119 protein-coding genes and 3 pseudogenes (1 of these 122 cut by a window edge) are annotated in these 109,007 nt (G+C 67.9%); 56 read left to right on the plus strand and 66 right to left on the minus strand.

What is annotated here, in order from left to right; all coding sequences use genetic code 11:
- The 4 genes in view from AB0I19_RS03510 to AB0I19_RS03525 are tightly spaced (each overlapping or abutting the next) and all read left to right on the plus strand, a layout consistent with a single transcriptional unit that may run on beyond the window.
- On the plus strand, nt 1-383 hold the 3' portion of the coding sequence (locus AB0I19_RS03510; protein WP_067489676.1) for an ABC transporter permease. Its footprint begins 262 nt before the window's first position; the window shows 383 of its 645 coding nt (coding positions 263-645); the start codon falls outside the window, past its left edge; its stop codon occupies nt 381-383.
- A complete protein-coding gene (locus AB0I19_RS03515; protein ID WP_357143905.1) occupies nt 380-1,639 on the plus strand; it encodes an ATP-binding cassette domain-containing protein in 1,260 nt (419 codons plus the stop codon). Before AB0I19_RS03510 ends, AB0I19_RS03515 begins: the two co-directional genes overlap by 4 nt.
- Nucleotides 1,636-2,373, plus strand: coding sequence for an ABC transporter permease (locus AB0I19_RS03520; protein ID WP_067638612.1), 738 nt, complete (start codon nt 1,636-1,638; stop codon nt 2,371-2,373). Before AB0I19_RS03515 ends, AB0I19_RS03520 begins: the two co-directional genes overlap by 4 nt.
- Nucleotides 2,370-3,335, plus strand: a complete 966-nt coding sequence (locus AB0I19_RS03525) for a glycine betaine ABC transporter substrate-binding protein (RefSeq protein WP_357143909.1) — start codon at nt 2,370-2,372, stop codon at nt 3,333-3,335. Before AB0I19_RS03520 ends, AB0I19_RS03525 begins: the two co-directional genes overlap by 4 nt.
- A 12-nt stretch (nt 3,336-3,347) precedes the next feature.
- On the opposite strand, the gene AB0I19_RS03530 is transcribed toward AB0I19_RS03525, so the two are convergent.
- Nucleotides 3,348-3,548, minus strand: coding sequence for a hypothetical protein (locus AB0I19_RS03530; RefSeq protein ID WP_357143911.1), 201 nt, complete (start codon nt 3,546-3,548; stop codon nt 3,348-3,350).
- A gap of 117 nt (nt 3,549-3,665) precedes the next feature.
- Here AB0I19_RS03530 and AB0I19_RS03535 point away from each other — a divergent pair, with 117 nt between their 5' ends.
- Together AB0I19_RS03535 and AB0I19_RS03540 are read left to right on the plus strand one after the other, a co-directional pair.
- Nucleotides 3,666-4,088, plus strand: a complete 423-nt coding sequence (locus tag AB0I19_RS03535) for a ChaB family protein (protein WP_357143914.1) — start codon at nt 3,666-3,668, stop codon at nt 4,086-4,088.
- Between the two features lies 1 nt (nt 4,089).
- A complete protein-coding gene (locus tag AB0I19_RS03540; protein WP_357143917.1) occupies nt 4,090-4,440 on the plus strand; it encodes a hypothetical protein in 351 nt (116 codons plus the stop codon).
- A gap of 49 nt (nt 4,441-4,489) precedes the next feature.
- Here the strand turns inward: AB0I19_RS03540 and AB0I19_RS03545 are convergent, their stop codons facing one another.
- Complete coding sequence (locus AB0I19_RS03545; RefSeq protein ID WP_357143919.1) at nt 4,490-4,672, minus strand: hypothetical protein; 183 nt, start codon at nt 4,670-4,672, stop codon at nt 4,490-4,492.
- A 34-nt stretch (nt 4,673-4,706) separates the two neighbouring features.
- Nucleotides 4,707-5,192, minus strand: coding sequence for an anti-sigma factor antagonist (locus tag AB0I19_RS03550; protein WP_357143922.1), 486 nt, complete (start codon nt 5,190-5,192; stop codon nt 4,707-4,709).
- Nucleotides 5,193-5,395: 203 nt separating this feature from the next.
- On the opposite strand from AB0I19_RS03550, the gene AB0I19_RS03555 reads away from it, so the two are divergent.
- Complete coding sequence (locus AB0I19_RS03555) at nt 5,396-6,076, plus strand: PAS and ANTAR domain-containing protein (protein WP_357143925.1); 681 nt, start codon at nt 5,396-5,398, stop codon at nt 6,074-6,076.
- Between the two features lie 13 nt (nt 6,077-6,089).
- Here AB0I19_RS03555 and AB0I19_RS03560 read toward each other — a convergent pair whose 3' ends face one another.
- From AB0I19_RS03560 to AB0I19_RS03620, 13 genes and pseudogenes are all read right to left on the minus strand, one after another.
- Nucleotides 6,090-6,869, minus strand: coding sequence for a GAF and ANTAR domain-containing protein (locus AB0I19_RS03560; protein ID WP_357143928.1), 780 nt, complete (start codon nt 6,867-6,869; stop codon nt 6,090-6,092).
- The gene (locus AB0I19_RS03565) at nt 6,866-7,654 is read right to left on the minus strand and encodes a GAF and ANTAR domain-containing protein (protein ID WP_357143931.1); all 789 of its coding nucleotides are present in this window, start codon (nt 7,652-7,654) and stop codon (nt 6,866-6,868) included. Before AB0I19_RS03565 ends, AB0I19_RS03560 begins: the two co-directional genes overlap by 4 nt.
- Nucleotides 7,655-7,699: 45 nt before the next feature.
- Entirely contained in the window at nt 7,700-8,254 is a 555-nt protein-coding gene (locus AB0I19_RS03570; protein WP_067638597.1) for a type 1 glutamine amidotransferase domain-containing protein, read from the minus strand.
- Nucleotides 8,236-9,567, minus strand: coding sequence for an aldehyde dehydrogenase family protein (locus tag AB0I19_RS03575; RefSeq protein WP_357143933.1), 1,332 nt, complete (start codon nt 9,565-9,567; stop codon nt 8,236-8,238). Before AB0I19_RS03575 ends, AB0I19_RS03570 begins: the two co-directional genes overlap by 19 nt.
- A gap of 38 nt (nt 9,568-9,605) precedes the next feature.
- Entirely contained in the window at nt 9,606-10,319 is a 714-nt protein-coding gene (locus AB0I19_RS03580; protein WP_357143936.1) for a phosphodiesterase, read from the minus strand.
- The gene (locus AB0I19_RS03585) at nt 10,316-10,777 is read right to left on the minus strand and encodes a DUF4383 domain-containing protein (protein ID WP_357143939.1); all 462 of its coding nucleotides are present in this window, start codon (nt 10,775-10,777) and stop codon (nt 10,316-10,318) included. Before AB0I19_RS03585 ends, AB0I19_RS03580 begins: the two co-directional genes overlap by 4 nt.
- Nucleotides 10,778-10,889: 112 nt before the next feature.
- A complete protein-coding gene (locus tag AB0I19_RS03590; protein WP_357143942.1) occupies nt 10,890-11,855 on the minus strand; it encodes a PfkB family carbohydrate kinase in 966 nt (321 codons plus the stop codon).
- On the minus strand, nt 11,852-12,463 hold the full coding sequence (locus AB0I19_RS03595; RefSeq protein WP_181697161.1) for an SIS domain-containing protein: 612 nt from the start codon (nt 12,461-12,463) through the stop codon (nt 11,852-11,854). Before AB0I19_RS03595 ends, AB0I19_RS03590 begins: the two co-directional genes overlap by 4 nt.
- A 60-nt stretch (nt 12,464-12,523) precedes the next feature.
- Nucleotides 12,524-13,075, minus strand: a pseudogene (locus AB0I19_RS03600) (HAD-IIIA family hydrolase); the annotation flags it as partial.
- Complete coding sequence (locus AB0I19_RS03605; protein WP_357143945.1) at nt 13,072-14,088, minus strand: glycosyltransferase family 9 protein; 1,017 nt, start codon at nt 14,086-14,088, stop codon at nt 13,072-13,074. The gene AB0I19_RS03605 and the pseudogene AB0I19_RS03600, both read right to left, overlap by 4 nt.
- Complete coding sequence (locus AB0I19_RS03610) at nt 14,085-15,062, minus strand: glycosyltransferase (RefSeq protein WP_357145113.1); 978 nt, start codon at nt 15,060-15,062, stop codon at nt 14,085-14,087. Before AB0I19_RS03610 ends, AB0I19_RS03605 begins: the two co-directional genes overlap by 4 nt.
- Nucleotides 15,059-15,760: an SDR family oxidoreductase gene (locus AB0I19_RS03615; RefSeq protein WP_357143948.1), complete on the minus strand. Its 702-nt coding sequence runs from the start codon at nt 15,758-15,760 to the stop codon at nt 15,059-15,061. The genes AB0I19_RS03610 and AB0I19_RS03615 overlap by 4 nt, the downstream gene beginning before the upstream one ends.
- 26 nt (nt 15,761-15,786) lie before the next feature.
- Nucleotides 15,787-16,995 carry a glycosyltransferase gene (locus AB0I19_RS03620; RefSeq protein WP_357143951.1) on the minus strand — a complete coding sequence of 403 codons (1,209 nt, stop codon included), beginning with the start codon at nt 16,993-16,995 and terminating at the stop codon, nt 15,787-15,789.
- 204 nt (nt 16,996-17,199) lie between these two features.
- On the opposite strand from AB0I19_RS03620, the gene AB0I19_RS03625 reads away from it, so the two are divergent.
- A complete protein-coding gene (locus AB0I19_RS03625; protein ID WP_357143953.1) occupies nt 17,200-18,360 on the plus strand; it encodes a glycosyltransferase family 9 protein in 1,161 nt (386 codons plus the stop codon).
- A gap of 45 nt (nt 18,361-18,405) precedes the next feature.
- Here AB0I19_RS03625 and rfaE2 read toward each other — a convergent pair whose 3' ends face one another.
- Nucleotides 18,406-19,890 carry a D-glycero-beta-D-manno-heptose 1-phosphate adenylyltransferase gene (rfaE2, locus tag AB0I19_RS03630; protein WP_357143956.1) on the minus strand — a complete coding sequence of 495 codons (1,485 nt, stop codon included), beginning with the start codon at nt 19,888-19,890 and terminating at the stop codon, nt 18,406-18,408.
- 137 nt (nt 19,891-20,027) lie between these two features.
- On the opposite strand from rfaE2, the gene AB0I19_RS03635 reads away from it, so the two are divergent.
- Entirely contained in the window at nt 20,028-21,110 is a 1,083-nt protein-coding gene (locus AB0I19_RS03635) for an NAD-dependent epimerase/dehydratase family protein (RefSeq protein WP_357143959.1), read from the plus strand.
- A gap of 3 nt (nt 21,111-21,113) precedes the next feature.
- Here the strand turns inward: AB0I19_RS03635 and AB0I19_RS03640 are convergent, their stop codons facing one another.
- The 5 genes from AB0I19_RS03640 to AB0I19_RS03660 all read right to left on the minus strand — a co-directional run bounded on the left by AB0I19_RS03640 (nt 21,114) and on the right by AB0I19_RS03660 (nt 24,879).
- The gene (locus AB0I19_RS03640; protein WP_357143961.1) at nt 21,114-22,283 is read right to left on the minus strand and encodes a zinc-dependent alcohol dehydrogenase; all 1,170 of its coding nucleotides are present in this window, start codon (nt 22,281-22,283) and stop codon (nt 21,114-21,116) included.
- A complete protein-coding gene (locus tag AB0I19_RS03645; protein WP_357143964.1) occupies nt 22,283-22,777 on the minus strand; it encodes a hypothetical protein in 495 nt (164 codons plus the stop codon). The genes AB0I19_RS03640 and AB0I19_RS03645 overlap by 1 nt, the downstream gene beginning before the upstream one ends.
- Nucleotides 22,774-22,953, minus strand: a complete 180-nt coding sequence (locus AB0I19_RS03650; RefSeq protein ID WP_067489744.1) for a hypothetical protein — start codon at nt 22,951-22,953, stop codon at nt 22,774-22,776. Before AB0I19_RS03650 ends, AB0I19_RS03645 begins: the two co-directional genes overlap by 4 nt.
- Nucleotides 22,954-22,971: 18 nt before the next feature.
- The gene (locus tag AB0I19_RS03655) at nt 22,972-24,012 is read right to left on the minus strand and encodes a Vms1/Ankzf1 family peptidyl-tRNA hydrolase (RefSeq protein ID WP_357143967.1); all 1,041 of its coding nucleotides are present in this window, start codon (nt 24,010-24,012) and stop codon (nt 22,972-22,974) included.
- Nucleotides 24,013-24,129: 117 nt separating this feature from the next.
- Nucleotides 24,130-24,879, minus strand: coding sequence for a uracil-DNA glycosylase (locus tag AB0I19_RS03660; RefSeq protein ID WP_357143970.1), 750 nt, complete (start codon nt 24,877-24,879; stop codon nt 24,130-24,132).
- A gap of 86 nt (nt 24,880-24,965) precedes the next feature.
- Here AB0I19_RS03660 and AB0I19_RS03665 point away from each other — a divergent pair, with 86 nt between their 5' ends.
- Together AB0I19_RS03665 and car are read left to right on the plus strand one after the other, a co-directional pair.
- On the plus strand, nt 24,966-26,498 hold the full coding sequence (locus AB0I19_RS03665; RefSeq protein WP_357143973.1) for a carboxylesterase/lipase family protein: 1,533 nt from the start codon (nt 24,966-24,968) through the stop codon (nt 26,496-26,498).
- Nucleotides 26,495-29,917, plus strand: coding sequence for a carboxylic acid reductase (gene car / locus AB0I19_RS03670; RefSeq protein WP_357143976.1), 3,423 nt, complete (start codon nt 26,495-26,497; stop codon nt 29,915-29,917). The genes AB0I19_RS03665 and car overlap by 4 nt, the downstream gene beginning before the upstream one ends.
- Here the strand turns inward: car and AB0I19_RS03675 are convergent.
- Nucleotides 29,878-30,852: an oxygenase MpaB family protein gene (locus tag AB0I19_RS03675; RefSeq protein ID WP_357143978.1), complete on the minus strand. Its 975-nt coding sequence runs from the start codon at nt 30,850-30,852 to the stop codon at nt 29,878-29,880. The two genes, car and AB0I19_RS03675, sit on opposite strands and share 40 nt — an antisense overlap.
- A gap of 118 nt (nt 30,853-30,970) precedes the next feature.
- On the opposite strand from AB0I19_RS03675, the gene AB0I19_RS03680 reads away from it, so the two are divergent.
- On the plus strand, nt 30,971-31,612 hold the full coding sequence (locus tag AB0I19_RS03680; RefSeq protein ID WP_357143981.1) for a TetR family transcriptional regulator: 642 nt from the start codon (nt 30,971-30,973) through the stop codon (nt 31,610-31,612).
- On the opposite strand, the gene AB0I19_RS03685 is transcribed toward AB0I19_RS03680, so the two are convergent.
- Nucleotides 31,609-32,160, minus strand: a complete 552-nt coding sequence (locus AB0I19_RS03685; protein WP_181697178.1) for a TetR family transcriptional regulator — start codon at nt 32,158-32,160, stop codon at nt 31,609-31,611. The two genes, AB0I19_RS03680 and AB0I19_RS03685, sit on opposite strands and share 4 nt — an antisense overlap.
- A gap of 93 nt (nt 32,161-32,253) precedes the next feature.
- Between AB0I19_RS03685 and AB0I19_RS03690 the strand changes: the two genes are divergently transcribed.
- Genes AB0I19_RS03690 through AB0I19_RS03700 form a run of 3 tightly spaced genes read left to right on the plus strand, consistent with a single transcriptional unit; the run spans nt 32,254 to nt 34,494 of the window.
- On the plus strand, nt 32,254-32,721 hold the full coding sequence (locus AB0I19_RS03690; RefSeq protein ID WP_067489764.1) for a DUF4334 domain-containing protein: 468 nt from the start codon (nt 32,254-32,256) through the stop codon (nt 32,719-32,721).
- A complete protein-coding gene (locus AB0I19_RS03695; RefSeq protein WP_357143984.1) occupies nt 32,721-33,809 on the plus strand; it encodes an NAD(P)-dependent alcohol dehydrogenase in 1,089 nt (362 codons plus the stop codon). The genes AB0I19_RS03690 and AB0I19_RS03695 overlap by 1 nt, the downstream gene beginning before the upstream one ends.
- A gap of 31 nt (nt 33,810-33,840) precedes the next feature.
- Nucleotides 33,841-34,494 carry a TetR/AcrR family transcriptional regulator gene (locus AB0I19_RS03700; protein WP_181697180.1) on the plus strand — a complete coding sequence of 218 codons (654 nt, stop codon included), beginning with the start codon at nt 33,841-33,843 and terminating at the stop codon, nt 34,492-34,494.
- Here the strand turns inward: AB0I19_RS03700 and AB0I19_RS03705 are convergent.
- Nucleotides 34,483-35,148, minus strand: a complete 666-nt coding sequence (locus AB0I19_RS03705) for a TetR/AcrR family transcriptional regulator (protein WP_067489773.1) — start codon at nt 35,146-35,148, stop codon at nt 34,483-34,485. The two genes, AB0I19_RS03700 and AB0I19_RS03705, sit on opposite strands and share 12 nt — an antisense overlap.
- A gap of 152 nt (nt 35,149-35,300) precedes the next feature.
- On the opposite strand from AB0I19_RS03705, the gene AB0I19_RS03710 reads away from it, so the two are divergent.
- From AB0I19_RS03710 to AB0I19_RS03725, 4 genes are read left to right on the plus strand one after another with little or no spacing between them, the layout of a single operon-like run.
- Nucleotides 35,301-36,095, plus strand: coding sequence for an alpha/beta fold hydrolase (locus AB0I19_RS03710; RefSeq protein WP_357143987.1), 795 nt, complete (start codon nt 35,301-35,303; stop codon nt 36,093-36,095).
- Entirely contained in the window at nt 36,092-37,540 is a 1,449-nt protein-coding gene (locus AB0I19_RS03715) for an NAD(P)/FAD-dependent oxidoreductase (RefSeq protein ID WP_357143990.1), read from the plus strand. The genes AB0I19_RS03710 and AB0I19_RS03715 overlap by 4 nt, the downstream gene beginning before the upstream one ends.
- Complete coding sequence (locus AB0I19_RS03720) at nt 37,537-39,201, plus strand: GMC family oxidoreductase (protein WP_357143993.1); 1,665 nt, start codon at nt 37,537-37,539, stop codon at nt 39,199-39,201. Before AB0I19_RS03715 ends, AB0I19_RS03720 begins: the two co-directional genes overlap by 4 nt.
- Before the next feature lie 11 nt (nt 39,202-39,212).
- A complete protein-coding gene (locus AB0I19_RS03725; RefSeq protein ID WP_357143996.1) occupies nt 39,213-39,746 on the plus strand; it encodes a DUF4334 domain-containing protein in 534 nt (177 codons plus the stop codon).
- A 9-nt stretch (nt 39,747-39,755) separates the two neighbouring features.
- Here the strand turns inward: AB0I19_RS03725 and AB0I19_RS03730 are convergent, their stop codons facing one another.
- A complete protein-coding gene (locus AB0I19_RS03730) occupies nt 39,756-40,373 on the minus strand; it encodes a LysE family translocator (protein ID WP_357143999.1) in 618 nt (205 codons plus the stop codon).
- A gap of 120 nt (nt 40,374-40,493) precedes the next feature.
- Here AB0I19_RS03730 and AB0I19_RS03735 point away from each other — a divergent pair, with 120 nt between their 5' ends.
- A complete protein-coding gene (locus tag AB0I19_RS03735) occupies nt 40,494-40,841 on the plus strand; it encodes a DUF6766 family protein (RefSeq protein ID WP_067489791.1) in 348 nt (115 codons plus the stop codon).
- Nucleotides 40,842-40,884: 43 nt separating this feature from the next.
- Here the strand turns inward: AB0I19_RS03735 and AB0I19_RS03740 are convergent, their stop codons facing one another.
- Entirely contained in the window at nt 40,885-43,035 is a 2,151-nt protein-coding gene (locus AB0I19_RS03740) for a catalase (RefSeq protein WP_357144002.1), read from the minus strand.
- Nucleotides 43,036-43,192: 157 nt separating this feature from the next.
- Between AB0I19_RS03740 and AB0I19_RS03745 the strand changes: the two genes are divergently transcribed.
- Both AB0I19_RS03745 and AB0I19_RS03750 read left to right on the plus strand, forming a co-directional pair.
- The gene (locus AB0I19_RS03745) at nt 43,193-43,495 is read left to right on the plus strand and encodes a hypothetical protein (protein WP_067489798.1); all 303 of its coding nucleotides are present in this window, start codon (nt 43,193-43,195) and stop codon (nt 43,493-43,495) included.
- Nucleotides 43,496-43,564: 69 nt separating this feature from the next.
- A complete protein-coding gene (locus AB0I19_RS03750; protein ID WP_357144005.1) occupies nt 43,565-44,404 on the plus strand; it encodes an SDR family oxidoreductase in 840 nt (279 codons plus the stop codon).
- A 23-nt stretch (nt 44,405-44,427) separates the two neighbouring features.
- Here AB0I19_RS03750 and AB0I19_RS03755 read toward each other — a convergent pair whose 3' ends face one another.
- Both AB0I19_RS03755 and AB0I19_RS03760 read right to left on the minus strand, forming a co-directional pair.
- Nucleotides 44,428-45,045, minus strand: a complete 618-nt coding sequence (locus AB0I19_RS03755; protein ID WP_067489804.1) for an NAD(P)H-dependent oxidoreductase — start codon at nt 45,043-45,045, stop codon at nt 44,428-44,430.
- Between the two features lie 25 nt (nt 45,046-45,070).
- Nucleotides 45,071-46,531 carry an ornithine decarboxylase gene (locus AB0I19_RS03760; RefSeq protein WP_357144008.1) on the minus strand — a complete coding sequence of 487 codons (1,461 nt, stop codon included), beginning with the start codon at nt 46,529-46,531 and terminating at the stop codon, nt 45,071-45,073.
- Nucleotides 46,532-46,638: 107 nt separating this feature from the next.
- Here AB0I19_RS03760 and AB0I19_RS03765 point away from each other — a divergent pair, with 107 nt between their 5' ends.
- The 6 genes from AB0I19_RS03765 to AB0I19_RS03790 all read left to right on the plus strand — a co-directional run bounded on the left by AB0I19_RS03765 (nt 46,639) and on the right by AB0I19_RS03790 (nt 50,152).
- Nucleotides 46,639-46,893: a hypothetical protein gene (locus AB0I19_RS03765; RefSeq protein ID WP_357144011.1), complete on the plus strand. Its 255-nt coding sequence runs from the start codon at nt 46,639-46,641 to the stop codon at nt 46,891-46,893.
- A 74-nt stretch (nt 46,894-46,967) separates the two neighbouring features.
- Nucleotides 46,968-47,666 carry a PAS and ANTAR domain-containing protein gene (locus AB0I19_RS03770; RefSeq protein WP_357144014.1) on the plus strand — a complete coding sequence of 233 codons (699 nt, stop codon included), beginning with the start codon at nt 46,968-46,970 and terminating at the stop codon, nt 47,664-47,666.
- A gap of 54 nt (nt 47,667-47,720) precedes the next feature.
- Nucleotides 47,721-48,158, plus strand: a complete 438-nt coding sequence (locus AB0I19_RS03775) for an anti-sigma factor (RefSeq protein WP_357144017.1) — start codon at nt 47,721-47,723, stop codon at nt 48,156-48,158.
- A 92-nt stretch (nt 48,159-48,250) separates the two neighbouring features.
- On the plus strand, nt 48,251-49,087 hold the full coding sequence (locus AB0I19_RS03780; protein WP_067489813.1) for an RNA polymerase sigma factor SigF: 837 nt from the start codon (nt 48,251-48,253) through the stop codon (nt 49,085-49,087).
- A gap of 136 nt (nt 49,088-49,223) precedes the next feature.
- Entirely contained in the window at nt 49,224-49,640 is a 417-nt protein-coding gene (locus AB0I19_RS03785; RefSeq protein ID WP_357144020.1) for an STAS domain-containing protein, read from the plus strand.
- A 74-nt stretch (nt 49,641-49,714) separates the two neighbouring features.
- Nucleotides 49,715-50,152: an ATP-binding protein gene (locus AB0I19_RS03790; protein ID WP_067638532.1), complete on the plus strand. Its 438-nt coding sequence runs from the start codon at nt 49,715-49,717 to the stop codon at nt 50,150-50,152.
- On the opposite strand, the gene AB0I19_RS03795 is transcribed toward AB0I19_RS03790, so the two are convergent.
- The 5 genes from AB0I19_RS03795 to AB0I19_RS03815 form a co-directional block, all read right to left on the minus strand.
- The gene (locus tag AB0I19_RS03795) at nt 50,118-51,125 is read right to left on the minus strand and encodes an iron-containing redox enzyme family protein (protein ID WP_357144023.1); all 1,008 of its coding nucleotides are present in this window, start codon (nt 51,123-51,125) and stop codon (nt 50,118-50,120) included. The genes AB0I19_RS03790 and AB0I19_RS03795 overlap by 35 nt on opposite strands.
- On the minus strand, nt 51,125-51,310 hold the full coding sequence (locus AB0I19_RS03800) for a CDGSH iron-sulfur domain-containing protein (protein WP_067638528.1): 186 nt from the start codon (nt 51,308-51,310) through the stop codon (nt 51,125-51,127). The genes AB0I19_RS03795 and AB0I19_RS03800 overlap by 1 nt, the downstream gene beginning before the upstream one ends.
- Nucleotides 51,311-51,320: 10 nt before the next feature.
- Complete coding sequence (locus AB0I19_RS03805) at nt 51,321-51,995, minus strand: HemK2/MTQ2 family protein methyltransferase (RefSeq protein ID WP_357144026.1); 675 nt, start codon at nt 51,993-51,995, stop codon at nt 51,321-51,323.
- Nucleotides 51,992-52,252, minus strand: coding sequence for a hypothetical protein (locus tag AB0I19_RS03810; protein WP_067639974.1), 261 nt, complete (start codon nt 52,250-52,252; stop codon nt 51,992-51,994). The genes AB0I19_RS03805 and AB0I19_RS03810 overlap by 4 nt, the downstream gene beginning before the upstream one ends.
- A 220-nt stretch (nt 52,253-52,472) precedes the next feature.
- A complete protein-coding gene (locus AB0I19_RS03815) occupies nt 52,473-53,051 on the minus strand; it encodes a dihydrofolate reductase family protein (RefSeq protein WP_357144029.1) in 579 nt (192 codons plus the stop codon).
- Nucleotides 53,052-53,192: 141 nt separating this feature from the next.
- On the opposite strand from AB0I19_RS03815, the gene AB0I19_RS03820 reads away from it, so the two are divergent.
- Nucleotides 53,193-53,924 (plus strand): hypothetical protein, encoded by a 732-nt coding sequence (locus tag AB0I19_RS03820; RefSeq protein WP_357144031.1) that lies wholly within the window; start codon nt 53,193-53,195, stop codon nt 53,922-53,924.
- An 80-nt stretch (nt 53,925-54,004) separates the two neighbouring features.
- On the opposite strand, the gene AB0I19_RS03825 is transcribed toward AB0I19_RS03820, so the two are convergent.
- The gene (locus AB0I19_RS03825) at nt 54,005-54,589 is read right to left on the minus strand and encodes a helix-turn-helix domain-containing protein (RefSeq protein WP_357144033.1); all 585 of its coding nucleotides are present in this window, start codon (nt 54,587-54,589) and stop codon (nt 54,005-54,007) included.
- Between the two features lie 108 nt (nt 54,590-54,697).
- Between AB0I19_RS03825 and AB0I19_RS03830 the strand changes: the two genes are divergently transcribed.
- Nucleotides 54,698-55,717 (plus strand): aldo/keto reductase, encoded by a 1,020-nt coding sequence (locus tag AB0I19_RS03830; RefSeq protein ID WP_357144036.1) that lies wholly within the window; start codon nt 54,698-54,700, stop codon nt 55,715-55,717.
- 83 nt (nt 55,718-55,800) lie between these two features.
- On the plus strand, nt 55,801-56,415 hold the full coding sequence (locus AB0I19_RS03835) for a transglutaminase family protein (RefSeq protein WP_357144039.1): 615 nt from the start codon (nt 55,801-55,803) through the stop codon (nt 56,413-56,415).
- A 72-nt stretch (nt 56,416-56,487) separates the two neighbouring features.
- On the opposite strand, the gene AB0I19_RS03840 is transcribed toward AB0I19_RS03835, so the two are convergent.
- Both AB0I19_RS03840 and AB0I19_RS03845 read right to left on the minus strand, forming a co-directional pair.
- The gene (locus tag AB0I19_RS03840; RefSeq protein ID WP_357145116.1) at nt 56,488-56,835 is read right to left on the minus strand and encodes a GNAT family N-acetyltransferase; all 348 of its coding nucleotides are present in this window, start codon (nt 56,833-56,835) and stop codon (nt 56,488-56,490) included.
- 197 nt (nt 56,836-57,032) lie between these two features.
- On the minus strand, nt 57,033-57,698 hold the full coding sequence (locus AB0I19_RS03845) for a hypothetical protein (protein WP_357144042.1): 666 nt from the start codon (nt 57,696-57,698) through the stop codon (nt 57,033-57,035).
- 174 nt (nt 57,699-57,872) lie between these two features.
- Between AB0I19_RS03845 and AB0I19_RS03850 the strand changes: the two genes are divergently transcribed.
- The gene (locus AB0I19_RS03850) at nt 57,873-58,436 is read left to right on the plus strand and encodes a hemerythrin domain-containing protein (protein WP_357144045.1); all 564 of its coding nucleotides are present in this window, start codon (nt 57,873-57,875) and stop codon (nt 58,434-58,436) included.
- A 13-nt stretch (nt 58,437-58,449) separates the two neighbouring features.
- On the opposite strand, the gene AB0I19_RS03855 is transcribed toward AB0I19_RS03850, so the two are convergent.
- The 3 genes from AB0I19_RS03855 to AB0I19_RS03865 all read right to left on the minus strand — a co-directional run bounded on the left by AB0I19_RS03855 (nt 58,450) and on the right by AB0I19_RS03865 (nt 61,540).
- Nucleotides 58,450-59,319: an alpha/beta hydrolase gene (locus tag AB0I19_RS03855; protein WP_357144047.1), complete on the minus strand. Its 870-nt coding sequence runs from the start codon at nt 59,317-59,319 to the stop codon at nt 58,450-58,452.
- Nucleotides 59,320-59,364: 45 nt separating this feature from the next.
- Nucleotides 59,365-60,114, minus strand: a complete 750-nt coding sequence (locus AB0I19_RS03860) for a ferritin-like domain-containing protein (protein WP_357144050.1) — start codon at nt 60,112-60,114, stop codon at nt 59,365-59,367.
- 127 nt (nt 60,115-60,241) lie between these two features.
- Nucleotides 60,242-61,540, minus strand: coding sequence for an HNH endonuclease (locus tag AB0I19_RS03865; RefSeq protein WP_357144053.1), 1,299 nt, complete (start codon nt 61,538-61,540; stop codon nt 60,242-60,244).
- Nucleotides 61,541-61,743: 203 nt separating this feature from the next.
- On the opposite strand from AB0I19_RS03865, the gene AB0I19_RS03870 reads away from it, so the two are divergent.
- Nucleotides 61,744-61,887: a hypothetical protein gene (locus AB0I19_RS03870; RefSeq protein WP_181697213.1), complete on the plus strand. Its 144-nt coding sequence runs from the start codon at nt 61,744-61,746 to the stop codon at nt 61,885-61,887.
- Between the two features lie 88 nt (nt 61,888-61,975).
- On the opposite strand, the gene AB0I19_RS03875 is transcribed toward AB0I19_RS03870, so the two are convergent.
- From AB0I19_RS03875 to AB0I19_RS03885, 3 genes are read right to left on the minus strand one after another with little or no spacing between them, the layout of a single operon-like run.
- On the minus strand, nt 61,976-62,644 hold the full coding sequence (locus AB0I19_RS03875) for a pyridoxamine 5'-phosphate oxidase family protein (protein ID WP_357144056.1): 669 nt from the start codon (nt 62,642-62,644) through the stop codon (nt 61,976-61,978).
- A gap of 14 nt (nt 62,645-62,658) precedes the next feature.
- Nucleotides 62,659-63,015 carry a DoxX family protein gene (locus tag AB0I19_RS03880; protein ID WP_357144058.1) on the minus strand — a complete coding sequence of 119 codons (357 nt, stop codon included), beginning with the start codon at nt 63,013-63,015 and terminating at the stop codon, nt 62,659-62,661.
- Nucleotides 63,012-63,743: a TetR/AcrR family transcriptional regulator gene (locus AB0I19_RS03885; RefSeq protein WP_357144061.1), complete on the minus strand. Its 732-nt coding sequence runs from the start codon at nt 63,741-63,743 to the stop codon at nt 63,012-63,014. The genes AB0I19_RS03880 and AB0I19_RS03885 overlap by 4 nt, the downstream gene beginning before the upstream one ends.
- 378 nt (nt 63,744-64,121) lie before the next feature.
- Here AB0I19_RS03885 and AB0I19_RS03890 point away from each other — a divergent pair, with 378 nt between their 5' ends.
- Nucleotides 64,122-65,105: a hypothetical protein gene (locus tag AB0I19_RS03890; protein ID WP_357144064.1), complete on the plus strand. Its 984-nt coding sequence runs from the start codon at nt 64,122-64,124 to the stop codon at nt 65,103-65,105.
- A gap of 11 nt (nt 65,106-65,116) precedes the next feature.
- A complete protein-coding gene (locus AB0I19_RS03895) occupies nt 65,117-65,302 on the plus strand; it encodes a hypothetical protein (protein WP_067489870.1) in 186 nt (61 codons plus the stop codon).
- Nucleotides 65,303-65,324: 22 nt separating this feature from the next.
- Here the strand turns inward: AB0I19_RS03895 and AB0I19_RS03900 are convergent, their stop codons facing one another.
- Nucleotides 65,325-67,034 (minus strand): glycoside hydrolase domain-containing protein, encoded by a 1,710-nt coding sequence (locus tag AB0I19_RS03900; protein WP_357144067.1) that lies wholly within the window; start codon nt 67,032-67,034, stop codon nt 65,325-65,327.
- Between the two features lie 248 nt (nt 67,035-67,282).
- Here AB0I19_RS03900 and AB0I19_RS03905 point away from each other — a divergent pair, with 248 nt between their 5' ends.
- From AB0I19_RS03905 to AB0I19_RS03935, 7 genes are all read left to right on the plus strand, one after another.
- A complete protein-coding gene (locus AB0I19_RS03905) occupies nt 67,283-68,038 on the plus strand; it encodes a prolipoprotein diacylglyceryl transferase family protein (RefSeq protein WP_357144069.1) in 756 nt (251 codons plus the stop codon).
- Nucleotides 68,035-68,415, plus strand: a complete 381-nt coding sequence (locus AB0I19_RS03910) for a hypothetical protein (RefSeq protein WP_357144072.1) — start codon at nt 68,035-68,037, stop codon at nt 68,413-68,415. The genes AB0I19_RS03905 and AB0I19_RS03910 overlap by 4 nt, the downstream gene beginning before the upstream one ends.
- A gap of 5 nt (nt 68,416-68,420) precedes the next feature.
- Nucleotides 68,421-69,962, plus strand: a complete 1,542-nt coding sequence (locus AB0I19_RS03915) for a radical SAM protein (RefSeq protein ID WP_357145119.1) — start codon at nt 68,421-68,423, stop codon at nt 69,960-69,962.
- Nucleotides 69,959-70,234, plus strand: a complete 276-nt coding sequence (locus AB0I19_RS03920; protein ID WP_357144075.1) for a hypothetical protein — start codon at nt 69,959-69,961, stop codon at nt 70,232-70,234. The genes AB0I19_RS03915 and AB0I19_RS03920 overlap by 4 nt, the downstream gene beginning before the upstream one ends.
- A gap of 70 nt (nt 70,235-70,304) precedes the next feature.
- Complete coding sequence (locus AB0I19_RS03925) at nt 70,305-71,747, plus strand: S8 family serine peptidase (protein ID WP_357144078.1); 1,443 nt, start codon at nt 70,305-70,307, stop codon at nt 71,745-71,747.
- A gap of 8 nt (nt 71,748-71,755) precedes the next feature.
- Complete coding sequence (locus AB0I19_RS03930; protein WP_357144081.1) at nt 71,756-72,400, plus strand: 1,4-alpha-glucan branching protein; 645 nt, start codon at nt 71,756-71,758, stop codon at nt 72,398-72,400.
- A 30-nt stretch (nt 72,401-72,430) separates the two neighbouring features.
- Nucleotides 72,431-73,636, plus strand: coding sequence for a GNAT family N-acetyltransferase (locus AB0I19_RS03935; RefSeq protein WP_357144084.1), 1,206 nt, complete (start codon nt 72,431-72,433; stop codon nt 73,634-73,636).
- 5 nt (nt 73,637-73,641) lie between these two features.
- Here the strand turns inward: AB0I19_RS03935 and AB0I19_RS03940 are convergent, their stop codons facing one another.
- Both AB0I19_RS03940 and AB0I19_RS03945 read right to left on the minus strand, forming a co-directional pair.
- On the minus strand, nt 73,642-74,103 hold the full coding sequence (locus tag AB0I19_RS03940) for a DUF6640 family protein (protein ID WP_357144087.1): 462 nt from the start codon (nt 74,101-74,103) through the stop codon (nt 73,642-73,644).
- On the minus strand, nt 74,100-74,693 hold the full coding sequence (locus AB0I19_RS03945) for a TetR/AcrR family transcriptional regulator (RefSeq protein ID WP_357144090.1): 594 nt from the start codon (nt 74,691-74,693) through the stop codon (nt 74,100-74,102). Before AB0I19_RS03945 ends, AB0I19_RS03940 begins: the two co-directional genes overlap by 4 nt.
- Nucleotides 74,694-74,883: 190 nt before the next feature.
- On the opposite strand from AB0I19_RS03945, the gene AB0I19_RS03950 reads away from it, so the two are divergent.
- The 8 genes from AB0I19_RS03950 to AB0I19_RS03985 all read left to right on the plus strand — a co-directional run bounded on the left by AB0I19_RS03950 (nt 74,884) and on the right by AB0I19_RS03985 (nt 81,931).
- A complete protein-coding gene (locus AB0I19_RS03950; protein WP_357144093.1) occupies nt 74,884-75,516 on the plus strand; it encodes a TetR/AcrR family transcriptional regulator in 633 nt (210 codons plus the stop codon).
- Between the two features lie 11 nt (nt 75,517-75,527).
- A complete protein-coding gene (locus AB0I19_RS03955; protein WP_357144096.1) occupies nt 75,528-76,175 on the plus strand; it encodes an enoyl-CoA hydratase-related protein in 648 nt (215 codons plus the stop codon).
- 281 nt (nt 76,176-76,456) lie between these two features.
- Nucleotides 76,457-77,050: a DUF308 domain-containing protein gene (locus AB0I19_RS03960; RefSeq protein ID WP_357144098.1), complete on the plus strand. Its 594-nt coding sequence runs from the start codon at nt 76,457-76,459 to the stop codon at nt 77,048-77,050.
- A gap of 213 nt (nt 77,051-77,263) precedes the next feature.
- On the plus strand, nt 77,264-78,685 hold the full coding sequence (locus AB0I19_RS03965; protein WP_357144101.1) for a three-helix bundle dimerization domain-containing protein: 1,422 nt from the start codon (nt 77,264-77,266) through the stop codon (nt 78,683-78,685).
- A 94-nt stretch (nt 78,686-78,779) separates the two neighbouring features.
- Entirely contained in the window at nt 78,780-79,607 is an 828-nt protein-coding gene (locus AB0I19_RS03970; protein ID WP_357144104.1) for an alpha/beta hydrolase, read from the plus strand.
- A gap of 383 nt (nt 79,608-79,990) precedes the next feature.
- Nucleotides 79,991-81,109, plus strand: a complete 1,119-nt coding sequence (locus tag AB0I19_RS03975; RefSeq protein ID WP_357144107.1) for a serine hydrolase domain-containing protein — start codon at nt 79,991-79,993, stop codon at nt 81,107-81,109.
- A 65-nt stretch (nt 81,110-81,174) separates the two neighbouring features.
- Nucleotides 81,175-81,519, plus strand: a complete 345-nt coding sequence (locus AB0I19_RS03980; protein WP_357144109.1) for a hypothetical protein — start codon at nt 81,175-81,177, stop codon at nt 81,517-81,519.
- 76 nt (nt 81,520-81,595) lie between these two features.
- The gene (locus AB0I19_RS03985) at nt 81,596-81,931 is read left to right on the plus strand and encodes a YnfA family protein (RefSeq protein WP_357144112.1); all 336 of its coding nucleotides are present in this window, start codon (nt 81,596-81,598) and stop codon (nt 81,929-81,931) included.
- A gap of 3 nt (nt 81,932-81,934) precedes the next feature.
- Here the strand turns inward: AB0I19_RS03985 and nuoN are convergent, their stop codons facing one another.
- From nuoN to acpM, 16 genes and pseudogenes are all read right to left on the minus strand, one after another.
- Nucleotides 81,935-83,557: an NADH-quinone oxidoreductase subunit NuoN gene (gene nuoN / locus AB0I19_RS03990; protein ID WP_357144115.1), complete on the minus strand. Its 1,623-nt coding sequence runs from the start codon at nt 83,555-83,557 to the stop codon at nt 81,935-81,937.
- Nucleotides 83,554-85,158: an NADH-quinone oxidoreductase subunit M gene (locus tag AB0I19_RS03995; RefSeq protein ID WP_357144118.1), complete on the minus strand. Its 1,605-nt coding sequence runs from the start codon at nt 85,156-85,158 to the stop codon at nt 83,554-83,556. The genes nuoN and AB0I19_RS03995 overlap by 4 nt, the downstream gene beginning before the upstream one ends.
- A complete protein-coding gene (nuoL, locus tag AB0I19_RS04000; protein WP_357144121.1) occupies nt 85,155-87,041 on the minus strand; it encodes an NADH-quinone oxidoreductase subunit L in 1,887 nt (628 codons plus the stop codon). The genes AB0I19_RS03995 and nuoL overlap by 4 nt, the downstream gene beginning before the upstream one ends.
- Before the next feature lies 1 nt (nt 87,042).
- Nucleotides 87,043-87,342 carry an NADH-quinone oxidoreductase subunit NuoK gene (gene nuoK / locus AB0I19_RS04005; protein WP_067489925.1) on the minus strand — a complete coding sequence of 100 codons (300 nt, stop codon included), beginning with the start codon at nt 87,340-87,342 and terminating at the stop codon, nt 87,043-87,045.
- A complete protein-coding gene (locus AB0I19_RS04010) occupies nt 87,339-88,154 on the minus strand; it encodes an NADH-quinone oxidoreductase subunit J (RefSeq protein ID WP_067638458.1) in 816 nt (271 codons plus the stop codon). Before AB0I19_RS04010 ends, nuoK begins: the two co-directional genes overlap by 4 nt.
- Nucleotides 88,151-88,714 carry an NADH-quinone oxidoreductase subunit NuoI gene (gene nuoI, locus AB0I19_RS04015; protein ID WP_255284019.1) on the minus strand — a complete coding sequence of 188 codons (564 nt, stop codon included), beginning with the start codon at nt 88,712-88,714 and terminating at the stop codon, nt 88,151-88,153. The genes AB0I19_RS04010 and nuoI overlap by 4 nt, the downstream gene beginning before the upstream one ends.
- A pseudogene (gene nuoH / locus AB0I19_RS04020) lies at nt 88,694-89,938 on the minus strand (NADH-quinone oxidoreductase subunit NuoH); the annotation flags it as partial. The gene nuoI and the pseudogene nuoH, both read right to left, overlap by 21 nt.
- Nucleotides 89,931-92,390, minus strand: a complete 2,460-nt coding sequence (locus tag AB0I19_RS04025; RefSeq protein WP_357144124.1) for an NADH-quinone oxidoreductase subunit G — start codon at nt 92,388-92,390, stop codon at nt 89,931-89,933. The pseudogene nuoH and the gene AB0I19_RS04025, both read right to left, overlap by 8 nt.
- Nucleotides 92,387-93,709 (minus strand): NADH-quinone oxidoreductase subunit NuoF, encoded by a 1,323-nt coding sequence (gene nuoF / locus AB0I19_RS04030; RefSeq protein WP_357144127.1) that lies wholly within the window; start codon nt 93,707-93,709, stop codon nt 92,387-92,389. Before nuoF ends, AB0I19_RS04025 begins: the two co-directional genes overlap by 4 nt.
- Nucleotides 93,706-94,455: an NADH-quinone oxidoreductase subunit NuoE gene (gene nuoE, locus AB0I19_RS04035; RefSeq protein WP_357144130.1), complete on the minus strand. Its 750-nt coding sequence runs from the start codon at nt 94,453-94,455 to the stop codon at nt 93,706-93,708. Before nuoE ends, nuoF begins: the two co-directional genes overlap by 4 nt.
- A complete protein-coding gene (nuoD, locus tag AB0I19_RS04040) occupies nt 94,452-95,765 on the minus strand; it encodes an NADH dehydrogenase (quinone) subunit D (RefSeq protein WP_357144133.1) in 1,314 nt (437 codons plus the stop codon). The genes nuoE and nuoD overlap by 4 nt, the downstream gene beginning before the upstream one ends.
- Nucleotides 95,765-96,520: an NADH-quinone oxidoreductase subunit C gene (locus AB0I19_RS04045; protein WP_181697246.1), complete on the minus strand. Its 756-nt coding sequence runs from the start codon at nt 96,518-96,520 to the stop codon at nt 95,765-95,767. The genes nuoD and AB0I19_RS04045 overlap by 1 nt, the downstream gene beginning before the upstream one ends.
- The gene (locus tag AB0I19_RS04050) at nt 96,517-97,071 is read right to left on the minus strand and encodes an NADH-quinone oxidoreductase subunit B (RefSeq protein WP_067489943.1); all 555 of its coding nucleotides are present in this window, start codon (nt 97,069-97,071) and stop codon (nt 96,517-96,519) included. Before AB0I19_RS04050 ends, AB0I19_RS04045 begins: the two co-directional genes overlap by 4 nt.
- A gap of 10 nt (nt 97,072-97,081) precedes the next feature.
- Nucleotides 97,082-97,462 carry an NADH-quinone oxidoreductase subunit A gene (locus tag AB0I19_RS04055; RefSeq protein WP_067489946.1) on the minus strand — a complete coding sequence of 127 codons (381 nt, stop codon included), beginning with the start codon at nt 97,460-97,462 and terminating at the stop codon, nt 97,082-97,084.
- Between the two features lie 357 nt (nt 97,463-97,819).
- Nucleotides 97,820-98,221 carry a hypothetical protein gene (locus AB0I19_RS04060; protein ID WP_133734114.1) on the minus strand — a complete coding sequence of 134 codons (402 nt, stop codon included), beginning with the start codon at nt 98,219-98,221 and terminating at the stop codon, nt 97,820-97,822.
- 100 nt (nt 98,222-98,321) lie between these two features.
- Complete coding sequence (acpM, locus tag AB0I19_RS04065; RefSeq protein WP_067638448.1) at nt 98,322-98,627, minus strand: meromycolate extension acyl carrier protein AcpM; 306 nt, start codon at nt 98,625-98,627, stop codon at nt 98,322-98,324.
- On the opposite strand from acpM, the gene AB0I19_RS04070 reads away from it, so the two are divergent.
- The gene (locus AB0I19_RS04070; RefSeq protein ID WP_357144138.1) at nt 98,593-99,117 is read left to right on the plus strand and encodes a MerR family transcriptional regulator; all 525 of its coding nucleotides are present in this window, start codon (nt 98,593-98,595) and stop codon (nt 99,115-99,117) included. The genes acpM and AB0I19_RS04070 overlap by 35 nt on opposite strands.
- A 743-nt stretch (nt 99,118-99,860) precedes the next feature.
- Here AB0I19_RS04070 and AB0I19_RS04075 read toward each other — a convergent pair.
- Nucleotides 99,861-101,029 (minus strand): annotated as a pseudogene (locus AB0I19_RS04075) (hypothetical protein).
- A 154-nt stretch (nt 101,030-101,183) separates the two neighbouring features.
- On the minus strand, nt 101,184-102,041 hold the full coding sequence (locus AB0I19_RS04080; protein WP_067490379.1) for a LysR family transcriptional regulator: 858 nt from the start codon (nt 102,039-102,041) through the stop codon (nt 101,184-101,186).
- A 146-nt stretch (nt 102,042-102,187) separates the two neighbouring features.
- Here AB0I19_RS04080 and AB0I19_RS04085 point away from each other — a divergent pair, with 146 nt between their 5' ends.
- From AB0I19_RS04085 to AB0I19_RS04105, 5 genes are read left to right on the plus strand one after another with little or no spacing between them, the layout of a single operon-like run.
- Nucleotides 102,188-103,630: a form I ribulose bisphosphate carboxylase large subunit gene (locus tag AB0I19_RS04085; protein WP_357144141.1), complete on the plus strand. Its 1,443-nt coding sequence runs from the start codon at nt 102,188-102,190 to the stop codon at nt 103,628-103,630.
- An 11-nt stretch (nt 103,631-103,641) separates the two neighbouring features.
- Nucleotides 103,642-104,064, plus strand: coding sequence for a ribulose bisphosphate carboxylase small subunit (locus AB0I19_RS04090; protein WP_067489958.1), 423 nt, complete (start codon nt 103,642-103,644; stop codon nt 104,062-104,064).
- The gene (locus AB0I19_RS04095; RefSeq protein ID WP_357144142.1) at nt 104,054-105,058 is read left to right on the plus strand and encodes an AAA family ATPase; all 1,005 of its coding nucleotides are present in this window, start codon (nt 104,054-104,056) and stop codon (nt 105,056-105,058) included. The genes AB0I19_RS04090 and AB0I19_RS04095 overlap by 11 nt, the downstream gene beginning before the upstream one ends.
- The gene (locus AB0I19_RS04100) at nt 105,043-106,125 is read left to right on the plus strand and encodes a class 1 fructose-bisphosphatase (RefSeq protein ID WP_357144145.1); all 1,083 of its coding nucleotides are present in this window, start codon (nt 105,043-105,045) and stop codon (nt 106,123-106,125) included. Before AB0I19_RS04095 ends, AB0I19_RS04100 begins: the two co-directional genes overlap by 16 nt.
- Nucleotides 106,126-106,135: 10 nt before the next feature.
- On the plus strand, nt 106,136-107,014 hold the full coding sequence (locus AB0I19_RS04105; RefSeq protein ID WP_181697254.1) for a phosphoribulokinase: 879 nt from the start codon (nt 106,136-106,138) through the stop codon (nt 107,012-107,014).
- Here AB0I19_RS04105 and AB0I19_RS04110 read toward each other — a convergent pair whose 3' ends face one another.
- Together AB0I19_RS04110 and dinB are read right to left on the minus strand one after the other, a co-directional pair.
- Entirely contained in the window at nt 107,015-107,365 is a 351-nt protein-coding gene (locus AB0I19_RS04110; protein ID WP_357144148.1) for a PLD nuclease N-terminal domain-containing protein, read from the minus strand.
- Nucleotides 107,366-107,459: 94 nt separating this feature from the next.
- Nucleotides 107,460-108,692 carry a DNA polymerase IV gene (gene dinB, locus AB0I19_RS04115; protein ID WP_357144151.1) on the minus strand — a complete coding sequence of 411 codons (1,233 nt, stop codon included), beginning with the start codon at nt 108,690-108,692 and terminating at the stop codon, nt 107,460-107,462.
- Between the last annotated feature and the right edge of the window lie 315 nt (nt 108,693-109,007).

A 109,007-nucleotide genomic window follows, 5' to 3' on the forward strand; every position in this document is an offset into this window, starting at 1 on the left:
CGTTCTTCGCGGCGCTGCCGGTGATCGGTAACGCGATCGTCGGCCTGCGCTCGGTACCTGCCTCGGTGGTGGAGTCGGCGCGGGGGATCGGGTTGTCGCGGTGGCGGATTCTGCTCACCGTCGAGCTGCCGATCGCGTGGCCGGTGATCCTCACCGGCATCAGGGTGTCGACGCAGATGATCGTCGGCGTCGCCGCCATCGTCGCCTATGTGCTCGGTCCGGGACTCGGATCGCTCATCTTCAACGGGCTGTCGCGGCTCGGTGGGGCGAACGCGCTCGAAATGGCGCTCACCGGAACCATTCTCATCGTTGTCGTCGCGTTGGTGTTCGACGCGCTCCTCGTCCTGCTCGGACGACTCACCATTGCCAAGGGGCTCTCATGACCACGGTGACCACTTCGTCCGAACGCGACGTGACCGGCGCGTCCATCGTCCTCGACTCGGTCGTGAAGCGGTACAAGGGGCAGGACAAGCCGGCCGTCGAGCGGCTGGACCTCGAGATCGAGGCGGGTGAGATCGTCGCCTTCGTCGGGCCGTCGGGGTGCGGGAAGACGACGACCCTGAAGATGATCAATCGGTTGATCGAGCCGACGGAGGGCCGGATCTTCATCGGTGGACGCGATGTGACCAGGGAGGATCCGGACAAGCTCCGTCAGTCCATCGGTTATGTCATCCAGTCGGGTGGGTTGTTCCCGCACTGGTCGGTGGCCAAGAACATCGGGGCGATTCCCCGGGTGCTCGGCTGGGACAAGAAGCGCATCGCCGAGCGCACCGAGTATCTGCTGGATCTGGTGGGTCTGGATTCGGCGACCTTCGCCGACCGGTTGCCCAAGGACATGTCCGGCGGCCAGCAGCAGCGCGTGGGTGTGGCGCGGGCACTGGCCGCGGATCCGCCGGTGCTGCTGATGGACGAACCGTTCGGTGCCGTCGATCCGATCACGCGAGTTCGCTTGCAGGACAGCCTGATCGCGATCCAGCACGAGCTGGGTAAGACCATCGTCGTCGTCACCCACGATTTCGAGGAGGCGACCAAGCTCGGCGACCGGGTACTGATCCTGTCCGAGGGTGGGCATGTGGAGCAATACGCGCGGCCCGAGGAGATCCTCACCGATCCGGCGACACCGTTCGTGGAGGAATTCGTCGGATCGGGCGCGAAACTGGCGTATCTGACGGTGTCCCGGGTGGGTGATGTGGAGGTCGATCCGGTGACGACCGCACGGATCGGTGAGCCCGCCAAAGAGGTGATCGGCCGGGCGACCCGCGCCGGCCACACCTGGGTGGTCGTGGTCGATTCGGCGGGGCGGCCCCGTTCGTGGCCGTCGCTGCGTGAGGTGTCGAGCAAGCCGGAGGTGTCGGACTATCTGGATCGGCGGCTGCCGGTGGTCGCGCAGTCCTCCACGCTCAACGACGCCCTCGATGCGATGCTCGCGGCGAGCCAGGGCGCCACGCTGGTCACCGACGGGCGGGGCAGGGTGGTCGGTTCGCTCAGTATCGGTGCGGTGACCGACGTGATCCAGACCAAGCTGGCCGAGGCGCACAATGCCGAGGGCGAGACGTCCTACGAGACCTATGTCGATGGTTCGGATCCGACGCCGACCCCGGTGGTCGCCGCCGAGCCGGGGCCGGGTGATCCGGCGTGAAGCGGCTGCGCGCGTTGCCGATCGACGTGTGGTTCGAACCGTTGATCATCGCGGTGATCGGTATCGGGTACCTGCTGTGGTACCGGGCGTCGACGTTCACCGCGACCGAGCAGGCGTCGCTGGGCTGGGCGAATCTGCGGACGACGATCGTCGAGCACGTGCGGCTCACCGTGGTGGCGACGCTGATCGTGGTCGCGGTCGCGATTCCGCTCGGCATCGCGCTGACCCGGCCCGCGTTGCGCAGGCTCGAGCCGCTGGCGGTGAACATCGCCAATATCGGGCAGGCGGCCCCGGCGGTGGGCCTGCTCGTGCTCTTCACGTTCTGGTTGGGGACCGGGTTCCGGACGGCGGTGGTCGGTTTGGTGGTCTACGCGATCCTGCCGATTCTGCAGAACACGATCGTCGGGTTGCGGCAGGTGGATCAGCGCACGATCGAGGCGTCGCGGGGGATCGGGTTCTCCGGGCTGCGGACGCTGGTGCAGGTGGAGTTGCCACTCGCGGTGCCGGTGATCCTGAACGGTGTGCGCACGGCGCTGGTGATCCTGGTCGGTACCGCGACCTTGAGCACGTTCATCGGTGCGACCAGTCTGGGGACCCTCATCACGACCGGTGTCACCTTGTTCCTGCCGAAGTTGCTCATCTCCGGTGCGGTGCTCGTCGGGTTGCTCGCCTTGATCATCGACTGGCTCGGCCGGCTCGTGGAGCTGGCCGCGACCCCGCGAGGTATCTCATGAGACGGCTGGTGTGCGCGCTGGTGGCGAGTGTTTCGCTGCTCGCCGGGTGTGGGCTGGTGAGCTCGTCGGGGACCTTCCACGACGCGAGCCTGCCCGGCGGCGATCGGCCGCTCGAGGGTGCGAAGCTGACGGTGACGTCGAAGAGTTTCACCGAGGGCGTGCTGCTGGGCAAGATCACCGCCACGTATCTGGCCGCGGCGGGCGCGTCGATCACGGATCTGACGGGTGCGCCGGGGTCGGCGTCGTCGCGGCAGGCGCAGCTCAACGGCGACGCGGATGTGCTGTGGGAGTACACGGGTACGGGGTGGGTGACCTACCACAACGAGACCGAGACGATCGTCGACCCGCAGGAGTTGTGGCAGCGGGTACACGATGTCGAGAAGCGCGACCACGATCTGGAGTGGTTGGCGCCCGCGAATTTCAACGACACCTATGCTTTTGCGGCCTCGACGCCGACGGCCGAACGGCTGGGGGTGCGGTCGTTGTCGGAGGTCGCGCAGCTGCCGGTGGCGGAGCGCACATTCTGTGTCGACGACGAATTCTTCAGTCGCTCGGACGGTTTCATTCCGATGCTGGCGAAGTACGGCATTCCCTACAACGATCCCAACGGGGTGCCCGCGGGCAACGTCACCAGGATGGACGCGGGGGTGGTCTACACCGCGACCGCCAAGGGTGAGCCGTGCCGGTTCGGCATGGTCTACACCACTGACGGCCGGGTGAAGAACCTGAATCTGGTTGTGCTGGAAGACGACAAGAAGTTCTTTCTGCCCTACAGCGGGACCGCTGTGGTGCGTGGTGCGGTGATCGAGGCGCATCCACAGCTTCGTCCGCTGCTCGGCGCCATCTCCGAGCGCCTCACCGACGACCTGATGCGTGAGCTCAACGGTCGCGTGGACATCGACGGGGAGGACCCGGCCGATGTCGCCTACGAGTGGTTGAAGAGCGCGAACCTGATCGAATAGGCGCGCGCCGGGTCAGAGGTGGGTGAGGCCGACCATCTTGGTCGCGGTGGCCATGGCGGCGGCCAGGCCGAGCGCGCCGAGAGCGGCGACGGCTAGGGATCCGGTGAGGGTCGTGAGACCGAACAAGAAGAACACGCAGGTGGCCAACATGATGGCGGTGCTGGTCAGATCCGTACTCGTCGTATTCGGTGTCCGATTACGTGAGTGGGTCATATCTTCATAGTTGCCAGGAACCGCGGTTACTAAACCGTTATTTTCGGTTCGATCTGCGGGTTTCGGCTGCTCCGGCCTGGGTAGCGCCACAGTGACCGCGAGAGAAAGGCTGTCGAGATGCCGAAGACCACGAGCTCGGGCCGGGCGCGGACATCGGAGCTGCCGAGCACTTTGCAGCGTTCCAGCGCCAAGGCACAGCGGACCTTCGCCAAGGCGCACGACGCGGCGCTGGACGAGTACGGCACCGAGGAACGCGCCAACCGGGTCGCCTACAGCGCTTTGAAGCACAGTTTCGAGAAGATCGGGGACCACTGGGAGCCGAAAGGCACCCGGGGGCCGTCGGATTCACGGGCTGCTTCCGGCGGGCGGACACCGCGCGGTGAGAGCGCCGAAGGGGTGAACGCGAATGCGACCAAGAGTCACCTCATCGATGTCGCGGGTCGGTTGTCGATCACCGGAAGGTGGCGGATGACCAAGGAGGAACTGGTCGAGGCGATCGAGAAGGCCAACCGGCGGGCGACCGCGCGGGCTCGGTCCTGAGATGACCGACCGCGGCGGTGGTGACGACCAGGCCTACGGCCGCGCCGTGCTCTACGGCGTGTGCGTGATCGGCTTCGCGGCGATCGTCTTCGCCGCGGTCAACTTCTGGGCCGCGACACGCACGAATTGCGCGGGGGCGCAGACTCACCTGTGCGATACCCCGGCGCAGGCCGCGGTGATGATCGGTCCGTCGCTGGTGTTGCTGGCCGGCGGGATCGGTGCTTTCGTGCACACCTATCAGCGTTATCGCGACGGGCGGTCGTGGCGGGTGTGGCAGGGGGCAGGATGGTTCCTGTTCATCCTCATGACCGCGTATCTGATGATTTCCGCTGGTACCACGGTGACCGGGTGACCAGTCCGGACGGCACCGCAGGGCGGACGGCCCTGCGGCACCGATCGGGCTAGTTCTGCGGAAGACGTGAGGACTTCTGGCCGCCGGTTCGGGTGCGCGGCGGCTTCACGCCCTGCATGATGTCGTTCCACCACGACTGCAGTGGGCTGGGTTCGGGCCAGCTGACGACGGTGGCGTCCGGCTCGGCTGCCGGTTCGGTGGTGTCGAAGACAGGATGATCGGAATAGCGCATTGCACAACTTCCTCGAGAGAACTGAACTGCTTCTTCACTGATGTGTTGGGGTGCCCCGGTCGGGCTCGCGGTGTGTCCACACGCGCAGGTTCGGTCGGGGCGGATCGGTCGACGTCGAGATGACATCGGCCAGGTCTGTGTGCAGGGTCAGCCACTGGGCGAGTCCGGCGGCGGTGATGATGCGGTCGACGACCGAAGGCGCGGCCTTGACCACGCTCACCCGGATGGTGTCGTGTTGCTGGGCGCGACAGGCCAGATCGATGATCGATCGGCACGACATGAAGGTGACCTCGTCGAGGTCGACGACCAACTGCCTGCCACCCGATGCTCGCTGGAAGGCGTCGTCGAGGACGCGGCGCCAGCGGGTGATGGTGTAGGCGTCGATGTCGCCGCGCACGTACAGGACGATCGCGTTCGATCGCGTCTCGATGTCGGCACTCACGCGCGCCGACACATCCGGCGGTTCGCCGTCGAAGGCGGGTAGTTCGTATCGTCCTACGTGGCTGGAATGGGTGTTCACGAGTACTCGATTTCCTCGGCACCGGCAGGCCTCGCGCGCTGCGCCGACCGGTCCTGGATCCTCAAGATCGGCTGGTACTACCCATTTGAGCACGTCGGTACGCCGCTGTCATGGACTGTGACCGACTCGATGCCGAAATTCGGGACGCAGCCGTGACCTGCGAGGCGACGACGCGTCCTGCCGAGCGGTGAATACTGAGGGCTATGACCGATCGGGAAGACGTGTCGGCCGACGAGCGTCTCCTCGTGGAACGGGTGGTCGGCGTCGGCGACCCGCTGCGGGTGGGGTGGTTCCGGTACCGGTTCGGCACGCATCGGTGGGAGTGGTCCGACGAGGTCGCCGCGATGCACGGTTATCCACCGGGAACCCAGCCGACGACGGAGTTGCTCCTGTCGCACAAACATCCGCGTGACCGAGACCGGCTCGAGGCGATGATCACCTCGGTGGAGGACGGTGGCGCGTTCTCGAGTCATCACCGCATCGTCGACACCGATGGCCAGGTCAAGGATGTGCTCGTGGTGTCGGAGCCGTGGCGCGACGACCGCGGTGCGGTGATCGATACCTCGGGCTATTACATCGATGTCTCCGAGACCGCCGAGGTGTTCCGGCGGGAGGCGCTCGACACCACGTTGCCGGGTGTACTCGAGGCGCGGACGGTGATCGAGCAGGCCAAGGGCGCGTTGATGCTGGTGTACGCGATCAGTGCCGAACAGGCGTTCCGGGTGTTGCGGTGGCGTTCGCAGGAAACCAATGTCAAGTTGCGCACGATCGCCGAGCGGGTGGTCGCCGAGCTGCCGAAAGTGGCCGGTGACGAGGTGAAGCTGCGCAGCAGGCTCGACCATGTGTTGCTCACCGCGCACATGCCCGACTCTCTGAAGGGTTAGACCGAGACCAGACCTATCGGTCGATGCGTGTCGGTGGTACGGGCTCCTCGGGGAGGTGCAGGGCGGGTGCGATGCCCGGATCGGTGGGGTCGGCGTTCTGGGCCTCGACGACGGCCGCTGCCTGTGCGGTGGGAGTGATCTGATGCGCGCGGGCGAGTTTGCGCAGCCGGCCGCGGGCGGCATCGAGGTCGAGATCGAAGTATTCGGCGAGGATGCCGACGGCGGTCGCGATGACGCTGGTGCCGTCGAGGACCGCTGCGACTGTGTCGGCGGTGGTGCTCACCCGGCCGTGGTCGGTTCCCATGGACAGGGCGATCGCGGTGAGGTCTGCCAGGATCTGCCCGAAATCGTTGGGACGCTCGGGTCCCCACGGTTCGCCCGCATGAACGACGACCGAGCCGAGCGGCACTGTCATGGCCTTGACCGGGAATGCGCGCACCGACCGCATACCGGCCAGGCGGGCGCGATCACGGTAGTCGGGCCAGCGGGAGCCTTCGTCGAGCCGATCGATGTCGGTGATCACGGCGACGGCACCGTCGCGTGCGCTGGCCAGGCCCGGGCCGCTGATGTGCAGGCGCGGGTCGGCGATCGTGTCTTCACCGCCGGCTTCGGCGACGATCTGGATGCCGGTGCCGTCGGGCCGATTGTCGAGCAGGATCACGGCGGCCGAGACAGCGTCGAAGCACTGGCAAGCGTGTTCGGCGACGGCGTGCAGCAGGGCGGGCACGTCGAAATCGGTGGCCAGTGTCGCGGTCAGATCCGCGATGGCGAGGCGGGTCTGCGCGCTGTTCATCGTCCCTGCCCTTCACTGGAGTCGCGCTGGTCGCGCAGCGACAACCTGCGAGCCACGATATCGGCGGCGACCGCGCTGATCGAGCGGCCGTTGGCATAACAGTACGCACGCAGGCGGGCCAGGGCTTCGTCGGCGGAGACGGCCAACTGCACCGCCACCATGCCCGCGGCATTGAAGATCACGGCACGCGAGAACTCTTCGCCTGCGGGTTCGGTGGCGGCCAGCGCTTCGGTGTCGGCGAGCCGGTCCAGATCGGCGCCGATCATATGGCCGATGGCGGCGGCGCACGCGAGAGCCGAATCCTGTTCGACGGCGCTGAGACGACCGCTGCTCATCCGATACAGTTCCAGCACACCCACCGTGGCATCGCCACTCGGTACGGGGAAGGCGAACAGAGCCCGTACGCCGAGTGTCAGGAGTTCGGCGGTGAAGACGGGCCAGCGGGTGATCGCGGGCGTGGCGGTGAGGTCGGGCCACAGTTGACGTTCACCGCGCCGGTAGGTGTCTATGCAGGGGCCTTCGCCGATGACGAACTGGAGTTCGTCGAGTTGCTGGGCGGTGGCGTCGGTGGCGTAGACGAGTTCGCGGGCCTGGGAGGTGCGGCCGAGGAGGGCGACGGCGGCACCGTCGGCGCCGGTGAGCCGGACCGCGGCGGCGCAGAGCGCACCGACGCCGCCGAACAACGAACCATCGCTGCCGACGTCGTGCCGGTCGGGGTTGTACGGGTCCCCGGGCCGGTCCCGGAACGCACCCTCCACCGAGCCCTCCGATCTCCTGATGTTCACGCTACCGCGTGAAAGACCTCGGCCCGGGGTCACCCTCGGTGTCGGTCAGTGTCGGCCTTCGGCGAACTCCTCCACGATCTTGGCGCAGAAGGCGGGCAGGTCGTCGGGGTTGCGGCTGGAGACGAGCCCGTTGTCGGTGACGACCTCCTCGTCGACGACGGTGCCGCCGGCGTTGCGGATGTCGGTGCGCACACTGGGGTAGCCGGTGAGGGTGCGGCCGCGTACCGCGTCGGCCTCGACGAGGGTCCAGGGGCCGTGGCAGATGACGCCGATCGGTTTGCCGGTCGCGGCGAACTGTTTCACAAAGCCGACGGCCGAGGAGTCCTGGCGGAGTTTGTCGGGGTTGGTGGTGCCGCCGGGCAGGATGAGGGCGTCGTAGTCGTCGGGGCTGGCCTGGCTGACCACCTGGTCCACGGTGAAGGTGTCGCCCTTCTCGACGTCGTGGTTCATGGCCTGGATGCTGCCCGATTCCAGGGAGAGCAGGGTGGTGGTCGCGCCCGCGTCCTCGACGGCGGCGCGGGGTTGCACGAGTTCGACCTGTTCGACGCCGTCGGTGGCCAGGATGGCGACGCGCTTACCGGTCAGTGGCTGCTGGGGCATGGTGCACTCCTCACGTGGACGACTTTCACGGTGGTCATTTCGTCGAGCAGTTCGGGGCCGTAGCCGAAGCCGTTGCCGGAACGGCCGCGGGGTTGGGCGGCTCCGCCGGGGGCGCCGCCGAAGACGGCGTTGATCTTCACGGTCGCGACAGGCAAGGTGCGCCAGGCTCTTTGGGCGTGGTCCATCGAACCTGTCAGGACGGTGGCGGCGAGTCCGTATTCACCGGTGGCGGCTTCGTCGAGCCCGGTGTCGAAGTCGGGGACCACCCGGACCGGGGCGACCGGGCCGAAGGTTTCCTCGCGCAGCACCCGCATCTGAGGCAGGCAGTCGGTGAGGACGGTGGCCGGGTAGGTCGCGCCGGGCCCGTCGGGGATGTGGCCGCCGACGAGGACGCGGGCGCCGTGGTCGACGGCGTCGGCGACGTGATCGTGGACGTGGGCGCGTTGACGGGCATCGACGAGTGGTTGCGGGTGTTCGTTCCATGCGGCCGCGCGGGCGCACAGTGCCTCGAGGAAGCGGGGGGCGACGGCGGTGTGGACGTAGATGCGTTCGACCGAGGTACAGATCTGGCCCGCGTTGGCGAACGCGCCGATCGCGGCCTGTTCGGCGGCCCATTCGGGGTCGACGTCGGCGTCGATGAGCAGTGGGTCGTTGCCGCCGTTCTCGAGCAGCACCTTGGCGCCGGTGCGGGCGGCCGCGGCGGCGATGCGCTGCCCGGTCTCGCTGCTACCGACATGGGCGATCACGTCGACCTCGGGGGAGGACGCGAGCAGGGCACCGATGTCGCCACCGCCGGTGACGGTGGCGAGGACCGCGTCGGGGAAGTGGGGCGACATGATCTGCCCGAGGAGTTCGCCGGTGCGCGGACACCGTTCGCTCGGCTTGTGCAGCACCGTGTTCCCGGTGACGACGGCGGCGCCGAGCAGCCCGCAGGCGATGGCGACCGGGTCGTTCCACGGGGTGAGAGCGACGACCACACCGCGTGGTTCCGGGATCATGAAGTCGGTGGCCTCGGGGGAGCCCTGCAGCGATCTGCCGCGATGCAGTGGGCCGAGTTCGGCGTACTGGTCGAGGGTGGACGCACCCGCGAGGACTCCCTCGCGTCCGGAGGATGCGGGGCGCCCGGTTTCGGATTCGAGGGTGGTGGCGAGGTCGTCGGCGTGGGCGCGTACGGCCGCTGCGGCGGCGCGGAGCATCCCGGCGCGGTCGGCGGGTGGGACGCTCGCCCAGCCGAGTCGGGCGGCGCGCGCGGAGCGCACCGCGTCGGCGATCTCCTCGGGGGAGGTGGTGGGAGGTGCGGTGGTTGTCGTCATGTGCTCGGCATACCCGGTAGGCGGCGGGGAAACAGGAATCATGTTGGGGGATGGTCGATTTCGTCTGTTCGGCCGCGCCGGCTGCCGGTGTAGGCGCTTTCGCGGAACCGGTCGAGCGCGTGCGGGACCAGCGCGACACCGGCCGGGCGGTTGAGGATCGGGTCGAAGAAGTCGGTGCGGTATTCGCCGGGTTCGGCGCGGCGCAGGTCGAGCTCGCCGACGGGGATCGGTTCTCCGCCGAGGGGTTCGGCGGTGAGGGAGAACCGCAGGAGATGACCGTTGTCGAGGTGGTCGCGCAGTGCTTGCAGGGAGGCGGTGCCGGGCAGTTCGTCGAGGGGTTCGGCGAACAACCAGACCGGTGAGTCGTCGCCGAAGCGGTAGGGCATCAGCGAACCGAAGCAGGCGCGGTCCCAGCCGCGTGCGGCGGTGATGACGAACCGGCCGAGGGTGCCGCGTCCGGTGGTGGCCAGGGCGAAGTCCCAGGGGTGATCGTCTCGGTCGAGGACACGGAAGGCCAGGCCGAGTACGTCGGGGATGCCGGTCGGGGTGCCGATACCTTTGGACAGTCGGCCGATGACGGCGCGTTCGCCCGGCCCGAACCAGGGCACGAAGTCGGCGGCGGCGTGGAAGCGTCCGGCCAGGCGCAGGCCGCGCGGATGAAACACCCGCGCGTGCCTGACCTTGGCGCCGGCCTGGAAAGCGTTGCGTACCAGGGTGTTCGGGATGTCGGTGAGGGTCGATTTGTCGATCATCGGCGGCGGTCCACGGTGGTCGCGACGGTGCGGGGCAGCAGGGCGCCCAGGGCGATCATGCCGAGCCCGAGGCCCAGGTGCAGCCAGTTGTCGGCGTCGTTGAGCGGGACGAAGTTGGCGTCGCTGTGCTCGTCGACCAGCAATCCGTAGAGCCACAGGACCAGGTAGACGACACCGCCGCCGATGAGGAACGTTCGCGCGGTCGCGGCGCTCGCGGCGGCGAGCAGGCCGAGGACACCGAAGACGAGGTGCACGATGTTGTGCAGCACCGACACGGCGAATACGCCGAACAGCTTCGCGTGCGATTCGTGGCCCGCCCACTGCAGGTGGTCGTAGTCGGTGGTGACGCCTGGGATGAATCCGAGGACACCGACCAGCAGGAAGACCGCGCCGACGGCCAGCGAGGCCAGCTGGATGGGTGAGCGGGCCGAACCCGTTCTGCCTACACGTGTGGACACGGCGTGCTCCTTTCGGATGGGCCGGGTGTGCCCGGCCCGCTTGCCTGGACGACGGGCGCATGCCCGCTGCGGTGGGTGGTAAACCCGCGTTCGGTCGCGCGCGGTGGCAGGATCACCGCCACCCGACCACCTCCGCCATCGCGTCGGTCACGGCCGGTTCGGGCTCGGCGAGCGAGGACGCCGCGCCGTTGCACACGAATTCGGCGGCCGCGCTCACGGCGTGGCGGACCGCGGGTTCGGTCGACTCGCCTTCGGCCAGCACCACGGTGACGGCCGCGGCGAATCGGTCACCGGCCCCGCAGATATCGGCGCCTTCGGGGGCACGACGCCCCGGCGGCACCTGAATGCGCATCCCGGCCGGAAATTCCGCACCGCACAGATAGGCGCCCTCGGCCCCGAGGGTGACCCCGACCGCGCGCGCCGACCACAGGCGGGCCAGGGTGCTCGTGTCGCGGATCGAGGAGGCCGAATCGAGCAACCGCAATGCCTCGCTGCGGTTGGGGGTGACGATGGCGGTGTCGGGAATCGGCAGCGAACCCAGTGGGTGCGGGTCCCACACCACCGGGATGCGTGGGGCGAGGGTGCGCAGCAGACCACGGATCTGCGGGTGCGAGGTCATGCCGCGGCCGTAGTCGGACACCAGCACACCCGAGGCGCGGGCCAGGACGCTGTCGATATCGGTGGGGATCGGCCCCGGTGCCACCTTGCCGGTGCCCGAATCGCAGCGGGCGATCACCACGGGCTCCTCGCCGTCGGTGCAGCGTCCGTCGGCGCGCACCCGCTGCTTGCACACCGTCGAACCGTGCAACGGCACACCGATGACCTGCACATATGGTTCGAGCAGGGCACGCAACTGGTGTCCGGCGTGGTCGTTGGCGAAACCCCCGACGAGGACCACCTCGTCGGCGTCGCCCGCGGCGAGGCGGGCGGCCAGACCTGCCCCGCCGGGGCGGTAGCGGGTGGTGGTGACGTCGACGATCGGGGCGTCGTCCTGGCTGTAGCGTTCGCAGTGACCGTCGACGTCGATGTCGAGGAAGACGTCACCGAGCACGACGATCGGTCCTGGATGGGCGGTCACAGTGCCTCCAATGCGGCATCGAGGGCGGTGCACAGGGCGTGGACGAGCACGAGGTGCATTTCCTGCACGGTGGCGACGCTGTCGGCTTCGACGGCGATCGCGTCGTCGCAGACCGAGGCGAGGGTGTTCGGTGGTGGGCCGGTCAGTGCCCAGGTGGTGATGCCCATTTCGTGGGCGGCTTTGGCGGTGGCGACGACGTTGGGGCTGCTGCCGCTGGTGGAGAGCACGACGAGGGCGTCGCCGGGGCGGCCGTGGGCGCGTAGCTGGCGGGCGAACATCTCCTCGATGCCGTAGTCGTTGACGATCGCGGTGGTCGCGGAGGTGTCGCAGTGCAGGGCGATCGCGGCCAACGGTCGGCGTTCGGTGCGGAACCGGCCGGTGAGTTCGGCGCTGAGGTGCTGGGCTTCGGCGGCGCTGCCACCGTTTCCGCAGGTGAACAGGCGCCCGTTGCGTTGGTAGATGTCGGCGAGTTGTTCGCCCCAGGACCAGATGCGGCGGATCGAGGCGGTCCGGTTGCGTTCCAGGGCGGCGCCGAGCGCACCGAAGTGGTGTTCGAGGTTCGCACCGGTCTCGGCGACCAGGTGCTGGGTGCCGGGTGGATTGTTCATGGGCGCGAGTTCCTTTCGTGCGGCGCCGGTCATGGCGAGGGCGACGGCGGTCGGCAGGTCCGGGGCGACGAGGGCGGTGGCGCGCGCGTGGTCGATTTCCGCACGCCGGGTGATGGGGGTCGGCACCAGGATCGCGGCGCATCCGGCGGCCTGAGCGGCCTCGATATCGGCGCCGATGTCACCGATCAGGACGCAGTCGGCGGGCGCGACGCCGAGTTCTTCGGTGGCTCGAAAGACCATGCCCGGGGCGGGTTTGCGGCATGCGCAGCCGTCGTCGGGACCGTGCGGGCAGAACTGCCACGTGTCGAACGGGCCGAGTAGTTGGTCGACGGCGGCGTTGACCGCACGGACCTGGGCGTGGGTGATGAGGCCACGGGCGATGCCGGACTGGTTGCTCACCACACCGGTCGGGATCCCTTCGGCGCGTAGCCGGGCCAGTGCGTCGGCGGCACCGGGCACGGGACGCACCAGTGCCGGGTCGCCGAGGTAGGGGACGTCCTCGATGAGTGTCGCATCGCGATCGAAGAGCACCGCTGCAGGAGGGGCGGGACGCGATCGACCGTTTCGGTCGGATCCGTTCGTTCGTGTGGTGGGCAGTGAGCGAGTGTTCATGCGGGCCGCCTCGTGTCGGCGGGTCGGGCGCACAGGGTGTCCACCGCGTCGACGATCTCCGCGGAGGTGATGGTGTCGAGGCACGGGTGTCCCGGAACCGGGCAGGTGCGGGCTCTGGTGCCCTCGCATGCGGCGGACCGGCCGAGCACCACGACCGGCACACCGTAGGGCGCCCACCGCGCGGCCGGGACGACCGGTGCGAACAACGAGACCACGGGTGTGCCGACCGCGGCGGCCAGGTGGGCGGGCCCGGTGTTGGGGGCGACGACGACATCGGCGTCGCGCAGTATCGCCGCCAGCGTCGCGAGGTCGGTGCGGCCGCCGAGGTCGGTGGCCAGCCCGTCGGCGACGAAGGCGGTGTGCTCGTGGGGACCACCGGTGACCAGTACTCGGTACCCGGCCCGGACCAGGGCTGCCACATGGGTTCTCATCCGTTCCGGTGCCGGGCGGCGGGCCGGTACGGCGGCGCCGGGATGGACGACGATGTAGCCGGGTCCGCCGGTGCGGGTACCGACATCGGGCAGCAGGTCCTCGCGGATCCGGAGCTGATCGGAGTCACCGGGGAACCCGGCGGCTTCGGCCAGGGCCAGATTGCGGATCTGTTCGGGCCGGTCCTCGTCGCGGGTGTCGCGCAGATCGAGCAGTGAGCCCGGGTAGTCGATGCTGATGCCCGCGATGCGGCCGACCCCGGCCATGCGCAGCACCAGCGCCAACGGCAGGGGTGACTGGTGGAACGAGGTGAAGATGACGGCCTCGGTCGGTGCCAGGGCGCGCAAAGTCTCGAGCAGTGCGTCGATGGCGTTCTGGGTGACCGGTGGCGCGTCGAAATCGACCCACCCGGCGTGGAATTCGACGACTTCGTCCACCCCTGGCAGCAGCCGGGCCGCTGCCGCACCGCGTGGCCCGGCGAGGAAGGTGACCTTGTCGGACCCCGCGGCGACTGCCCGGACGGCGGGCCCGGTGAGCAGCACGTCGCCCGCGCTGTCGAGTCGAGCCACCAGCACATGCCTCATCGCCGCTTACCCTCCACGGTGTCGGCGAGCAGGTCATTCCAGCGTTCGACGAACTGGTCGATGCCGAAATTGGTCTGCGCCCACTGCCGGGCGGCTTTGCCGGCGAGCTGGGCCAGATCGGGTTCGGCCACGAAACGCTGCAGTGCTCGGCTCAGAACCGACACATCGGTGGACACCACTCCGGCCTCGGGCGGGATCGCGGCCGCCGCCTCCGTGGTGGCGACGGCGACGACCGGCATCCCGATATGCATGGCCTCGAGCACCGAAAGGCCCAGCGACGTCCAGCGCGGGGTATGCACGAACACGCGGCGGCGCGCGATTTCGGCGTGCAGGCGGTCTTGGCGTAGGTCGCCGTGCCCGCACACACGATCTTTCGGCCGGTCGACGGCGGTGTGGACGTGGTCGGTTTCCATCCCGAATACGTCGATCGGGGTGGTATCGGAGAGTTCGGCGAGCAGATCGGTGCCGGTCACGCGCCAGCGGCGCACCGGTTCGTTGACGATGGTGGCGGCCCGCTCGAGTTCGCCGGTGTAGAGCGGGCCGGGATCGAGGACCCCGTGGGGGACGACGCGCACCCTGGTGTGCCCGTTGTCCCACATCAACCGGTTGAACTCGGTGACGTGGACCAGGGTGAGGTCGTCGCGGTCGGCCATGGGGTGCCGGGTGGTCGCGGCGTGCCCGGACGGGGTGTTGTGTTCGACGTAGATCAGCGGGACGTCGACCCCGGGAGTGCGGCCGAGCCAGCGTTGGGCCAATTCCAGTTCGCGGGGGCGTTGGGCCACCACGACATCCACGTGTTCGTCGGCGAGCGCCTCGGGGGCGATCTCCTCGGCGCCGGCCGGCCACGGTCGCCCGCACCGGCCCAGCGCCCACCCGCCCCAGCGCGGGTCGTGCGGGATCAGGTAGCGGTGGGGTCCCTGGACGAACGAACTCATCCAGGACCCGTGCACATGCCAGGCGAGGATCGTCGTCATGGCCACGACGGCTCCGTCGACGGGCACACCATCAGTTCGCGCACCTGACAGCCCGGTGGTTGGGAGAGCGCGAAAACGACCGCGGCGGCGACGTCTTCGGGCCGGTTGAGTTTCGCGTCGGCCGGCGGCTGGTACTGCGGGGTCCGGTCGTCGAAGAACGCGGTGTCCATGCCGCCGGGCACCAGCAGGGTGACGCCGACCTCGCCCGCGGTCTCGGCGGCCAGGGCACGGGTGAAGCCGACGACGCCGAATTTCGACGCGCAGTAGGCGGTGGCGTCGGGCAGCGCGCGCATGCCGAGGGTGGAGGCGCAGGTGACGACGGTGCCCTTGCTCGCGCGCAGGGCGGGCAGCGCCGCGCGGACGACGGCGGCGGTGCCGAACAGATTCACCTTGACCACGTTCTCCCACTTCTCGGCCGACACGCTGTCGAGCGGGCCGCAGGCATCGGTGCCCGCGGCGGTGAACACCGCGTCGAGGTGACCACCGGTGCGGTCGAGTACCCGTTCGACAGCGGCCGTCGCGGCGGCGGTGTCGGCGAGATCTGTTTGCTCCCAGTCGATTCCGTCGGCGGGGGCGTTGCGGTCGAGCACCACGGGTGTGCCGCCCGCGGCGCGGATCGCGGCGACGGTCGCGGCGCCGAGACCTGAGGATCCGCCGGTGACGAGGACGGTGCCGAGCGGGCGTGTTGACGGGTTCACGAGGATGGGACTCCTTTCAGCGGGGGTCATGCCGACATCGCGGCCCGGTCGACGCGGCGCGCGGATACCTTGCGGTAGGCGGTGAGAGTGCGGGTGCCGACCCGCTCCCAGGAGTAGGAGTTCTCGGCTCGACGACGTCCGGCCGCGCCTCGGGAGGCGGCCAGCTGCGGGTTGTCGAGCAGCGGGCGGATCGCGGCGGCCAGCGCCTCGGGCGAGTTCGGTGCCACCAGGGCGCCGGTGACACCGTCGACGACGGTGTCGAGCATGCCGCCGACCGCGGTGGCGACCACGGGTCGCGCGCAGCCCATCGCCTCGAGCGGCACGATGCCGAACGGCTCGTACCAGGGTGTGCAGGCCACGACATCGGCGGAGCGGATCAATTCCGGCATGGCGGTGTGCTCGACCGACCCGAGCAGGTGCACCCGGTCGCCGACGCCGATGCGGTGCGCACAACCGCGCAGCCGTCGCGCCTCGGCGTGCGTTTTGCCCTTGTCGTCGGCTCCGCCCGCGATGACCAGTTCGGTGTCGGGTAACTCGCGCAGTGCGGCGATGGCCAGGTCGTAGCCTTTGCGCGGCACCATCCGCCCGACCGACAGGATGCGGTGCGGTGCGCCGCGTTCGGCGACCGGGCCGGCGGGGGTGAACAGGTCCAGGTCCACACCGCACGGAACCACCGACACATGATGCGGAGGCACACCCATCTTCGTGAGTTCGCCGACCTCGTCGGAGCAGGTGGCGATGACCCGCGCCGCCCGCGACGCGACGAGACGCTCGATGCGGATACGCGCGGGTGGGCTGGTGTCGGCGCGGCCCTGGTACCGGTGCTTTACGGTGCCGAGCGCGTGGAAGGTGACCAGGACGGGGATGCCGGTGCCGTGGGCGGCGAGTTCGGCGGCCATGCCCGACATCCAGAAGTGCGCGTGCACCACGTCCGGGTGCTCGCGGGCCCAGTCGTCGCGCAGGAATGCGGCGAATTCGCCCAGGTGAGGGAGGATTTCGTCCTTGGGGATCGGGCGTGGTGGACCGGCGGGGACGTGCACGACGCGGTAGCCGTCGTCGGTGTGGATCGTGCGTTCGGAATGGGTTCCGTCGTGTCTGGTGTAGACGATCACCTCGTGCCCGCGCTCGGCGAGGGTGGCCGAGAGGGCGGCGACGTGGACGTTCTGCCCCCCGGCATCGGTGCCACCCAGCGGCGCCAGCGGACTCGCGTGTTCGGAAACCATGGCGATCTTCAACGCGGACTCCGTTCGTCGGGCGAGCGGCGGCCGGGGAACGCACCGCTTGCGGGGTGACCGGTTCTCGCTGGGCGCTATGCCCGGGGAGAAGTGGGTCAAACAGCGGCGTGCCGGTTTCGCCCGACTGTTTCGGTGCGCGCCGGTGGGGTACTGCGGCCGTTGCCGATCACCGCCACCACAGAACATCGGGTAAGGAGTGCCGAGATGACGACCGCATCCGGCGACAGCGTTCTCGGGCCCATCTCGCGGCCGCTCCCGGATGTCGAACGCATCGTGGTGTTGCGCGGTGGTGGTCTGGGCGACGTGTTGCTCGCCCTGCCCGCGATCGAGGCGCTGGCCGCGACCTACCCGTCGGCGCGGATCACCCTGTTCGGTTCGGCCCTGCATGCCGCGCTGCTGCGAGCACGGCCGGGACCGGTGCACGACGTGCGGGTGCTCCCACCGCAGGGCTCACCCGCCGAGGGCGCGCTGCTCTACGAAACGGCAAGGGAGCGCGTCGATCTGGGGGTTCAGCTGCACGGCGGCGGTGCCTGGTCGAACCGGTTCCTGCGCCGCACGGGAGCTCGGTGGACGGTCGGTTCGCGCGCCGACGGCGCCATCGAACTGACCAGGACCACCCCGTTCCGGTACTACCAGCACGAGATGATCCGTGCGCTCGAGGTGGTCGGATTGGCCGGGGCCGCACCGGTCACTCTCGAACCGAGGATCACCGTCACCCCCGACGACGAGGCCGCCGCCGAACGGCTCGTCGGGCAGGCGACGGGGCCCGTTGTCACGGTTCACCCCTCGGCGACAGATCCCCGAAGGCGGTGGCCCGTACGCAAATTCGCGGAGGTCATCGAGCATTGTGTGCGCGGCGGGGCCACCGTTCATGTGATCGGCACCAACGACGACCGTCCGCTGCTGCGCGAAATCCTCGACCGGGTGGGCGGTTGCGACACCCGCCACGTGCACTGCCTCGTCGATGCCGACATGACCGAACTGTGCGGGTTGCTCACGCGGACAACGGTTTTCGTCGGCAACGACAGCGGGCCACGGCATCTGGCCAAAGCGCTCGGCACCCCGACGGTCGGGATCTTCTGGATCGGCAACCTCGTCAACGCCGGACCACTCAACCGCGCCAACGACCGGGTGCTGACCGCGTGGACCACGCGCTGCCGGCTCTGCGGTGCCACCCTCACCGACGAAGGCGCCCCACGCTGCGAACACGACAACTCGATCGTCGCCTCGGTCACCGTCGAGGAGGTGTGCCGTGAGATCGACGAATTCCTCGGCCCCGCAGGCGTTGTCACCGCACTGCGGCCGCAACCGCGGTGGCACGACACCGTAGGCCTCGACGCCACGGTCGGGGACCGTCGTCGATGACGCCAGGTGTTCCGCGCGCCGGGTGGGGATCCGTACCGGCATCGCTCATCGTTCTCCCACGCGGCCGCGGATGCGGTCGATCATCGTCGTCGTGGAGTGGTCGGCGAGGTAGTTCAGGACCCGGACCTGGCCGCCGTATCCGGTGACAACCGGGGTCTCGGGCAGCATGTCCGGGCTGTAGTCGCCGCCTTTGACATACAACTGGGGCTCGGTGGCGCGCAGCAGCTCGGCGGGGGTGTCCTCGTCGAAGACGGTCACATGGTCCACACAGCTCAGGGCGGCCAGCACCGCGCACCGGTCGCCCGCGGTGTTCACGGGCCGCTCGGGACCCTTGAGGCGGCGCACACTGCTGTCGGAGTTCACGGCGACCACCAGGATGTCGCCGAGGCTCTTGGCCTCGTTGAGGCAGGCGATGTGACCGGCGTGCAGCACGTCGAAGCAGCCGTTGGTGAACACCACCCGCGCGCCCTCGGCGCGCTCGCGGCGCACGGTCGCGATGAACTGGTCACGCGAGAGGACGCCGGAGCCCTCGCCGCCGAGGCGGGCACGCAGATCGGGACACCGGCACACCGAGGTCCCGGGGCTGCACAACACCACATCGGCAGCCGCCTGGGCGAATTCGACCGCGCCGGTCAGCGGCATCGCGTCGAGCACGGCGGCGGTGAGGGCGGCGACGAATGTGTCACCGGCACCGGCCGACCGGTTCTCCGGCACCGCCACCGCCCAGGTCCGGTGCGCGGGCTTGCCGTCCACGAGCAGGACGGTGCCGTCCTTGTCGAGGGTGACCACCACCGCGGCCGCTCCGGTGCGGGCCATCAGTTCGTCGCGGTGGTCGATGAACAGTTGCGCGTGATCGGTGTGCGCCGTCGTGTCGAGCAGGGCCGCGGCCTCCTCGGCGTTGGGTGTCACCAGGTCGGGCCGCAGCGCCTGCCAGCGGGCCGGTGCGTGCGCGTCGAGCACCAGCAGCGGGAGGCTGTCGCGGCGCGCGCACAGTGCGTCGCGGATCGTGTCGTCGAGGGTGGCGCCGTAATCGCAGATCAGCAGGGCGTCGCCATCGGTGAGGGCGGTGTCGAGCGCGGCGAGCAAGGCGGTGGTGTCGGTGGGAACCGGGGCACAGTCCTCGTCGTAGCGCAGCAGGATCTGCTCGTCGGCCATCACCCGCACCTTCACCTCGGTGGGCCGGGTCGGATCGGCGACCACGGTGTCGGTTTCCACTCCCGCGCGACGCAACGCGTCGCGCAGGTCGTGGCCGGCGTCGTCGTCGCCGACCGTGGCGACCATCTGCACCCGCGCGCCGAGTGCGGCGAGGTTGGCCGCGGTATTCGCCGCCGCCCCAGGCACTTTCGCGGTCTCGGCGACATCGACCACCGGCACCGGGCCCTCCCGGCACAGCCGGTGGCAGCGTCCCCATTTCCACACGTCGAGCACGGCATCACCCAGGACGACGACACGCGGTCGGCGCGCGGCGACGTGATCGACGGATTCGGGGCCTGGTCCGCGAAAGCCTGGATCGGTCTGGTCGAACGGCATGGGCGTCCTCCCTCGGGCGGTGGTCGTCGTCGAAGCGATTCCACGTGCGCGGCGGGTCAAACAGATCCGGGCCGATCGGTGTCGGCGGCACCGGCGCGGGTATGGCGAGGATGCGAACCGAGCCGAGGAGGTGTGCGATGCGTGTGGTCGTGACGGGAGCGACAGGCAATGTCGGCACGGCGGTGGTCGACGCACTGACCACCACACCGGCGGTGACGTCGGTGCTGGGAGTGGCACGGCGCAAACCCGACCGTGGGCTCGCCGGGGTCGACTGGGTCGGCGCCGACGTGCGCGACGCCGATCTGGTCTCGTTGTTCCGAGGCGCCGACGCGGTGGTGCACCTGGCCTGGGTGTTCCAGCCGACGCACCGGCCGCTCGACACCTGGCACACCAATGTCGACGGCACCGAACGGGTGCTGGCCGCTGTCGCCGAGGCGGAGGTGCCCGCGCTGATCTACGCGTCCTCGGTCGGGGCGTACGCACCGCGCGAGGACGACGAACCCGTCACCGAGAGCTGGCCGACCGAAGGCTGGCCCGCCGCCGCCTATATGGCCGAAAAATCCTATGTGGAGCGGCTTCTCGACATCTTCGAACGCGACAACCCCGACATTCGGGTGGTGCGGATGCGTCCGGCGTTCACCTTCCAGTACGACTCGGCCAGCGAACAACGCCGCCTGTTCGCCGGACCACTACTACCCAACCGGTTGATCCGGCCGGGAGTGCTGCCCGTACTGCCGTATCCGTGGGGAATGCGGTTCCAGGCGTTGCACAGCAGCGACGTGGGACGCGCCTACGCGCTGGCGGTGACGAAACAGGTGCGCGGTGCGTTCAATCTGGCCGCCGACGACGTCATCGACCGCGATGCCATCACCCGCATCCTGCGCACCAGGACGTTTCCCGTCCCGCCCCGCGCGGTGAAAGCCGCGCTCACGGTGGGCTGGTGGTTGCGGCTGGTCCCGGCCACTCCGGAACTGTTCGCCGCGATGATGCATCTACCGCTGCTCGACACCACCCGCGCCCGCACCGAACTCGGCTGGACGCCGAGGATCAGCGCCGCCGACGCGCTCACCGAGGTGCTGCACGGATTCGGTGACGGTGCGGGCGGTGACACCCCACCGCTGGCCGCCGACGCCGGTGGCACGTTGCGCTACCGCGAATTCGCCTCCGGCGTCGGCGGGCACGATCCGGTCGACCAGCTCACCCGCCACGCCCACCGGTGAACGTCACGGCCGGAAGACCGCGCGCACGCATTCGCTCTTGTCGTTCTTGAAGATGTCGTAGCCGGCGACCGCGTCCGACAGCGGCAGATCATGGGTGATCAGATACGACGGGTCGAGCTGACCGCTGGAGATGAACTCGAACATGCGTGAGACGTCGCGCTGACCGGACTGCTGGGCGGTGCGCAGGGTAAGCCCCTTGTTGGTGAGCACACCCGTCGGGAATTTGTCGGTCACGCCGTACACGCCGAGCACCGACACCACCCCGGTCTTGCGGCACGACATGATCGCCTCGCGCAACGCGGTGGCCCGGTCGGTTTCCAGTCGCAGCAACTGTTTGGCCCGGTCGTAGAGGTGCTGCACGCCGGTGCCGTGCGCTTCCATCCCGACTGCGTCGATGCAGGCGTCGGGTCCGCGCCCGCCGGTCATCTCGCGCAGGGTGGCGGGCACGCTGTCGACACTGGTGTAGTCGATGGTGTCGGCGCCCGCATGCCGGCGTGCCAGCTCGAGGCGTTCGGGGACGCGGTCGATCACGATCACCCTGCCCGCGCCGAGCAGGCGGCTGGTGTGGGCGGCCATCAATCCGACGCCGCCGCTGCCCCAGACCGCGACGGTGTCGCCGGGGGAGATGTCGCAGAAGTCGGCGCCCATCAGCCCGGTCGGTAGCGCGTCGGAACAGAACAGGGCCTGCTCGTCGGTGATCGACTCCGGAATCGGGAAACAGTTCACATCACCGAAAGGCACCCGGATGTACTCGGCGTGCGAGCCCTGATAGCCGCCGAAGGGATGGGTGTAGCCGTAGATCCCGCCCGATGGGAAACCCAGGATCGGTTGTTGCACCGCGGCATTCGGGTTGGTGGTGTCACAGGCCGAATACCGCTGCGCCCCGCAGTACCAGCACGCACCGCAGCCGATGAACGACGGCACGACCACCCGGTCACCGACGGTGATTCGCTCCACCGCGCCGCCGACCTCGAGCACCTCGCCCATGAATTCGTGTCCGATCACGTCACCTTCGCGCATACCGGGCAGGTAGCCGTCGATGAAATGCAGATCCGAACCGCAGGTGGTGCTCAACCGGACCGCGACGATCACGTCGTGCGGGTTGACCAGGCGGGGATCGGGCACCGTCTCCACGGCCAGATCGTTCACGCCGTTCCAGCACAGTGCTCGCATCAGTCCTCCTGCTCGCGTCCGCTCGGATTGTGGGTCAGTGTCGGCGCCTCCCCGGTCTGCAGGATCGCGCGCGCCCGGTAGAGGGCGGTGAACGCGGCATGCCCGGTGAGCTGTTCGGGCAGCGGGCTGGTGACCCGGATCGTCACCTCCGTACCCAGATCGCCCGGGGCGTCGGCGAAGGTCAGCCGGATCTGGGACCGGCCCGCCGGGTCGCGGCCGCCGACGAAGCGGATCTCGCCGGGGGCGCGCACGGTGCGGCTCACCCACTGCGCGGCGGCGGCGGTGTTTTCGACGAACGACCACGTCAACCGGTCCGGGGCGGTCGATTCCACGTGGGCGATGCCGTCCAGCGCCGCGGACAGGTTCGCCGGATCGAGCCAGAACTGTTCGACGTCCGCACGGGGGCGCCCGATCGTCACCGCGTGCACGCTGGCCCCCGCCGTTGGCGCGACCTTGTGCAGCAGCTGCCCGATCCGGTCCTCGACCCAGGTCACCGGTTTCGGGTGTCGGGTCGGATGCCGGTTTCGGGGTCGTCGTCGGCGGGTGGCTCGGGGTCGTGCCACTCCTCGGCCCGGCTCGACCGGTTGCCCTTGATGGTGCCGTCCAGCTCGTGCGCGAGTTCCTCGTCGTGGGCCGGACCGTGCTTGGTGTTGCCTCGTTCGATGACCATCGTGCCTCCTTGTGGATTTCAGCGGTGCCGGACCAGGGCGGCGACGCCGTCCTCGGACGGCACACCGCCGGTGACGATGACCTCGGCACCGGTCAGGATCGCCGCGACGGGCAGTGCCTCGTCGGCGCGGCAGGACTGTCGTGGGGCGGTGCTGCCGGTCCAGCCGGCCGGGGCGTGCAGGTCGACGCTCACCTGCGCCCGGTCGGCGCCGACCAGCACGGTGCGGTCACCGAGCCGGTCCGGATCGATGAGCAACCGGTCCACACGCGCCATCCGCAACGCCTCGGCGGTCGCGTCGAGACCGGACACCGCCAGCCCTTCGGGGCGGGCGATCTCGGCGGCGACGGTGTCGAGGACCTCCTCGATGTCGTGGCGGGCCTGTTCGGCGACCACCCGGTGTACGGCGGCGTCGAGCTCACCCGGGTCGCCGCCCGCGGCGCGCGCTCCCGCCTCGACCTCGACCACCGTCGGCCCGTGTTCGGGCAGCGCGTGGTGCAGGGCGTTGCGGGCGCTGACCTCACCGGCGACCACGATCACCTCGGCATGCACCTGCTCGGCCTCGGTGCGCACCTGCTCGGCGAGGTCGTCGATGGTCCGCCGGGTCGTTTCCTCGACGCGTTGCTGCATGGAACGGTGCGCCCATGCCCCGCCGCCGGTTTTGTGCACCGGATACGGGTCCTGGTCGACGCTGCGTTCGGTGACCGACCCGTTCTCATCCACGACGGTCAGATCGCAGCCGACCTTGTCGACCACGGCGACCACATGCGGGATCAGTTCCTCGTGGTGGCGCAGCAACGGCAGCAGATAGGGCAACGGCGAGACCCGCACCACCTCCCGAGCCGGTGGTTCGGGCAGCAACTCGTCGGCATGGACGGTGTGATCGTCGATGATCAACACCCGTCCGGCCCGCCCACGCCCGGGCGGACCCTCGGCGACGGCCCGGTCGAACAGCGCGATCATCTCCGCGCTCGCTCCCGCTTCCCGCAGGCGACCGCTGATGGACCGCCGTCGCAGCTCCAGTTGATGCGCGGCGTCCTCGGTGTCGTGTGACGCATCCATGTACACGACAGCGAAGGGCCCGCGCCTTTCCGCGATCTCTCGAATGCTGTTCACACCGCGCGCATACCCGGCCTTCCCCACCCGAACCACCCCGGCCGGATTTCGTGTCGTGGCCGGTCAGGAGCAGGCGATCGCCTTGGCTTGCCGCAGCACCTCGCGCACCATGGCGGGGGTCAGCATGCCGGTGAAGGTGTTGCGCTGGCTCACGTGGTAGCAGCCGAGCACTGTCACCGTTCGCCCGTCCGGGTGGGTGAGGACCACCTGGACGCCGTGGCCGAAACGGGGGCGGGGGCGGGGAATGGTCCAGCCGCCTTCGGCGAGGACGGTGAACAGCGCCTGCCAGCCGAAGGCGCCGAGGACGACGATCGCCTTCAAGGTGGTGGCGAGCAGTTCCATCTCCCGGCTCAGATACGGTGCGCAGCGCAGGGTTTCGTCGCGGGTGGGTTTGTTCTGCGGCGGTGCGCAGTGCACGGGAGCGGTGACGCGCAGGTCGATCAGTTCGATGCCGTCGTCGGCGCGGACCGGATGCGAACCGGTCGACAGGCCGACCGCGTGCAGGGCCGCGAACAGGACATTGCCGCTCTCGTCGCCGGTGAACATGCGCCCGGTGCGGTTGCCGCCGTGCGCGGCCGGTGCCAACCCGACCACCAGGATCCGGGCATCGGCGGGGCCGAAACCGGGCACCGGCCTGCCCCAGTAGTCCTCGTCGCGGAACGCGGCCCGTTTCTCCCGCGCCACCTGCTCGCGCCAGGCGACCAGGCGGGGACAAGCACGGCACGAGGACACCAGCGCATCGAGTTCGGCGAGGGTGCCCGCATTGCCCGCCGCGAGCGGCGCCTGCTCCGGGTCGCTCGGTTCGGCGGCCATCGTCCCATCCTAGGGCGTGGGAAATCCGGTAACCCGTCGTACCGAACCACCCACGCGGTACCGGCGGTACCACGTACTGTGAAGGGATGATGCCCATCGAGATCGTGACCGCCGACGGAGTCGTGCGCGGTCGAGCGGGCCGCAGTGTCGTGCGCTGGCGCGCCCTACCGTACGCGGCCTCTCCTGTCGGCGACCTGCGCCTGCGCGCACCCCAGCCGGTGCGTCCCTGGACCGGCGTGCGCGCGGCCGACCGCTTCCGTTTCGCGGCGACCCAGCACCCCAGCGGTGCCCGAATCGGCCCGCGCACCTGGCAACCGGTGGGCGAGGACTGCCTCACCTTGAACGTCACCGCCCCGGCGGCATCGTCGGACACACCGCGTCCGGTGATGGTGTTCATCCACGGCGGCGGATATGTCATCGGCACCTCGAGCATGTACTCCGGCGCCCGCCTCGCGGTCCGTGGCGACGTGATCGTGGTGTCGGTGAACTACCGGCTCGGCGGTCTCGGCTATGTCGACTTCAGCGAATTCTCCACGCCGGAGCGCCCTTTCGACGCCAACCTCGGACTCCGCGACCAGGTGGCCGCGCTGGAATGGGTACAGCGCAATATCGCCGCCTTCGGTGGCGACCCCGCCAATGTGACGATCTTCGGCGAATCGGCGGGCGCACACGCCGTGGTGAGCCTGATGGCCACCCCCGCCGCGCGCGGCCTGTTCCACCGCGCCATCGCCCAGAGCGCCCCCGCCGACTGGACGATGACCCGCGAAGACGCGCACCGTTTCGCCCGCCGCTGCCTCGAGCGACTGGGTGCCGACCCGGCCGACGCCGTCGCCGCCCTCACCACCACCTCGGCGAACGCGCTGTGCCGGGCCACCGACCGCGCTCTCGGCCGGGCCATGCGCGAGGAACCCGGCAGCTTCGCCTACGCCCCCGTCGCCGACGGCGAGTTCCTGCCCGAGGCGCCGCTGGACGCGATCGTCGCGGGCCGCGCCCACCGGGTGCCGCTGATCGTCGGCACCAACCGCGACGAGGCGACCCTGTTCCAGCGTTTCGTGAAAGCGGTACCGCACACCGAGGACCAGCTCACCACGACCTTCGCCCGCTGCGAAGCCGGTGCCCTCGAACGTGTCGCCGCCTGCTACCCCGGCTACCCGAGCCCGACGACCGCCGTGCGCATCGGCGGGGACTTCATGTTCCTGCGCCCCACCCTCGAGGTCCTCGAAGGACACAGTCCCCACGCGCCCACCTACGCCTACCGTTTCGACTTCGCCCCGCGCGCACTGCGATTGGCCGGTTTCGGTGCCACCCACGCCCTCGACCTGATCCCCGTCTTCGGCTGGGTGAACACCCCGGTCGGGCGCATGATGACCGCGGCGGGCGGGTACCGGGCGTTCCTCGCCGTCCAGCGCGCCATGCAGGACAACTGGCTCAGTTTCGCCCGGACCGGCAGCCCCCTGCCCGCGTGGCCCGCCTACACCGCCGACCACCGCGCCACCCAGATCTTCGACCACCCGACCCGCGTCCTCATCGATCCCGACCCGGCCATCCGCCGTGCGTGGCAAGGCGTGCGCATCGCCGGGCCGACCGACGGGCAGACCAGGACGGAGAACGCCGGATGAGCCTCGACCAGGACACCGGTGCGCGGCGCCTCACCGCACTGCTCACCGAGGACCCACAGGTCAGGGCCGCGCGGCCCTCGGACGAGGTGCACGCCACCGTCACCACACCCGGATTGCCGCTCGGTGAGATCGTCGAGGCGGCGATGACCGGGTACGCCGACCGGCCCGCGCTCGGGTTCCGGCGCACCGAACTCGTGCCCGACGCCGGGGGAGCAGTGCGGCGGATCGTCCCCGACTTCGAGACGATCACCTATCGCACACTGTGGGACCGGGCGCGAGCGGTGGCGGCGGCCTGGTACGCCGACGGGGTGCGCGCCGGGGACTTCGTGGCGATGCTCGGATTCACCGGGGTCGACTACACGGTGCTCGACCTGGCCGTGATCCACCTCGGAGCGGTGGCCGTGCCACTGCAGTCGGGGGCGAGCTCGACCCAGCTGCGTTCGATTCTCGACGAGACCACACCGAAGGTCCTCGCGGTCGACATCGCGTATCTCGGGACAGCTGTCGAGGTGGTTTCCCCGGGTACCACGACACTCGTGGTGTTCGACTTCTTCGCCGACGACCACCGCCATCGCGAGCTACTCGACGAAGCGCGCCACGACTTCCCCGGAATACGCACTCTCCCCGACACTGTCGAACAGGGACTGACCGCGGAGCCCGCCCCCCGCGTGGAACCCGACGACGACGCGCTGGCGCTGCTGATCTACACCTCCGGCAGCACCGGAACACCCAAGGGCGCGATGTACACCCGCCGCCTCGTCGCCGCGGGGTGGCAGCCGGTGCGCCCGTACGCGGTCATCAACCTGAACTTCCTGCCGATGAGCCACATCGCGGCCAGGCTCACCCTCAACGCCGCCCTCGCCCGGGGCGGCACCGCCTACTTCACCGCCGCACCGGACACGTCGACACTGTTCGACGACATCGCCCTGGTGCGGCCCACCGAGATCTTCCTCGTCCCGCGCGTGTGCGAGATGATCCAGCAGCACTACCGCCGCACCCGCGAACACCACCCCGAACTCACCGACGACCAGGTGAAAACGTCACTGCGCGAACAACTCCTGGGTGGTCGCCTGCTGACGGTGTCGTGTGGCAGCGCCCCCATCGCACCGGAACTGCGCGCGTTCGTCGAATCGGTGCTCGAGCTGCGTCTGCACGACGGCTACGGGTCGACCGAGACCGGTGGTGGCGTCATCTTCGACACCCGGGTCATGCGCCCGCCGGTGCTGGACTACAAGCTCGTCGACGTCCCCGAACTGGGCTACTTCGGCACCGACAAGCCGTATCCGCGTGGGGAACTGCTGCTCAAGACCACCACCATGATCGCCGGTTACTACCGGCGTCCCGAGGTCACCGCCGAGGTGTTCGACGCCGACGGTTTCTGCCGCACCGGCGACATCGTCGCCGAACTCGCACCCGACCGGCTGACCTATGTCGACCGGCGCAACAACGTCATCAAGCTGTCGCAGGGTGAGTTCGTGACGGTCTCGCGTCTGGAAGCGGTGTTCGCCGGCGAGGATCCGATCCATCAGATCTATGTCTACGGCAGCAGTGATCGCGCGTTCCTGCTCGCCGTCGTCGTCCCGGCCCGCCCGCTGCCCGCCGAACAGGCCCATGCCGCGATCAGCGACGCGCTGCACCGGGCCGCGGTGCGGGCACAACTGGAACCGTACGAGATCCCCCGCGCCTTCCTCGTCGAAACCGAACCGTTCACCGTCGACAACGGGCTGCTCTCCGGAGTGGGAAAACTGTTGCGCCCCAAGCTGAAAGAGCGCTACGGGCAGCGCCTGGAACAGCTCTACGACGAGCTGGCCGGACGCCAGGACGACGAACTGCGCCGGCTACGTGCCGACGCCCCCGGTCTCGCCGTGTCCGAGGTCGTCGCCCGGGCCGCGGGCGCGATACTCGGCTGCGATCCCGCCGCCCTGCGCGCCGACACCCGATTCTCCGACCTGGGCGGTGATTCGCTTGCGGCGCTGTCGTATTCGACACTGCTGCGCGAACTCCTCGACGTCGAGGTCCCCGTCAACGTCCTGCTCGGCCCCGACAGCACGCTGGCCGGCCTCACCGGCTACATCACCGCAGGCCCCGCGACCCTCGACGCCGAGACGATCCACGGTCGCGGCGCCACCGAGATCCGGGCAGCAGACCTCACCCTGGACAAATTCCTCGACACCGGCACCATCACCGCCGCCCCCGATCTGCCGAGGGCCGCGACTCCCGCGCGGACCGTGCTGCTCACCGGCGCCAACGGCTACCTCGGCCGATTCCTGCTGCTGGAACTGCTCGAACGCGTCGCCCCGCTCGGTGGCACCGTGATCTGTGTGGTGCGCGGCGCCGACGCCGAGTCGGCCCGCGCCCGCCTCGACGCAGCCTACGACAGCGACCCCACCCTCACCGAACACTTCCGGGCGCTCGCCGACCGCGCCCTCGAGGTACTGCCCGGTGACATCGGTGCACCGGAACTCGGTCTGCCCCAACAGGTATGGCAGCACCTGGCCCGCGACGTGGACCTGATCGTGCACTCGGCAGCGCTGGTCAACCATATGCTGCCCTACCACCAGCTGTTCGGACCCAACGTGGTCGGCACCGCCGAGATCATCCGGTTGGCCGCGACCACCACCCGCAAGCCGGTCAGCTACCTGTCGACGGTGGCCGTCGCCGCCCAGATCACCGACTTCACCGAAGACGGTGACGTGCGGACCATGAGCCCCGTGCGCCGCCTCGACACCGGCTACGCCAACGGCTACGGCAACAGCAAATGGGCCGGTGAGGTGCTGCTGCGCGAAGCCGCCGACCGGTTCGGGCTGGCTGTCGCGGTGTTCCGCTCGGACATGATCCTGGCCCACCGCTGCTACCATGGCCAGCTCAACGTGCCCGACGTCTTCACCCGGTTGCTGCTCAGTGTGCTCGTCACCGGCCTGGCACCGAAGTCGTTCTACCGCACCGACTCCGAGGGCAGGCGCCGTCGTGCGCACTACGACGGGCTGCCCGCCGACTTCGTCGCCGCCGCGATCACCGCACTGGCCCCGACCACCGGATACCGCACCTACGATGTCGTGAACCCCCACGACGACGGCATCTGCCTCGACGACTTCGTCGACTGGCTGATCGAGGCCGGTCACCACATCGACCGCCTCGACGACTACGACGAATGGTTCGACCGCTTCACCACCGCCCTGAGCGCCCTACCCGAACCGCAACGCAAACACACCCTGCTGCCGTTGCTGCACGCCTACCGGCATCCGGCCCGCCCGCTGCCCGGCTCGGCGCTGCCCGCCGACGGCTTCCGCGCCGCCGTGCGGGCCGCCGATATCGGTGGCGCCCCGGACATCCCACAGCTGGGCCGCGACCTGATCGGCAAGTACGTGCGCGACCTGGCTCAGCTCGGACTGCTCGACACCGATTCGGTCTCGGCGTAGCCGACGGGCCGCAACGCCGGGTCGGGGGCGAACGAGGTGAGCCCGACCCGGCGGTACTTGCCGACCAACCGTTCGTAGCGGCGGCGGTTGCGAGCCATCGGTGAATCGGTGACGGTGGCGGGCAGCCGGTCGAACGCGGTCCGCAGCAGCGCGGTGAGCATCCGGAACTCGGTGTCGTGGCGGGCTGTCCAGGTGATCGGCATGCGGGCCCGCACCTGCGGGTGCATGATGCCGCACCCGAGCAGCATCACCACATGGCTCAGCACCGGCGAACCCACCCGCCACAGGGGACCGGTGAGCGCGGGCAGGAAGTCCGGCCGGGGTGCCCGGCGCACCGACGCGGTGGCCGCCTCGAGGGCCGGGGTCACCCGCAGTTCCTCGGCGGCCATCCGTTCGTAGTGGGCGACCAGTTCGCGGTAGTCCTCGATCGGTGCGTTGCGGCCGCGCAGGTGCAGTCCGGTTGTCTTGCGCCGGTAGTGATCCCAGACGGCCTGGTTCTGCGCTGCCGTCGGCTCGGTGCCGGTCAACGCGATGTAGGCGCCGCGCTGAACGAAGAACGTCGAGTACAGAATCCAGTTCCAGGCCTGCGGCTCGAGCGCCGAATAGCGTTGCCCGTCGGGGCCGACGCCCTTGACCGCACGGTGCAACAGCATCAGGCGCTCGGCCTCGGAGGCCGCGTCGGCCTCGGTGCCGTGGTAGATGAGCTGGTCGGCGGCGGCGGTGCGCACCGCGCGCGCCCACGGCTGATACCTGGACCGCCCCGTCGCCTCGAGCGCCGCCGACACCGGCGGCAGCATCGGCTGATCGAACAGCCCGACGGCGAACAGCCCGAACAGCATCGAACCGCCGACCCGCTCGAATCTCTCGACGGCAGCCGAAACATCGTGCGGCACACCGTCGGTAGCGGCGGGCTGATGAGACACGGGACAGGTCATCGGTGAACTCCTTTGTTCCGGCGCCGCGACCGCATGGGCCAGGTCGGCACCCCTCCGCATTCTGGTGCCACACGACACCAGAAACTCGTGTGGTGTCAGCGTGCACCACAATGGGGTCATGGTCAAGAGCGAGGACACCGCGACATCCCCCCGCGCCTACGGGGGAGTGGCGGCCGACGAACGCCGCGCACGCCGCCGCGCGGCCCTGCTCGACGCCGCCCTAGACCTGCTCGCCGCCGACGGTGCCGCCGCCGTCACCAAACGCGCGGTCTGCGCTCGGGCCAAGCTCAACGACCGCTACTTCTACGAACAGTTCGCCGATCGCGACGCCGTGCTCACAACCCTCGTCGAAGAGCTCACCGCCCAGGGCATCGCCGCCGTCGTCGCGGCCACCCACGCGGCCGAACCCGACATCCACAGCCAGGTCCATGCCGCCGCCGATGCCGCGCTCGGCTTCCTGCTCGACGACCCACGCCGCCACGCGCTGCTGCTCAACGCCCACAGCACCGAAGCCCTCCAGCGGGCCCGGCTCGCCACCCAGCACGCCATCGCCCGCGCCATGGCGGCGGTCAGCCGCGAACTGCACCCGTCACCGATGTCGACGCCGCTGGACACCGACATGGCCGCCTACACGGTGGTCAGCGGCACGCTCGAACTCGTCGCGGCCTGGATGCGCGGGGAATTCGACACCACCCGAGCACACCTCACCGACCTGATCGCCCGGCAATTGCTGCAGGTCGAAACCGTCCCCGGCGCCTAGGGGGCCACCATGCGCGCGGCCGCGAGCACGGTCGCCGCGCGCTGGGTCGCCACATGCTCACCACCGGCCTGAGCGGCATGGACGGCGGTGGTGCGGGCCAGATCGGTGAGCATGCGCAGCAGCAACGCCGCCGGGATATCGGGGGTCACCAGCCCCTCGCGCTGCCCGCGCCGCAACTCGGCCAGCTTGCTCGCCACCATCTCACGCAACGCGCGCGCCACCTCTTCCTCGGCCGGTTCCAGATCGGCCCAGGCCTGCAAGCGGGCATCGTCCGGGTTGGCGAGGAAATGATCGAAGAGGCGTCCGACGTACCCGGGCAGATCCTCCGCGCGCATGGCCGTGCGGGCGGAGGCTTCGCTGGCCCAGCGTTCGGTGACGGCGGCGTAGAGCTCCTTCTTGCCGGGGAAGTAGGCGTAGAGGCGGTCCTTGCTGGCATGCGCGGCCTCGGCGATCCGGTTGATCCGCGCGCCCGCGATGCCGAACTCGGCGAATTCCGCCTTGGCCGCGGCGAGAATTCGCTCCCTGGTTGCCTCACCTGCCGCTCGCATGCGCTGGATGTTACCCCTTGCCGAACCATCTGGTTCGGAACTATGGTCAATCCCGAACCACCTGGTTCGGGTAACGGCGAGACGAGGACACCCATGGCCGAACAGCCACGCTGGCAACAACTCCGGGCACAGAACGAGGGTGTGTCCACCGCCGAACTCGACGAGATCTGGACGCGGCTGCGCCCGGCGCGCGCCGAGGACATCCTCGGGCAGTGGCGCGGCGACGCCTTCCAGACCGGTCACCGGCTGTGCAAAGCTCTGCCCGCCAGCCGCTGGTACGGCAAGACCTTCCTGGCCCTCGACGATGCCAAACCGCTGATCTGCCGCGCCGAGGACGGCACCCTGTTCTCCAATGTCGAGATGGGACAGGGCGAGGCGACGCTGTGGAACATCGAGTTCCGCGGTGAGGTCACCGCCACGATGGTCTACGACGGTCGCCCAGTGTTCGACCACTTCAAATGGCTCGACGACAACACCCTGATGGGCATCATGAACGGCCGCCCCGAACTGGTCCTCGCGGGCGGGCAGTACTTCTACTTCCTGCTGGAACGGGACAGCTGATGCGCACCACGGCCGTGCTGTCACGCGATCCGGCAGCGGACTTCTCCGTCGAGACGGTCGAGATCGACGAGCCGCGCGCCGGGGAGATCCTGGTCCGGATGGCCGCCACCGGCATCTGCCACACCGACCTGGCCACCCGCCGCGCCGGTGCGGCGGACCGGCCGATCCTGCTCGGGCACGAAGGTGCCGGGGTGGTCGAGGCCGTCGGGCCGGGAGTGCGCACCGTCCGGGCGGGAGACCACGTCGTACTCACCTTCCGCCACTGCGGCGACTGCGCCAACTGCGGCGCGGGCCGACCCGCCTACTGCCTGCACGCGACCACGCTGAACAACTTCGGCCGCCGCGCCGACGACACCCCTCGGGTACTGGTCGACGGTGCACCGGTGCTGTCCGGATTCTTCGGGCAGTCCAGTCTGGCCGGCTACGCGCTGAGCAGCGAGGACAACACCGTGGTCGTCGACCCGGCGATCGACCCGGCCCTGGCCGCACCGTTCGGATGTGGGTTCCAGACCGGAGCCGGCGCGGTCCTCAACGTGCTTCGCCCCGAACCCGGCGCCCGCCTCGTCGTCTACGGCGCGGGCGCGGTCGGCATGGCCGCCCTGCTCGCCGCACGCACGGTGCCCGACGTCGAGGTGGTCGTCGTCGAAACATCCTCCTCGCGCGGGGAACTCGCGCTCGAGCTCGGTGCTCGCGCCGCCGTGGACCCGGCCGGGGAGGCGACGGCGGCACGGGTGCGTGAGCTCACCGGCGGCGGCGCGACCCACGCCGTGGACACCACGGGAATACCGGCCGTGCTCGGCGACGCGGTCGCCGCCCTCGGTATCGGCGCCACCGTGGTCGCCGTCGGTCTCGGCCGTGGTGCCCCGCCCATCGATGTCGGCGATATCGTCTTGCAGGGCAAGACGATTCGCGGCTGCCTCGAGGGCGACAGCGTTGCCGCCACCTTCATTCCCCACCTGCTGGACCTGCACGCGCAGGGCCGCTTCCCGGTCGATCGACTCGTCAGCCGCTACGCCGCTTCCGACATTGCCGCCGCTGTGCACGATCAGCGCACCGGTAAGGTCATCAAGCCGGTGCTGACATGGTGAACGGCCCGACCCGCGAGACCGAGGACAACGCATGACGATTCTCCACAGCGAAGACCTCGCGACCGAACCCGCAGCGAGTGTGGACGCCGCCCGTGCCCAACGGCGCCAGGTGGTGCTCGACGCCGCCCGTGACGTGTTCGTCGCCTACGGTTACCACGGCACGAGCATGGAGGACATCGGCAGCCGCGCGGGCATGAGCAAACCGGTCCTCTACACCCATTACGCGAGCAAACTCGACCTCTACCTGGCGGTCCTGCAGCGCTACCTCGACCGCATGGTCGAGGGTGTGCGCAACGCGCTGGCGGGAACCAAGGGCGAACAGAAGGTGCGCCGCGCGGTCGGCGCCTACTTCGATTTCGTCGACGAGGACGCGGGCGGGCACACGCTGGTCTTCGAATCACCGGTGCCGAGCGAACCGTGCGTGCAGTGGCGGGTGCGCGATGCCATGAACACCTGCGCGGTCCTGGTCAGCGCCGAGCTGCGCGCCGCGGGCATGGACGACGTGCGCGCCTTCGCCTGCGCGTTCAGCCTCGTGGGCGCCAGCCACTCCACCGCACGGCACTGGCTCGACGCGGGCCGCCCGATCCCCAAGCACGAGGCCGTCGAGATGACCGTGACGCTGTGCTGGCACGGGCTGTCGTCGGTGGGTGTCGTCAACCGCGACACCAAGGGCTCAGCCCGCTGACGCGGTGAGCGGCAACGGGCTGCCGTCGAGCAGTTCGTCGCTGGGCAGTTGACCGACCAGCACCGCGAGTGCGCGTTTCCAGCGACGGACCACGGCCTCGCGTTCGCCGAGGGTGCCGGTGAGCATGGCCGTCATCGACAGGCCGGTGAGCAGGTCGATGGTGAACTCCACCAGCAGCTCCGCGCGCGGGTCGGCCGCATAGGGCTCGCCGAGCACCTCCAGGTAGAGCCTGCGCATCTCGGTGAACACCCGCTGCTCCTCGTGCACGAGCCGGTCGCGCAGTTCGGCGTCGGTGCGCGCGGCCACCCACAGGTCGAGGGCGGTGAAGAAGGCCGGGCTGTTCAGGTCGCGCCAGGCCAGGTCGACCACCGACTGCAACCGGTCGCGGCCCGGCGGGAGCAGTTCGGCCTCGCGGCGGAACTGCTCGAGCCGCTGGTCGACCACCTGGGTGGTGGCGGCGACGAGCAGTTCGGCGCGGGTGGGGAAGTGGTGCTGCACGGTGCCGCGCGCCAATCCGGCGCGTTCCTGCACGGCGCTCACCGTCGTTGCCGCGTAGCCGCTTTCGAGCAGGCACTCGGCGGTGCAGGCCAGGATGCGGGCCCGGGTCGAGGCGCGGCGCTGCGCCTGGGTGCGGCGGGGGCGTTGCTCGGTCACGCAAGAAATCGTACGCCCTGCCGAATAGTTGCGCGATACTGTGAGCCCGGTCTCCGACACACCCGGCCGTAACTCGCTATTGACGGCGGAGTCCCGGGCTGGTGAAATCAAGAAACCGTACGCAGTAACTGTTTCCTGCACGAAGGGCTGCGATGACGCAGATCTCCCACCACCGCCGCGGAACCGGCGCACCGATCGTGCTGGTCCACGGTCTCGGCAGCCGATGGCAGGTATTCGCCCCGATCATCGACGCGCTGGCCGCCGAACACGAGGTGATCGCACTGGACCTGCCCGGCTTCGGCGAGTCCCCGCTCGTGCCCGGCGTGGAACCCGGACCGCGCGGGTACGCGACCTGGCTCGCGCAGTGGTTGTCCGACAACGAGATCGAGCGCCCCCACCTGGTGGGCAGTTCGATGGGCGGCGGGATCGCGCTGGAACTGGGTCGCACCGGTATCGCCTCGGCGGTCACCGCGTTCTCCCCGATCGGTTTCTACGACCGAGCCGGACTGCGATGGACCAAGACGCTGCTCACCGGCATGCGCGGCGCCGCGCGGGCGGCGGGCCCGGTCCTGGCTCGATCGATGGACCACCGGGCGGGACGGGTGCTGCTGCTCTCGGCCATGTTCGGCCGCCCGGCCCAGGTCACCCCAGCCGCCGCGCGCCTCGACCTGGCCGGAATCGCCGGGGCGAGCGCGTTCACCGCCGCCCGCGACGACTTCGACGACTACGTGCTGACACCGGACCAGGACTTCGGCGCGCTCACCGACATCCCGGTGACGATCGCCTGGGGTACCCGCGACGTCGTCCTCGTGCACCGCACCCAGAGCGCCCGCGCCCGCGCCGTGCTGCCGTTCGCCCGGCACATCGACCTGCCCGGCTGCGGGCACCTGCCGTTCAGCGACGCGCCGCGCGACTGCGCGCGTCTGATCCTCGAGAGGAACGCATGACACCGTCCATCGCGGTCATCGGCAGCGGTTTCGGCGGCTTGGCCGCCGTCATCGAACTGAAGAAGCGGGGCTTCGACGACATCGTCGTGTTCGAGAAGGCCGACGAGGTGGGTGGGGTCTGGCGCGACAACACCTATCCCGGTGCCGCCTGTGACGTGCCGTCGCCGTTCTACTCGTTCTCCTTCGCACCCAATCCGCGCTGGCCGCACCGGTTCTCGCGGCAACCAGCGATCCTCGACTACATCCGCGGGATCGTGGACACCTACGATGTGCGCCGCCACCTGCGCCTGGGCACCGAGGTGCTCGGCGCCGCCTACGACGACGCGACCGGCAAGTGGACGATGTCACTCGCCGGCGGTGAGACCGTGGTCGTCGACGTCGTGGTCTCCGCCGTCGGGCAGCTCTCGCGCCCGGCCCTGCCCGACATCCCGGGACGCGAAACCTTCGCGGGCAGCAGTTTCCACTCCGCGCAGTGGAACCACGACGTGGACCTCACCGGCAAACGCGTAGCGGTGATCGGTACCGGTGCCAGTGCGATCCAATTCGTCCCCGAGATCCAGCCACGCGTGGGCAATCTGACGGTCTTCCAGCGCACCGCGCCCTACATCATCCCGCGACCGGACCGTGAATTCGGGCGCCTGCACCACCGGATGTTCGAGAAGGTGCCCGCCACGGAGCTGGCCGAACGCGGCACCTGGTACGGCGTCGTCGAAGGGCTCAGCGTGGCCTGGGTCTACGCCCGGCCCCTGGCCCGTGCCGTCCGGGCCTGGTCGAAGTGGCACATGCGCCGCCAGACGAAGGCGGTGCCGGGACTGTTCGAGAAGGTATGGCCCGACTACGACGTCGGCTGTAAACGAATCCTGTTCTCCGACAACTACCTTCCCGCGCTCACCGAGCCGAACGTGGAACTGTGCACCGAGACGATCAGCGAGATCACGCCCACCGGTGTACGCACCGTCGACGGCCGTGAGCATGCGGTGGACGTCATCATCTGGGGGACCGGTTTCAAGACCACCGAGTTCCTCGCACCCATGACGATCACCGGGGCGGGCGGTCGCACGCTCGGCCAGGAATGGCAGGCGGGGGCACGCGCCTACTACGGCGTCACCGTGCCCCGGTTCCCGAATCTGTTCATCATGTACGGGCCCAACACCAACACCGGTGGCGGCTCGATCATCTACTTCCTCGAAGCACAGGCCAAATATCTGGGCCGCTACGTCGCCCATCTCGCGGCGACCGGTCGCCCCCTCGCCGTGCGTCCCGAGGTGGAGAAGGCCTACGACGCCCGCATTCAGGAACTCCTGGCAGACAGTGTGTGGAGCCGGTGTTCGTCCTGGTACCGCCAGGCCGACGGCCGCATCACCACCAACTGGCCCCTGCTGGGAGTCCAATACCGCAAACAGGCGCGGTTCGATCCCGCCGACTACGAGGTGATGGCTCCATGACCAGCTACGACTACGACGTGATCGTCGTCGGCTCCGGATTCGGCGGCAGCGTGACCGCCCTGCGCCTGACCGAGAAGGGCTACCGCGTGGGTGTGCTCGAATCCGGTCGCCGCTGGAACGCCGAGGACTACCCCAAGACGAACTGGAATGTGCCCAAAGCTATCTGGGCACCGCGTCTCGGGCTGACCGGACCGCAGCGCATCAGCGCACTCGGCAAGTGCCTGGTGTTCAGCGGTTCCGGTGTGGGCGGCGGTTCGCTCATCTACGGCAACACCCTCTACGAACCGCTGCCCGAGTTCTACCGCGACCGCGCCTGGGCACACATCACCGACTGGAAATCCGAACTCGCCCCCTACTACGACCAGGCCAAACGGATGCTCGGCGTGGTCGAGAACCCGAAGCTGGGCCCCAAGGACGACGTGCTGCTGCAGGTGGCCACCGATCTCGGTGTGGCCGACACCTTCCACCGCACCCACGTGGGCGTGTTCTTCAACGAAGGCGCCGAAGGGGTGGAGGTGGAGGACCCCTACTTCGGTGGCGCCGGACCGCGCCGCGCGGGCTGCATCCACTGCTCGGAATGCTTCACCGGCTGCAAGCACAACGCCAAGAACACCACCACTTTGAACTACCTGCACCTGGCCGAAAGCCAGGGCGCGCAGGTGCATCCGCTGACGACGGTCACCTCGGTGGCCCCCGACGGGGTCGGCGGATACCGGGTGGAGACCGTGCGTTCCAACGGTCTGCTGCGCAAGGACCGCCGCACCTTCACCGCCGAACAGGTGGTGTTCGCGGCCGCCGCGCTCGGCACCCAGAAGCTGCTGCACACCCTGCGCCGCAACGGCACCCTGCCCGAATTGTCTTCGCGCGTCGGCGAATTGACGCGCAGCAATTCCGAGGCGATCATCGGCGTCACCAGCAAGACCCGCCGCGACTTCGCCCAGGGTGTGGCCATCACGTCCTCGATCCACCCCGAACCACAGACCCACGTGGAGGTCTGCACCTACGGCAAGGGGCAGAACGCGCTGTTCGTGCAGACGGTGCCGATGGTCGACGGCGGGGCGTTCCGGTTCCTGCGACTGCTGCTGACCATGCTGCTGCATCCGGTGCAGTTCCTGCGCTCGCAGAACGCGCGCGGCGCGTCGGAGCGATCGGTGATCCTGCTGGTGATGCAGTCGCTGGACAATTCGCTCACCTCGTACCTGAAGGGGCGACGGCTGGTCACCAAACAGGGTGCGGGAGAACCCAATCCGGAGTGGATCCCACTCGCCCACGACATCGCCCGCCGTTACGCCGGCAAATCCGACGCCATCACGGGCAATATCGCCACCGACATCTTCAACATCCCCGCCACCGCGCACTACATCGGCGGTTGCACCATCGGCGATTCCCGCGACACCGGTGTCATCGACCCCTACCAGCGTGTGTACGGGTATCCGGGGCTGCACATCGCCGACGGCAGCGCCATCACCGCCAACCTCGGCGTGAACCCGTCGCTGACCATCACCGCCCAGGCCGAACGCGCCATGGCGTTCTGGCCCAACAAGGGTGAGCCCGACCCACGCCCCGAACTCGGGGCCGCCTACCGGCGCATCACTCCCGTCGCGCCACGCCGCCCGGCCGTCCCCGCGGACGCCCCCGGCGCCCTGCGCCTGCCCGTCTGAGAGGAACCCGCATGTCCGCCGCCGACCGTCTGGCCGCCCTCGAACCCGCCTGCCCCCGTGACGACGCGCTCGCCCTGTTCGACAGCCTCCCACCCGTCGCGCCCACCGACCTCACCGGCCGTTGGCACGGCCGCGAGCTGGCCACCGGCCACCGGCTCGACGGCCTGCTCGCGGCCTCCGGTTGGTACGGCAAACAATTCGACGGCCCCGACAACGTTCACCCGCTGCTGTTCGCCACCCCCAAGGGCGACATCTTCCCGGTCGACCCGAAACGCATCCCCCTGGGACTGGTCGACAAGATCCCCACCGCCCTCGTCGAGCACACCCGCCGACGCCTCGACCTGCTGGCACCCACGCTGCGCACCGCCCGGCACCGTGCCCGCCTGCGGGAAATCAACCATCGGGGGACCGTCACCACCGCGATGATCTACGACCATCTGCCCATCATCGACACCTTCCGCCGCGTCGACCCCACCACGGTTCTGGGCATCATGGACTACCGTCGCCTCCCCGACCCGTACTTCTTCATCCTCACCCGCGACTGACCGCGCAGGTCAGCGTGCGAACGCGACACCCGCCCCGACACCGACGACCATCGCCCCACCGACACCGCCCACAGCCTCGAGCCGGCGCGGTGACCGCGCGAACCACCCCCGCGCGGTCGCCGCGACGACGGCCCACACACCGTCGCAGGTCAGCTGGATGAGAAGGAAGATCGCGCCGAGAATCAGCATCTGCACCGGCAGCGGTCCGGCGTGGGTGGCGGTGAACTGCGGCAGGACCGCGCCGAAGAACACCGCCGTCTTCGGGTTGGTCGCGCCGACGATGAAACCCTGCCGCATCGACCGGCCACCGCCGTCGGCGCTCGCGGTGAGCACCAGCTTCTTGCGGTCACGAATCGCCGTGACGCCCAGATAGATCAGATAGAGCGCGCCGATCACCTTGACCGCCGTGAACAGGATCGTCGAGGTCATCAGCACAGCGCCGAGTCCGAGAGCGACCACGGCCAGGGGGATGACGGAACCGGCGACCGAGCCGAGGACCGACAGCAGTGCCTGCCTGCGCCCCAGCGTCAGCGCGCGACCGATCGCGAACAGCACATTCGGGCCGGGGATCACGATGATGAGCAACGCTGCACCGGCGAAGGCGATCACATGGGGGATCGGCACCATCATCCGAACCTAACAGCGCCCCGTCCGCGACGGCGCAGATCGCCGTGCATCGGTTACCCCGCCCCGGGAGGGCGGACGTCCCGGTTGTGTCGCTACCGGTTTGCCGGGTATCTGCCGTTCATGGCACATTTTCGTCGCTGGGGAGCTGTCTACCTGCTGATGTTGCTGTTCATCGGCTCGTGGGGCGCGCAGTTCGTGTTCCAGCTCATCGAGTACCGCAACACTCAGCAACAGCAGGGCCAACCATTCCAGTGGTCGGGGTATTGGCCGGAGTTCCTGGCGAGCACCTTCGAGAACTGGCAGAGCGAATGGTTCCAATTGGTCTTCCAAGCCGTGCTGCTGCTCGGAGCCAAGCACTGGATATTCCGGGTCGACGCCGAGAACGCCGAACGCATCGAATCCAAGATCGACGATCTGCGCGCCTACCTGGTCCCGCCCGACCGGCAGACCGAGGTGCCCGGAGACTGACACCGGCGCGCCCGGCCCGCGGTGCGGACCGGGCGCGACAGGCTCATCCGCGCGGTTCGATCCGATCCCAGGCCCGGTGCTCAGCCAGGTCGGTGACCACCTTTGTCACGGTCTGCGGCGCCTCGGCCACGGTGACACCCGGCGCGTCGGCATCGACACCGTTGCGCTGCAGCAGACTCGCCGCCGCACCGACCGCCGCGATCGCCTTCCCGTGTCGCCACATCTCGTTGACCAGCACATCCACCCTCGGATCGATCGGCGCGCCCAAGGCGATCAACGCGTCGAACTCGATCGAGCGCATCGTGGCGAACGTGCGGTCGACCTTGCGGCCCTCCACTTCACCACCGTGCGCGGCGACCAGCAACGGCCGCACCTTGGCCTGTTCCAGATCGGCGCACACCTGCTGCACGGCCCCACCGGAACTGGTCTCGTCCACCAGCACCGCCACGGTCCGTCCGTCGACCGGGAACGCACCGCGTTTCTGCGACAGCGCCGGGCTCGGCGCCAGTTCGACGGTGTTCGCCGTCGGCGCGGGCACATCGACACCGAGCTGATTCGCCACATACCCGGCCAGCTGTTCGTCGACATTCACCAGCATCTGCACCGCACGCTCGCGAATCGTCACCGACGTGCACTTGCCCAGTTCGAACGAGAAGGCATCGGCCAAGCGGTGCTGCTCACCATGGGTGAGGCTGCGATAGAACATGCGCGGCTGGGAGAAGTGATCGGCGAACGACACCTGCGCCTTGTCGGTGTTCGCCGAGGTGCGCAGCTTCGCCTGCGGCGGCGGAATCGGAGTCGGCGATTCCACATAGGCCTCACCGGCGAAACTGGCCGCGTACGGGCACCCGCCGTCGAGCGAATTCGGTTTGTAGGGTGCCAGGCCCGTGTGGACCGCCGTTTGGTGCATGCCGTCGCGGAACATGTCGTTGACCGCGGTGTGGGGCGTATTGATCGGCAGCTGCGCGAAATTCGGTCCGCCGAGCCGGCTGAGCTGGGTGTCGAGGTACGAGAACAACCGGCCCTGCAACAGCGGGTCGTCGGTCACCTCGATACCGGGCACCAGATGACTCGGGCAGAACGCCACCTGTTCGGTCTCGGCGAAGAAATTCACCGGATTCGCCGTCAGCCGCAAGGTGCCGATCACCTGCACCGGAACCAATTCCTCCGGTACGAGCTTGGTCGGATCGAGCAGATCGATGTCTTCGAACACCTGCTCCGGGGTGTCGGGAAAGACCTGGACACCCAGATCCCACTCCGGGAAATAGCCCGCCTCGATCGCGTCCGCCAGATCCCGGCGATGGAAATCGGGGTCGAATCCGGCGGTGAGCTGCGTTTCCTCCCACAGCATCGAATGCACGCCCAGGCGCGGCTTCCAATGGAACTTCACCAGGCTCGTGGCACCGTCGGCGGCGACCAACCGGAAGGTGTGGACGCCGAATCCCTCCATCATCCGCAGCGACCGGGGCAGCGCGCGGTCGGACATATTCCAGAAGGTGTGCGCGGTGGCCTCGGTGTGCAGGGAGACGAAATCCCAGAATGTGTCGTGCGCGGATTGTGCCTGCGGGATCTCCCGGTCCGGATGCGGTTTGGCCGCGTGCACCACATCGGGAAACTTGATCGCCTCCTGGATGAAGAACACCGGAATGTTGTTGCCGACGAGGTCGTACACGCCTTCCTCGGTGTAGAACTTCGTCGCGAAACCGCGCGTATCGCGCACGGTGTCGGCCGAACCACGCGAACCGAGCACCGTGGAGAATCGCACGAATACCGGTGTGCGAGCGCCGGCGGCGAGGAATTTGGCGCGGGTCAGTGAGGCGGCGGCACCGTTGGACTCGAAGACACCGTGCGCACCGACACCACGCGCGTGCACGGCCCGCTCCGGAATGCGTTCGTGGTCGAAATGGGTGATCTTCTCGCGCAGGTGGAAATCCTGCAGCAGCACCGGCCCTCGGGGTCCGGCCTTGAGTTGGTGATCGGTATCGGCTTGGCGCAGCCCTTGCGGAGTGGTGAGCGCATCACCCTGCTGGGCCCGGATATTCGCCTCGCCCGGAACGGGTGCGCCGGTGGGACTGCGCAGCTCCGGGCCCTGTTGGTCCGGTTTCGGACCGGGCGGCTCGCACTGCCCGCCGTCTTCGTCCGGCGGCACCGGCGGGCGCGTGAACTCCGGGGGAATGTGCTGCTGCTCTGTCATCTGTGCGCAACCCTTCTGTCCTGGATCGACGTGCTCGCATCGGGAAAAAACACCTACTGGCGGATACCGCCTCGAGGAGTCGGCAAACCACACGATTGGGCTGTCGGATCAGGGGTACGCGCAGACCAGCGGATCCCATCGAAAGGACGGCCCGGCCATGAACGATGCCGCTCTCCCTCATCATCACAAATTTCCCGACACCGAACGCACTACCCGCTCGCATGTCGGCGAATCCATCGAAGACGCTTGGAACTGGCCCGGGCTGATCTTGATCGGCGTCGGCGTCGTGTTGCTGGCACTTACCCTCACCGCGGCCGGATACGGATTCGAAGGGTGGGCGGTGATCGCCGGAATTCTGTGCGTTGTGTGTCTGCTCGGCGGCGTGGGTATCGTGCTCGCCGAACACCGCCGGATCAAAGCCCGCGAAGGGTTGCGATTGCGCGACCCGTGCGGGCACTGACCTGTTTGCCGCTGCTGAGGGGAGGTAGTCCGATCGGAGACCCCGTTCCCGGCGAGGAGGACTTCGATCATGGGATTTCCCGAGCAGCAACAGCAGGTTCCCGGCATCCAATCGAAAATGGACCCCGTGCCCGATTGCGGGGAGAACAGTTACCAGGGATCGGGCAAATTGACGGGCAAAGCCGCTGTCGTCACCGGTGCCGACAGCGGAATCGGACGCGCGGTCGCCATCGCGTACGCCCGTGAAGGCGCCGATGTCCTCATTTCCTATCTCGACGAACACGACGACGCGAAAGAAGTAGCCGACCTGGTGACCCGGGCCGGCCGCCGTGCCGTGCTGATGGCCGGTGACCTTTCCGAGGCCGCGCATTGCCGTGCGGTGATCGACAAGGCCGTCGAGGAATTCGGTCGAGTCGACGTGCTGGTGAGCAATGCCGCCTTCCAGATGTCGCACGACGACATCACCGAGATCAGCGACGAGGAATTCGCCTACACGTTCGCCCTCAATGTGGGTGCCTACTTCCACCTGGTGAAGGCGGCGCTGCCGCATATGCGGCCCGGTTCGTCGATCATCGGTAGCTCGTCGGTGAACTCCGACATGCCCTCCCCGACGCTGGCACCGTATGCCGCCACCAAGGCCGCCATCGCCAATTTCTCGGCCAGCCTGGCGCAGATGCTGGGGGAGAAGGGGATCCGGGTCAACAGCGTGGCTCCGGGCCCGATCTGGACACCGCTGATCCCGTCGACCTTCCCGACGGAGAAGGTGAGCAAGTTCGGTGACGACACCCCGCTCGGCCGGGCCGGTCAGCCCGCGGAGCTGGCCCCGGCCTATGTGCTGCTCGCCGCCGACGACGGCAGCTACATCTCCGGTGCCCGCATCGCCGTCACCGGCGGACGCCCGATCCTCTGATCCCGACCCGGCCTATCGGTGGCTCACTGGTAGGCCGGGTACTGGTTCGCCCGCAACAACCGGGCCAGATGCGCGGCATTACGCGCCATCGCGGCCGTGGTCTTGCGCACCGCCTCGGGGGTGTCGGGCAGATCCTTGAAGTCGGTGCCGCCCATCGCCTCCCCGTTCCAGTAGGTGCAGCCCTGGGCCGGAATGGTGAATCCGATGTCGTCGAGAGCTTGGAAGGTGTCGGCCACGATCTTGTGCGCACCGTCCTCGTTCCCGACAACGGCCGCGATCCCGACCTTGCCAAGCATGACGGGCCTGCCCGCGTCGTCGGTATCGGACAGTTCGGCATCCAGCCGTTCCAGCGCGCGCTGCGCCACCGACGACAGATGACCCAACCAGGTGGGCGTCGCGAGCAGGACGATATCGGCGTCGATGATGCGGCGCCGGATCTGCGGCCACTCGTCGCCCTCGCCCTCGTCGGCACTCACCCCCGGCCGCACCTCGAAATCGGCGATACGCACCGTCGACCCGGCCACATCGTTGGCGGCCAGCTCGGCCAGCACCTGGTCGGCCATGAGCTGACTGCTGGATTCGGCGGGCGACGGCTTCAACGTGCAGACCAGCGCCACTGCGCGCAACTGTTCGGCGGCCACGACAACACTTCCTCTCGCTCGACGATCAGGACTGGACAACCCGGATGTTGTGCAACTGCGGATCGCTGGCATCGGGCACATTCATCCCCGCCTCGACACCGGAACGCAGGTACTCCACGACCGTGTCACCGATCCGTTCACCCGGCACGATCGCGGGAATGCCCGGCGGGTACGGCGTGAGCTGTTCGGCGGCGATCCGGCCCGGCGCCTTGTCGATGGGCACCATCTCGGTGGGGGCGAAGAAGGCGTCCCGCGGCAGCATCACCGTGTCGAGCTGCAGATCCTGCGGGGACGGCAGCGTGATGTGGTGCGGTGCGGGGTCCAGACCGGCCCGGCGCCACAGCGCGAGCGCGTCGATGAGGGCCTCCGCGGAGGTGTCGTCGTCGGCCGTCGACATCGTCGCCAGAATCCGGCGGTGATCGCTGAGGCCCACATCGAGATGGTGATGCTCGCGCAACCAGTCCGCCGCCTCGTAGCCGGTGGCGCCGGTCTCGGAGACATCGACGAGCACCTGCAGCAGATCGAGATCATGAGAGGCCTCCACGCCGAGCAACTCGTCGTGCATCACCGTCAGGCCGCTGATCCGGTCGATCTCGGCGCGGGTCCGTTTGGCCAGATCGAGTGCCTGCCCCAGCAGGTCGTGCCCGAATTCGACCATCTGCCTTCGCCATCCGTCGAGCGCAGCGTAGATCAGCACGTTCGGGCTGGTGGTCATCAGCAGATCCGCGCAACGGCGCAACCGGCCCGGATCCACGAGATCGCCCTGCAGGTGGAACACCGAACCCTGCTCGAAACCCATGCCCATCTTGTGCACGCTCACCACGCACACATCGGCCCCCACATCCATTGCCCACGTGGGCAATTCGGGATGGAACGGCAGGTGCGCACCCCACGCCTCGTCGACGATGACCGGTTTGCCGCGCGCATGGCACACCTCGGTGATGCCACGCAGGTCCGCACAGGTGCCGTACGGGCTCGGGCACACGATCACCGCGCCCGCCGCGTCCGGATGCTCCTGCCACGCCTGTTCCACCTGCTCCGGTGACGGCGGATGGGAGAAGTGGCGTTCGGCATCCCAGCGCGGGCTGATCCAATGCGGCTGGACGCCGGAGAAGATCAGGCCGGCCACGATCGACTTGTGGCTGTCGCGCGCCACCAGCAGGCCGCCGTCCTTTCCGCCTGCCACCGCCATCATCGCGGCCTTGACCGACAGCGAGCTGCCGCAGGTGGAGAAGAACGCCGTCTCGGCGCCGACGGCGTCGGCCATCAGGTCCTCGGCCTCGGTGAGGTAGCCGTTGCGTGCGAGCCGGTCGTCGAGCCCGCCGTTGGCCAGCAGATCGGCGGCGAAGGCATCGGCACCGAGCGCCGCGAGAACCCGGTCGTCCACCCCTCGACCCTGCCGATGCCCGGGCGGGGTGAACCCGTACCGGTGCTTGTTGCGGTAGTCGGCGACCGCGGCGACGAGCGGGGCTGTGCTGTGGTCCATGCCCAGGTAATAGCCGATCGGTCGCACCCGAAACGACGGTGTGTAGCTGCCCCGGCGGGGGGTATCCGCCCGACGACCCGCGTTTCCGACCCCGTGAGGAGGCTGCGATGACCACCCCGATGTCGACCAGCCCACCCATTCCCGAACCGCGAGACCCGATTCCGCCCACCCCCGATCCGGCGCCCCCGCCGGATCCCGGACGGCCACCACCGCCACCGGAACCCGGTCATCCGCTGCCCGGCGACCCACCACCCGGACCGGGACCGGGACAACCACCACCCCCGGATGTTCCCGACCCGTTTCCCCCGATTCCCACACCGGGCGAGCCACTGCCCGAACCGGGCGCGGCGGCGCCGTGTTGAGCGCCGCGCCGGGGGCGCGAACACGATCCGGCGCCGAGCGCGTGCACGTGTCCCGGCCGCGAGATACTTCAGGAATGAAGAACAGTGAGGGTCTTTCGACCGGCGGCGCGCAGTCACTGCGGCGCGTGCTCGGCGAGGGCAGGGCACAGGACGCGGGCGGATTCAAGTTCTGGTTCGCCGACCAGCGCTGGGAATGGTCCGACGAGGTCGCCCGCATCCACGGATACGAGCCGGGCACCGTCCACCCCACGACCGCACTGTTGTTGTCGCACAAGCACCCCGACGACCGCGCCCACGTCGCCACCATGATCGAGAAGTCGGTCACCGAGGGCGAACCCTTCTGCAGTACCCACCGCATCATCGACACCACCGGCGTCGTACACGACGTGATCGTCGTGGCCGATCAGATGGTCGACGACAACGGCACCGTCATCGGCACCACCGGCTACTACATCGATGTCACCGACACCCTCGAGCGGCGCCGCAAGGAAACCCTCGACGACGAACTACCGAGCCTCTACGCGGCCCGCGCCGTGATCGAACAGGCCAAGGGCGCGGTGATGCTCGTCTACGGAATCAGCGCCGAGCAGGCATTCGACGTACTCACCTGGCGCTCACAGGAAACCAACACCAAGCTCCGTGCGCTGGCCGGGCGCCTGGTCGCCGAACTCGGTTCGCTCACCGATGTGTCCGGCGTTCTGCGCACCCGCTTCGATCATCTGCTGCTCACCGTCCACGAACGGGCCGAACAGCACGAGAAGGGCGCGGACTAGACGACGTCACGGTCGGGTAACCTGCGACCACGACAGGCAACACAGGGAGGCGGCATGCGAGCGGAGGATCGCGAGACCGCGCCCCGGTCGACAACGGTCGGGTTTCAGGTACCGGCGGAGCTCGAGCAGCTCACCATGGTCCACGCGTTGGCCGAAACAGTCCTGCTGGTAGGCGGTTTCGCGCTCGACGAGGTCACTGATCTGCTGCTGGCGCTCGACGAGGTGGTGACCGCCCTCGTCCTCGCCGCCGCACCGGAGGCCCTGATCGATTGCGCGTTCACCGGTGGCGGCGGGGCACTCGGCGCACGGGTCTCGACCGTCGCGCGCAGCGACGAAGCGATCGACGAGGACGCCTTCGGCTGGCATGTCGTCGCCACCCTCACCGACGCGCTGCGCACCGAATACGGCCCGTTCGACGCGGGCCGCAACGGCTATCCGACCACCGTCGAATTCGGGTGGATCCGCCGTTCGCACGGGCCGAACGGGGGGTGATGCGGACACCGGGATCGAAAGCGTAGGCTTATTTCGCATACAGATCGGGTAATCCAGAAGCATCCGACCCCACGGAATCGGAGGCACATGTGATGACGACTGCTCAAGCGACAACAGCCAACGACTCGACTGTCCGACGCTCCCACTCAAAAGGTGACAGCTACGACAACATCGAACCGTGGTTCGAGAAGCTGCAGGCACTTTCCCCGAACGACCCCCAGCGTGAACCCCTCCGCGAAGAGGTGATCAGGCTGTGCCTTCCCCTTGCCGACCACATCGCCCGCAAATTCGCCGGGCGCGGTGAACTCTTCGACGACCTCGAGCAGACCGCCCGCGTAGGGCTCGTGCTCGCCGTCGACCGCTATGACGTCAGCCGCGGCTCCTCGTTCCTCTCCTTCGCGATCCCCACCATCATGGGCGAGGTTCGCAGGCATTTCCGCGACCACACCTGGGCTGTGCGCGTCCCGCGCAGGCTCAAGGAGATCCAGCTGCGGATCGGTCCGGCCACCGAAGAACTCTCGCAGCGACTCGGCCGCGTGCCCAACGCCCGCGAACTCGCCGACGAACTCGAGGTCGACCTCGTCGAGGTCACCCGCGCGCTGGTCGCGGGCAACGGCTACCAGACCAACTCCATCGACGGAGTCACCCAGGACGACCGCGACAACTCCTCGCAGCCGATCACCGAGACCCTCGGCGCCGAGGAACACTGCTACGAGCTCACCGAGGACGCGATGGCGGTGCGCCCGCTGATCGCGGCCCTGCCCGAAGAAGAGCGCGACGTGCTGATCATGCGGTTCTTCGAGTGCAAGACCCAGAACCAGATCGCCGAACACCTCGGTGTCTCCCAGATGCAGGTCTCGCGCATCCTGTCGCGCACCTTGACCTCGCTGCGCGAGCAGGCACTCACGGAGCCGACTGCCGTGCCGTGACAGCAGCGGCCGCGCGTGCCAGAATTGCCTTAGGTTGAGACTTCCAGCCGACCCCGGTATTCGTGCTATCCACATCCGGAACGTCGGTTGCGTGGTGGCATGAAAATCCGGAATCCCCTGTCGTCCAGGAGGTTCTATGTCTGTCGTCACGGACCCGCGACGCTCGAGCAGGTTGCGTTGGTACCGCGGCTCCGCGGCGCACGACGAAGCCCTGCTCCGCGTCGATCCCGGCAGACAAGGCTGCTGGGTGTTGCGGGCGGGAAGTGAACTGGACGCGGCAAGGCAGCCGCAATTCTGCGCCCTGCTCGACCGGGCGGTACGTTCCGGAGCCCAGGTGGTCGTGCTCGACCTGCGTGGCACCGATTTCCTCAGTATCCGGCTGGCCGCGTTGCTCGGACCCGCCAAAGCCAGCGCCTGGCAGCACGGGGTCGAGCTGCGGCTGCTCATCGGCAGCCTCGAGGTGGAACGCGCCCTGGAGCTGGCGGGCGTGCGCCCCCTGTTCCGTCACTACAGCTGCGTCGACGACGCCTCCGAACACCCTGTAGATGTTTGACCGGCCGACCGGCGGGTAGGCGCAGTGGGATCGACCCACCCGGAACCACCCGACATCGGTGAGGAGGCTACGTCGTGGCTTCGAGCGAGCGGACCGTAGCGGATTCGGCCCACGCGACCTCGACCCACCTGCGGATCGACGCCGACCTCGGACAACTGGTCATGGTGCGGGCAGTCGCCGAGACAGCCGCCCACCTGGCCGGGTTCACGCCCGACGAAATCGCCGATATCCGGGTCGCGGTCGACGAGGCGGCGACCAGCCTGATCCTCGCCGCCGTGCCCGGCACCCGCCTGCACTGCGATGTCAACGCCGACGGTTTCCGTCTGCGGATCGCCGTGCAGGCACTGTGCGTGGAACCCGACCCGGTCGACGAGAACGCCTTCGGCTGGAACGTGCTACACAGCATCACCGATCACCTGAGCACCGGTTCAGACCGTGATCGTGGTGAGCTCGACGGATTCCCGGTGACGATCACCTTCACCCGGGTACGGCGGGTGCCGGCAGTTCACTGAGCAGTGAACTGCGCCCGGCCCGCCAGCTCTCGAGCACCTGATCGGCGAACCGGTCCTCGAGCAGGTCGGTGGCCTGGATCCCGAAGACGATGCTCGCGGCCGAATCGGGTTCGCTGCGCAGCAATTCGGCGATGACGTCGCGCCGCATCACCTGTTCGTGCACGGCGTCGGCTTCGACGTGCTCGGTGTAGAAGCCGATACAGGCGGGGTGGGGTAGCAGGGTGCGGGCCAACTCCGCCAGGCGAGCCGACGCCGGTGAGGAAGTGATCTCGTTGGCCGCGAAATGGCCGACCGACGCGGCGCGCAAACCACGGTGCAGACCGAACAGCGACATCATGTTCACCAGCACCAGCATGGGAGCGGGCACCTCGTCGAGATAGTGCAGATAGCCCGGTTCCAGACCGGCGCCCGCGAGCAGATCCGCGTAGAGCCGCGCGTGCACACGGTCGCCGTGGCCGCTGCCGTATTCGTCGAATTCGACAGCGACCAGCGCGGCTTTGGCCTGCCCACGCAGGCGGGGGATCACCCAGGCGTAAGGGTCGGCCTCGATGTGGTGGTAGATCGAGCGGTGCACGAAATACTCGCGCAACTGCCCGGGAGTGCCCTGCTCGGCGAGGTAGGCCGCGATCCCGCCGGGCGCCGACGGCTCGAGCAACCGGTCGAGCTCGGCGTCCACGTCGTCACCGCCGGGCACATCGGCCCGCATAGCGGCGAGGAAGCGCTGTTCGAGACCTCGGCGCAGGCCCAACAGCCCCGGATCCCACTCCCAGTCCTCGTCCACTCCGGCGAAACCCTGGTAGTGCAGTTCGTAGCACGTGTGCAACGCCAGTGCGGCGTCCTCACCGTAGGGATCGGTGCCCGGGTCGGCCGGAACAGCCGAACCCGGTGCGCGCGTGAGGGTTTCGACCAGGGCGGCCGACAGTTCGCCCCGGGGGACAGGCAGGGCGCGCCCAAGGGTGACAGTGCTGGTCATCAAGTGCTGCTTTCGTTGGTACGCCGGCGCCGGCGCCGGTGGCTGGTATCGCACAGCGGGTAGGTGGCCGAGCGCTTGCACAGGCACAGCGCGACCTGGAAACGGTCACAGTGCAGCACCGTTCCCTCACGGGTCACCAGGTCGACCGGGCCTTCGATCAGGGCAGGCCCGTCGGTGAGGACCACCCGCCTGCGATCAGGCGGGTTCCCCGACCGCGGGACAGCAGTTTCGTTCGACACGGATCACCACCAATTCCTCGTCACGCTGGTCCTTCGTGATCAGCCCACGCGCCGCCAACCGCCGCGCCCGCGACCGCAACACCGGCCCGAACGGCACCTTGTCTACCGCGACCACCTGCGCCTCGGCGCCGCCCGCCCGCAACTGATCCAGACTGCGGTCGGGGTCGCTGATCGCCGAGTGCACGATCAGGCCGACCCCGTTGTCGGTGAGCAGATCGGGCAGGGTCGCACACAACCGGTCGAGCACGCTGCGTCCGGTGGGGCCCGCGTCCCAGGCCAGCGCCCGGCCGCGTCCCACCTCGCGTTCGGCGGGCACGTACGGCGGGTTCGCCAGCACCACGTCGAAGCGCGGCAATCGCGCCGCCGCCGAGAAGTCACCGTGCAGCAACTGCACGGCCACACCACGCAAACGGCAGTTCAGCCAGGTCGAGGCCAGTGCCCGTCGCGACAGATCGACGGCCGTCACACTCGCGGCCCCCGCCTTCGCCGCGGCCAGCGTCACGACGCCGGTCCCCGCGCACAGTTCGAGTACCCGGCCGTCGCGCAGGTGGGGAACCGCGCGCAGCGCATCGGCAAGCATCCATGTATCGGCCTGGGGTCGGTACACACCCGGCGCCCGGAGAATCATCATTTCTGCGCCTTCACCCGCCGGTGCTCGGCCACGACCAGCGCAGTCCCCGCGAGCAGGCACGCCACGCAGGCCACGCCGCCGATGACCGCCCAACCGCCGAATCCGTAGCCGGCGGCGGTGAGGGTGATGCCGAGTAACGCCAACCCGACCCCGATCAAGATCAGGCCGGGCCAGTTCCTCGTGTCCTCGATAGATTCGCCCGCGTGCGGCCTGATCGTGCGTGATTCATCGGGGAAATCGCGGTCTGGCTGGTTCATCGAGCGCATCCTTTCGCAGGGACAACACAGTCCTGAGGGCGGAATGCCCCGTCGACAGGGAACCAATCAGCAACCGGTGAGGGCCTGCTCACACCCTGCCGAACCACGAGGTGATGATGTCGATCATGAAGCGCGCGCCCGTTTCGCACCGCGATTCCGGCCAACTCGTGACCGGACGCTGATGCTCGTCGACGGCGCCGGAAGCTGTGTTGTGAGCCGTTCAGGCGTGCAGCGTGGGCGCGTAAACGAGTTCCTGGGTGTTGCCGTCGAGGGTGCGGCTCTCGAGCAATTCGAGGTCGAAGTCGTCGGCGTTCTGGAAGATGGGGTGCTGCCCGGTCTTGCCGGTGATGACCGGGAACACCGTCACCTGCACCCGGTCGACCAAGCCCGCCGCCATCAGCGTCCGGTTCAGCGAGAGGCTGCCGTGCGAGCGCAGCGGAATGTCGGATTCGGCTTTGAGCCGGGCGACGATATCGACGGCGTCGCCCGCGACGACGTGCGCGTCGTGCCAGTCGAGAGGTTCGCGCAGCGTGCTCGACACCACGGTCAGCGGCATGTTCATCATCCGGACGACCCACGGATCGAAAATCTCCGGGTTCTCCGAGGCCCCGGCAACCAGTTCGGTGAACTCGCGATAGGTGTTGGCGCCGAAGATCATCCGCTGCTCGTCGCGGTAGAGGTCGAGGCGGTGTTCGAGCAGTTCGGGGCCCTGTTTGCCCCAGTATCCGCCCCAGTCGCCGCTGGTGGAGGCGAAGCCGTCCAGGGTGGAGAAGACGTCGTAGGTGTAGGTGGCGCTCACGGTGGGCTCCTCGGGTCGCGTCGGCTTTATCAGTGCAGACGGCAGCCGGACGCCGAACTCATCGCGCGAAACCCCTTCCCCTGCTGACTATTGCCAACTAAAGTCTGCGGCGATCGCAGAAACAGCGGAAGGTGTCAGATCATGTCGGCAGTCAAGCAGCAGGTCCTCGAACTCGGTGGGGCGTTCATGATGTCGCGCGAGGCGCGTCAGTTCGGGACCGACGTCGGGGTGCCCGGATTCCACGGCCCCTACACGCGCGGCCGAGGGGGAGTGCTCGGCGAGGTCGATGCCGACGTCGTGGTCGGCGCGTTCGGCTTCTTCGAACCCGAATGTATCCGTGCCGCATGGAAATCCGTCCCCCTGCCCGCCGCCGAAGCGGCCACGGGCTATCTCGCCGCCTGCCACGAATTCGGTCGCCGCAAACTTGCCGGCTTCGACCGATCCGAACGCCTCGCCGAACTGCTCGGCAAGGTCGCCGACGCGGCCGAGCCCACCGCCGTTCCCCTGTTCGCGGGCTGGCGGGCCCTGCCCCTGCCCGACGACAGTCGCGCGGCGGTCCTGCAGCTCACTCACGTCCTGCGTGAACTGCGGGGCGGCCTGCACCTGGTCGCCGTCCTCGCCCAGGGCCTCACCCCGCTGCAAGCCGTCCTCATCGCCGGTTCCCCGATCGCCGACGGCCCAACCCACGCGCAGCGGCTCGGCTGGTCCGAACCGTTCGAACCGATCACCGACGACATGCGGCAGCGCTGGGCGGCGGCCGAGAAGCTCACCGACGAACTGGTTTCCCCGTTCTTCGCGGTTCTCACCGAGGCCGAGAGTGCCGAACTGGCCACCCTGATGGGCGAGGCGCATCGCGTCGCGTTGTCGCGCTAGTTGTTCGAAGCCCGTGTGGTTCGCCGGATACCGCGAACCACACGGGCTTTGTCGCCTCTCACGGCTGCCCGTCAACGGGTTCACCGGTGCAGGCGTAACCCCGCGACGACGAGCTCGACGACGCGCCGCGCGTCATAGCGTTGGTCGCTTTCCGCACCGATGCACACATTGCCGATGCCGCGCAGCAACAGATAGGGGTCGATGTCGGTGCGGATCTCACCGGCCGCCGCGGCGGCATCGAGCAACTCGCCGCACGCGGGCAGCAGCCGGTCGAGGAAGTTGGCGTGCAGGGCCTGGAAGGTCGGGTCGTCGGACTGCAGTGCCGCGGCGAGACCGTGCTTGGTGACCAGAAAGTCGGTGAACAGGTCGATCCACCTGGTCAGCGCGTCATACGGTTCCGTGCTGGCCAGCAGTTGCGGTGCGGCCTGTGCGCAGGCCTCGACCTGATGTCGATAGACCGCGACGATGAGGTCGGCTCGGGTCGGGAAATGCCGATAGATCGTGCCGACGCCGACCCCGGCCGCCGCAGCGATCTCGCGCACGGGGGCGTCGACTCCGGAGGCGACGAAGGTCGCGGCGGCCGCGTCGAGGAGGGTTCTCTCGTTCCGCTCGGCATCGGCGCGCTTGCGCGGAGTCTTCGCCGTTCCGGTGTCCCTGGCTGCCACGTGACGTTCCCTCCATCGGATCGCTTGAAAAACGGAACGTTGTTCCGTATGTTGGATATCGGAACAACGTTCCGTTTCTTGCAGGATACCTCCGGGAGAGGAAAACCCATGCAGTACCGCACCTTGGGCCGCACCGGCGTGCAGGTCAGCACCCTGGCGCTCGGCGCAATGAACTTCGGCCGGATCGGCAACACCGGCCAGGACGAGGCCACCGCGATCGTCGATGCCGCGATCGAGGCCGGGATCAATCTGATCGACACCGCCGACGCCTACAGCGACGGCCAATCCGAGGAAATGGTCGGTAAGGCCATCGCCGGTCGCCGCGACGACCTGGTCATCGCGACCAAGGCCTACCTGCCGATGGGCGAGGACCCCAACCGGCGGGGAAGCTCACGGCGGTGGCTGGTGACCGCGCTGGAAGACAGCCTGCGCCGCCTCGACGTCGATCACGTGGACCTCTATCAGATCCACCGGTGGGATCCGAACACCAGCGACGAGGAGACGCTCTCGGCACTCACCGACCTGCAGCGGGCCGGCAAGATCCGCTATTTCGGTTCATCGACCTTCCCCGCCTACCGCATCGTGCAGGCGCAATGGTCGGCCCGCGAGCATCACCTGAGCCGCTACGTCACCGAACAACCCTGCTATTCGATCCTGCAACGCGGCATCGAATCCCATGTGCTTCCGGTGACCGAGGAATACGGCCTCGGCGTGCTCGCCTGGAGCCCGCTGGCCTCGGGTTGGTTGTCGGGCGCCATCCGCGCCGGCCGCGAGATAACCACCAACCGTTCCGGTTTCATGCCCCATCGTTTCGATCTCGATGTGCCCGCCAACCGGGCCAAACTCGAGGCTGTCGAGCAGCTGGCGAAGGTCGCCGACCGGGCCGGGTTGACTATGATTCAACTGGCGCTCGGATTCGTCACCGCCCACCGGGCGGTGACCAGCGCGATCATCGGTCCGCGAACCATGGAGCACCTGCATTCGCAGCTCGCTGCCGCCGATACCGTCCTGCCGGCCGAGGTCCTCGACGAGATCGACGAAATCGTGTCTCCGGGAGTCGATCTCGCGGCCGAGGAGAAGTACGACACGCCACCGTCGATCCTCGACGCCACCCTGCGGCGTCGATGACCACCCCACTCGACCTCGACCGCCATCACCGCCGCCGCGAAATGGGGGTGCCGACAGACAACGGCGGGCAGTAGATTCCCGCTGTGACACAACAATCCTGGGTTCCTGAGGCGCAGAACCCGCAGGCCTACCTCGACGGCGACTCCATCATCCAACTCGACGACGACGCGGTGACTGCCATCGTGCGCGACCTGCGGCGAAACGCCCCCGACGACGTCGACTTCGCCCGCGCGGCCTTCGACTGGGTCCGCGACGAAGTCGACCACTCCTACGACATCCAGGACCCCCGGGTGACCCTGACCGCCGGGGAGGTCGCCCGCGAACGAGTCGGCCTCTGCTACGCGAAATCCCACCTCCTCACCGCCATCCTGCGCAGCGGGGGCATCCCCACCGGGCTGTGCTACCAAAAGCTCGCGGACAACGACGGCCACGTTCTCCACGGCCTGGTCGCCGTCTACCTCGAGGGTGGTTGGCACCGTCAGGACCCCCGGGGCAACAAGGAGGGCGTCACCGCCGAGTTCTCCCTCACCGAGGAACGACTGGCCTGGCCCGTCGATCCGACGCTCGGCGAGATCGACTACCCGCAGGTGTTCGTCAGTCCTGTGCCATCCGTGGTGAAAACCCTGGGCGAGGCGAAGCAGGAGTCGATACTCGACGTCACCCTGCCGACCTCCTTGGAGGATCAGTCCATTCGCTGACCCCGGTGGCGGCCTGCACTGCGCGCATCGATGCATCCAGTGCAAAGAGGCCGCCACCGTCCCGATTCGCTCTCAGACAAGCACAATGCCGGTGTTCGTCAGCCCTGGCGGATCTATTCGGATTCGCTTCTCGAACCAGTGGTCCGCCAGTGGATCGTCGCCATAAGCCGCAATTTCGGCGTATCCGCGCGCGGCATACAGCCTGCGGGCCTCGACCAGATCTTCACGCGTATTGAGCCGAATCCTGTGCGCGCCGAGACGGCGAGCAGTGTCCTCGGCAACGTCGAGCAGCACCACGGCACCGCCCTCTCCGCGCGCATCCGGGCGCACGAACATCCGCGTGAGCTCCATCGTGCAGGTATCGAGGCGCCGCAAGCCGACACAACCGGCGGGCTCACCACGTCGGCATGCGACAAGCAGTCGCCGCCCGTACTCGGGCGACCTGGGCTGCGAGCTCGTCGGACTCGGTGTCGTCGGCGAAGGCGGCTACTGCCCGGAGAAGATAGGCGGATTCGACCGCACCGTGGTCGCTGTCCGTGCCCTAGGCGCCGAGATAGCGGCCGTGCTCGTCTCTATCGTCGGGGTCGTACTTGCTGACCCGGTAGGTGTAGAACACTTCACCGCCCAGCCCGAACCGGGGCCGACCCGCCGATGGCCCGACTGTCGGCGACTGCCCTGCCGACCAGCACCAACTCGGTTCCGGTCAGTGCCGCGATCATGATCGCCTCGCCGACGTTCCCCAGCGGGGGACATGCCGCGGCCGCGCCGGAAGCCACGACCAGCAAGACGATGCCGATCAGGGGGAAACGCAACTGCTCGTCGCGCCACAACGACACCGTCGCGGCGAACAGCACGGCGGAGACCACGAGCGCGGGGATCGGTATCGCCGGTTGTTCCGAGCCGTAGCGCAGGGTGTCGGCGAATGTCCGTGGCACGAGCCGCACATGAGCCAACTCACCGAACACACCCCACACCACCAGTACTCCGGTGAGGACAAACGCGGCACGTCGCCACCAGCCCCCGGCACCCACCCGGTCGACGGCCCACAACACCAGCAGCGGCGTGAGCAGCGCGTGACCGATGAACCGGCCGACACTCAGCCCGTGCAGCACCGCTCCTTCACCGATCAGCACACCGATCCCGAAAACGGCCGAATCATAAGCGATTCCGACACCGACCACGCCGAGTACGAGCACGCGCATTCGTCGCGCAGCCCGCATCCACAGCAGTCCGACGCACAGCAATTCGATACCCGCGACCACGAGCAAGGAAAAGGACACCACAGCACAGCTCTCCAGAAATCGCGCACGTCCGCGCCGGACGGTCGCTGCCACGCTATCCGACACCGAACGCAGACAACCTGGCTATTGTTGGCGACAACGGCGGTCCTCGACCGCCTCTGCGTTCGATAGCTCAGTGACCTGCGATGACTGCCTGATTCGAGCCAGGAGGAATGCGTGGATATCACCGAATTGATCCTCGACGACCATCGTGAGCAACGACGGTTGTTCGCGATTCTCGAGCAGATCGACCCCAAGGAGGTCGATGTTCTCGCGGCGATCTGGGAACGGCTCGCGGCCTTTCTCGAACTACATGCCCAAGCCGAGGAGGAGATCTTCTACCCGGAACTGCTGCGGGTCGGAATTTCCGCACGCCGTACCCGCCGGGTGGAGGACGAGACGCTCGACGCGATCGGTGACCACAACGACATCCGCGACGCGGTGGGGGAGGTGGCACGTCACAAGGTCGGATCACCCGAGTGGTTCGCCGCTGTCGCTGCGGCGAACACCGCGAACGGCGACCACATGGCCGAGGAGGAACGCGAGGGACTCACCGATTTTCGCCGCCTCGCCGGCCTCGGCGAACGTCACCGGCTCGCCGTCGAATTCGCCGCGTACGAGGCGCGCTACTATGCGGGAGTGCGCCCCGTCGACAAGGACCCCGAAGGTTATGTGGAGGCGGTGGAGGAACAGTCGGCGACCTGGTCGAAGGGGTCGTTGGGTATCGGCCCGCTGCGGTGAGTCACGTCGTCGCTCAGCCGAGCGGGTCGATGACTTCCCTGAGGATTCGGGCGAAAGCCTCCGGCTGGCCCGGATAACCGGACTCGGGGCCGGTGAAACCGCCGTGATGACTGGGGAAGACAACCGGCTGCACACCGAGCTGGTCGGCCAGCGCCGACGAGGTGCGTTCGGTGACCGTGCCCGACGATTCCTCGCCGTAGCCGATGACGATGCGGGTCGGTGCCGCGGTGAGCGCGGCGATATCGGCGCGGTAGGCGAGGGTCGGCCGGGAACGCTCCGACAACAGCGGGTGGTCGCGGGCACCGTCGTCCTCGACCGGCAGGCCGAACATCGCGGGATCGGCGTCCGGCGCGGCGAAATAGGCGTCGGTGAATTCGCCCTCCCAGGAGGTCATCGCGATGAAGGTCGCCATGCCCGCACCGAACCCTCTCGCCCCGTAGGCAGCGCGATACCCGTCGGCCGCACGCCCGGCAGCCGCGGCATCGGGCAGCACGGTCAGCAGCGGCGGTTCGTGCGCAATCAAAGTGGTCACGTCCTCGGGATGCGCGGTCACCAGCGCCAACGCGACGATCGCGCCGCCACTGCTGGCGAAGAGCTCGACCGGCCCGGCACCGAGCGCCTCGATCACGGCGTGCACGTCCTCGGCATGCACGGTCGGCACATTGTCGACCTCACCGTCGGACCGCACACTGCGCCCCAGCCCGCGCGGGTCGTAGGTGACGACCGTGCGATCGGGGAAGTGCGCGGCGAGCGCGGTGAAACCGTCTCCGGCCATCGGGAGACCGGTCATCAGCAGCGGCGGCCGCCCATCAGCGGTGGGCAGTGGACCCTGGACGTCGTAGGTGAGTGTTGCGTCGGGGAGTTCGAGCTTGTGTGTCGTCATGTCGGTATTGACGACACGGGAGCCGCGTACTCATCGGTGACGGGTTCACGGCCGAGTCTCCGCAGGCCATGCGTAGTGCTCGGGATCCATGCGATGCCACGCGCGGTTCATTTTCGCGTAGGCCGCCTTGCGGTAGTGGTTCCAGGTGAATCCACCGGCCCGCAGCGCGCGGTGATGACCGGCCCACACCAGCGCCATGACGACGGCGAACAGGATGCGGTGGCCGATCATGGTGAGGTGGAACCGGGTGCGTGAGCGCTCGACCAGCAAAATAGCCAGGCGTTCGCATTGCAGTTGGACGTGGGGGACCTCGTCGGCCAGGATCTGGGCGCACACCGCGCGGATAACCGGTGACGTGGTAGCCCGCCGGATCGCGTTGTAGTAGACCATCGCGAGGGTTTCGACCATGACGACCGGCGTCGTCCACACCTCGATGTCGGTGACGCTGTACCGCAGGCGCCGGAACAGGCTGTCGCCCCAGTCGGCCTGTCGGCGAGGAATTCCCGCGTCGTCGAGGATGCGCCCCAGCAGAGCGCCGTGACGTTGCTCCTCACGGATGAACAGCGCGATGACCTCACGGTAGGCAGGGTCGTCGGTCTCGGTGGCGAATCGATCGGCCGCCGCGGCCAGATGCCGGCCGTCGGAAGTCTCGCCGAGCTGCCAGCCCTGTAATGAGCGGCGAATCGGCGCGAGCTCGGCAGCATCGGCACCGATACCGTTCTCCTGCCACGGAATCGTCCGCTGCCTGGCGGCATTGCTGTGGAAGTGGTCCAACCACTCCCGGCTCGATCGCACCCGGCGCGTGCCTACCCGCGAACGTGCCTCCGACGAACTGATCCGTTCCCCCACGGCTTCCCCCTCTGTTCACCTCCACTCCTACCCGAAGGGCAGCGAGGATGCCACCGATCTCGACTATCCGCGACTAGCCCGCGCCGTCACGGATAAAGGCCGCAAACGCCACGGCGAGCAGATCGGGGGAAGGCCGACTTTCGCGATTGTCCGGTAGAAGCAACGAGCGTCCGTTCAAACCGCGAAGTTGTCCCAGCGCCCCGTCGTCGCCTTCTGCCATCAGCCGATCGGCGACGCGGATCGTGTAGTCCGGAGTGATTCCGAAGAGTTTCGCAGCGAAAGCGCGGTGGTGGTTGCTGCAGAGAAGCAGTCCGTTTTCGAGGCTCGATGTGGTGCGGTTCCTACCGGATCCGTCGTCAACGGACTGTGCGTCACCGACGATGTGGACGGCATCGAGCAGTTGTGCGACACCGAGACCGCATATGGCACAACGGATGCCGTACGCGTGGAGCAACCGCGCGCGGAACTCGGCCGAGTGAACGCGATTTCGGGTGTACTCGGCACGGTCGGGGAGCCGCGCACCGATCTGATCCGGCAGGTCGTTGTCGATGGCGAGCATGAATCGACGACGTTCTATGTCGTCGGCGACGACGTAGACGGGAAAGATCGGCACGTAGGCCCCGTGGCCGATCATCCGGAACAGGATCAAGGGAAGTTTCAGTTCCAGTGCCTTGCGCAGCTTCTGGTTGTCGCCGTGGATCGTTCCGGACCGATAGGCGTAACCGAACCCCGAGTCGCCATACTCCTCGTCGCTGGAGTCTCGGCCCCCGCGGGACATCACCGACAGGGTGGCGAGCATTCCGCGTGGATTGCGGATTCCACGATTACGGTCGACGAGGGGGAGCGAAGTGCCGTCGATGGTGAAATTTATCAAGTCGGCCCGATTCAGAGCGCCCCGCTGGTCAACAGTTTCCCTTAGACGGCGGAAGATTTTCTGCCGCAGAGCCGCTTCGACACTGACCGCATCAGCGGAGTCAGTTCGGTCGATCACCGAATTCCCATCGCGCGCCCGCTCGTCGGTGGGACGTGTGGGCGGGGTCGGGTGGGTGGGTTGGTGATCGACAGTGCTGGCCAGTTCGTTCTGCAATTGCGCCCACCGCGTACGCCACCGCTGGACCACCGCCATGAGCAGCGCTGGATTGCAGTGCGGGTCCTCGTATCGCGATAGTGCGCGTACGAAAACTCTGACGGTGTCCCATCGCGGCCGGCTCTTGCCGCTCAGAAGGTTGCTGATGCTGCCTTGGGAGATGGCGGTTCCGTCTTCGGCTGTGAGCTTGGCGATCCGCGCATAGGCCGGACTGCCCGCCTCGATCCACTGTTCCTTCACCTCTCTGCTGAACTGCTGGAGAGCTGGGTGGGGTGTTCGGGCCACTGCCGCTCCTCGCTTTGCGCTGCCCCCGGATGGAGGCTGATGCACAGGCTAACCGGTTCTGCAGTGGTGTTCAATCTCGTTCAATTTGGTGGTCATATCGAAGAGCTGGTGGCATTGTGTCGATCATGAGTTCGAACCGGCCGGGAAGGTCCCCAGCATCCTCGATCCGGCAGCGCCGCAACCGATTCGGAAACGGAGCGCATATGTTGGACCTTGGTGCGCTGATGTCGATCATGATCGGCTTCTCGGTGATCTACCTGGTCGCCGGGGCCACGGCATTGGTGCCGGTGGCCTCGGCAACAATGGCGCTCTATTCCCTGTGGAAGGGGCGAAACGCCAAGCTGTAGCGGCGAACGCTCACAGGCGTTACACGCCCGCTGCGGTGACACCGGCGCGCGGACGAAGGTGGCGGTGCGGCTTCTGTTCTGGACCCTGTTATTGCTCGCGCAGGCGTGCGATCTTGTCCTCGAGTTCCTGGTTTCGCCGACGTAGCTGCTCGATCTCGTCGGTCAGTGGTGCGCGGGCGAGGCGAAGAGATTCGGCCATGCGTTCACTGCTGTATTTCACCGGGATGTTCTTGATGCAGTTGCGGTCGAGGGCTTCGACACGGATCCGGAACGCCCGGTCACAGCGTGTGCGGATGACACCCTCGTCGGTGGTGAGCATCTGTTCGATGAACCCGGGATCGTCGGCCCGCTCGACGGTTTCGGCACGGCCGAACACCTTCACCCGGGTACGGGTCGGGTAGTCGATGAAGAACAGCGCCACCCGGTCGTCGTGATCGAGATTGCCGAGCGTGACGAACTGCTGATTACCGGAGTAGTCGCCCAAGGCGATCGTCCACGAATCGAGGACCTTCACGAAACCGGGCGGGCCACCTCGGTGCTGCAGGTAAGGCCAGCCCGACGGCGTGACGGTCGCGATGAACAGCGAGTCGGTGGACCGGATCAGCGCGGCGGTCGGCCCGTCCAGTTCCTCGGGCTCGCCCGTGTTGTCACCGACTGCCATCTGGTCCCGGTACCAATTGATGCTGCCGGTAGCACTTTGGCGTTGCGCACTGGCCTCGGAGAACGCGATGGCGCCGTAACGGGTGGGGTTGTTCATCCCTCGATTTCACCTCACACCACGTATGTGACCGCCGTCGCCACCGACAGAGCGAGCATGCCGAGGCAGTTGATCCAGAACTCCGATCCGAGGAACCGGGCGCGGTAGTGGGCGATTGCGGCGCACACGAAATAGGCGACCACGGCGACCGCGGTGGCGAATCCGGCGCCGGGGTACTTCAGTCCGACGAGGAGCCCGGTTGTGGCCGCCAGTTTGATGGTGATCAGCGTCCACCACCAGTCACGGGGAAAGCGGACTCCGTCGAGGCATCGCTGAATGAACATCGGTGGACGCACGGACATGAGCGCGTCCGAGAACAGTGCCAGCGCGAGTAGCGCTGGTAGCCACCATGGTTGGGGAGCGTGGATCATCGGTTTCCTTGGGGGTGTGTGATGACGAATTCGATGGTCTGTCGTAGTTGCTCGGCCGCCTCTGGCATCGCGACGGCACCGCTGGACGCGGTCATCAGCAAGCCGAGGTAGGCGAGATAGATGGTGCGAGCGCCGTGACCGATCTGGCTGCTGGGCAGCGCCGATCGGGCGAGCACGGTTTCGAGTTCGCCCAGCAGAGCCAGCGCGAGGTCCCGAAAGATCACCGACTCGTGGGTTCCACGGACGAGGATCGCCAGGTACTCGCGTGAGAGCTCGGAATCGAGCGCGAAGTATCCGACGAAGGGCTCGAAAAGCTTCAGCACATCCTCGGTGGTCGCGGTCGTCGGTGAGGGGGCGAGTTCGGTTTGTCTGCTGTTGTGCACCGAGGTGATCCAATTTTCGAAGATCGAGACGAGTAGCGCGTCCTTCTCGCCGGCCGCCATGACGGTCCCGGTACTGACGTTCGCTTCGGCGGCGATCTGTCGGATCGTGGTCGCCTTGAAGCCTTGGGTGCGGAAGAGCCGTTCGGCTGCCGCCAAGACCTTTTGCCGCGTCGCTGCTTGTTGTTGCGACCGTGACTGAACATGTTCACTGAACATGTTCAGAAGCATATACCGACGTTGATCTTGGACGCAACCGCAATTCGTCCGTCGATCGGTGGGGTGCAGAAAGAGATTCGTCGGCGGCAATTGGTACGAGCGTGCAGCCGAGCACAGTTTTTCGATCACTTTCGTTTGATTCCGTAGCGTCACGTGCGACCAAACGCAAACAGAATATTTTCGAGCTTGTGAGCGGCGGGTCGGATGGCTGACCGCCGATAATGTTCACTTATCGGGGGTCAGAACCACGCTCTGAAGAATCGAGACTTCTAGAGGCGACACGTAATTCGTTTCGTGCAATACGTAACGGACTAACGAAACAAACGCTACGATTCAGTCGTGTCGAGCGTCTGCAACTACCCAGGATGTGCCCGCCCCATCACCCGCAACGGTGGCCCCGGCCGACCGCCGGAATACTGCGACCACCCCGACCACACCCGATGGCGCGCGTGGCGGGAAAGGCAACGACAGCAACAAGAGTCGGCGGGTGGGGGAGAAACCGTCACTGTGACGGCTGCGCAGGGGCCGGTGACCGTCGCGCGGTTGCGAGCCGACGAGCTGCTGGGGCAATTCCGTGGATTGGCCGAGCAACTGGGAACCACGCTGAACGCCGCGGTCGCGGAACTGGCGACCATCGGTGACCCGTCGGTCGCCGAGGCGCAGGTCCAGGCAGTGCAGGCGGATGCCGCGCAGCGGATCGCCGAGGCGGACGTGAAAGTGGTTGCCGCCGAACAGGCGCGGCGGGAGGCCGAGGGAGCGCGGGCGTACGCGGAATCGGCCGCCGAGGACGCGGCGAGTGTGGCCGAACAAGCCGAACAGCTCATCACCGCCGCGCAGACCGCTCGTGACGAAGCGCTGGCCGAGCTGGAGCGTCTCACCAAGCAGGCCGCCGATGACGTGTTCGCCGCCCGCAGCGCCGCCGAAGCGCAGGTGCGTCAGGCCGAACGCGATGCCGCCGAGAGAATCGAACGTATCCGCGAAGAAGCCGCCGAGGAGGTGGCGCGCGCCGAGCAACGCGCCGACACCGAGATCACCCAGGTGCGCCGCGACGCCGAAGCCCGCATCAACGCCGCCCATGCCGAACGCGGCCTCGCCGTGCAGCGGGCCGCCGATGCCGACCGGGCGACCCAGCGGGCCGAACTCGCCGCCGCCGAACGGGTCGAAGCCGCCAACGAGGCCCGCGAGGAGTGGCGCCGGGCCCGCGCGGAATTGGAGACGACCCGCACCGAACTCGACCACACCCGAATCGAATTGGCGGAGTTTCGGCGCACCACCGCCACCGAGGCCGAGGCCCGCCGCGCCGAATCGGCAGCGGCACTCGAGCGGGTCAGAGCCGAAACCGCCGAACGCCTCGCCGCCCTCGACGACGCCCGCGCACAGACCCTGGCCCGCGCCGAACGCGCCGAACGTCAACTCGACGAACTCCTCGCCGCCGCCCGGTCCACGGATACGGCCGGGGTATCGGCAGCGGCGATCAGCACACTCGACTAGCGTCAGCGCACATGACCGAGCAGCCCGGACCCTTGGAGACGACCCGCGAATTCGCGGCCGTCGACCTCGCCGACATGTTGAACGACGACGACACCTACACCGGACCGTCGTCCCGCACCAGAATCATCGCGATCGTGGTGGTCGCAGCCCTACTGCTCGGTGCCGCGGCCACCACTCTCGCCCTACTTCTGGCCTGACCCCGCCGACACTCGGCCCGCGCTACGCGGGCCGGTCCAGCGGCGTGTCCGGATCTCCAGAGTGCCGCAGCGCGATGATCTGCTGCGGCGCCCAGTAGATGCGCCCGAACTCGAACTCCTGATACCGGCCGTCGTCGTGGGTGACCTCGTCGGACGCCGGCCAGCCGAGCTCGCCGTTCTCGAAACCCGATGCCCGCCAACGTTCCCCGATCGCGCCGTGCACCCGGTAGGCCGGCTGCCCGGCGCGCCGATAGATCGCGCCACCCTGAAACGCCTGCGCCACAGCGGGTCCGGTGCCACGCGGGTCGGGCAGCTGCGCGTGTTCGGCGATCGGGTAGCCGAGCGGCCCGGCCTCCCAGCCCGATTCGGCGTATTTGGCCATGATCGCGGTCGGGATGGCATAGGCGCCGGTGGACGGGTGCCAGTACACGTAGCCGTGTTCGAACTCGGCGAATCGGCCGAGCCCGTCCGGTGTGGCGATCTCGCCGTCGGTGCGCCGGGTACCCAGCCACGGCGAGGCGGCCGCTCGATCGTCGATGGCGTTGGGACGCGACCCCGCGAAACCCGCCACGTGCGAGGCGAAGACGTCCCAGGGAAAGTTCGGCCCCACATCGGTATGCGAGCCGACGCCGAGTGCCCTCGTCACATAGTTGTGGTCGCTGATCCCCTCGGCCACGTGGTACGGGGGTGCGATCACCTGGGTGGAGTACCCGTGCCGGTGGGCGCTGCGGACAGCGAGGTAGGCCGCGATCCGCAGGTCGCCGTCGATGGCCAGCCACTGCTCGCGTGACCACGCGACGCGGCTCCCCGCGAAACACAGGTTCACCGTGAAGGGATTGGCCGACAACACCGACCAGGCGGCCAGCTCCTCGGGCACCACCCGCGCCACCACGCCGTCGCGCAGCGTGTAGTGGTACGACACCCCGTTGGACGGGTTGTTGAGGTAGGCGGCAAGGGATTCGGCGGTGCCGTTGCCTTCCTGGGTGTGCAGGAGGAAGTTGGTGATGCGGGCGCCCTCGCGCGGTGAGTGCGACGGGCCGAGGCGGTCGAGCTCGGTGAACTGCGGAATCGTCACGGAACGGTCCTTACTCCACTGGCCGAAATCGGGGGCGAGAATGTCGTTGACATCGACGTGGGTGCCGTCGATGAGCGGCCCGGGATTGCTCGGGGTATCGATCACCCGCTGGTACAGCACCGCGCGTGGTTCGCGTTCGGTTCCCGACCACGCCCGCGTCTGCCAGGCCCAGCTGAATTCGCCGCGGGTGCCGATCACCCCGTCCTCGATGGCCCACGCGCACACCCGCGAGTGCCCGTAGATCCCCGTCCACGCCACGCCGAGCACCGCGTTGACCCCGCGGAAGAATTCGACGGCGGTGTTGTTCCACTGCGCCAGCGAGATGTCCTCGTCGACTGCGAAGAAGATCGGCGCCTCGCGTGGTGCGCCGAGACTCAGATGGGTGGCGAGGGCCTGTTCGGCCATGCGCCTGCCACCGTCGAACCCGGTGGTCCAGTCCGAGGGAGTCGGGTCACCCGGCTTGCCGTACTGCCAGATCGACACGATGTCGAGTCCCGCCGCCGTGAGAGCCCGGGCGTAGTCGGCGGTGATCGGTTTTGCCCCGAAATTCGCACCTGGTCTGCTCGGCGACACGTAGGCGAGCACCGCCGAATGACCTGCTTCGGCGATGGCCGCCGGGTTGATGAGCCGCGCCGCGAAATCGACAGCGGTAGACATGATGACCCCCTGCATGACTGCGTATCCGATGGAATTCCGGGAAATGGTGGAACTACCGAGATGATTCACGCTTGTACCGACAACCGGCACGGGGTGACCGAGGAACTCACCCTGGAATGATTCTAATCGAAACACTCACTGCGGCATCCTCGTTCACCGATGCCGGGGGAGTACCCATTTCCGGGTTCGATCAGACGCGCGTAGTTTCACTCATCCGCGCCGCGCTACCGGACGGCTAACCTTTCGCCATGGTGCCAGAGCTGTACTGGGGGATCCCGACGCACGGGTTCTTCGTCGCGCTCGGCGTCGCTGTCGCGGCCGTGGTTTTCGTCGCCGAATGCCGACGCCGTGACGCGCTGCGCGAGGAGTCGCTGGTGGCGGTGACCGGTGCGCTCGTCGGTGGGGCGATCGGCATGCGGTTGTCGAGCCTGGCCGAAACCCTCGATCCACTCGAAAGCTGGCTCTTCGGTGCGCGCAGTGTGCTCGGTGGCCTGCTCGGCGCCTATGTGGGTGTGCTCGTCGCCAAACGGATCATCGGCTACCGCGAACGCACCGGAGACCTGTTCGCCCCCGCTGTCGCGCTCGGGATGGCTGTCGGGCGGGTGGGCTGCCTGCTCACCGAGGCACCAGGTCGCCCGACCCGAATGCCGTGGGGCATCCACGCTCCGGGCACCGTGCCCCAATGTCCCGGCTGCGCGGCCGGGGTGGCGATGCATCCGAGCTTCGTCTACGAAATCCTGTTCCAACTCACGGCATTCGTGACGCTGTGGTGGCTACGTGACCGCATCACCACGCCCGGCGAGCTGTTCACGCTCTATGTCGGCGCGTATGCCGTCTTCCGGTTCCTCGTCGAGTTCACCCGCGCCAACGACACGGTGTGGCTGGATCTGACTCGCCCGCAATGGTTTCTGCTCCCTGGTCTCGTCCTGGTCGCGGTGCGTTTGAGCATCGGCTGGCGGCGCGGGTACTACGAGGGCGTTCTCCGACGAAAGGTCGCGGTATGAACTATCCGCCCGCACCACCACCGCCACCGCCCGGGGCGAATCCGCCGGGGCAGGGCGGCCAAGTCGCGGCGATGGCGGTCGCCGGTGCGCTGTCGTTCATCGGTGTCAACGCCATGGCGGGCTTCGTCGTGCTGATGCTGGCCGCCTCGACCGCCGACGCCACCACCGCCCGCGTGCTGTTCGGCCTCGCCGCCCTGGTGAGTGCCGGGGCGGCATTCGGCGGTGGGTGGGCGCTGATCCGGTTGCGTAAGCCCGTGTGGAAGGGCTTCGGGCTCGGCCTGATGATCGGCTGGGCGTTGACGACAGTGTGCACCGCCGGGTTCTGTACCGCGGTCAATCCCTACCTGTACACCGACACGTTCGGAATGGCGCCGTGACCGGGATGCCGCTGCGCGGCGACCGCATCCTGCGCTACGTCACCGCGTTCTGCCCGCGCTGCCACGACGACCGTCCGCTGCCGGAGGTCTCACGGTTGTCGGGGTGGTTGGCCGAGCGTGACGGCCAGGTGTGGCTCGAACGCGGCTGCCCGCGTCACGGCATGGTGCGCACCCTCTACGACGAAGATCCCGAGATCCTGGCCTATCTCGAGGAGTGGACCGCACCGACCAAGGCCCACCGTCCCGATGTCCCTGGCAATTTCGACCCGGTGCCCGCGGCGTATCTGCGCGGTCTGCCCGAGATGCAGACCCAGCACACCTGCATCCTGCTCGAGGACATCATCGACAGCTGCAACCTGCGCTGCCCGACCTGTTTCGCCGATTCGTCGCCGGAACTGCGCGGAGTCGTCGCGGTGGAGGACGTGCTCGCCAACGTCGACCAGCGGTTGGCCAGGGAAGACGGACGCCTGGACGTCCTGATGCTCAGCGGCGGCGAACCCACCCTGCATCCCGAGCTGCCACGGTTGTTCGCCGAGCTGACCGCTCGGCCGATCACCCGGATCCTGCTCAACACCAACGGCGTTCGCCTGGCCGTGGACGACGAGCTGCTCGCCCTGGTCGGTGCGCATCGCGACCGGGTCGAGGTGTACCTGCAGTACGACGGCGAATCGGCTCAGGCCTCACGCCATCATCGCGGTGGCGATCTGCGGATGCGTAAACAGCAAGCACTGCAACGCCTTTCGGAAGCGGGGGTGTTCACGACCCTGGTCATGACCGTGGCGCTCGACGTGAACGACGACGAGATCGGGGCGGTGCTGCGCACGGCGATGGACACCCCGTTCGTCGGTGGCGTGTCGATCCAGCCCCAATTCGGTTCCGGCCGTTCCGGAGTCATCGACCCGATGCGCCGCCTCACCCATACCGGCGTGCTGCGCAGGCTCGGTCCGCAAACCGGCGGTCAGGTCACCTGGCGCGACCTCACCGCCCTGCCGTGCTCGCACCCGCACTGCTGCTCGGTCGGTTACCTGCTGCGCGACGACGCCGGGCAGTGGCGCTCACTGGTGTCGCTGATCGGCCACGACCGGTTGAAGTCGCAACTGGGACTGGTGTCGAACCGCATCGCCGATCCGGATCTGCCCGCCGAGCTGCGGGTAGCGGTGCGGGAGTCGCTGCTCGGGCTGTTGTCGGAGCAGTCCTCGCTGTCGCATCCGGAGATCGGGACGGTGTGGGAGAACATCTGTCAGCACTGTGACCTCGGGATGTCGACGTTGCTGACGCTGGCGTCTTCGGCGCTGCCGGGCAGGCGCGCACGGCTGCGCAAGCTGTTGGGGGAGCGGGTCGTGCGGGTGACGGTGAAACCGTTCATGGACATCTCGACGATGATCGAGGAACGGCTCACCCAGTGCTGTGTGCACGTCGGCACCCGTTCCGACGCCGACCAATGTGCCCCGTTCTGCGCGGTGCAGGCCTGGCCGGCACTGTCCCGGCAGCGGTTGCCGGTGGCAGCCCCGGCCGGGCGGAACCTGCTGCCGATGGAGGTGCGGTGAGTTCGGATCGTGGCGTCTACTACGAGGAAGCGGTGCGCGCGCGTCCACCGCACGACCCGCTGACCCTGTGTGTGGTGGCGACCGCCGCTCTGCTCACCTGGTTGTTCGGTCCGTGGGCGGTCTCCGCGTTCGGTGCGCTGGCGTTCGCCGGTTACTGGCGGGCGTGGCGGGCCGGACTGCGGCGCAGCCGGTGCTGGTTGCGCGATACCCGCCTGGTGCTGCTGTATGTGGGTGCGATCGCGGTGGCCGGAGCGGTGGCCGTGGTCATGTGACCGGCGTGTCGCGAAAGCTGATGCGGCACAACGGTGGCGGTGTGCGCGCACGCCCTGTTCACTGGTAGCCATGGCCTCCACCCGATCCAGCAGGCAGCGGAACTCCGGGACGCCCGCGCCCGCCGTGTCGCCTGCGGAACTGATCGTCGTCACCGCCCCGACCGGGCCCGATCTCACACCGGCCGCCCTGCGTGAGACCAGCGCGGTGCGCGGTCGGGTCGACAATCTGCTGCCCGGCGACGCGCACCTGGTGCCGATCTTCGGACCGGGCAACCGGCTCGCGGGCAAACTCGCCGACACACCGCAGGCCGCACAGGCCGGTTCCTACCTCGGCTACCACCGCGTCGTCGGTGCGGTCGGGGACTTGACCGAGGTGGCCGACCGGTTGCGCGCCGAGGACACCGTCACCGCGGCGTACGTCAAACCCGCCGCTGAACCGCCGCTAGCACCCGGCGCCACCGTCGCCCGCGCCCCGGAGGCACCATCGGTGACACCGGACTTCCGCAGCAGGCAGGCGTACCTGGATGCCGCGCCGAACGGGATCGACGCGACCTGGGCGCATACCCGCCCCGGTGGTCTCGGCACCGGCGTGCGGGTCATCGACATCGAGGGCGCGTGGCGATTCACCCATGAGGATCTGCGCCACAACCAGGGCGGGATCATCGGCGGAACGGCGTCGACGGATCGAGGTTGGCGCGACCACGGCACGGCGGTGGCAGGGGAGATCAGCGGCGATCTGAATCCGTTCGGCATCACCGGTATCGCGCCCGAGGCGCACATCCGGGCGATCTCGATCTTCGGGATCGGTTCGGCGACGGCCATCCGATCCGCCGCCGACGCACTCGACCCCGGTGACGTGCTGCTCATCGAACTGCACCGGCCCGGACCCCGATTCGACTACCGGGCGACCCCGGATCAGCGCGGCTACATCGCCGTCGAGTGGTGGCCCGACGATTTCGCCGCCGTTCGCTACGCGGTCGGGCGCGGCGTGATCGTGGTGGAAGCCGCGGGCAACGGTGCGGAGGACCTGGACGCACCGATCTACGACACTCGACCGGCCGACTTTCCCGCCGATTGGCGAAACCCGTTCCGTAACAATGATTCCGGCGCGATCATCGTCGGTGCCGGTGCGCCACCGCCCGGACTGCACGGCCGTGACCACGGCCCGGCGCGCTCCCGCCTGGACTTCTCCAACTACGGCGCCCGCCTCGACGTGCAGGGGTGGGGCCGCGAGGTGACCACCACCGGTTACGGGGACCTGCAGGGTGGTGACGACGAAGACCTCTGGTACACCGACGAATTCAGCGGCACCTCGAGCGCGTCACCGATCGTCGTCGGCGCGATCGCCGCCTATCAGGGCATCCGGTCCACCGGCCCCGGCCGCGCCACCCCCGAATCGGTTCGCACCTTGCTGCGCACGACCGGCTCACCCCAGGCCGCAGCCCCCGGCCGCCCGGTCACCCAGCGCATCGGCTCGCTGCCGGACCTGCGCGCGATGACGGCTCGGATGTAGCCTGCGATATGGCGATCGTTCACCAGACCACCCTGACCCCGAGCAAGCTCGAGCTGCTGGAAGCATGGTTGCCGACACGGCGGTGGTATCGCGGCACCACCCCGCGCCTGAGCAAGGCGGGCGGGTTCCGGCTCGACGATCCCGACGGCGTGGTCGGCATCGAATTCCTGCTCCTGATCGACGACTCGGCCACCGGCCCGCAGCTCTACCATGTCCCGCTGACATACCGAGGCGCGCCACTGCACGGCGCCGACGAAGGCTTGGTCGGCACCATGGAACACGGTGTCCTCGGACGGCGATGGGCCTACGATGCCACCCGCGATCCGGTCGCGGTGAACGCCGTCGTCGACCTCCTCGCCGGCCGGGCGACCGCCCAGGCCCAGAACTACAGCGACACCGTCGACTCCTCCGTGGAGGTGCGTCAGGTCGACGTACCGGACAACTCGGTACAGCCGATCGACACCGACACCCACACCGACCTCCCGGTGTCATCGGACCTGACGCTTCGCGTCCACCGCCTCCCGGTGGACCCACTGCCCGATGCGGTGGGCGCGGTCGCCGCCCCGTATGTGCTTGCGGGAGTGCGTCGCTCGGTGGTGGAAGTGGTCAGCGTGCGGACGCGCGCAACGGCGGCGGGCGAAAATCAGGTGTGATCGGCGGCCCGGCGTGGGAGGGTGCGGTGCATGACTTCGGTGCAGACGATTCGGGTACGGGAAGCCACTCGCGCGGACGCGGAGGCGATCGTGCTGTTGCAGGAGACCGGGTTCGGGATGCGGTACGAAGAGGCCGAGCTCGAGCACAAGCTGCGGATTTTCCCGGTGGAGAGGTCGTTGGTGGCGGTCGACGGAGATCGGGTCGTCGGGCACACGGTCGACATCACCATGAGCGTCACGGTGCCGGGGGAGCGCAGCGTGCGGGCGTGCGGCGTGTCGGGCGTGGCGGTGGCGCCGACACACCGGCGACGCGGCATCCTGCGCGCCCTGTATTCGGCGCAACACGAACGCACCGAGGCGGACGGACTGCCGCTGACGATCTTCACGGCCAGTGAAGGGTCGATCTACGGCCGGTTCGGATACGAGACGGCGATCTTCGACAACACGGTGGTCGTGGATCGGCACAAAGCGGAATTCCGCGCCGGCACACCGGATCCCGGCGGTGTCGTCCTCAGCACCCTCGCCGAGGCCGCCGACCACATCCGTGCCGTCTACGACCGATGGCAAGCCCGCACACCCGGTGCCCAGCGGCGTCCCGACGCGAAATGGGACCTCGTCTTCACCGATCCGCAACGCCATCGCGGGAACGCCACCTCCCTCTTCGTGCTGCTCCACGCAGACGGTTACGCCCTGTATCGCCGCCGCTACGACGGCGACAAATCGACCGCTGTCGTCGCCGAATGGCGCGCTGTCACTACGGAAGCCCAGATCGCCCTGTGGCGGATTCTGCTCGGCATGGATCTCGTCGACACCGTCGAAGCCAACGTCGCTGACGACGATCCGTTGCCCTATCTCCTGACGAACCCGCGCGCCGTCCAGCTGACCAACCGTGGCGATTCCCTGTGGGCCCGCCTCATGGACGTCCCCGCAGCCCTTACCGCCCGCACCTACCGCAACGACCTCGACACGGTCATCGCGGTCCACGACCTCTTCCGCGACGCGGGCGGCACCTTCGCCCTCCAGATCCGCGACGGCCACGCCGAATGCACCCCGACCACCCGCCGCCCCGCCCTGACGTGTGACATCAACGTCCTCGCGGGCCTCTACTTCGGTGCCCACCGAGCCACCGCCTACGCCACCGCCCACCGGCTCCACTCCGAGAGCCCCGCCACCCTCGCCGCTTTCACCGAAGCCTTCACGACATCGCGCGCGCCCGAACTGGGCTGGTTCTTCTGATCCCCCTACGCCCCGAATCCACTTCGATCCGCGCCCGGCCGTTTCCTGGCGGCGAGCAGTACGGCAGCGAGCAGGAGGGCCAGCAGGATCAGCGACAGGAGTACCTGGGGGTGCAGGCCGAGGGGCGACGGGTTGTCGAACTCAGGGTCCTGGATGGCGGTGCCGGGGAAGAGCAGCGCGCCGAGGAGCGCGAGCCACGGAACGGCAAGGATCGCGCAGGCCGGGCCGAGCGTAGGGAGCCGGTCGCCTCCCCGTCGCATGAGCAGGACGAGCGCGATGACGCCGAGCAGGAGCGACATCACGATGTATTGGGCGTCGTGGAACTTCGCATGTGGCGGCCAGGCGTCGTTGCGCAGGTGTTGTGCGGCGCCGACCGGGATCAGGAAATCGGCGAGTAGCGCCCCGAATACGGTGGCGATGGCGACGATTCCGGCGAGCAGGCGGGAGCTGTTTCCGAGCATGATCATGAGTGTCCTTGCGGGCTTTGGATTTCGGGTCGGTGAGAACTGAGGAATTGGTCGATGACACGACGGACGTAATCGAGATCGAACGTTCGATGAGCCACGAGCCGACGGAAGAACAACGGGCCGTGCAATTGATCGACCGCGAGATCGATGTCGAGTTCCGCCGGGAGTTCGGCGCGAGCGATGGCCTCGGCCAGGATCGCGCGAACCGGTACGGTTCCGGACCGGTGCAGGCTCACCTTCACCTCCGCGAAACGCGGATCGACTCCTGCTCTTTCGATGATGACGCGCATGGCCTGTTCCATCACCGGTTCGTGGAGCATCGCGTGCGTCGCGGAAAGGACGGCGAGCAGGTCGGCACGTAGGTCGCCGGTCGGTTCGGGCCGCACCGCGGCGATATGCCAGGCGACCGCATCGCAGACGAGATCGGCGGGTTCGGGCCAGTGCCGGTACAGCGTGGCGCGGCTGATCCCGCTCCGGGCCGCGACGGCACCGTGAGTGAGCCCTGCCAGGCCCTGTTCGACCAGCAGTTCGCGCGCTGACGCGAGCGCGGAACTACGGCTGCGCTCGGCGCGCGGATCCGGTGGTCTCATCGACTCCTCTTTACGATACAAACTGTTTCACAACTATGAAACAGAATGTATCAGAGCCTTGTTGACGCGTCGATATCGAAATATCGGAGTGGTCGCTCTCTATTCGCCTCGATCCATCCCCGCTGTCGGCACGAGCCGGCCCGCCGCCTCGCGGATTGTTACAGAGCGAGTGCTCTGTTATTCTCGGCTCATGCCCCGGCCCCGGATTCACGATCTCGATCACCTGCTGGATGCCGCCGAAACGATGGCCGTCGACTCCGGGCCCGCCGCCGTCACTGTGCGAGCGCTGTCGGAGGCGACCGGTGTGTCGAACGGAGCGATCTATCACGCCTTCGGGTCGCGCGCCGGACTGTTGGGCCGCACCTGGCTGCGCGCCGCGCAACGGTTCCTCGAGCTGCAACGTCGAGCTGTCGACCGGGCGCTGGCGACCAGTTCCGTGCCGGAACATGCGATCGAAGCGGTGGTGGCGGCCGCCGATACACCGGCGGAATTCCTGCTGGCGCACCCGGTCTCGGGGCGTTTCCTGTTGACCGTGTCCCGGCAGGAACTGCTCGGATCGAGCGAAATCCCCGGCGACATCGCCGAAGAACTGCAACGGCTCGACGACCTGCTCACCGGACTGCTCGTCGACTTGGCGCGCAGCGTGTACGGGCGAGGTGATCGGGCAGCGGTGACCGTCGTCCGTGACTGCGTGGTCGAACTGCCTACCGCCCTGCTGCTGCGTGGCCGCCGCGACCCCGAAACCGCAGTGCGCCAACGGCTTGCCGCCGCCGTCCGCGCCGTTCTCGCCCTGCCCCTTGACGACTCCACCCCCAAGAAATGAGAGGCAACACCATGACCGCGACAGTGCACTACGAGGACAAGATCGCCGTGCTCACCCTCGGCGACAACGAAAACCGGTTCTCCCCGGACTGGATCGACAGCGTGAACACCCAGCTTGACACCATCGAACAGGAAGCGCAGGGCCTGATCACCGTCGGCAGCGGCAAGTTCTATTCCAACGGGCTCGACCTGGAATGGCTGATGGCCAACGGCGACCGAAGCGAATGGTACGTCGGCCGGGTTCAGGAACTGTTCGCCCGCATCCTCACCTTCCCGCTGCCGACCCTCGCCGCCGTCAACGGCCACGCCTTCGGCGCGGGCGCCATGCTGGCCATCGCCCACGACTTCCGGATCATGCGTGCGGACCGCGGCTACTACTGCTTCCCCGAGGTCGACATCGACATCCCCTTCACCCCCGGCATGGCCGCTCTGATCCAGGCCAAACTCGGCCCGCAGGCCGCGGTCACCGCAATGACCACCGGTCACCGCTTCTCCGGTCCGGATGCCCTCGACGCCGGCCTCGTCGACGCCACGGCCACCGAAGCCGAGATCGTCGCCGACGCCGCCGCAAAGCTCACCCCGATCCTCGGCAAGAACCCCGCCACTCTCGCCGCCATCAAGAACACTATGTACGCCGCCGTCACCGCGGCCCTGCGCTGAGACGAGACGGAGGATGCCGACCATGACACATAGGCCGGCCGTACCAACCGAGCGCTCCGGAACACGCCGCAACGCCCGAATTCGCCGACAACCCCACGGAACTCGTCGTCCCGGTCGACGTCTTCGACGCCGACGGCAACGCCCTCGTCACCGCGAGAATCACCATGCACGCTCGAAGAAGCGGTAGGTCGGGACACCGGTCCGAGGTGAGAGGCGATGTCGGTGCGCCACGCCACGGTGGTTGAGGCGCACCGGGGCTCATCGGGCATAGGGTGGGCGGCATGTCCTTGACCGACGGGGAGGGGCAGCACAGCGGGGGGACCCGGCAGGCGATGGTGATCGCGGGCGGGGCGTCGCTCGTGCTCGGGGTGGTGACGTTGCTGTGGCCCGGGCGCGACGAATCGACGCTGGCACTGATTTTCGGGATCGCCCTGGTGATCAGCGCGCTCGTGCAGGGGTTCCTGGCGTTGTGGGCGCGGATCGGCTTCCTGCTTCGGGTGCTGGTGCTGGTGAGTGCCGCGCTCACGTCGGTGCTGGCCGTGCTGGCGTTCAGTGGCGGGAACATCGAACTGCTCGCGCTGTGGATCGGGCTCGGGTGGACGGTGCGGGGGATCCTGCTCGCACTCGTCGCGGTGTGGGACGACGATCGCCCCGACAGCTGGGCGGCCGAGCTCTGCGGGCTCGGCACCCTCGGGATCGGCATCACGATCATCGCCATGACCTTCAAGACCGTCACCGGCCTGGCGACGATGACCGGCGCCGGACTGATCGTGATCGGCGTGCTCGACCTGCTCGCCGCCGGTATCGTGCGGGCCACACACACCGCCACCGCGCCCGCCCCGACGGTGAACACACAGGCCGTCGCCGACCGCTGACCCCCAATCCCACACCCGCAGTGCACTTTTCGCGGCGGTGGACGAACATCCGGACAACATGACGTTGCCGGAAACGGAGCGGGTGCTGAACTCTGCGTGCCGGGCCGTTCACAGCTGGGGTAACTGTGCTGCGCGCCGGTAGCGTGGCCCGCGGCGTGCGCAGGTCGCCGCGCGCCGCGTCCGCAGCCCCGAAGTATGACCAGGAGAATTGTGGTGTCGCGCGTAATCCCCGGCGTAGCTGCCGATGCCGTCGAACGTGAGAAGCAGGCCATGCGGCGCATGACCGAAAGCCTGGTCGAAGATCTGTCGGACAATGTTCCCGTCGAGCAGGTGACCTCGGCCGTCGGCGCCGCGCACACCCGCTTCGAGGGCAAGCCCATCCGTGAGTTCGTGCCGATTCTGGTCGAGCGGATCGTGCGCAACGAACTCGCCGATTCCGACCCCACCGTGCGAGTGCCCGCGCCGACCGCGCGCCCTGCTGCGACCGAGCAGCCAGCCGAACCGGTCGCCGTCGAGGAGAAGCCTGCCGCGCCGTCGGTGACCAGGCGGAAGCTCGTTTCGCTGTCGGTCGGTGCGGTCGGAGCGGTGGCGATCGTGGCCGCCGGGATGACGCTGTGGCCGAGCAGCGCCGAAAGCCCGGCCGCCGCACCGATCGGCGCGGTCACCGTGGTGCGCGGCGTGGTCGGGTCGGAGAAGATGTCGTTCTTCGCCGACGAGCGCGTCGTGCAGGTGCTCACCGACAACGGGATCCGGGTGGAGGTACAGCCCGCGGGATCGCGGCAGATCGCCACCGAGGTGAACCTCGACAGCTTCGATTTCGCGTTTCCGTCGAGCAAGCCCGCCGCCGAACGCATTCAGCGGTTGCGCAATGTCACCACCGGGTACACGCCGTTCTCCTCGCCGATCGCGATCGCCACCTACCGGCCGATCGCCGACCTGCTCACCGCGGCAGGCGTGATCAAGCCCGGCCCGGTCGCGACTTTCGACATGCAGCGTTACCTCGAGCTCACCGCCCAGGGTGTGCAGTGGGACGATCTGCCCGGCAACACGACCTACCCGGTGGCCAAGAACATCCTGGTCTCCACCACCGACCCGCGTACCTCGAACTCCGCCGCGATGTACATGGCCATCGCCGGCTATGTGGCCAACGATCACACCATCGTGCGCGGTGGCACCGCCGAACAGCATGTGCTGCCGACGCTGTCGAAACTGTTCCTCGCCCAGGGCTACACCGACAACAGCAGCGAAGGGCCGTTCACCCAGTACCTGACCAACGGGATGGGCCCGACACCGATGGTGTGCATCTACGAGGCCCAGTTCGTCGAGGCGGCGGGGCAGGGACGCATCACCGACGACATGGTTCTCACTTATCCGACACCCACCGTGCTGTCGAGCCACACGCTTGTCCCGTTCACCGATACGGGCGACCGGATCGGCAAGCTGCTCACCGAGAACGCCGAACTGCGCCGTCTCGCCGCCGAACACGGTTTCCGCACGGGCGACAACGCGCAGTTCACCGCCGTGGCCGCCGAGCGCAAGGTGCCGGTTCCCGCCGACCTGATCGACGTGGTCGACGTGCCCGCGTACGAGACGCTGGAAAACCTACTCGACGGGGTCGCCAAGTCCTACAACTGAGTTCACAAAAAGTTTTTCGCGGGCAGCGATGAGTTCTGGCGGTGGGCACCGTCTTTATGGGTGCTACCTGTAGGCCGAGATCCGGGAGAGGCTCATGACCGCCAGTTCCGCCGTCACCACCGGCACCCTCGTGGTGCCCGATGCCCGTCTGTACTACGAGGTCAGGGGGTCGGGACCGCTGATGGTGCTCGTCGGCGCACCGATGAACGCCGCCGCGTTCGCCCCGCTGGCCGAACAGCTCGCCACCACCAACACGGTCCTCACCACCGACCCGCGCGGCCACAACGCCAGCTCCCTGAACGACCCGGATCAGGACTCCACCGTCGCGGCCCGCGCCGACGACCTGGCCCGGCTCGTCACCCATCTCGACGCGGGCCCGGCGGTGGTGTTCGGTTCCAGCGGCGGCGCCGTGTCCGCGCTCGCCCTGGCCCAGAACCACCCCGACCTGGTCACCACGGTCGTCGCCCACGAACCCCCGCTGCGCGAGCTGCTCCCCGACGCCGACGCTCAGCGGGCCCGCACCGACGACATCATCGCCACCTACACCGACGGCGATGTACTCGGTGCGTGGCGGAAGTTCTTCGCCCAAGCCGACATTCCGATTCCCGAGCCGGTCCTCGAGCAGATGTTCGGCACCGACCGCGACCCACGCCAAGTGGCGAGCGAACGCTACTGGCTCACCCACGAACTGCGCCACACCACCGCATGGGTGCCCGATCCGCCCCTGCTCCGCACGATCCCCACCCGCGTCATCGTCGGCATCGGCACCGACTCCTCCGGCCAGCTCTGCGACCGCACCTCCCGCCAACTGGCCTCGGCGCTCGGCGTCGACCCGGTCCTGTTCCCCGGCGACCACACCGGATTCGTCAACGAACCAGCCACTTTCGCCGCCCGCCTGCAAGAAGCGCTCGACGAGCCGTGAGCACGGTCGCTCACCGAACAGGCCCGTTGAATGCTCCCATGACGCCCCCGCGCATCTGTGGCTCGCCGCTGTCTGCTCCCGGCGAGCCTCGGGGCCTGCTCCTCCCAGACGGAGAATCTGGGCCATCTAACGGCGTGCGCGAAGGTCACCCTCGATTCCTGTTCGTTTCCGACATCGGTCGCCAATACTTAGCGATCAACCGGATGACCAGTACGACTTCGCGCCTCGGGGCGCTACGTCGTGGTTCACGACGGCGGCCGGGACGTGCGAAGGGTCTTCGTCTATACCGCCTGCTGACACCTCCCTGAGGGGTACGGCAGTCTGACAGCTGGTAGTACCGCAGTTCAATGTGCCTGTGCACCAGGGCTTTCTACTGTCTGCTCATGCTGACACGTACGTTGATCCTGCCGATCTGCACCATCGCCTTGTTGCTGACGAGCTGTACGACGAGCTCCGCTGAGGCGCCCGGCGTCGCGCCCGCACGGCTGGACTCGGTGCGGGCCGACCTTGCCGGATTGGTGCGGTCCGGAGCTGTCGGCGCTGTCGCCACCCTGACCGACAACGGTGCGACGGCGGTGATCAGCGCTGGGGTCGCCGATCTCGTCGAGGGCGCACCGATTCCTGATGATCGACCGCAGTACGTGCGGGTCGGCAGCATCACCAAGACGTTCACGGCGGCGGTGGTGTTGCAGTTGGTCGCCGAGGGGCGGGTGGCGCTGGACGCGCCGGTGGAGAAGTATCTGCCGGGTTTGCTTCGTGGTGACGGCGTGGACGGGCAGGCGATCACGGTTCGTCAGCTCCTCGGTCACCGCAGCGGATTGCCGGTTCCGCGTTCGTTCGAACTGACGGAGCATCAGGCGGCCGTCGTCGGCCGCACCTTCACACCCGAGGAGGAGATGGCGATCATCCTGCAGTCACCCGCCGAGTCGGCTCCCGGCACCCGCTTTCAGTACAACAACACCAACTACCTGGTGGCGGGAATGCTGATCGAAGCCGTCACCGGGCGCTCGTACGCCGCCGAGCTCGCCGACCGCATCATCACCCCGCTCGGCCTGACACACACCTATCTGCCCGCCACCGGCGAAACCGGTCTGCGCCGACCCCATCTGTCCGGCTACACCACGGTCGACGGAAAGGTCACCGACGAAACCCTCATGGAACCGTCTCTGCCGTGGGCCTCAGGCGCCCTGGTCAGTACCGGCGCCGACCTCAATCGCTTCTTCCTCGCACTGGTGTCGGGCCAGGTGGTTCCGCCCGCCCAGTTGCGCGACATGCTCGACGGCGTCGACATGGGCGAAGGCAACGGCATGTCCTACGGACTCGGCATCGGCTACACCCAACTGCCTTGCGGTACACGTTTCATCGGCCATAACGGCAGCGTCCGCGGCTTCGGTGCCCTCGCGGGCGCCACCACCGCGGGCCGCGCCTTCACCTACTCCTACACCGGCACCCCGACCGCCGCGAACATGGGCGCCTGGATCACCAGCGGGCTCTGCGGCTGATCCACCACTCGCGGCGTCCGGAGAGGGTTATATCCGATACCGAGGGACCGGGTTACCGTCGAAGAATGCAGCTTCAACCAGAGCAGGGCGATTGGGTGTCTCCGGCGTGCACCCTGCCCACGGCGGAGCAACCGATCCGGGTCGCCGAGTTCGACCAGCTTTTCCGCAGCTGGGCACGCACAACCAGGCGTCCCGCTCGGACGCGGCTCGAAGTGATCCTCGATCCGGGTGCCGAGGCGATGGCGCGCGAGCTCTCCGAGCGTGAGAGCCGCTGCTGTGCGTTCTTCACCTTCGACTTCGCTGTCGAGGAGGAGGGCTTGATGATGCGAGTCGGTGTTCCCGCGAACCACGTCGATGTACTCGACGCCTTCGCCTCACACGCCTCGGCCGCGATCGAGGCGGTCGGGTGAGTGTTTCACGGATAGGCCGGCTCGAATTCACTGCAACCTCGCCACGGTCGCGGATCAGAATTCGGGATGTACGCCCATGACCGTGTTGCGTTCCATCCTACTGTTCGCGCTGGCCGCCGTTGCCGAGATCGGCGGCGCCTGGCTGGTCTGGCAGGGCGTGCGCGAGCACAAGGGCGTGGCCTGGATCGGCGCCGGAGTCATCGCCCTCGGCCTCTACGGTTTCGTCGCCACGCTACAGCCCGACGCCGATTTCGGGCGGATCCTGGCCGCCTACGGCGGGGTGTTCGTGGCCGGATCCCTGCTGTGGGGCATGGCATTGGACGGCTTCCGCCCCGACCGCTGGGACGTGATCGGGGCGGCCATCTGCCTGCTCGGCGTCGCGATCATCATGTACGCGCCGCGTCCTAGCTGATCGCTACTGGATGAAGTGGGCCGCCCGTTCTGCCAGGTCGAGGACGGGCTGGGGGAACAGGCCGAGGAGCACGGTCGCGCCCGCGGTGAAGGCGACGACGAGGACGGTCGCGAACGGTGAGGTCGCGGTCGGGGCGTCGGCGGGCGGCTCGGTGAAGAACATCAGCACGATGACGCGGACGTAGAAGAACGCGGCGATGGCGCTGCACACGACACCGATGATGACCAGGAAGATGTAGTCGGCACCGGAGGCGGCGGCGAATACCGCGAACTTGCTGACGAATCCGCTGGTCAACGGAAGCCCGGCGAACGACAGCAGCAGCAGCGCGAATACCGAGGCCAGCCAGGGGGACCGCTTGCCGAGACCGGCCCACTGCGCCATGGCGGTCGCCTCGTCGCCGGAAGCGTCGCGCACCAGACTGACCACCGCGAACGCACCGACGGTGCCCAGACCGTAGGCCAGCAGATAGAACATCACCGCCGCCAAGCCCGCGGAATCGGCGGCGGTCATGCCGACGAGCAGGAACCCGGCGTGCGCAATGGAGGAGTAGGCGAGCATCCGCTTCACATCGGTCTGGGTGACCGCCATGACCGCACCGACCACCATCGTCGCCACCGCGACGGCGGCGAGCACGGGCCGCCAATCGTCGCTGAGCGCACCGGTTCCCACCATCAGCACCCGCATGGTCGCCCCGACCGCGGCGATCTTGGTCGCGGCCGCCATGAACCCGGTGATCGGGGTCGGTGCGCCCTGATACACGTCGGGCACCCACGCCTGGAACGGCACGGCACCGATCTTGAACAGCAGTCCCACCGCGAGCATCGCGATACCGAGCAGGGCGAGAGTGGCGTCGTCGCCCTGCTTGTCCAGTGCCGCACCGATTTCCGGCAGCGAGACGGTGCCGGTCTGCCCGTAGAGCAGGGCGACACCGTAGAGGAAGAACGCCGAGGAGAAGGCGCCGAGCAGGAAGTACTTCAGTGCCGCTTCCTGTGACAGCAGCCGCCTGCGCCGGGCGAGTCCGCACAGCAGATACAGCGGCAGCGACAGCACCTCCAGCGCGACGAACATGGTGAGCAGATCGTTGGACGCCGGAAACAACAGCAACCCGCCCAGAGCGAGCATGGTCAGCGGGAAGACCTCGGTGGTCGAGACGCCCGCCCGCACGGCGGCGAGTTCGTTGGCACTGCCCGGGACCGACGACGCCTGCGGGGTGAAGGCGTCGACGCCGCGTTCGAGGACGGCGGCGGCCCGGCTCCAGGTGCCCGGCCCGCTGCGCACCCGCCGCACCGCACCGCGTTCGGCGATCAGCAGTAGTCCGAGCAGCCCGATCACGAGAATGGTGCCCTGCAGAAACAAGGTGACACCGTCGATCGCGACGGCGCCGACCACGGCGGTGGCCTCGGTGCCGGCGAGCAGCACCACGGCGACGAGCGCGGCGAGCACACCGGCGATGCCGAGCACCACATGGGTGCCGTACCGGTAGGCGCGGGGCGCGAACGCCTCGACCAGCACACCGACGACGCCGACGGTGAACACGATCAGCATCGGTGCGAGCAGGTGGTATTCGATGCTCGGCGCGGTCAGCGGGGCCGCGAGCTCGTTGATGGTCACGGAGTCCGTCCTCATTTGTGTCCGCCGGTGGGGGCTGCTTCAGGAGCGGGGACCTTCGGTGCCGGATCCTGCTTACCGATGGTCGACAAGGTCTGTCCCACTGCGGGATTCACCAGGTCGAGCATCGGCTTCGGGTACAGGCCGAGCACCAGCAGGGCGACGAGCAGCGGAACGACCACGGCGAGTTCGCGCGGCACCAGATCGCGCAGGTTCTCGTTGCCCGCGCGCACCGGACCGGTCATCAGCCGCTGGTAGAGCCACAGCACGTAGATCGCGGCAAGGACCAGCGCACCGGTCGCCACCACCGCGGCCACCTCGTATCGGCTGAACGTGCCGACCAGGACCAGGAATTCGCTGACGAACGGGGCGAGTCCGGGCAGCGACAGTGTCGCGAGTCCAGCGATGAAGAACGTGCCCGCCAGCACGGGGGCGACCTTCTGCACGCCGCCGAAATCGGCGATCATCCGGCTGCCGCGCCTGCTGACGAGGAATCCGGCGATGAGAAAGAGTGCGGCCGTGGACAATCCGTGGTTCACCATATACAGCGTGGCACCGGACTGCGCCTGGGAGGTCATGGCGAAGATGCCGAGGATGATGAACCCGAAGTGCGAGATGGAGGTGTAGGCGATCAGGCGCATCACGTCGGTCTGTCCGATCGCGAGCAGCGCACCGTAGAGCACACCGATCACCGCGAGGGTGATCACCAGCGGAGCGAAGGTGTCGGAGGCGAGGGGGAACAGCAGCAGGCAGTAGCGCAGCATGCCGAAGGTGCCGACCTTGTCGACCACCGCCATCATCAGCACCGCGCTCGACGGGGTGGCCGACACGGCGGCGTCGGGCAGCCAGGTGTGCAGCGGCCACAGAGGAGCCTTCACCGCGAAGGCGAACATGAACCCGAGGAACAGGGCGTTCAAGACCGCCGTACTACCGCCGAGCTCGCCGTTGTTGGCCGCCTCGACCACCACCCGCAGATCGAAGGTGCCCGCCGAGCCCTGACCGAGACCGGCGCGGGCGGTGAGCACGTACAACCCGATCACCGCGGCCAGCATGATCAACCCACCGAAAAGGTTGTACAGCAGGAACTTCACCGCCGCGCGCGAACGTTGCGCACGCACGGCGGCGTCGGTCGTGCGGGCGCCGAAGCCGCCGATGAGGAAGTACATCGGGATCAGCATGGCTTCGAAGAAGATGTAGAACAGCAGGATGTCGAGGGCGAGGAACGAGATCAGCACCATCGACTCGACCAGCAGCATCAACGCCATGTACAGGTGGGTGTTCTTGCGGCCGTCGCCGCTGTCGTCGTTCCAGCCCGCCAGGACCAGCAGCGGCACGAGCAGCGCGGTGAGCAGTACCAGGGCGGTGGCGATGCCGTCGAGGCCGAGGGTGTAACCGACCCCGAACGCCGGGATCCACTCGTGGGATTCGACGAATTGGTACTGCTCACCGCCGGGCCGGAAATTCACCGCGAGCACGACGGCGAGCACGAGCACACCGAACGACACCGTGAACGCGAGTGCGCGGGCCAGGGTGCGCTGAGCGGCGGGGACCGCGAGCACCGCGACGGCACCGATCGCGGGGGCGAGCCAGAGCGTCGTCAGCCAGGGAAACGAGTTCACCAGAACCTCACCGCGAGCAGGGCAGCGGCCACCAGAGCCGCGCCGGTGAACATGGACAGGGCATACGAGCGGACGAAACCTGTTTGCACGCGCCGGGTTCGGGCCGACAGCCCGCCGATGGCGGCGGCCGTCCCGTTGACGATCCCGTCGACACCCTTGGCATCGACGAATACCAGCGCCCGGGTGAGGTAGCGGCCGGGACGTTCGAACGCCGCTTCGTTCACGGCATCACCGTAGAGGTCCTTGCGTGCGGCGCGGGTGAGCACGGTGACCGGCTCCGGCGCGACCTCGGGAACGGCCGACTCGGCGTACTTGCGGTAGGCCACGGCGACACCGATCGCGACCACCGTCAACGCGAGTCCGGTGACGACGATGGGCGGGACCACGGGTTCGGCGTGGTGCGAGCCGACGACGGGTTCGAGCCAGTGCACCAGCGACGAACCCCATACGAACAGTCCACCGGCGAACACGGATCCGAGGGCGAGCAGGATCATCGGCCCGGTCATCACCGCGGGTGATTCGTGCGGGTGGGTGTCGGGTTTCCAACGGCGTTCACCGAAGAACGTCATCAGCATGACCCGGGTCATGTAGAAGGCGGTGAGCCCGGCGCCGAGCAGGGTGACCACACCGAGCAGGACACCGGTGGTGCCGCCGTGGTCGAAGGCGGCCTCGATGATCTTGTCCTTGGAGAAGAAGCCCGACAGTGGTGGCACGCCGATGATCGCCAGGTAGCCGAGCCCGAAGGTGACGAAGGTGATCGGCATCAGGGTGCGAAGCCCGCCGTAGCGGCGCATATCGGTTTCGTCGTTCATCGCGTGCATCACCGATCCGGCGCCCAGGAACAGCCCGGCCTTGAAGAAGCCGTGGGTGAGCAGGTGCATGATCGCGAAGGCGTAGCCGGCGGGACCGAGACCGACCGCGAGGATCATGTAGCCGATCTGGCTCATCGTCGAGGCGGCCAGCGCCTTCTTGATGTCGTCCTTGGCGCAGCCGATGATCGCGCCGAACAGCAACGTCACCGCGCCGACGGCGAGCACCGCTGCCTGTGCACCGGGGGCCAGATCGTAGATCGGGTTGGCGCGCGCGATCAGGTACACACCGGCGGTGACCATGGTGGCGGCGTGGATGAGCGCCGACACCGGCGTCGGGCCTTCCATGGCGTCACCGAGCCAGGACTGCAGCGGCACCTGCGCGGATTTACCGCACGCGGCGAGCAGCAACATCAACCCGATCACGGTCAGCGTGCCTTCGCTCGCGCCCGGTGCGGCCGCGAACACCGTCCGGAAGTCGAAGGAACCGAAGGTCGCGAACATGACCATCATGGCGATGGCCAGACCCATGTCACCGACTCGGTTCACCACGAATGCCTTCTTGGCAGCCGTTGCGGCGGAAGGCTTCTCGTACCAGAACCCGATCAGCAGGTACGACGCGAGACCCACACCTTCCCAGCCGAGGTAGAGCACGAGGAAGTTGTCGGCCAGGACGAGCACGAGCATGGCGGCCAGGAACAGGTTGAGGTAGCCGAAGAAGCGGCGCCTGCCCGGATCGTGGCTCATGTAGCCGATCGAATAGAGGTGGATCAGGGAGCCGACGCCGGTGATGAGCAGCGCGAAGCAGATCGACAGCTGGTCGAGTTGCAGCCCGAACGCGACCTGCATCTGCGCCACCGGTACCCAGGTGAACAGCTCCAGATGCTGGGCGCGGTCGGTGTCGGCGCGACCGAGCATGGCGACGAAAGCGACGACCGCGACGACGAACGAACCGAGGGCGGCGGCCGTACCGAGGTAGTGCCCCCAGCCGTCGGCGCGGCGCCCCAGCAACAGCAGAACGATCGCGCCGAACAGGGGGATCGCGGGCAGCAGCCACAACGTTGCGGTACCCATGTCAGAACTTCAGCAGGTTGGCGGCGTCGACCGAGGTCGACCGGCGGGCACGGAAGATCGTCATGATGATCGCCAGACCGACGACGACCTCGGCGGCGGCCACGACCATGGTGAAGAAGGCGATCACCTGACCGTCGAGGTCGCTGTGCAGCCGGGCGAAGGTGACGAAGGCCAGGTTCACCGCGTTGAGCATGAGCTCCACACACATGAACACCACGATCGCGTTGCGCCGCAACAGGACTCCGGCGGCGCCGATGGTGAACAACAGCGCGGACAGGAACAGGTAGTTCTGGGGGTTCACCGCTTGCCTTCCTCGTCGGCCGTCGGGTTGTCGCCGCGTGCCGCGCCCGCCGCCAGGAACAGCGCTTCTTCGTGGGCGCGGGTGCGGCGGTGGCGCAGGATGGTGCTCACCGAGTGTTCGGCGTAGGAACCGTCGGGCAGCAGGGCCGGGCTGTCGACGGCGTTGTGCCGGGCGAAGACGCCCGGTGTCGGCTGCGGGGTGGCGCGTTCACCGCCGGTGCGGAAACGGTCACGTGACATCTCGCGCTGACCCCGGCGCGGCGTGAAGTGTTCGCGGTGGGCGAGCACCATGGCGCCGATGGTCGCGGTGATGAGCAGGGCGCCGGTGAGTTCGAACGCCCAGACGTAGCGCAGGAAGATCAGTTCGGCGAGTTCGGCGATCACATCGCGTTCACCGAAACCGTTGCCCGCGAAGCGGGTTCCGTCGCCACCCAGCGCCGACCCGATGCCGCCGATGAGCAGGAATCCGAATCCGAGGCCGACGATCGCGGCCGCGATGCGTTGCCCGCGCAGGGTTTCGCGCAGTGACTCGGCCGAGTCGACACCGACGAGCATCAGCACGAACAGGAACAGCATCATCACCGCGCCCGTGTACACCACGATCTGCACCACACCGAGGAACAGGGCGTCCTGGGCGATGTAGAACACGGCGAGCGCGATCATGGTCGCGGCAAGGCACAGTGCCGAGTGCACGGCCTTGGCCGCGGTCACCATGCCGAGCGCGCCGAGCACGGCGATGGGGGCGAGTACCCAGAACAGCACGGCTTCCCCGGTGGAGGTGGCGGCGATGTCGGCGGCCAGCAGGGTGTTCATCGCAGGACCTCCTCTTCGGACGCCGCGGGTCCGACGCGACCGAGGTAGTAGTCGGCGGCGTCGGTGCCCGGTGCCATCGCGTGCGGCGGAGCGACCATGCCGGGCTCCATCGGCGCCAGCAGCCGGTCCTTCTCGTAGATGAGGTCCGCGCGGTTGTCGTCGGTGAGTTCGTATTCGTTGGTCATGGTGAGCGCCCGGGTGGGGCAGGCCTCGATGCACAGGCCGCAGCCGATGCAGCGCAGGTAGTTGATCTGGTACACGCGCCCGTAGCGTTCACCGGGGGAGAAGCGTTCGTCCTCGGTGTTGTCACCGCCTTCGACGTAGATGGCGTCGGCCGGGCACGCCCAGGCGCACAGCTCGCAGCCGATGCATTTCTCGAGGCCGTCGGCGTAGCGGTTGAGCTGGTGGCGACCGTGATAGCGCGGCGCGGTCGGCACCTTCTGTTCCGGGTAGAACTCGGTGTTGGGCTTCTTGAACATGGTCGCCCCGGTGACGGCGAATCCGGCGAAGGGATCGAGCAGCCCGATCCGCGGTTCGGCGTCGGCGGTGCGCGGTGGCATCGGCGGCACCGGGAAACCGAGGAACACGGGCGAGTTCGCGGGTTCCTCCGGCAGCGGCGGCAACCCCTTCGTGCGGCCTGCCCGCACGAACATGCCGATCAGCCCGAGGGTGACGACGATGCCGGTGCCGACCAGGATGGGTGTCTGCCCGGGAATGCCCTCGATGTCGAGGACCCGTGCACCGGCCACGACCATGACCCACACCAGTGAGGTGGGGATGAGCAGTTTCCAGCCGAGGTTCATGAACTGGTCGTAGCGCAGGCGGGGCAGGGTGCCGCGCAACCAGACGAACACGAACAGGAACGTCCACACCTTGGCGGTGAACCACAGCACCGGCCACCACCCGGAGTTGGCGCCCTCCCACAGGCTGATCGGGAACGGTGCGCGCCACCCGCCGAGGAACAGGGTGGTGGCGAGCGCGGAAACCGTTGCCATGTTGACGTATTCGGCGAGCATGAACATCGCGAACTTCAGCGAGGAGTACTCGGTGTGGAAACCGCCGACGAGCTCACCCTCGGCTTCGGGCAGGTCGAACGGTGCCCGGTTGGTCTCGCCGACCATCGCCACGCAGTAGATCAGGAACGAGGGCAGCAACAGGAAGACGTACCAGGTGCCCTCCTGGGCGGTGACGATGCCGGAGGTCGCCATGGTGCCCGAGAGCAGGAACACCGTGGCGAAGGTCAGTGCCATCGCGATCTCGTAGGAGATGACCTGTGCGGTCGAACGCAACCCGCCGAGCAGCGGATACGTCGAGTTCGACGACCAACCGGCCAGCACGATGCCGTACACGCCGATGGAAGTGATGGCCAGGATGTAGAGCACGCCCACGGGCATGTCGGTGAGCTGCAGCGCCGTGCGGGTGCCGAAGATCGACACCTCCGGACCGAACGGGATCACCGCGAACGCCATGAACGCCGGGATCACCGAGATGATCGGCGCGAGCACGTAGATCGGTTTGTCGACGATGGCGGGGATGATGTCTTCCTTGAGCGCCATCTTCACACCGTCGGCGATCGACTGGAACATGCCGCCCGGGCCGACCCGGTTGGGACCGACCCGCATCTGCATCCAGGCGACGACCTTGCGTTCGGCGTACACCGCGACCAGCGGGACGAGCATCAGGTAGACGAACACCGCCAGCGCCTTGACCACGACCAGCCACAGCGGGTCGGTGCCGAAGACCGGCCCGGCGTCGGCCGCGAGGAGTAGCACACGATCACTCATGGCGGTGTTCCTTCATCCTGTCGTCGGCGCGGCGCAGGCGCACCACGGCGCCGGGCGTCACGCCGAGGGTGGTACCGACCGTGCAACCGGGTGAGTGCAGCGGCAGCCACACCACCCGGTCGGGCAGATCGGTGATCATCAGCGGCACGGTGATCTCGCCACGGTCGGTGGCGAGGATGATGTGGTCGGCGTCGTCGGCTTCGATCTCGGCGGCGGTGGCGGCCGAGAGCCGGGCGACCGGTGGACGCGCGACACCGGCGAGGTTGGGTTCGCCGTCCTGCAGCCGCCCGGCGTCGAGCAGCATCCGCCATCCGGCCAGCACCGCCGTACCGGGACCGGGTGTGGGTCTGGTCTGGCTCGAGAATTCGGGTGCGGCGATCGGTTCACCGCTCCAAGCCCCGAGCGCGTCGAGTTCGGTCCGGGCCGCGGCGGCGTCGGGCAGGTCGATCGGGACACCCATCTCGGCGGCCAGGGAATGCAATACGCGCAGGTCCGGCAGTGGTGCGGCGACGCGGCGTGTGGTGTCGAGTGGGGTGGCCGCGAACGGGCGCGGCCTGCCTTCCCAGGTGCGGAAGGTGCCCGTCTTCTCGACGACGGTGGCAACGGGGAACACGACGTCGGCGCGTTCGGTGACACTGCTGTGGCGTTGTTCGAGACTCACCACGAACCGGGCGGCATCGATCGCGGCCAGGGCCGCGGCCGGGTCGGGCAGGTCGGCGGGATCCACGCCGCCGATCACCAGTGCGCCGAACTGGGCCGCGCCCGCGAGGATCGCCGAGGTGTCGCGCCCGGGACCGACGGGCAGTTCGCCACTCTGCCAGCGGTGACGAACCTGCTGGCGCGCGGTCGGATCGACGACGGGCCTGCCACCGGGCAGCAGACTGGGCAGTGCGCCTGCTTCGAGTGCTCCGCGTTCACCGGCCCGGCGTGGCACCCAGGCGAGCGCGGCTCCGGTGGCCTCGGCCAACCGGATCACCGCCGACAAGGCGCCCGGGCTGCCTGCGAGCCGTTCACCCGCCATGACGACCGCGCCGGGCGTGCGCAGCAGGTTCATGAGTTCGGCCGCGTCCGGCGAGGTTTCGCCCAGCACGGCGTCGAGGACCTCGGCCTCGGCGCACGGCGGGGTCTGGATGAGGGCACCGGAGAGTCGTTCGAGCCCACGAGAAGCGAACGGCGCCAAGGACACCACCCGCAGACCTCGAGTGCGCACCGCTTTGCGCAGGCGCAGGTAGACGATCGGCGATTCCTCTTCGGGCTCGAATCCGACCAGCAGCACGGCGGGCGCTTTGCTCAGTGCCGTGTAGTCCACGTCGATGCCGCGTCCGGCGACGCACGCGGCGAGGAACAGTTCCTCCTCCTCGGAGTGCACGCGGGCACGGAAGTCGATGTCGTTGGTGGACAGCACCATTCGCGCGAACTTGCTGTACGCGTAGGCCTCTTCCTCGGTGACGCGCCCACCGACCAGCACACCGGCGTTGCCGATGGCGGCCTGCAATCCGGTCGCGGCGGCGGCGAGAGCCTGGGGCCAGGAGGCGGGGGCGAGCACACCGTCCCAGCCACGCACCAGTGGGGTGGTGAGGCGGTCGCGTTCGGTGGCGTAGGCGAAGGCCCAGCGGCCTTTGTCGCAGTTCCATTCCTCGTTGACCTGCGGGTCGTCACCGGCCAAGCGCCGCAACACCTTCCCACGCCGGTGATCGGTGCGTTGCGCACAACCCGACGCGCAGTGCTCGCACACACTTGGTGTGGAGACCAGGTCGAAGGGGCGGGCACGGAACCGGTAGGAGGTGCCGGTGAGCGCGCCGACCGGGCAGATCTGCACGGTGTTGCCGGAGAAGTACGAGTCGAGCGGTTCGGCCTGGGCGATACCGACCTGTTGCAGCGCACCACGATCCATCAGTTCGATGAACGGGTCACCGGCCACCTGCTGCGAGAACCGGGTGCACCGGGCGCACAGCACGCACCGTTCCCGGTCGAGCAGAACCGCCGACGACAGCGGTATGGGTTTCGGGTAGGTGCGTTTCTCACCCTCGAAGCGGGATTCGGCGCTGCCGGTGGACATGGCCTGGTTCTGCAACGGGCATTCGCCGCCCTTGTCGCATACCGGGCAATCCAGGGGGTGGTTGATGAGCAGCAGTTCCATCACCCCGCGCTGAGCCTTCTCGGCGACCGGGGAGCTGAGCTGGGTGCGCACCACCATGCCGTCGGTGACGGGAATCGTGCAGGAGGCCACCGGTTTGCGCTGGCCTTCGACCTCGACGATGCACTGACGGCAGGCGCCGACGGGGTCGAGCAGTGGGTGGTCGCAGAAGCGGGGGATCTGCACGCCGATCAGTTCGGCCGCGCGGATCACCAGGGTGCCCGCGGGGACCTGGATGGTGGTGTCGTCGATGGTGACGCTCACCAGATCGGCGGGCACCACACCGGAGTTGTTGCCGGGTGCGATCGCTGTCATCGGGTCGCCTTTCCTGAGGCCCACGCCGTGGCGCGGGCCGGGTCGAACGGGCAGCCGCCGCGACGCTGATGCTCGAGGTATTCCTCACGGAAGTACTTCAGCGAGGAGAAGATCGGGCTGGCCGCGCCGTCACCGAGCGCGCAGAACGATTTGCCGTTGATGTTGTCGGCGATGTCGGCGAGCTTGTCGAGGTCGGCCTCGGTGCCCTGGCCTGCCTCGAGCCGGTGCAGCAGTTGCACCAGCCAGTAGGTGCCTTCGCGGCACGGTGTGCATTTGCCGCAGGACTCGTGGGCGTAGAACTCGGTCCAGCGCAGCACCGCCCGCACCACGCAGGTGGTGTCGTCGAAGATCTGTAATGCCTTGGTGCCGAGCATGGAACCGGCGGCGGCGACACCCTCGTAGTCGAGGGCGACATCGAGGTGGTCGGCGGTGAACAACGGGGTCGACGAACCGCCCGGTGTCCAGAACTTCAGGGTGTGCCCGGTGCGCACACCGCCTGCGTAGTCGAGCAGTTCGCGCAGGGTGATGCCGAGCGGTGCCTCGTACTGGCCAGGGCGGGCGACATGACCCGAGAGGGAGTACAGGGTGAAGCCGGGCGACTTCTCGCTGCCCATCGAGCGGAACCAATCGGTGCCGTTGCGCAGGATCGAGGGCACCGACGCGATGGATTCCACATTGTTGACCACCGTCGGGCAGGCGTAGAGACCGGCGACGGCGGGGAACGGTGGCCGTAGCCGTGGCTGGCCGCGGCGTCCCTCGAGCGAATCGAGGAGGGCGGTTTCCTCACCGCAGATGTAGGCGCCGGCCCCGGCGTGCACGATCAGTTCCAGGTCGAAACCCGAGCCGAGGATGTTGTTGCCGAGGAATCCGGCGGCGTAGGCCTCGGCAACAGCGGCCTGCAGGCGGCGCAGCACCGGAACCACTTCACCACGCACGTAGATGAAGGCGGTGTTCGCGCGAATGGCGTAGGCGGCGATCACCACCCCCTCGATGAGCGTGTGCGGGGTGGCCAGCATGAGCGGGATGTCTTTGCAGGTGCCCGGTTCGGACTCGTCGGCGTTGACCACGAGGTAGTGCGGTTTGGTCGCGCCGTCGGGGCCGGGACCCTGCGGGATGAACGACCACTTCATCCCGGTGGGGAAGCCCGCACCTCCGCGTCCGCGCAGACCCGCGTCCTTGACCGTTTGGATGACGTCGTCGGGCTGCATCCGCAGCGCGGCCCGCAGACCTTCGTATCCGCCGGTGCTGGAATAGGTGTCGAGCGTCCAGGACTGCGGACGATCCCAGTCTCGGCTCAGCACAGGGGTGAGCGTGGTCATCGCGCGCCCTCGCCGTCTTCGGAATCCGTTGCCGGGAAGGCTGTTTCAGGGGCCGAGGCCGCACCGTCGGCGATGCGCAATCCGGCCAGCGTGGGCTCACCGGGAGCGCCCTCGAGGACACCCGGTCGTTCGTCGGGGAAACCGGCGAGGATTCGCGCGGTCTCGCGGAACGTGCACAGCGGGGCGCCACGACTGGGCCGCACCTGATGACCGGCACGCAGGGCGTCGGCGATCTCGATGGCCGATTCGGGGGTCTGGTTGTCGAAGAACTCCCAGTTCACCATCATCACCGGTGCGTAGTCGCAGGCGGCGTTGCACTCGATGTGTTCGAGGGTGACGGCGCCGTCGGGAGTGGTCTGACCGTGGCCGATGCCCAGATGCTGTTGCAGCGCTTCGTAGATCGCGTCGCCGCCGAGTACCGCACACAGCGTGTTGGTGCACACGCCCACGTGGTAGTCGCCGGTAGGGGTACGGCGGTACATCGAATAGAAGGTGGCCACGGCGGTGACCTCGGCGCCGGTGAGCCCCAATTGCTCGGCACAGAAGTCGATCCCGGTGCCGGTAACATATCCGTCCTCGGCTTGCACCAGATGCAACAGTGGCAGCAGGGCCGAACGCGGATGCGGGTAGCGGGTGATGATGTCCTTGGCGTCGAGCTCGAGACGCTGGCGAAGATGCGGCGGATACGGCTCGGGCCGGACGGTGAGATTCAGCAGAACCGTTGGGCTCGCGGGCTTTTCGGTCATCGGTCTACCCCTCCCATGACGGGGTCGATGCTGGCGACGGAGGCGATGACGTCGGCGACCATGCCGCCCTCGCACATCGCGGCGACCGCCTGCAGGTTGGTGAACGAGGGGTCGCGGTAGTGCACCCGGTAGGGGCGGGTGCTGCCGTCGCTGACCATGTGCACGCCCAGTTCGCCGCGTGGTGACTCGACGGCCGAATACACCTGCCCGGCAGGCACTCTGATGCCCTCGGTGACGATCTTGAAGTGGTGGATCAGCGATTCCATGGAGGTGCCCATGATCTTGCCGATGTGTTCGGGGGAGTTGCCGAGTCCGTCGGGGCCCAGTTTCAGGTCGGCGGGCCAGGCGATCTTCTTGTCGTCGATCATCACCGGACCGGGGCGCAACCGGTCGAGGCATTGTTCGACGATCTTGAGCGACTCGCGCATCTCGGCCACCCGGATGAGGTAGCGGCCGTAGCAGTCGCAGCCGGTGGTGGTCGGGATGTCGAACTCGTAGTTCTCGTACCCGCAGTAGGGATCGGACTTGCGCAGGTCGTGGGGCAGACCGGTGGCGCGGAGCACCGGCCCCGTGATGCCGAGGGCCATGCAGCCGGTGAGGTCGAGGTAGCCGATGTCCTGGGTGCGCTTCTTCCAGATCGGGTTGGCGCTGAGCAGGTGTTCCATATCGCGCAACCGGCCCGGCATGATCTCCAGGAGTTCGCGCACCTTGGTGACACCGTCGTCGGGCAGGTCCTGGGCGAGGCCGCCGGGACGGATGAAGGCATGGTTCATCCGCAGTCCGGTGATGGTTTCGAAGACGTCGAGGATGAGTTCGCGTTCGCGGAAGCCGAACAGCATCGGGGTGAGCGCGCCCAGTTCCATGCCGCCGGTCGCGAGGGCCACCAGGTGCGAGGAGATGCGGTTGAGCTCCATCAGCAGCACACGGACCACGGTGGCGCGTTCGGGGATCTGCTCGGTGATGTCGAGCAGTTTCTCCACGCCGAGGCAGTAGGCGGTCTCGTTGAAGAACGGGGACAGGTAGTCCATCCGGGTCACGAAGGTGACGCCCTGGGTCCAGTTGCGGAACTCCAGGTTCTTCTCGATACCGGTATGCAGGTAGCCGATGCCGCAGCGGGCCTCGGTGACGGTTTCGCCCTCGATCTCGAGGATCAGGCGCAGCACCCCGTGCGTGGAGGGGTGCTGGGGGCCCATATTGACGACGATGCGTTCCTCACCGGCACCGTCGAGCACCTCGCCGACCTGGTCCCAGTCCTGGCCTGCCACGGTGACGACCCGCGGTTCGTCACGGCGGAAATCGGTGTCGGTCATCAGCTGTAGGTCCTCCGCTCGTCGGGCGGCGGTATGCGCGCGCCCTTGTACTCCACCGGGATCCCGCCGAGCGGGTAGTCCTTGCGCTGCGGGTGGCCGCGCCAGTCGTCGGGCATGGTGATGCGGGTGAGCGAGGGGTGCCCGTCGAAGAGGATGCCGAAGAAGTCGTAGGTTTCGCGTTCGTGCCAGTCGACGGTCGGATACACCGAGAACAGCGACGGGATGTGCGGGTCGGCATCGGGAACCGAGACCTCGAGGCGAACCCGGCGGCTGTGGGTGATCGACATCAGGTGGTACACGGCGTGCAGTTCGCGCCCGGTTTCGTCGGGGTAGTGCACCCCGCTGACGCCGAGGCACAGTTCGAAGCGCAGCGAGCTGTCGTCGCGCAGGGCGCTCGCCACGTCGACGAGATGTTCGCGGCGCACGTGCAGGGTGAGTTCGCCGCGGAAGACGACGATCTTCTCGATGACGGTGTCGAAGGCGATGACGCGGTGGGTGAGGGCGGCGCGCAACGTGCCGACGAAGGCGTCGAACCAGCCGCCGTACGGGGGCGGCGTGCCGCCCGGCAGCACGACCGGAGTGACCAGGCCGCCGTAGCCGGACGTGTCGCCGGTGCCGTGCACGCCGAACATGCCGTGGCGGGTGCCGATCACCTCGTCCTCGGCCGGTTTGCGATGCTTGGGCGCTTCCGGGGTTTCCTCCGGAATGCCCTGCCCCGCAGTGTTGTCGGTGTTGTCGGGGGAGTCGAAGGTCATCGCAGCAGGCCCTCCATGCGGATGGTCGGGGTGCTGGCGAGCGCGGCCTGTTCGGCGGCGCGGATCGCTTCCTCGCGGTTCACGCCCATCGGCATCTCGGCGATCTTGGCGTGCAACGCGAGGATGGCGTTGAGCAGCATTTCCGGGCGGGGCGGGCAGCCTGGCAGGTAGATGTCGACCGGGACCACGTGGTCGACGCCCTGCACGATGGCGTAGTTGTTGAACATTCCGCCCGAGGACGCGCAGACACCCATGGCCAGCACCCATTTGGGTTCGGTCATCTGGTCGTAGACCTGGCGCAGTACCGGTGCCATCTTCTGGCTCACCCGGCCGGCGACGATCATCAGATCTGCCTGGCGGGGCGAGGCGCGGAACGCCTCCATGCCGAAGCGGGCGATGTCGAATCGTCCGGCGCCGGTGGCCATCATCTCGATCGCGCAGCAGGCCAGGCCGAAGGTGGCAGGCCACAGCGACCCTTTACGCAGGTATCCGGCGAAATCCTCGACGGTGCTCAGCAGGAACCCGCTGGGCAGTTTCTCTTCGAGACCCATTATTTCCCACTCATTCCCAGCTGAGGCCGCCGCGGCGCCATTCGTAGGCGTAGGCGACCGACACATTGACGATGAACAGCGCCATCGCGGCGAACCCGAACAACCCGAGGGCGTCGAAATGGACGGCCCACGGGTAGAGGAACACGATCTCGATGTCGAAGATGATGAACAGCATCGCGGTGAGGTAGTACTTCACCGGGAAGCGTTGCCCCCCAACGTCTCCCGGTCCACCTGCGATGGCGTGCGGTGTGGGTTCGATGCCGCATTCGTAGGGTTCGAGCTTGGCCCGGTTGTATCGCCTCGGGCCGACGAGCGCCGCCATGATGACGGAGAACACCGCGAACGCCGCGGCGATGGCGCCGAGTACGAGTGCGGGCACTTCGATGTTCACGACTGCACTTCCCCTCCTCGCTGGAGCAGGCCGTGCCGTGTGGCGCGGCCGCGGACGGCAGCTTTCGGCGAGACGGGGCCGACAACGTTGTCCGCCGAACCGGGGCCTCGCCCGCTGTGCAGCGATGGCGGAGCGTTATACAGAACCCGCGCTCGTGTGAGCTAGAGCACAGACTATCGCGGTTTCAGGGGTGCGCCGCGCGTTTCCAGGGGACTGTTTGATCGAATTCAGTATCGAGATTCATGAGCGAAACGGTGGTAATTCGTTCGGTGCACACACAACAGAACCACTGGGGTTACCAGTGGTTCTGTGGGGATGGGGGTGACGTCGACTATCCGACGGAACGGGACACTGCGCTCAGCGCGCGTTGAGCACGCCCGCGACCGCGCGGGTGAGCTGCATGGGGTCGATCGGGTGCGACACCGAGGCCTCGGCCCGCGACCAGTTGGCCAGCCAGGCATCGTCGGGCCGCCCGGTGAGCACGACAACCGGCGGGCACTGCTCGATCTCGTCCTTGAGCTGCTTGGCGATCCCGAGACCACCCGCGGGCACGGACTCCCCGTCGAGAATCGCGAGATCGATCCCACCGGCATCCATCTGCTCGATGACGACCGGCGCGGTCGCGACCTCGAGGTAGTCGAGCTCCGGTAGATCCGGCCGGGGGCGTGGCCCCAGCGCAAGAATCACCTGTTGACGGGTATCGGCGTCATTGCTGTAGACCAGCACACGCAGCGGGGTGGAACGATCTGATTCGGCCACAGACGGATCGTACGTCGGGTCGGCGGGCGTGGTGGCGGGTTCGGCCGAACAGCCGATATCCGAATCTCCCACCACCGCCCGCCTATTCGCCGGTGTGCTCTTAGCGGGCCGGCTCGTCTTTGAGCTTGGCGGCCATTTCGGCGGCGAGCGCGGGTTGTTCGGCCTCCATCTTCTGGACGTAGGTGACGGCGTCACCGACGGTGCGCAGGCTCGACAGGTCCTCGTCGGGGATCTTGACGGCGTATTTGTCCTCGAGTTGGACGGCGATCTCCACGAGGGACAGGGAATCGATCTCGAGGTCTTCGATGAAGGACTTCTCCGGCGTCACCTCGGCGGCTTCGATGCCGGTCACCTCCTCGATGATGTCGGCGATGCCCGCGATGATCTCCTGCTGCGTGGTTGCCACGAATTGTCCTTCGTTCGAGGTGATTACGTACGTGCAGTACCGTAAGAGCTCCACCGGGGTGGAGGTTCAACTGGTTGTGACCGACGACACACAGGCAACGTTGGTGAGTATCGGGGAGTTGGCGCGCAGCACCGGGCTGGCGGTCCGGACCATCCGGTTCTACTGCGACGAGGGCATTCTGGATGCTCGGCGCAGTGTCGGTGGGCATCGACTGTTCGACGCGGAGCCGGCCGTCGAACGGGTGTTGCTGATCAAGCGGTTGCGGGCGCTCGGGCTCGGTTTGGGGTCGATTACCCAGGTGTTGCGGGGTGAGCGGTCGATCGCCGAGGTGACTGCTGCCGAAAGCGCCCGCCTCGATGTCGAAATGCGAACCTTGGCCTGGCGGCGTGCCTGTCTGCGGGCGGTCGAAGACGCGTCCCCTGCGTGCCCGCCGAGCGGCTGGCTTTGCTCGCGGCCGCACAGGATGGCGAGGCGGCGCACGACTGCCTGATGCGGTTCTGGTTGCGGGCACTCGCACCGATACCGCCGGGCGATGTCGAAGGGTGGATCTACTGGAATGTGCCGAAGCCGTCCGGTGATCCGTCCGTCGACGAGGTTGTCGCCTATGCCGAGCTGGTCGCGATGGTCTCCGACCCGGAACTGAACCGCGTTGTGCGCCGGCAGTACTGGCGCGGACCGGCCGACCGTATTCGTGAACCTCGCAGCCTCTACGGACAGATCGGTGACGTGATGGCCGACGTGGTGCCCCTGGTTACCGATGGTGTGCGGCCACGCGGCGGTGGCGAGCTCGATCGGTTTCGTCGACGCGCATGCCGGTGCGCGCGGGGAACGAGATACGCCACGCTTCCGCGCACAACTACTGAACGACGCGACCGACAGCGATGAGCGGATCCAGCGGTATTGGACTTTGACAGAACAGCTTCTCGGTGCGCGTATCACCGTGGGACGCGCCCACAATTGGGTGTGCCGGGCGCTGGTCGACTCCGCCGAGCGTTGACAGTGGGGCCTAGGGGAATCGAACCTCTGGTCCCCGCCTCGACATGAGTCGGCTGAATTGCGGCCGAATGCCCGTCGATGTTGCCGTTGCCCACCGGCACCGACACCGGCACCTTCGCCGAGCTGCTCGCCGAGGAACTGGCGGCCCAGGATCGGCTGCCGGAGAACTCCGGTCTTCGACCGCCGATGGGAAGCTGCGACGCAGCCTGCCGACCGCTACCGTGCGCTCACCGTCGGTTACCAATTCCCGTCTTGAACTGTCTTGTCGCCCAACGAGATCACCGGAAGATCGCCGTCGAGCGGCGGGTTCGGCTGTTCGTCGGCCAGCCAGTTGCCGGTGGGTTCGACGGCGGCGAGCTCGGCGGCCGGGGCGAGGTCTTCGGCGTCTGCGGCGTAGTAGTCGAACCAGGGAAGGCCGTGTTCGGCGTAGGACTGCGCGGTGACGGGGGTGGAGGGGGCCGGTTCGCCGGTGATCTGTTCCCACTCGGCGGCGGAAGCGAGGTGGACGAAGATCCGGGCGTCGGCTTCGCGGCGGTAGTCGTCGACGGGGCGGTGGTCGGCGTAGATCTCCTGGCGCATCGTGCCGCCGGCGCCGATCCCCATCGATCTGGCTTGTGGGCTCGCGTGGCCCCGAGCTTTTCCGGCGGGGGCGCCGCGTGGCGCACCGGACGGCCTGGGCGCGGCGGACGGGGCGGGCGCACTGCCGGGCGCTACGGGAGGGGGAGCGCCGACCGGACTCCCCGCAGGCGCACCTGCGACCGCGGCACCGTACGGCGGGGCGCTCACCGGCATCGGAGCGCCGTAAGCCGTTGTCGCCCAGGGCGGATTACCTCCCGGCGGAGGAGCTGGCAGATGGCGTGGGCGTGCCTGTTCCTGCTGCCTGCGCCAGCTCGCAAGCGCCGTTTCGGTGAGCCCGTGCACCGCCAACTGCACCCCACCCCACTGCTCGGCGCCGGTGACCTGCCCTTCGACGGTCGCGCCGAGCCCCATCGGCACCGCGACGAACTGGCGCACGACGCCGTCACCGGAGTTGATGCCGTCGAGCCACGGTTGGTCGGGCAGGGCGAGGTAGTTCTGCGGGTCCTTGCCGAGCACCTCGCTCCACGGCTTGCCCGACACCGCGCACACCTTGCCGACCGCCACTTTCAAGGCGGCCGGGGTGGTTGCCGTGAATTCAACCACAGGGCCTCGCGCTGATACACCGGCAGCATCACCCCGCCGCGTTCCCGCCATTCCTCGGGCACGGTGTCGGGGTAGTCGGCGACCCGCCTCAGCGGGAAGGTGCCGAGCCCCGGCGGCAACGGGTAGGTCCCCGTCTCGGGCAGCCGCAAAGTCCGCACGAATGTCACGCGCACCCCGCCCGGTAGTTCGAGTGCGTCCCCGGAAAGTTTCACCTCGGTTGCCATGCCCCACCCCTTCATTCGACCCGATGACGATCCCGCCCCCTGCCAGACGACGGTACTCACCGCACGAGCGCCCGTCCACGGCTTCTTCGACCGGGATCGACCACCTGTCCGAGCGCCACGGCGCCGATCGCAGACCGCCTCGGCGAACCGGTGATCACGGGCCGATGGCGGCGTGGAAGGCGTCGGCGGGGCCTGTTTCGGCGGGGTCGATGAGGTGGGCGAGGAACAGGCGGGTGGTGAGGGTGGGGGTGGGGGTGGTGACGGCGTGCCAGGGGCGGTCGAGGGGGGTGCCGGGGACGTCGATGGTGTGCAGGGCGCCGGAGCGGAGGTGTTCGCCGACGGCGTCGGAGTGGATGAGGGTGATACCGAGGCCTTCGCGGGCGGCGGCGATGACGGCGCCGTGGGAGCCGAGGGTGAGGGTTGGCGGGTCGATCTGGAGGCGGTCGAGCAGGGCGAGGGTGGCTTCGCGGGTGCCCGAACCGGTGCCGCGCAGCAGCCAGGTGGTGTGGCGGGGGTCGGGATTGTCGGTGCCGACGACGACCAGGGTGCTGGGGCGGCGCGCCTGGATGACCAGGCCCGCGTCGTGGGGCGGTCGGCCGGCGATGACGAGATCGGTTTCGTGGTGCTGCAATTCGAGGAACAGCACGTCGCGCGGCTGGATCGACAGGCTCAGTTCCACGTCGGGGTAGCGGCGGCGAAACGAGGCGAGCGGCCGCAGCACCACGGATTCGCCCGCGGTGGCCACGACGCCGATGCGTAATCGTCCGGCGTCGGCCTGACGGACGGCGGCGTGCGCCTCCTTCATCAAACCGAGGATCCCCCGGCAGTATTCGGCGTACACCCGGCCTGCTTCGCTGAGCGCGATACCCCGTCCTGAACGAACGATCAGTTTGGCGCCGAGCTGCTTTTCGACATGGGTGACGGCGGCCGAGACGGCGGCTTCGGTGACGTGGAGTTGTGCCGCGGCACGGCGGATGGATCCCAGGCGGGCGACAGCGAGGAAAGTTTCCATCCGACCCGAACTGACCCTGCCCATACCCGACGGTAGCAAACTCAACGTTTCGGTTGAGCGTTGTCGGAAACATTCTGATTGTTTCCCCGGCCGGTGCCCCCCATCCTGGAATTCGCTACGGGACAGCGGATTCCACAGGAGGAACCATGGCGGAAGAAACCGAACGGGATCGTTGGGATCCGGGTGTACAGTCCTACGCCTCGATGGGCTATTACGCGCCCGACTACGTGCCGTCGGATACCGATGTGCTCGCTGTGTTCCGGGTGACCCCGCAGCCCGGTGTCGACCCGATCGAGGCGGCGGCCGCGGTGGCGGGTGAATCCTCCACTGCCACTTGGACTGTCGTGTGGACCGACCGGCTCACCGCGCATTCGAAGTATCAGGCCAAGTGCTACCGGGTCGACCCGGTGCCGGGGCGCGAGGGCGAGTACTTCGCCTATATCGCCTACGATCTGGACCTTTTCGAAGAAGGGTCGATCACCAACCTCACCTCCTCGGTGATCGGCAATGTGTTCGGGTTCAAACCATTGCTGGCATTGCGCCTCGAGGACATGCGCATTCCGGTGGCGTATGTGAAAACCTTCCAGGGTCCGCCGCACGGAACGGTGATGGAACGCGAATACCTCAACAAATACGGCAGACCACTGCTCGGCGCCACGGTGAAACCGAAGCTCGGTTTGTCGGCCCGCAATTACGGGCGCGTGATCTACGAGGCCTGTAAGGGTGGCCTCGATTTCACCAAGGACGACGAGAACATCAATTCGCAGCCCTTCATGCGCTGGCGCGACCGGTACCTGTTCGCGATGGAGGGGGTGAACCGGGCGATGGCCGAAACCGGCGAGATCAAAGGCCATTACCTCAATGTCACCGCCGCGACCATGGAGGACATGTACGAGCGGGCCGAGTTCGCCAAGGAAATCGGGTCGGTCGTCATCATGATGGACCTGACCGTGGGTTATACAGCGATGCAGTCGATGTCGAAGTGGGCGCGGCGCAACGGCGTGCTGCTGCATCTGCACCGGGCCGGGCATTCGACGTTCACCCGGCAGAAGACGCACGGGGTGAGTTTCCGGGTGCTGGCCAAATGGTGCCGGCTGATCGGGGTGGATCATCTGCACGCGGGAACCGTGGTCGGCAAATTGGAAGGCGATCCAGCGACGACTCGCGGTTTCTACGACACCTTGCGCGAGAACCACATTCCGGCGCAGCTGAGCAACGGCATCTTCTTCGATCAGGAGTGGGCGAGCCTGCCCGGTGTGATGCCGGTGGCCTCCGGCGGTATCCACGCCGGTCAGATGCATCAGCTGCTCGACCTGTTCGGTGACGATGTGATCCTGCAGTTCGGTGGCGGAACGATCGGTCATCCGCTCGGTATCGCGGCGGGCGCCGAAGCCAACCGGGTGGCGCTCGAAGCAGTGGTCAAGGCCCGCAACGAGGGCCGTGACCTGCTCAAAGAAGGTCCCGATGTGTTGCGGACGGCGGCCTCGACCTGCCGACCGCTCGAGGTCGCGCTGTCGACCTGGGGTGATGTCACCTTCGATTACACGTCCACCGACGCACCCGACGCGGTGCCGACGCCGAGCCTGTAGGGAGACCGGTCATGTATTTGCGACACGGGACGTTCTCGTATCTGCCCGAACTCACCGACACCGAGATCGCCGCCCAGGTGCGCTACGCACTGCTCAACAACTGGCCGGTGTCGATCGAGTACACCGACGATCCGCATCCGCGCAACACCTACTGGGAGATGTGGGGGTTGCCGCTGTTCGATCTGGACGAACCCGACGGGGTGCTCGCCGAGATCAACGCCTGCCGGTCGACGTTTCCTCGTCACTATGTGCGGGTCAACGCCTATGACGCCACCTACACCAAGCAGACGACGGCGCTGAGTTTTCTCGTGCAGCGTCCGGCCGAGGAGCCCGGTTTCGAACTGGCTCGCGCCGAGGGCGCCGATCGCCGCCAGGTCTACAGCGTGCGCTCCTACGCCACCGAACGTCCGCAGGGACAGCGGTATGGGGGCTGAGGGGACCGCCAACGGTTTCCGGTTGCCGCGGCCGGGCGTCACCGACGTCCGGCCGTCGCGCCCGGTCGAGGACGTGGCGCAGACCGAGGAACTGCTCGATGCCGATGCGCTGCTGGATCTTTCGCAGGATCTGGCCGGTCACGACGTCGCCGAGACCCTGACCGCGCTGGATGCCGAACTGATCGGGCTGGCGAATGTGAAGCTGCGGGTGCGGGAGATCGCGGCGCTGTTGATGATCGATCGGGCGCGCCGCCGGTTCGGTCTCGAATCGTCGCGCCCGACGATGCACATGAGTTTCACCGGCCCACCGGGCACCGGCAAGACGACGGTGGCGTTGCGGATGGCGCAGATGCTGCACGCGCTGGGCTATATCCGTAAACCGAAGGTGCACACGGTGACCCGCGACGATCTCGTCGGTCAGTTCATCGGCCACACCGCCCCGAAGACCAAGGAGGCGATCGCCAAGGCCGCCGGTGGGGTGCTGTTCATCGATGAGGCCTATTACCTGTTCCGTCCGGAGAACGAACGCGATTACGGGCAGGAGGTGATCGAGATCCTGCTGCAGGAGATGGAGAACGAGCGGGCGAATCTGGTGGTGATCTTCGCCGGCTACCCGGATCGGATGGACAAGTTCTTCTCGGCCAATCCGGGGTTGTCGTCGCGGGTGGCGCATCATCTGGAGTTCGTCGATTACACCCAGGAGGAATTGCTCGCCATCGCGGAGCTGATGGTGGCGGCGGAGAATTTCGTTTTCGACTCGGCGGCGCGCGAGGCGTTCTCCCGGTATCTGACGGTGCGGATGACGCGACCCCGGTTCTCCAACGCGCGCAGTGTGCGCAATGCGATCGATCGGTGCCGATTGCGCCAGGCCAAGCGACTGGTGGAAGCGGGGCGGCCGTTGTCGCGCGAGGATCTGGTCACGTTGTGCGCCGAGGACGTGTTGGGCAGCAGTGTTTTCGAGGAGGTGGGTGCCTCGCCATGCCGACCAGTTTGAAAACGCTGACCCGCTACACGATCGAGGAGGAACACCGTCATCCCGGGTCGTCGGGGGAATTCTCCGCGCTGGTGAATGTGGTCGCCACCGCCACCAAGATCATTGCCAATCAGGTGACGCGCGGGGCGATTCCGGGACGCGAGGACGGGCCGCTGTCGGCGAGCGACCGTCTCGACGCGTTGACCGACGAGATCATGGTGGCCCAGACCCAGTGGACCGGCCACCTGTCGGGGTTGCTGTCCGAGCAGCGTGCCACCGCGGTGGCGGTGCCGTCCACCCAGCGGCGCGGCAAGTATCTGCTGGCGTTCGACGCTCTGGACGGGTCGAGCAATATCGACGTGAATCTGCCGGTGGGTTCGATCTTCAGCATTCTGCGCGCACCACAGGAGGTGCTCGAGGGCACCGCCGAACCGTGCGACGCAGATTTCCTGCAGCCCGGCGTGCGGCAGGTGTGTGCGGGGTTCACCCTGTACGGGCCTGCCACGATGCTGGTGCTCACGACCGGCAGCGGCGTCGACGGGTTCACCCTCGACCGGGAGATCGGCGCGTTCGTGCTCACCCACCCGCGCATGCGGATCCCGCAGGACACTTCGGGTTTCGCGATCAACGCCGCCAACGAACGGTTCTGGGAGCGGCCGGTGCGCCGGTATGTGCAGGAGTGTCTGGAGGGGGTGGACGGGCCGAGGGGTCGTGATTTCAACATGCGCTGGGTGGCGTCGCTGGTCGCCGACACCTTTCACATCCTGACCAGGGGTGGCATGTATCTGTACCCGCGTGATACCCGCAATCCGGCACGGCCGGGGCGGGTTTCGCTGCTGTACGGCGCCAATCCGATCGCGTTCATCGTCGAGCAGGCGGGCGGGGCCGCAACCACCGGGCACGAACGGGTGATGCTGGTGCCGCCGACGCAGGTGCATCAGCGGGTGCCGTTCATCTTCGGGTCCCGCAACGAGGTGTTGCGGGTCGAGCGTTATCACACCGAGCCCGATGAGGGCCCCAGCTTCGACAGTTCGCTGTTCGGGACGCGTTCGCTGTTCCGGCCGGCCAAGCACGACCAGCGCACCTAGGAGCCGCCCTATGTCGGTCAAACATCCTGTCGTCGCGATCACCGGGTCCTCCGGTGCCGGAACGACCAGTGTCACACGCACTTTCGAGGAGATCTTCCGCCGCGAGGGGATCAGCGCGGTGGTGGTGGAGGGCGACTCGTTCCATCGCTACGACCGGGCGGAGATGAAACTGGCTATGGCCGAGGCCGAAGCGCAGGCCAACACCACGTTCTCCCATTTCGGGGAGGACGCGAATCTGCTGCCCGAGCTCGAGGCGCTGTTCCGGGAGTACGGCGAAACCGGTGTCGGGCAGGTGCGCAAGTACCTGCACGACGACGAGGAGGCCAAACCCTACGGGCAGCCGGCAGGCACGTTCACCCCGTGGGAGGACCTCGCGCCGGGGAGCGATCTGCTGTTCTACGAGGGTCTGCACGGTGCGGCGGTGACCGATTCGGTGAACATCGCCCAGCACACGGACCTGCTGGTGGGGGTGGTGCCGATCATCAACCTCGAGTGGATCCAGAAGGTGTATCGCGACAAGACCCACCGTGGGTATTCCAGTGAGGCGGTGATAGATACGATCCTGCGCCGCATGCCCGACTACGTGAAATACATCTGCCCGCAGTTCTCCCGGACCTACGTGAATTTTCAGCGGGTGCCGACGGTCGACACGTCCAATCCGTTCATCGCGCGCAGCATCCCGACGGCCGACGAGAGTTTCGTGGTGATCCGGTTCGCCGATCCGAAGGTGATCGACTTCCCGTATCTGCTGTCGATGCTGCACGATTCGTTCATGTCGCGGCCCAACTGCATCGTGGTGCCGGGCGGGAAGATGGAGCTGGCGATGCAGCTGATCTTCACACCGTTGATCCTGCGGTTGATGGACAAACGGCCCAAACGCAACCTGTGATCAGACCTCGTCGTTGTCCCGCTGCTGTTGCCTGCGGGCCTCGCGGCGCTGCTGTTCTGCGCGCTCGCGCAGGCCGCGCAGGAAGGCCTCGTCGTCGTCGGGGTTGGTGGCGATGTGGCGGCCGGGCCGGTCGTACTCACTGAAGCGGGTGTTGGACGCCGGGCGCGACGGGCCGATCGGGCGTCCGGCGAACAGCCACAGCAGTGCGCCGATGGTCGGCAGCAGGACGACGACGATCAGCCACCCCATCTTCGGCAGGTGGCGGATGCCGTCGTCGGGGCTGGTGACGATGTCGACGAGGCAGTACACCCACAGGGCAAGGGTCAGGAACCCGATGATCGCGTAGTGCATTGCGGCAGTCCTCTTCGTGGTGGATGGACGGAGGACCCCGACGCCCCCTGGCAGCAAGGATGCCGTATGTGCGGGTGGGGATGTCGTGCCGGGGTCAGTCGGGCAGCAGCGGCACCGACAGACCCTCGCCGCGATCGAGCAGAGCCGCGCGGGTGACGGCGGCGGAGCCGAAGCGGCGGCGCAGGTCGTCGAGGGTGGCGTCGAGAGTGTTGTCGGCGCGTGGTTCCAGCGGGAGGGTCAGCTGCATGGTGTCGGCGTCGTCCAGGTTGGTCAGCGACAGGCCGATGAGGGTGATGCCACGTTCGGCGATCAGTGGTGTGGCGGTGTCGAGTAGGCGGTGGGCGGCCTGGCGGATGGCGGTGGTGGCGTCGGTGGCTTCGACCAGGGTGTGCGAGCGGGTGGCGCGGGTGAAGTCGTCGAAACGTAAGCGCAGCACCACGGTTCGGCACACCCGGTCGGCGGCGCGCAGGCGGCGGCCGAGGCGGTCGGTGAGTCCGTCGAGGTAGGCGGCGATCTCGTCGGGTTCGCGGCGGCGGCCCAGCGCCCGTTGGGCGCCGATGGAACGGCGGCGTTTGCCGGTTTCCACGCGGCGTGGGTCGCGGGCCCACGACAGGGCGAACAGGTGGCGGGCGGCGGCGGGACCGAGGATGGCGCGCAGGTGGGCTTCGCCGAGTTCGGCGAGTTGACCGACGCGGGTGATGTTGTTGGCGTGCAGGGTGGCGGCGGTGACTTTGCCGACGCCCCATAATCGTTCGACCGGCAGCGGGTGCAGGAAGTCGAGTTCGCCGCCGGGTTCGACCAGGCGTAAACCGTCGGGTTTGGCGACGGCGGAAGCGACTTTGGCCAGGAACTTGTTGCGGGCGATGCCGACGGAGATGGGCAACCCGACCTCGGTGCGGATGCGTTCGCGCAATCTTCGGGCGATGTCGACCGGTTCCCCGCTGATCCGCCGCAACCCACCGACATCGAGGAACGCCTCGTCGATGGAGATGCCCTCCACGATCGGAGTGGTGTCGTGGAAGATCGCGAACACCGCCTTGCTCGCCTCGGCATAGGCCGACATCCGCGGCGGCACCACCACCGCATGCGGACACACCCGCAACGCCTGCCCCGCGTTCATCGGCGTCCGCACCCCCAACGCCTTGGCCTCATAACTGGCGGCCAGCACCACCCCGCCACCGACGAGCACCGGCTTGCCCCGCAACCACGGCTGATCCCGCTGCTCGACCGAGGCATAGAACGAATCCAGATCGGCATGCAGGATCGACGCCTCGTCGCGGGACTGGATACGAGGGCGGCGCGGGGCAGCGGGATCGGACACGAACATATGTTCGCATCGATGTCCGACAAGAACGCGGCATCCACGAGCTGCCCGCAAATCCTCGGCGAACGTCAGACTCGGCGAGCTTTCCGGATCCGCACGCCGAACAGCATCCGTCCAACTCCAACCGGACGTGTCCGCCTACCAGCGTCTGGGTCAGGGCGAACTCTGTCGTCGCGCCGCACTCGATGCACGGTGCCGGGTACGGCGACGATTCTGCGACGATGCCGGTTGCGATGGAGCGGCTCAACGCGGTGTCTGGCGAGAGGGCGCCGCGTTCCGGCTCGCTGCGCGCCGGGGCACCACGATGACTTGGCAGTT

It is taken from the genome of Nocardia sp. NPDC050413 (assembly GCF_040655475.1).
GTDB classification, from domain to species: domain Bacteria; phylum Actinomycetota; class Actinomycetes; order Mycobacteriales; family Mycobacteriaceae; genus Nocardia; species Nocardia coubleae.

What these genes read in the sequence shown, in the direction of transcription:
- AB0I19_RS03515 (WP_357143905.1), top strand. Translation starts at nt 380, where the DNA reads ATGACCACGGTGACCACTTCGTCCGAACGCGACGTGACCGGCGCGTCC.
- AB0I19_RS03525 (WP_357143909.1), top strand. Translation starts at nt 2,370, where the DNA reads ATGAGACGGCTGGTGTGCGCGCTGGTGGCGAGTGTTTCGCTGCTCGCC.
- AB0I19_RS03530 (WP_357143911.1), bottom strand. Translation starts at nt 3,548, where the DNA reads ATGACCCACTCACGTAATCGGACACCGAATACGACGAGTACGGATCTG.
- AB0I19_RS03535 (WP_357143914.1), top strand. Translation starts at nt 3,666, where the DNA reads ATGCCGAAGACCACGAGCTCGGGCCGGGCGCGGACATCGGAGCTGCCG.
- AB0I19_RS03540 (WP_357143917.1), top strand. Translation starts at nt 4,090, where the DNA reads ATGACCGACCGCGGCGGTGGTGACGACCAGGCCTACGGCCGCGCCGTG.
- AB0I19_RS03545 (WP_357143919.1), bottom strand. Translation starts at nt 4,672, where the DNA reads ATGCGCTATTCCGATCATCCTGTCTTCGACACCACCGAACCGGCAGCC.
- AB0I19_RS03555 (WP_357143925.1), top strand. Translation starts at nt 5,396, where the DNA reads ATGACCGATCGGGAAGACGTGTCGGCCGACGAGCGTCTCCTCGTGGAA.
- AB0I19_RS03560 (WP_357143928.1), bottom strand. Translation starts at nt 6,869, where the DNA reads ATGAACAGCGCGCAGACCCGCCTCGCCATCGCGGATCTGACCGCGACA.
- AB0I19_RS03570 (WP_067638597.1), bottom strand. Translation starts at nt 8,254, where the DNA reads ATGCCCCAGCAGCCACTGACCGGTAAGCGCGTCGCCATCCTGGCCACC.
- AB0I19_RS03575 (WP_357143933.1), bottom strand. Translation starts at nt 9,567, where the DNA reads ATGACGACAACCACCGCACCTCCCACCACCTCCCCCGAGGAGATCGCC.
- AB0I19_RS03580 (WP_357143936.1), bottom strand. Translation starts at nt 10,319, where the DNA reads ATGATCGACAAATCGACCCTCACCGACATCCCGAACACCCTGGTACGC.
- AB0I19_RS03595 (WP_181697161.1), bottom strand. Translation starts at nt 12,463, where the DNA reads ATGAACAATCCACCCGGCACCCAGCACCTGGTCGCCGAGACCGGTGCG.
- AB0I19_RS03605 (WP_357143945.1), bottom strand. Translation starts at nt 14,088, where the DNA reads ATGAGGCATGTGCTGGTGGCTCGACTCGACAGCGCGGGCGACGTGCTG.
- AB0I19_RS03610 (WP_357145113.1), bottom strand. Translation starts at nt 15,062, where the DNA reads ATGACGACGATCCTCGCCTGGCATGTGCACGGGTCCTGGATGAGTTCG.
- AB0I19_RS03625 (WP_357143953.1), top strand. Translation starts at nt 17,200, where the DNA reads ATGACGACCGCATCCGGCGACAGCGTTCTCGGGCCCATCTCGCGGCCG.
- rfaE2 (WP_357143956.1), bottom strand. Translation starts at nt 19,890, where the DNA reads ATGCCGTTCGACCAGACCGATCCAGGCTTTCGCGGACCAGGCCCCGAA.
- AB0I19_RS03635 (WP_357143959.1), top strand. Translation starts at nt 20,028, where the DNA reads ATGCGTGTGGTCGTGACGGGAGCGACAGGCAATGTCGGCACGGCGGTG.
- AB0I19_RS03640 (WP_357143961.1), bottom strand. Translation starts at nt 22,283, where the DNA reads ATGCGAGCACTGTGCTGGAACGGCGTGAACGATCTGGCCGTGGAGACG.
- AB0I19_RS03650 (WP_067489744.1), bottom strand. Translation starts at nt 22,953, where the DNA reads ATGGTCATCGAACGAGGCAACACCAAGCACGGTCCGGCCCACGACGAG.
- AB0I19_RS03655 (WP_357143967.1), bottom strand. Translation starts at nt 24,012, where the DNA reads ATGGATGCGTCACACGACACCGAGGACGCCGCGCATCAACTGGAGCTG.
- AB0I19_RS03660 (WP_357143970.1), bottom strand. Translation starts at nt 24,879, where the DNA reads ATGGCCGCCGAACCGAGCGACCCGGAGCAGGCGCCGCTCGCGGCGGGC.
- AB0I19_RS03665 (WP_357143973.1), top strand. Translation starts at nt 24,966, where the DNA reads ATGATGCCCATCGAGATCGTGACCGCCGACGGAGTCGTGCGCGGTCGA.
- car (WP_357143976.1), top strand. Translation starts at nt 26,495, where the DNA reads ATGAGCCTCGACCAGGACACCGGTGCGCGGCGCCTCACCGCACTGCTC.
- AB0I19_RS03675 (WP_357143978.1), bottom strand. Translation starts at nt 30,852, where the DNA reads ATGACCTGTCCCGTGTCTCATCAGCCCGCCGCTACCGACGGTGTGCCG.
- AB0I19_RS03680 (WP_357143981.1), top strand. Translation starts at nt 30,971, where the DNA reads ATGGTCAAGAGCGAGGACACCGCGACATCCCCCCGCGCCTACGGGGGA.
- AB0I19_RS03685 (WP_181697178.1), bottom strand. Translation starts at nt 32,160, where the DNA reads ATGCGAGCGGCAGGTGAGGCAACCAGGGAGCGAATTCTCGCCGCGGCC.
- AB0I19_RS03690 (WP_067489764.1), top strand. Translation starts at nt 32,254, where the DNA reads ATGGCCGAACAGCCACGCTGGCAACAACTCCGGGCACAGAACGAGGGT.
- AB0I19_RS03695 (WP_357143984.1), top strand. Translation starts at nt 32,721, where the DNA reads ATGCGCACCACGGCCGTGCTGTCACGCGATCCGGCAGCGGACTTCTCC.
- AB0I19_RS03700 (WP_181697180.1), top strand. Translation starts at nt 33,841, where the DNA reads ATGACGATTCTCCACAGCGAAGACCTCGCGACCGAACCCGCAGCGAGT.
- AB0I19_RS03710 (WP_357143987.1), top strand. Translation starts at nt 35,301, where the DNA reads ATGACGCAGATCTCCCACCACCGCCGCGGAACCGGCGCACCGATCGTG.
- AB0I19_RS03715 (WP_357143990.1), top strand. Translation starts at nt 36,092, where the DNA reads ATGACACCGTCCATCGCGGTCATCGGCAGCGGTTTCGGCGGCTTGGCC.
- AB0I19_RS03720 (WP_357143993.1), top strand. Translation starts at nt 37,537, where the DNA reads ATGACCAGCTACGACTACGACGTGATCGTCGTCGGCTCCGGATTCGGC.
- AB0I19_RS03725 (WP_357143996.1), top strand. Translation starts at nt 39,213, where the DNA reads ATGTCCGCCGCCGACCGTCTGGCCGCCCTCGAACCCGCCTGCCCCCGT.
- AB0I19_RS03730 (WP_357143999.1), bottom strand. Translation starts at nt 40,373, where the DNA reads ATGGTGCCGATCCCCCATGTGATCGCCTTCGCCGGTGCAGCGTTGCTC.
- AB0I19_RS03735 (WP_067489791.1), top strand. Translation starts at nt 40,494, where the DNA reads ATGGCACATTTTCGTCGCTGGGGAGCTGTCTACCTGCTGATGTTGCTG.
- AB0I19_RS03740 (WP_357144002.1), bottom strand. Translation starts at nt 43,035, where the DNA reads ATGACAGAGCAGCAGCACATTCCCCCGGAGTTCACGCGCCCGCCGGTG.
- AB0I19_RS03745 (WP_067489798.1), top strand. Translation starts at nt 43,193, where the DNA reads ATGAACGATGCCGCTCTCCCTCATCATCACAAATTTCCCGACACCGAA.
- AB0I19_RS03750 (WP_357144005.1), top strand. Translation starts at nt 43,565, where the DNA reads ATGGGATTTCCCGAGCAGCAACAGCAGGTTCCCGGCATCCAATCGAAA.
- AB0I19_RS03760 (WP_357144008.1), bottom strand. Translation starts at nt 46,531, where the DNA reads ATGGACCACAGCACAGCCCCGCTCGTCGCCGCGGTCGCCGACTACCGC.
- AB0I19_RS03765 (WP_357144011.1), top strand. Translation starts at nt 46,639, where the DNA reads ATGACCACCCCGATGTCGACCAGCCCACCCATTCCCGAACCGCGAGAC.
- AB0I19_RS03770 (WP_357144014.1), top strand. Translation starts at nt 46,968, where the DNA reads ATGAAGAACAGTGAGGGTCTTTCGACCGGCGGCGCGCAGTCACTGCGG.
- AB0I19_RS03775 (WP_357144017.1), top strand. Translation starts at nt 47,721, where the DNA reads ATGCGAGCGGAGGATCGCGAGACCGCGCCCCGGTCGACAACGGTCGGG.
- AB0I19_RS03780 (WP_067489813.1), top strand. Translation starts at nt 48,251, where the DNA reads ATGACGACTGCTCAAGCGACAACAGCCAACGACTCGACTGTCCGACGC.
- AB0I19_RS03785 (WP_357144020.1), top strand. Translation starts at nt 49,224, where the DNA reads ATGTCTGTCGTCACGGACCCGCGACGCTCGAGCAGGTTGCGTTGGTAC.
- AB0I19_RS03795 (WP_357144023.1), bottom strand. Translation starts at nt 51,125, where the DNA reads ATGACCAGCACTGTCACCCTTGGGCGCGCCCTGCCTGTCCCCCGGGGC.
- AB0I19_RS03805 (WP_357144026.1), bottom strand. Translation starts at nt 51,995, where the DNA reads ATGATGATTCTCCGGGCGCCGGGTGTGTACCGACCCCAGGCCGATACA.
- AB0I19_RS03810 (WP_067639974.1), bottom strand. Translation starts at nt 52,252, where the DNA reads ATGAACCAGCCAGACCGCGATTTCCCCGATGAATCACGCACGATCAGG.
- AB0I19_RS03820 (WP_357144031.1), top strand. Translation starts at nt 53,193, where the DNA reads ATGTCGGCAGTCAAGCAGCAGGTCCTCGAACTCGGTGGGGCGTTCATG.
- AB0I19_RS03830 (WP_357144036.1), top strand. Translation starts at nt 54,698, where the DNA reads ATGCAGTACCGCACCTTGGGCCGCACCGGCGTGCAGGTCAGCACCCTG.
- AB0I19_RS03855 (WP_357144047.1), bottom strand. Translation starts at nt 59,319, where the DNA reads ATGACGACACACAAGCTCGAACTCCCCGACGCAACACTCACCTACGAC.
- AB0I19_RS03870 (WP_181697213.1), top strand. Translation starts at nt 61,744, where the DNA reads ATGTTGGACCTTGGTGCGCTGATGTCGATCATGATCGGCTTCTCGGTG.
- AB0I19_RS03875 (WP_357144056.1), bottom strand. Translation starts at nt 62,644, where the DNA reads ATGAACAACCCCACCCGTTACGGCGCCATCGCGTTCTCCGAGGCCAGT.
- AB0I19_RS03880 (WP_357144058.1), bottom strand. Translation starts at nt 63,015, where the DNA reads ATGATCCACGCTCCCCAACCATGGTGGCTACCAGCGCTACTCGCGCTG.
- AB0I19_RS03895 (WP_067489870.1), top strand. Translation starts at nt 65,117, where the DNA reads ATGACCGAGCAGCCCGGACCCTTGGAGACGACCCGCGAATTCGCGGCC.
- AB0I19_RS03900 (WP_357144067.1), bottom strand. Translation starts at nt 67,034, where the DNA reads ATGTCTACCGCTGTCGATTTCGCGGCGCGGCTCATCAACCCGGCGGCC.
- AB0I19_RS03905 (WP_357144069.1), top strand. Translation starts at nt 67,283, where the DNA reads ATGGTGCCAGAGCTGTACTGGGGGATCCCGACGCACGGGTTCTTCGTC.
- AB0I19_RS03910 (WP_357144072.1), top strand. Translation starts at nt 68,035, where the DNA reads ATGAACTATCCGCCCGCACCACCACCGCCACCGCCCGGGGCGAATCCG.
- AB0I19_RS03915 (WP_357145119.1), top strand. Translation starts at nt 68,421, where the DNA reads ATGCCGCTGCGCGGCGACCGCATCCTGCGCTACGTCACCGCGTTCTGC.
- AB0I19_RS03925 (WP_357144078.1), top strand. Translation starts at nt 70,305, where the DNA reads ATGGCCTCCACCCGATCCAGCAGGCAGCGGAACTCCGGGACGCCCGCG.
- AB0I19_RS03930 (WP_357144081.1), top strand. Translation starts at nt 71,756, where the DNA reads ATGGCGATCGTTCACCAGACCACCCTGACCCCGAGCAAGCTCGAGCTG.
- AB0I19_RS03935 (WP_357144084.1), top strand. Translation starts at nt 72,431, where the DNA reads ATGACTTCGGTGCAGACGATTCGGGTACGGGAAGCCACTCGCGCGGAC.
- AB0I19_RS03940 (WP_357144087.1), bottom strand. Translation starts at nt 74,103, where the DNA reads ATGATCATGCTCGGAAACAGCTCCCGCCTGCTCGCCGGAATCGTCGCC.
- AB0I19_RS03945 (WP_357144090.1), bottom strand. Translation starts at nt 74,693, where the DNA reads ATGAGACCACCGGATCCGCGCGCCGAGCGCAGCCGTAGTTCCGCGCTC.
- AB0I19_RS03950 (WP_357144093.1), top strand. Translation starts at nt 74,884, where the DNA reads ATGCCCCGGCCCCGGATTCACGATCTCGATCACCTGCTGGATGCCGCC.
- AB0I19_RS03955 (WP_357144096.1), top strand. Translation starts at nt 75,528, where the DNA reads ATGACCGCGACAGTGCACTACGAGGACAAGATCGCCGTGCTCACCCTC.
- AB0I19_RS03960 (WP_357144098.1), top strand. Translation starts at nt 76,457, where the DNA reads ATGTCCTTGACCGACGGGGAGGGGCAGCACAGCGGGGGGACCCGGCAG.
- AB0I19_RS03970 (WP_357144104.1), top strand. Translation starts at nt 78,780, where the DNA reads ATGACCGCCAGTTCCGCCGTCACCACCGGCACCCTCGTGGTGCCCGAT.
- AB0I19_RS03975 (WP_357144107.1), top strand. Translation starts at nt 79,991, where the DNA reads ATGCTGACACGTACGTTGATCCTGCCGATCTGCACCATCGCCTTGTTG.
- AB0I19_RS03980 (WP_357144109.1), top strand. Translation starts at nt 81,175, where the DNA reads ATGCAGCTTCAACCAGAGCAGGGCGATTGGGTGTCTCCGGCGTGCACC.
- AB0I19_RS03985 (WP_357144112.1), top strand. Translation starts at nt 81,596, where the DNA reads ATGACCGTGTTGCGTTCCATCCTACTGTTCGCGCTGGCCGCCGTTGCC.
- nuoN (WP_357144115.1), bottom strand. Translation starts at nt 83,557, where the DNA reads ATGAGGACGGACTCCGTGACCATCAACGAGCTCGCGGCCCCGCTGACC.
- nuoL (WP_357144121.1), bottom strand. Translation starts at nt 87,041, where the DNA reads ATGGGTACCGCAACGTTGTGGCTGCTGCCCGCGATCCCCCTGTTCGGC.
- AB0I19_RS04010 (WP_067638458.1), bottom strand. Translation starts at nt 88,154, where the DNA reads ATGAACACCCTGCTGGCCGCCGACATCGCCGCCACCTCCACCGGGGAA.
- nuoI (WP_255284019.1), bottom strand. Translation starts at nt 88,714, where the DNA reads ATGCCACCGCGCACCGCCGACGCCGAACCGCGGATCGGGCTGCTCGAT.
- AB0I19_RS04025 (WP_357144124.1), bottom strand. Translation starts at nt 92,390, where the DNA reads ATGACAGCGATCGCACCCGGCAACAACTCCGGTGTGGTGCCCGCCGAT.
- nuoF (WP_357144127.1), bottom strand. Translation starts at nt 93,709, where the DNA reads ATGACCACGCTCACCCCTGTGCTGAGCCGAGACTGGGATCGTCCGCAG.
- nuoE (WP_357144130.1), bottom strand. Translation starts at nt 94,455, where the DNA reads ATGACCGAAAAGCCCGCGAGCCCAACGGTTCTGCTGAATCTCACCGTC.
- nuoD (WP_357144133.1), bottom strand. Translation starts at nt 95,765, where the DNA reads ATGACCGACACCGATTTCCGCCGTGACGAACCGCGGGTCGTCACCGTG.
- AB0I19_RS04045 (WP_181697246.1), bottom strand. Translation starts at nt 96,520, where the DNA reads ATGACCTTCGACTCCCCCGACAACACCGACAACACTGCGGGGCAGGGC.
- AB0I19_RS04050 (WP_067489943.1), bottom strand. Translation starts at nt 97,071, where the DNA reads ATGGGTCTCGAAGAGAAACTGCCCAGCGGGTTCCTGCTGAGCACCGTC.
- AB0I19_RS04070 (WP_357144138.1), top strand. Translation starts at nt 98,593, where the DNA reads ATGCCCGCGATGATCTCCTGCTGCGTGGTTGCCACGAATTGTCCTTCG.
- AB0I19_RS04080 (WP_067490379.1), bottom strand. Translation starts at nt 102,041, where the DNA reads ATGGAAACTTTCCTCGCTGTCGCCCGCCTGGGATCCATCCGCCGTGCC.
- AB0I19_RS04085 (WP_357144141.1), top strand. Translation starts at nt 102,188, where the DNA reads ATGGCGGAAGAAACCGAACGGGATCGTTGGGATCCGGGTGTACAGTCC.
- AB0I19_RS04090 (WP_067489958.1), top strand. Translation starts at nt 103,642, where the DNA reads ATGTATTTGCGACACGGGACGTTCTCGTATCTGCCCGAACTCACCGAC.
- AB0I19_RS04095 (WP_357144142.1), top strand. Translation starts at nt 104,054, where the DNA reads ATGGGGGCTGAGGGGACCGCCAACGGTTTCCGGTTGCCGCGGCCGGGC.
- AB0I19_RS04100 (WP_357144145.1), top strand. Translation starts at nt 105,043, where the DNA reads ATGCCGACCAGTTTGAAAACGCTGACCCGCTACACGATCGAGGAGGAA.
- AB0I19_RS04105 (WP_181697254.1), top strand. Translation starts at nt 106,136, where the DNA reads ATGTCGGTCAAACATCCTGTCGTCGCGATCACCGGGTCCTCCGGTGCC.
- AB0I19_RS04110 (WP_357144148.1), bottom strand. Translation starts at nt 107,365, where the DNA reads ATGCACTACGCGATCATCGGGTTCCTGACCCTTGCCCTGTGGGTGTAC.
- dinB (WP_357144151.1), bottom strand. Translation starts at nt 108,692, where the DNA reads ATGTTCGTGTCCGATCCCGCTGCCCCGCGCCGCCCTCGTATCCAGTCC.